We start from the raw sequence: 113929 nt of genomic DNA, 5'->3' as shown, positions 1-113929 counted from the left end.
GTATTCCTGTCAAACGGCTTGAGATGTGTTACCCTTACAGCAATAACCGGGTTGCGCGAATCGTGCTGCCTGGACCGGGCAGGCACATAAAGATGGGTAAGATGGGGCAGTCTCGCTATGATTGGGCGAAAATCCCAGCACCGTGACGACAGTGGCGATGGGACATCGCCACAAAGCTTTGACGACTTCAAGTTGAAGCTGGGTGACGTCATGCGGGGCGAACGGGCGACTATGGGTAAGTCGCTGCTTGACGTCCAGCGAGAGCTGAGGATCAAGGCCAGCTATATTGCGGCCATTGAAAACTGTGATCCCTCTGCCTTTGATACGCCCGGCTTCATTGCTGGATATGTCCGTTCGTATGCACGCTATCTGGGTATGGACCCGGATGAGGCGTTTGCACATTTCTGCGCCGAAAGCGGGTTTTCCGTCGCTCATGGCATGTCGCAAGAGGCCTCTGTTGTGCGCAAGCCGCGCAAGGATGAGCCGCGCCCGCGTGCCCGCGACTCCATTGCCGAGCCCAGGATGCCTTTCGCGCCTGCGGGCGATAGCTTGCTGTCGCGGGTCGAACCCGGCGCGCTTGGGTCCTCTCTGGTGTTGTTGGCGCTGATTGGCGGCATCGGGTATGGCGGTTACCGCGTCCTGCAAGAGGTGCAGCGCGTTCAGGTGACGCCGGTGGATCAAACCCCGATCGTCCTGAGCGAACTTGACCCGCTGCAGGCGGCCATCGCCCCCAGCGCACGGGTTGAGGACGACAACCCGCAGCTTGCGGGCGTATTTACTCCGCCCACCACCGAAGCCTTTGACCGGCTCTACCGTCCGCAGGCGCTGGATGTGCCTGTGCTTGTTGCGCGCGATGCGCCGATCTCGACGCTGGACCCAGAGCGTGTCGGCGTCTTTGCCGGGAACGGCCGTCCGGCCCTTCCGTCGGTGCAGGACAGTTCATTGGCGGCAGCCGCACTGGCCCAACGTCTTGTGGCCGAGGGGGTCATACCCGAATCCGCGGCTCCTGCCGCGCCGCTGTCCGCGCCCAAGGGCGTTACCGTCGTTGCCGTGCGCCCCGCGTGGGTCGAAGTGCGGGATGAAACGGGTGGTGTGCTGATCTCGCGCGTGCTGAATGCCGGCGATACCTTTGCCGTGCCGCGCAGCGCGGTGAATCCGCGTATCCGTGTCGGTGAATCTGGCGCGGTCTATTTCTCTGTCAACGGGCAGACCTTTGGCCCCGCAGGCACCCCCGGTCGCGTGACCAGCAAAATCTCACTGGCCGCAGCAGACGTGGTGGACCGCTACGACGTGGCGAACACCGCAAAGGACCGCGACCTGATGGCGGTGCTGACGGACTTGAACATGGCCGCACCGCAGGTGGCCCCGGCGCCACAACTGGCCAGTGTCACGCCAGTTGAAATCGAGCCGGTGAAACGCGCTGCACAGACGCCGATCCTGACCGAACTTGCTCGTAATATCCCGTCGGTGCCGCCAGTGGCCCGTCCGGACCGCATCGCGCTGGCGGCAGTGCTTGCCGAAGCGCCCGCACCGACCCCGCTGCCCGCACCGGTTGCTCCCGCGCCGACCCCGGTCGCCCCGGTGGCTGTGGCCGAACCTGCGGCCCCAATCCTGACCGCCGATCCGGTTCCGGCACCGCAACTGACCATTCCGCGCGTTACCGCAGAACCCGCACCGGGCATCACCGTGGTGGCGGTGGCCGAGACTTGGGTCGAAGTGACCTCACCCTCGGGCAAGAAACTCTTGGCACGCCTGCTGAAACCGGGCGACAGCTATCAGGTGCCGCAGACCGAACAGGCCGCAACAATTTTCTCCGGCAATGCCGGTGGCGTGTTCTTTGCGGTCAATGGCCAAACCTACGGTCCCTACGGGCAGAGCGGTAAATTTGGCCGCGACCTTGCGCTGTCGGCCGAAGCGATCCAGCAAAAGCTGGAAGTGGCGGACCTGACCCAAAACCGGACCCTTGCCAAGGTGGTGGCCGAACTTCAGCTTCAGGGCCAGTGATCTCGCAAAATGCGGTCTGATCACGGGTGGTCTGGGCGCGCGCGAATGACTATGTTCTCCGCAAATGCAAGCTAACACAGGACAGAGCGCATGAGCCTCAACCACGTCCGACCGTGGCGGAATATCTATCGTCGCAAATCGCGCCAGATCATGGTCGGCAACGTGCCGGTCGGTGGCGATTCTCCGATCACCGTCCAGACGATGACCAACACCGTCACCACCGATATTCCCGGCACCATCGCGCAAGTGCAGGCCGCTGCGGATGCGGGGGCCGACATCGTGCGGATATCCGTGCCCGATGAGGATTCCTCGCGCGCGCTCAAGGAAATCGTGCGCGAAAGCCCGGTACCGATCGTCGCCGACATCCATTTCCACTACAAACGCGGTATCGAGGCCGCCGAGGCGGGGGCCGCCTGTCTGCGGATCAACCCCGGAAACATCGGTAATCAGGACCGCGTGCGCGAGGTCATCAAGGCGGCGCGCGACCACAACTGTTCCATCCGTATCGGCGTGAACGCAGGGTCATTGGAAAAGCACCTGCTGGAAAAATATGGTGAGCCGTGCCCCGACGCGATGGTCGAGAGTGGTCTAGATCACATCAAGATCCTGCAGGACAACGATTTTCACGAATTCAAGATCAGCTGCAAAGCCTCGGATGTCTTCATGGCCGCCGCCGCCTATCAGCAACTTGCGGATCAGACCGACGCGCCGATCCACCTTGGCATTACAGAGGCAGGCGGCCTGACATCCGGCACGATCAAATCTGCCATTGGTCTTGGCAACCTGCTGTGGATGGGCATTGGTGACACGATCCGCGTTTCGCTGTCCGCGGACCCGGTCGAAGAGGTCAAGGTCGGCTACGAGATCCTGAAATCTCTGGGACTGCGCCATCGCGGCGTCAACATCATCTCGTGCCCATCCTGCGCGCGGCAGGGTTTTGACGTGATCAAGACGGTCGAGACGCTGGAAAAGCGGCTGGAGCACATCAAGACTCCGATGAGCCTGTCGATCATAGGCTGTGTCGTGAACGGCCCCGGTGAGGCGCTGATGACCGATGTCGGCTTTACCGGCGGCGGCGCGGGCAGCGGCATGGTTTATCTGGCGGGCAAGGCCAGCCACAAGATGTCGAACGACCAGATGGTCGAACACATCGTGGAAGAAGTCGAAAAACGCGCTGCCGTGATAAATGCCGAAGAGGCCGCAGCGTCAGAGGCCGCGGAATAGCGGTCAGTCCGCTGACTCGGTTATATAGCGTTCGAGGACAAAAGCGGGCATGTGACCCCGGATCATCCGGTCCCGCATGACGTAGGACGGCAGCATGTCCAACCCCAGCGCCGCCATCATGGCGGCGTTTTCATGGACAGCGACATCCAGCAGCACCGCACGGATCGACAGGTCCAGTGAAAGACGCTCCAGCTCCGACATGGCGGTGGCGCAGTCGGTGCAATCTGGCCCGTGGAACAGCGCGATAATCGGTGGCCCATCTGTGCCGTATCCCGGGCGGGCCGTATCGAACAAATCCGCCTGCTGCGCGATCCGCGCAAGGTCGGCGTTTTTCTCGTCCGCGTACATGTCCAGCGGCGCAGAGGGCGCTTCGAGCGCCCGGAGGCGCCCGAGGAAGTCGGCCTTCAAACCGCCGTCAGATTCGGCCAATGGACCGGCGTCGGCCGCCAGACCTCCGGCACTTGCAATCAGCGCGACGGCTGCAAACAGCCATCGCACCACACCGGATATCATTGAGCCTCGCGGACCTCATCAACGATCTGGCGCATGGTCGGCAGCGGCGCGTAGCCGCGCACCATCTGGTCGCCAAAGACAAAGCTGGGCGTGCCATTGATGTTCATCGCCAGCGCCAATTCCCGTGTCTCGCTGATGCGGCGGGTGACTTCTTCGCTGTCCATCTCTGCCATGATGGCCTCGGCATCCAGACCCAACGTCTCGGCGATGCGACGGAGCGGTCCGTTGCCGGGGTTGCCTTCGAGGGTGATCAGCGCGTCATGGACAGATTTATAGGCCTCATTCCCCGCAACAATCTGGGTGGCAATGGCAAAGCGCGACGACACGACAGAGGCCTCACCCAGAATCGGGAATTCCTTGACGATATAGCGGATATTGCCGTCTGATTCGATCAGTTCCGTGACCTCTGGGTGGGCGCGGCGGCAGAACCCGCAGCGGTAGTCGGAAAACTCGATGACCGTCACGTCGCCGTCGGGGTTGCCGCCAACCCATGAAAAACCATCATCCAGCAGGCGGGCCAGATTGTCCGCGACCAGCGTGTCGTCCTGAGCGGTCTGCGCGGCCTTTTCGCGTTCTTCCAGAACGGCGACCGCCTCCATGATGACCTGCGGGTTTTCCAGCAGATAGGCGCGCACCTCTGCGCCAAATGCCGTTTTCTGTTCAGGCGTCATATTGGCGAAATCGAACGAGCCTGCGTCCTGCGCCAGCGCCATAGGGGCGGTAAAAAGACAGAAGGCGGCAGCGGAACTGCTCAGGAAAGACTTGGAAAGGAACATGGGAACTCCCGCAAAAAGGTGTGTTATCGGTTTATTTGGCCTGTTGGGCGGCACTTAGCACATCTTGTGCCCGTTGCCACGGGGCAGAGCCACGCGGCAACGTGGCAAGTGCGCGTTCGGCGTGCAGCTTGGCGTCTTTCATTCGGCCCTGTAGGGCATAGCGTTCGGCGGTCGAGATCGAAGCCATGCCATTCTGGCCGGTCTTGGCATAGGCGACCGCAAGGTCACGCAACAGCCGCGCATCGGTGAAATCGCGCCCGCGCGCGGCCTCCAGCGCGCTGAGTGCCTGTTTCGGCTGACCGGCAGCCAGAAGCGCGCGCCCCAGCCCGCCAAGAATCAGCGGCTCTCGCGGTGCACGGTTGGCAGCGGCCTTATAGACCTGCACCGCAGCCCCGAACTGGCGCGATTCCAGCAGGATCTGACCCTTGAGTTCCAGCAGGTAGGGATCGTTGGGGCGCAGGGCGATGGCGCGGTCGATGGCGCTGAGGGATTTCTTGAGGTTGGCTTGCCGGTGATAGGCCACGGCCTCACGCATATAGGCGATGTCCTGACTGCCACTGTCCTTGAGCCGCCGCAGCGTCCACGACGGCGCGCGCTTGAATGCGGTCAACTTGCCTTGCGCGCGTTTGAACCAGTATTGCGATGTGGCATCGCGGCCCGGTGTCTTGGTGCCTGCCACCAGACCCTCAAGGGCGCGCAGTCGGTCGCGGGTCAGCGGGTGCGTGCGCATGTAGGGGTCTTGCCGCCCGACAGACAGCGCCTCTTGTCCGCGAAACAGCTTTTGCACCTCCAGCGCGCCACGCGGATCGACCCCGGCGCGCGACATGAACCGCACTGATGAGATGTCGGCGGCGGATTCCTCGGCGCGGGTGTGTGAAAAGAACAGCCGCATCGCGGAGCCTTGGCTTCCCAGTGCCACTCCCGCGGCGGCCTGTTTGTTGGCCCCCGCGGCGGCGGCGGCGGCAGCCAGCGCCATGCCAATCCCTGCGGCGGTCCGCGCCGCGCGCAGATTGCCTAGGCGGCGAGAGATATGGCCGTTTGAGATATGCGCAGCCTCATGCGCAATGACCGCCTGCAACGCCTCGGCGCTGTCCAGTTTCATGATCAGGCCCGAATGCAGAAAGATATGCTGCGTGTCGACCACAAAGGCATTCAGCGACCCGTCGTCGATCACGATGATATCGACCTGTTGCGGGCTGAGACCGGCGGCGCTGAGGATCGGCGCACCCAACTGGCGCAGGGCATATTCGATATCGGCATCGCGCAGCAGCGTGGTCGCGGCCTGCACCGGGGCGGCGGCCATCATGCTTATCGCCGTCGCCAGCGCGATCAGCCGGGGCAGGATCTGTTTGCGGATCATTGACGGGCTGCTCCTTGCGCTCGTAAGCCGTGTTGGCGACACAGTAGAGAGGCAGACATGCGAAGTTCAAGGCGCGGCGCGGTTGATCCCTTCATCGTGATGGACGTGATGGAGGCCGCAAGGCAGGCCGAAGCGGCCGGTCGTCGTATCATTCACATGGAGGTCGGGCAGCCGGGAACTCCCGCGCCAGCAGCCGCGCGGGCCGCACTGGCGCAAGCGATGGAGCAGGACGCGCTTGGCTATACCGTGGCGCTTGGCCTGCCCGCGCTGCGGGAGCGGATCGCGAAACTCTATGCCCAGTGGTACGGCGTCGATCTGGACCCGGCCCGCGTGGTGGTCACTCCCGGTTCTTCGGGCGGCTTTATCCTTGCCTTCACAGCGCTCTTTGACGCGGGAGAGCGGGTGGCGCTGGGGGCGCCGGGTTATCCGTCTTATCGGCAGATCCTCAAGGCATTGGACCTTGTGCCGGTCGAGGTGCAGACCTCGGCGGAAAATCGCCTGCAACCAACGCCCGCAGACCTTGCCGGGATCGACTATGAGGGCCTGTTGGTGGCCAGCCCGGCGAATCCCACCGGGACGATGCTGGACAAGCCCGCCTTGTCGGCGCTGATCGGGGCGGCGCAGGCGCGAGGGGCGGCGTTCCTGTCGGACGAGATTTACCATGGCATCGAATACGACAAACGGGCGGTGACCGCGCTGGAGGTCAGCGACGATGTCATCGTGATCAACTCATTCTCCAAGTTCTTTTCCATGACCGGCTGGCGTGTCGGCTGGCTGGTGGTGCCGGACGGCATGGTCCGTCAGGTCGAACGACTGGCGCAGAACCTGTTTATCTGTCCGCCCCACGCGGCGCAGGTGGCGGCTTTGGCGGCGTTGGACGCGCAGGAGGAACTGGAGGGCAATCTGGCCGTCTACGCCCGCAACCGCGCGCTGATGATGGAAGGGCTGCCAAAGGCGGGATTTGACCGCATCGCACCGCCGGACGGCGCGTTTTACGTCTACGCCGATGTCAGCCACCTGACAGACGACAGCCGGACGTTTGCCGGTGAAATCCTTGATCAGGCCGGGGTGGCGGTGACGCCGGGGCTGGATTTTGACCCGGTGCGGGGCGGCGGCACGCTGCGGTTTTCTTACGCGCGGGCGACCGCCGATATCGAAGAGGGGCTGGCGCGGCTAAAGGCCTTTATGGAGGCGCGCGGTTAACTGGCGCGTGCGTCGTCCCTCAGTGCCTGCTAGATTGCGCCCAAACCACCGGAACCGGGGCAGATGAGCAGATTTCTTTCCTTTGTGATGGCGCTGAGCTTTTGGGCCGGTGCCTTGTCGGCGCAGGATGCGGGTCTTGCGCGGTTGATGGGGGGCATGATCGAGGATCGCCGCTTTGGCGTCACTGAGCTGCAACTTGACCTGTCGCAGGGCGTGCCTTGGCGGCTGTTTACCCTGACCGATCCAAACCGGCTGGTACTGGATTTCGCCGAAGTGGACTGGCAAGGGACGGCCCCCGAGGACATCAACCAGAGCGACCGGGTCGCTGCGCTGCGTATGGGGGTGTTCCGGCCCGGCTGGTCGCGGCTGGTGGCCGAACTGGCAGAGCCGATGGCAGTGGACCGGGCAGAGATGCGCGTGGCCTCGGACGGGGCAGGCGCGAAACTTGTCCTGACACTCTCGTCGACCGACGCCAAAGGGTTTGCCGCCGCTGCCGGTCAACCCGCTGATCCCACTTGGGTGCGAACCCGGCCCAAGGCGCGGCGCGTGACCCCCGATCCTGACCGCCCGCTGACCATCGTGCTGGACCCGGGCCACGGCGGGATAGACCCCGGCGCACGGCGTGATGGCATCAGCGAGGCGGACCTGATGCTTCTCTTCGCGCAGGAACTGCGCGAGGTGCTGCTGCGGGCCGGGGACTACCGGGTGCTGCTGACCCGGCAGGAGGATCGGTTTGTCTCACTTGAGGGGCGGGTGAAATTTGCCCATGACGCGGGTGCCGACTTGTTCATCTCTTTGCACGCTGACGCTCTGTCCGAAGGCGTGGCGCACGGGGCGGCGATCTATACGCTGGCCGAAGAGGCATCGGACGCGGCCTCGGCGGCACTGGCGGAACGGCACGACCGCGACGACCTGCTGGCAGGGCTGGACCTGTCGGGCACCGATGACAGGGTCGCGCAAATCCTGATGGACCTCGCGCGGCTGGACAACACACCGCGTAGTCAGGCGCTGGCGCGCCACATCGTCGACGGGATCGAATCCTCGCTGGGTCATGTCCACAAGGACCCTCTGCGTCAGGCGGCCTTTTCAGTGCTGAAATCTGCCGACATCCCCTCGGTTCTGCTGGAACTGGGGTTTCTGTCGACCCAAGCCGACCTGCGTAATCTGCAAGACCCGGCGTGGCGGGCCGGCATGGCGGAGGGCATTCGCGACGGGCTTGCCGCATGGCTGGTCGAGGACGCGGCATTGTCGCGGCTGCGGCGGCAATAGGCAAACCCTTGCCCCTATGGCAAAACCCCGCGCGGTTGTGTTTTGACGCCGCGCGCCCGGGACTGTAGGGAATAGGATGAACGAGTAACGGGAGCGGCTGGTGCTGCGTTTCATCTTTTCCTTCTTCGGGGCGATCTTCGCCGTTGTGACAATGGGCACCATGATGGTGGCGCTGACCATCGGGGCGGTGTTCTGGATGTATGGGCGCGATCTGCCCAGCCATGACCACCTTGCGCAATACACGCCGCCGACGATCAGCCGGATCTATTCCACCGAAGGCGCAGTGATCGACGAATTCGCCGAGGAACGGCGTCTGTACACCTCGGCGGCAGAGATCCCGGATCTGGTGAAACACGCCTTTATTTCGGCCGAGGACAAGAATTTCTATACCCATCAGGGCTATGACATTCGCGGCATCGCCGCCGCCGGGGTGCAGGCGGTGCAGACCCGCGGGCGCGATGTGCGCGGGGCCTCGACCATTACTCAGCAGGTGATGAAGAACTTCTTGCTGTCCGGTGACCGCAAGGCGGAACGCAAGATCAAGGAGATCATTCTGGCCAGCCGTGTCGAGGGCGCGCTGAGCAAGGATGAGATTCTGGGGCTTTATCTGAATGAGATCGATCTGGGCGTGCGCTCTTTCGGTGTTGCCGCAGCGGCGCAGAGCTATTTCAACAAGGCGCTGACAGAGCTGTCGCCCGCCGAGGCGGCCTTTCTCGCGATCCATCCCAAGGCCCCGTATTCCTACAACCCGGCGAAAAACTATGACGGCGCGATGGAGCGCCGCAATTTCGTCCTCAGAGAGATGCACGAAAACGGCTATCTGGATGAAGCCACCTATCAGGAGGCACTGCAAAGCCCGATCCGGACGGTGCAGACCGGCGATTTTGAACCCTATACAAGCTCACTGCCGCCGCGTGACTATTTCACGGATGAGATTCGCCGACAGCTGAGCCGCGACATCGGCGAGGATCAGTTCTTTACCGGCGGCTATGCGGTGCGCGCGACGCTGGACGCAGAGATGCAGGAAAGGGCGGCTGCGGCGTTGCGGCGCGCGTTGGAGAAATTCGACCGCAACCTGGGCAAATGGCGCGGCACCGGCAAGACACTGGACGCGGCCCTTTTGACAGACGAACCCGCTTGGCGTGAGGCTCTGGCGCGGGTGCGCGTGGCGCGCGACGTCACGCTGGGCAACCCGTGGCATGTCGCGGTGGTGCGCGAGGTGCGCGACAACTCGCTGCTTCTTGGGATCGAAGACGTGGCGCTGGATGATCCGCGCGGGGCAGAATTGCCGCGGTCGGATACGGACTGGTTCTCGGGCAGCCTGAAAGAGAATTTCGAGGTCGGCGATGTCGTCCATGTGCGGGCAATCACCCAGGACAGCGACGGGGCGTTCATGCGCTGGTCGCTGCGGCAGGTGCCAGAGGTGCAGGGCGGTTTCATGGCGATGGACGCCCATACCGGGCGGGTGATCGCGATGCAGGGCGGGTTCTCCTACCAGCATTCGGTGTTCAACCGCGCCACGCAGGCACAGCGTCAGCCCGGTTCCAGTTTCAAGCCGTTTGTGTACGCCTCGGCGCTGGACTCGGGGTACACTCCGGCAACCATCGTGGTGGACGCGCCGATCGAGATTGACACCGGTGGCGGTGTCTGGCGGCCCAAGAACGCCTCTCACAAGTTTTACGGACCAACGCCGCTGCGGACGGGGATCGAACAGTCGCGGAACCTGATGACCATCCGCCTTGCACAAGAAGTGGGCATGGACATCGTAGCCAGCTACGCGGAGAAATTCGGCGTATATGACCGCATGGGGCAGGTGCTGGCCAACGCGCTGGGGGCGGATGAGACGACCCTGTTCAAGATGGTCGCGGCCTATGCGATGTTCGCCAACGGTGGACAACGGGTTGAGCCTACGCTGGTCGACCGGGTGCAGGACCGCTATGGCTCGACCGTTTATTCGCACGAACAGGCGGTGGGCAACAAACGGGTCTGCGTGGATTGCAGCAACCCTGAACTGGCGCCCGGTCGCGCTCCTGAAGTCGCCGATGAGCGGGAGCGCGTGATGAACGCGGTCACCGCCTATCAGTTGACTTCGATGATGCGTGGCGTGGTCGAACGCGGCACCGCCAGCCGGACGGTGAACCTCAGCGTGCCGACGGCGGGCAAGACGGGCACGACAAACGACGCCAAGGATGTCTGGTTTGTCGGCTTCACCTCCAACATCGTGGCCGGGTGCTACATCGGCTACGACACGCCGCGGTCGATGGGCCGGGGGGCCTCGGGCGGGGGCATGTGCGGACCGGTCTTTACCGAGTTCATGCGCGAAGCGGTCAAGAAATACGGCGGCGGGTCGTTCAAGGTGCCCGACGAATGCCAGTTCATCAAGATCGACCGCTTTTCCGGTGCACGTCTGCCGGATGAGGCAAGCGGGCCAAACGTCGTGTCCGAATGCTTTCGGATTGGTGAAGAGCCGATCTTTGGCATCATGTTCGACGGCGGCTTTGCGATCTCCGGCAACTTTGACCTGATCCAGCCGGATGGGTCGACTGTGGCGCAAGAAGTCACAACCTCGACCGGGGACAAGGCCATCGTGGGCCCCAAGGCGGGTTTTGGCACGTTGTCCTCGGGCGGCTTGTACTGACACGGACATCGGCCGTTGTTCCACGTCGGGACAACGGCCGGACCGGACCAATCCCGTGGGGGCAGGGGCGGCTCGTCTGCCCCTGTGACAGCGGGCTAAGCCTCATTCGAATATTCACCTGCGTGCGCGGCGTTTGAATCTTTCCGCCACAGCTTCCCCGGCTTGCCCGCACCTTGCCCCCTTGGTATCACGCATCACTCCCAAGGACCGAAACAGGACCATAACAGATGCGCGCAGAGACCCAGAACCATGCCGACAAGATCGAGAAATCGCTCGACCTGCTGGCGCAGCGCCTCGATTGGGACACCGCCCAGCACCGGCTGGAGGAATTCAATGCACGGGTTGAGGACCCCAATTTATGGGACGATCCGGCGGCGGCGCAAAAGCTGATGCGCGAGCGTCAGCAACTGGTCGATGCGATGGAAACCTATACCTCGATGAAACAGGATCTCGCCGACCAGATCGAGTTGATCGAACTGGGCGAGATGGAAGAAGATGAGGAAGTCGTGGCCGAGGCAGAGGCAGCCATCGCCGCGCTGGTGGACAAGGCCGCGAAGAAGGAACTTGAGGCGCTGCTGAACGGTGAGACCGATGGCAACGACGCCTTTCTGGAGATCAAGGCAGGTGCCGGCGGCACCGAGGCCTGCGACTGGGCCAACATGCTGGCGCGGATGTACGTCCGCTGGGCGGAAAAGCGCGGCTTTGAGGTCGATCTGCAAGAAGAGCAGTCCGGTGCCGAGGCGGGTATCAAATCGGCCACTTACCAGATCAAGGGGCCAAACGCCTATGGCTGGCTGAAGTCAGAGTCAGGCACGCACCGGCTGGTGCGGATTTCGCCCTTTGGAAAAGGCACGCGCGAGACAAGTTTTGCCGCCGTGGGGGCCTATCCGGTGATCGACGACAATATCGAGATCGAGGTGAACCCGGCCGACATCCGCATCGACACCTTCCGGTCCTCGGGCGCGGGTGGCCAGCACGTCAACACAACCGACTCTGCCGTGCGGATCACGCACGCGCCGACCGGGATCGTTGTGACCAGTTCGGAAAAGTCACAGCACCAGAACCGGGATATCGCCATGAAGGCGCTGAAATCGCGCCTCTACCAGATGGAACTGGACAAGCGAAACGCTGAGGTGAACGCCCTGCACGAGGCCAAGGGCGATGCGGGCTGGGGCAACCAGATCCGGTCGTATGTGCTGCAACCCTACCAGATGGTGAAGGACCTGCGCACAAACTATGAGACCGCCGATACCTCGGGCGTGCTGGACGGCGACCTTGACCCGTTCATGGCCGCGACACTGGCGATGAACGTCGCGGGCAAAAGCCGCGCAGACGCCCAAGCCGAGGATTAAGGTCGGGCCGCGCGCCCCCTAGTACGACCGTAACACCCCGCGAAAGGCAAAGCTGTCGCGGGTCTTACGCTCGGAAAACTTGGCATTGCCATCCAGAAAGCGCACCGTGAGCGGGCGACCGGCAGCCTCTGCCGCCACGGTCAGCCCCGGCAGATGGACCACGCCAGAGGCAAAGGCCAGCACGCGGGCCGGGGCGTCTCGAACTGCCCAATCCTGCAACGCTTCGGGGTCTTCCGGGTCGATGCGTTCTGCGATCACCCCGCCCGTGCCGACAATCGGATCGGCGGGCAGTACCATCTCGAACAGCTCAAAGGCGCCGGTGGCAGTGGGATCGGGGTTAAAGGCCATGATGATCCCCGATTGCGGATCGGTCGCGCCCAGCGGCAGGCGCGGCGGGGCAGCGGCCAGTTGGCGCGCGGCGGCATCATAGTCGATCCGCAACAGTTCCCCCCGCCGCAGGATCCAGTTTTCCAGTCGCGGAAAGGGGGCCGCCAGGGAGGCGAGCTGGATCGGGGCGGTCTCAGCGTCTTGGGTCCGGTACTGAAACCGGGTGGTGCCCGACACCGTCGCCGCAGCGGTGGTCACGAGGATCACAAGGATCATCGCAAACAGCGATACCACCGCATCAAGCTGATAGCTGTCGTCAGGCTCATCGGATCTTTTGCGGCGGAACGGGCGCGGGCTCATTCCTCCGGCTCCCCTGGCGGGTCGATCATGACCACGGTGAGTAGAAGGATGGCACGTTCCTGTGTGGCATCGCGAGTGGTGACATCGTCTGTCGCGTCGTTCATCTGGCGGACCGCTTGCTGAAAGCGCGCTACACAGCGAAAGGCCCGCTGATCCGCCTCTAGCCGGAGGCGCGTCAACAGACGGTCGGGGCGCGGGTGCGTGGCAAGCCAGTCCGCGGCCTCATTCGGCGGCAAGGGGGCTGTGGCAGGCAGCCATTCTGGCTGCAAGGTGGTGGCAACGGTCCCGTTATCGCAGCGCAGGACCACATCCGCCTGCGGCTGGCTGCCGGGGTGATCCTGAAGGTTGCTGGACAGGATAATCAGGATCAACAGGATCGCTGTGCCGCCGACAAAGGCATCCACCATGGCCAGTACTGGCGGTCGGATCAGCCCGCGACGCAGCGGCCCGGTCATTCCAGACCGGCGCGGCGCGACAGGCGGTCCCATGCCTGATCTATCGCCTTTGCGCCGATCAGGCAGATCAGCGCGCCGATCAGCCCCAATAGGGTCGTGTCAAAGGCAACATGCAGTTCCGACAGGACCGGTTGCAGTGCGTCCGGGTTGCCAATTGCCCCGGGCAGCGACTCGATCGCGCCGGAAAGGCCCACAACCGTGCCCAAAAAGCCCAACATCGGAAAGGCGGTCAGCCCCAACCGCAGTGGGTCAGCGATGATGTCGCCTTCGGAGGCCAGCTCAAAGGCGTCGAGCCGCCGCCGGTCTGGATGGCCAACCCGCAGGCGTCGGGCCGCGAACAGCCGGGTCAGTTGCGCCAAAGGCGTCAACAGCCCCGCGCGCGCCTCGTGCCGGGATACAAGCCGGGTGTCGATGGCAAGGCTGGTCAGTTGCACCGCGATAAAGATCAGCGTGGCAAGGCATCCGGCGGCAAAGACCAACCGAATCGGATCAGAGAGGATACGGGTCAGCAAGGGATGGCCGCCGCCTTCGGGCGAGGACTGCGGAACGATCTCAGGGACAGGGGGCGGGGAGGTGGGTGCGTCCGGGGCAATTGCCGGGTCTGCCGGGGAGGGTGTTGCGTCTGGCGCGCCCTCTGGTGGTGTCTCTGCAAGGCCCGTCACCCAAGTGGTCGCCGTCCGGGACATGTCGCGGGCCGCGTCGGCAATGCTGCGCGGATCGGTCAGGCCAAGGTCGCGGAACACCGCCACCGTCAGCGCGACCAGAGCGGCAGAGATCAGCAGGCTGCGCCATGGGCGGATCGGCAAAGCGCCAAAGTCGTGATCCTCTGCCCGGCGCAGCGGGGTCATATCACGGGTCCCCGCGCAGAACAGCCAACAGGGCGCGCACCTCGGCCCGTTTCGCGGCCATCTCGGCGCGGCGGGCAATCAACCCGTCGATCTGGGCCAGCGTTTCGGCGGAGGCCCCGAAGCCCGCGTTTTCCTCCTGCAGGGCGATCTCGGCGTCCAAATCGTCCAGAATTACCGAAAGCTGTGCGTCCAGCGTGGTTGCGACCTCGATCAGGTCCGCCCGTTCCGCGACGGGATCATCCACCGTGGCATGTGTCTCGGCGCGCAGGGGCAAGGCGGTCAGCCCAAGTGCCAGTACGCAAGCGCCCACCAGGGGCGCTTGCAGGAACCGGGCTTTGACGGTCATCTCAGTTCTCGACGAGGTTGGGATCACGCTTGCGCAGCGCGTCTTCGACCTGCGCCACACGGTCCGCACCCTGTTGGATGATGCCGGTGGCATCGGCAAACAACTGCTGGATCTGGTCGTAACGGCGCAGCTTGATCAGGAAAACGATGCGCTTGCGCTCTGCTTCGACGGCGCGGATGCGGCGTTCCAGCGCCTCGAACTCGGACACAAGGGTGCCGCGCTGGTCGGAAAACACCTGCGCGTCTTCCAGAAAGGCCTCTTCGAAATCAAGGAAACCTTCGACCTTGGCGGCCTGTGCGTCCAGCTTGGCGGATTCTTCCAGTGCTTGCAGGCGGGTGACATAGCTGCCGTCGGGGTCGCCCACGGCGGCATGGGCACGCAGGGTGGCGATCATCTCGTCAAAGGCGGCGTCCGCCTCATTCAGTTCGACCGTCGCAAGGTCGATCTCCGCCGACAGCGCGTCGATCCGGTCGATGGTCGCCTGCCGCGACGCGGCGATGTCCTCGATCACCTTGGCAAGGGAAACTTCTTCGCCGTCCTGTGCCTGCGCGGTGCCGGAAATTGACAGCGCCAGCCCAAGGACAAGGGCGGAGGCAAAATTCTTCAGAGACTGAAACATCTGGGTACTCCTGCTTGAATATTAGGAAAACCGCGCGAAGCCCGCACGGTTCAGTTGCAAATAGAAGGGTCGACAAAGCCCAGGCTGGTCAGCGAGGACAGGTCGCGTTCCAGATTTTCGACGACAACACTGATCTGGCGGTTTTGTTCTTCGGCCCCGACCAGCGATTGTTGCAGCTGTGTCTGGAACACCTCAACCACCGCCTCGCAGTTGTCAAAAGTCCGGTTGGTGCAAAATTCCTCACCGCGCGAGGCAAACCATTTCGAATACTCAAGGCGGCAAGAGGTGACTTGCCCCAATTTGTCGCTCAACTCATCGGCGCGGCCACTCAGGGACGAGGCCCCGATGTCGATCTGGATCAGCATGTCCTCACCGATGCTGCAGGCCAGCTTGACCAGTTCATCGCCGTTCAGGGGCCGGTCGCTGAGACCCAGAGAGGGCATCGCGTCATATTCCCGCTGTACCACGCCGGTCTCACCGCTGAGACAGCCAAACATCGCTTCCAGCGCAAGGCTGGAGGTCGCGCAGGCCGGGCGGTCTGAGAAGAAGGCGTTGAAAATCGCCAGCCGGTCCTTGTTGCGCGCGATGACGCGGCTGGGTTCACGCGGCAACAGGCGTTTGTCGTCGATACAGGCCTGTAGCGTGACAAGGCCGGTTTCCGAAGGCAGCGGGCAGCTTTCGCCATCCGCGTCGGGAAGTGCGGTCATCGCGGCATCGCAGGCTTCGGTATTTTCCAGCAGGAATTTGGTCGAGGTGCAAGCCACCTGACAGTAATTCGGGCAACTGGTCAGCATGTCGTCCGCCGAACACTGTTCGACCGCGAAACTCACCGGGTCGGGCGCATCCTGAGCAAGGGCGGCTCCGGTGGCCACCATTAGCCCGCTTGCAACCAGTATCGGGGCAAGAAAAGGTCGGGGAACCAAGTATTGAAAGACGGTAAACGACATATCAGACTATCCAAAAATTGCTTTTTCCAAGATACCTTGGGAACTTGTCAAACGCGTGTCACCATCCGAAGATACCCTTGGTCCCTAGGATAGCAAATGTTTTTTGATTTCGATATTGAACCGCGTCTGGCGGGGTTGCGCCGTTTCGGTCTTGCGTTGGTTTTGACGGCTATCGCGTTGGTTTTTCTGACATTCCAGCCTGTTTTCGCGCAAGACGAAGGGGACGACCCGACCCCCGTGCCAGAGCCCGCCGCGCTGCCCGCCCTTTGCGCCGAGGCCGGGGTAACGGCTGAGGACTGTCTGGGGTTGCTGGGACAGTTTTCGCTGGATCTCTATTGTGACATCAACGCGGTTGAGGATGCAGAGTGTCCCGCGTTCATCGCCGCCTACAGGATGCCACCGGACTGCCGCGCCGCCAATCTGACCGTTCTGGGCTGCGTTGATTTCCTGTCCCGCCGGACACGCTATTTCCGCGAGCAGGTCAAAGGGCTGATCGCGCAATGTTCCTTTGAAACGGATGAGGTCTGCGCGCCGGTCAAGGTCGATTTGCAGGATCAGATCGCGGAACTGGAGGCGCAATTGGCGCAGGTGACGGCGGAGAATGCCGACCTGAGGGAGCAGGTTGACGTCCTGACCGCCGCCAAGGCCGATCTGGATGCCCAAGTTGCCCGGTTGACGCAGGACGCGCAGGCAACGACCGCTGAATTGGCCGTCGCGCAGGCTGCACTTGAGGGCAAACAGCTTTCGGTTGCGGATGTGTGCCGGGCCGCGGCGGCGCGCCTGAACGCCCGTGCGCAAGAACTGCTGGCCGCCGCCGCGCCGACGCTGGACCTGACCGCCTGCAGCGCCAGTCCGATTGCAGAGATCACGCGCTTTCTGACCGCGCTGTCAGAGGGTGGCGATCCTGCCGCGCCCGCGCCGGACGCCGCCGCGACACCAGATCCTGCTCCCGACCCGGACAGCGCCTTGTCCTGCGCCGTAGTCCCTAGCGCAGAGGATCTGGTGGCCTTTGTGACATCCCAACCCGATGTCTTTGGCGGCTTGCCGCCTGTACGGTTCAACCGGATGATCCGGGAACTGGCCGAGGGCAAACAAGCGCAGGACACCATCAATGCGATCTGGCCAGACCCGATCGACGATATTGATGCGGCGTTGCCGTTTGTGGCGATCGACCTGATTTGCAAGCAGTTCCCGGCAACCTGTCTTGCCCAAAGCGGTCAGGACCTGTGTCCGTGATCCGGGGGGCGGCGCTGGCGGGGGTCCTGCTGGCCGCCGCGCCGCTGGCGGCGCAGCAATGCCCTGTCTTTCGGGTCGCGCCCTGCATTCCTCTGCCACCGGTTCAACCTGCGGAACCGTCCTGTTCGGGCCTGTGTCAGGGGCTGAGCGATCAAATGCAGCGCGGCTGTTCCAGCGGCCCGGATCAACCCTACGCCGATACCATCTTTCTGCGTCGCCCCGGTCTGCTGGTCGGCACCGAGACGGACAGGCAGGCCCTCGCACTGGCGGCACTGGCGGAAACGCTGGACGGGGCCGCGCCGCTGGCCGCGCCATTGTTGGACAGCCCCGACCCGGGCTTGCGCTATGCGGCGGGTCTGCAAATCGCGCTGACGGCGCTGCGGGCGGGTCAAATGGCCGATCCCCGGTTTACCGAGGCGTTGGACCACATGGCGGCAGTCGAGGATCCGGGTGTTCCGCGCAGCGATCTATTGTTTCTGCAAGCCATGTTGGCCGAGGCCGAGGGGCGCGAGCATGACGCCTTGTCCCTCGCACGTACCGCCGCGCTAGCGGAGCCGCGCTTTTTCAACGCGCTGGCGCTGAACCTTCGGTTGACGCTGGCGCAAGGCGATCACCTGCGGGGGGCCGCAGGGCGACATTCCAGCGCCGAGGCCTGCGAATCGCAGTTCACCGATTTGCTGACAGCCCTTTCGCAGATTGCCGATCTGGAACCCTGCCCACGGGTTGCGGCGCATCTGGAATTGTACCTGTCGCGCAGTTTGCGCGCCCCGGACCGCGCGCCCGGTATGCAGGCGGTCCAAGTCTATCTGGCGGTTCTGTCGCGGCGCAAGACGCTGGCTGAAGGCGCGCTTGCCGCCTTTAAGGACCCGCCTGCGCCGATATGCGCGGACAGTGTGGCGCTGGAACTGCAAGGACTGCTGCAACTGCTGGAAGAGGCCCGGCCATGAGGCGGCTGCGGTTCGTTGGATGCAAGGCGGGCTGGCTGGCGTTGATCGTGCTTGCGGGTCTCGGGCTGTGGCAGGGGGCCGGAGGGGCGGCACTGGCACCGGGCGGTTGGTTCTGGTCGCTGGCGGCGGCGCTGGGACTGGCGGCAGTGCTGTGTCCGGCTTGGATGCTCCGGGCGCTGCCTGCGGCGTCTCTGGCGACCCTGCTGGGGGGGCTGGTGTTCTCCCTGCTGCCGGATCTTCAAGGGCAGGGGGCGGCGATGGCCCTGATGCTGGGCGCGGGTGGGGCGGCGGGCCTGTCTGCGCTGTTGTGCTTTGGCGGACGGGCTGCGGTCGGCATGGCGCTGCTGGCGGGCGGGGTGCATATCGGGTTGATGCAGGTGCTGACTGTGGCCCCGATGGCCTCACCCTTTGTGGTCTGGCCGTGGTCCGCGCCGGGGCTGCTGAGCGTGTGGATGGCCGTCGGGACAGCGATCAGCCTGACAGCGCCGCGTAGTGGCGCAACACCTCGGCGCGCAGCCAAAGATAATCCCGAGTCAACCGGCTCCAAGTAAGGCGCAGGATCGGCTCTGGCGTGCCAAAGCGGCGCGCCTCCAGCACCAGCCCTGCCGCTACCCGGCTTTCGCGGGTCCATTCCAGCCGGGGATCAAAGACATTGGCCGGGCGCGGCGGGCAGTCGGTGCAGTCAAAAGCGGTATCGGCCATGGCAAGGCGCATCAGATCGGTGCATTGGCGGTCTGAAAGCATCGGGTGGCCGACAAGGCAAAGCTCATATTCCGTCAACCGCTCGCGCACCCGGCACAGGGAAGTGACCAGCCGCCAGTCGTCGTCCAGCGCGTCCTCGCCGCCGACGCGGCAATTCTGCGCCGGGGTCGCCACGATCCAGTCGGTGCCGCCCTCGGGGGCCAAGGGCGCGAGCGCGGCAAGCATCTGGCCGGATGTGCGGCGGGCGAGGGACAGATCGGTGCGCAGGGCGGTGGCGTAGGGTTGTGCCGGATCGGTCCTACGGCAGCTTTGCGGCGCGGTGGCCAGACAGGCAGAGGCAAAACCCGGTAGCGACAGCGACAGGCCGGACACAGCGGTGATGAACCCGGAAAGCGGGGTTTGCAGATCGGCGGCGATGGCGCGACGTTCGACAGTGGTCTGGACCAGCCGCCCGCCTGACCATCCAAGCAGCGCCAGCATCCCCAGCAAGAATAGCCCGCGCAAAGCCCGCATCATCGGGCGACGGCGGCGGGGTCTTGAGGGCGGGGGCACCTTGACCGGATCGGGGGACGGCGCGGGCGATGACACGTCAATAGGCACGTCCGACCGCATCGCCGCAGCTGTCCGCGTGGCCGCCAAAGCCGCTTCAAAGCTTTCGTGTGGCGACCAGTCCAGTTCGGACAATTGCAGGCAGATCCGCAGATAGACCAAGGCCGCGCCAAAGGTGTCCGGGTGCGCGCCTTCGGGACGGGCCGCCAGCGCGGTCAGCAGCGGGCTATCCGGGGGCAATGCAGCGATGAACTCGGCCGGATCGAATAGCGCGTCCTCATCCGGCTGGGTCCCTGACAGATACCACGCCAGCAAATCGGCCCGTGCGCGGCCATAGCGCGCCTGACTGCGGAACCGGTAATAAGGGTGCGCGCCGGTCGGGTCGGTCATTTGATCCGGACCTCATCGTAGGGGCGCGGCATGTAGCTGAGCGGCAGATAGATCGTCTGCACGTTGCCAATACCAATCCGTGGCCAGATGTATTTGCGGCTGGTCAGATCGTCATAGTCCTGTTCCACCTCATCCCAGACCAGATCGCCGGGCCGCCCGTCAGGACCAATCTCGAACGGGCGCTCCACCCGCAGGTTGGAATCGATCAGCTTGAGCAGTTTGCGGGTGCGGCACGCCTCGCGGCGGTAGGCCTCGACCCGCGTGCGGGTGGTTTTGGACAGGCTGCCAAGGTCCTGACCCAGTTCAAAGACCCCGTCGCCAAGGATGGTCCGATTGACCAGCGGGATGTCGTCGCGGTTGTCGAAATAAGCAAAGTAAAGCGCGTTGTCGCGCGACAGCACATCTCCTGTCAGAATCTCGATCACCTGACGCAGCGCGTTGGACAGCAGGCCCTCAGCGCCGGTGTCATGCATCGACTTGCACAGGATGTCGAATTGCTCGGACAGCAATTTGACGTCGTTCGGGCCGATCGCGGCGAAATAGTCCCAATCGGTTGAGGTGCCGTCGGCGGGGACCGCGACATAGCCCTTGGCCGCCAGTGTCCGCGCCTCGGCAGAGCTTTGCACGTCGTCCAGATCAATACCGTAGATCTTGCGGGCCGCGGCAACCAGTTGCGCGTATCCGGGCGGATAGCGGTTCGATTCCGCCACAGTGCTTTCCTCACCGCTAAGAAGGACGCTGGCGATCTGCGTGCTGATCACGTCTTGTAGTTCCGTCGCGCCGCGCAGCGACTGGCGAATGCGCAGGCGGGCCTCATCGTCGGACTGGCCACCGCGCGCGGGATCATAGGTCAGTTGCGTGTCGATCCCCATCGGCACACCGCCGATCCGGGTGCGGTTCAGCAGGTCGCGGGTCTGGGTGACAAAACCATCGTTCACCCCGGCGATGAATTCACCCAGCACCGCAATCGGCACGTAAAGCACGTTTTGCTCGATCATCAATTCGACCAATGCATCGGGGGCGGGGGCTCGGTCGCCGTGATCGGCGATATGTACAACGATGCGCACGCCGTCGGGGCGCCAGTCAGCAGAGGTGATCGCCTGAAACAACGCGGCAAAGGCGGCCTCTGGTTTGCCACCTACCGGGTCGGCGATGAACAGATCGGATGTTTGCAGCGGGTCGAACTCATCGCCGCCATAGATTTCGGTCAGCGGCACGGCGGTCTTGATCTGCATCGGAGACGCCAATTCCATGCCGCGCGTTGACATAAAGTCACCGTACATCATAGCGCCAAAGCGGTTGGTGGTTGAGGCGCGCGCCAGTGCGATGTCGGCGACCTCTTCGGCGACCATCGGAAAGTAGTCGGCCATAGAGGCCGTCGCATCCATGACAAAGAGCACGTCGACGGAATCCAGCAGGCTGATTTTGTCCACCACCCGGTCTCCGCTGGCCTCGGAGCACAGTTGGTCCTTGCCGCAGCGTGCGCCGATAAAGGCGATCTCAAGATGCGGTTGCTGCCGGGTGCCCAGCGTTGCCTCGGGTGCGCGGTTGTCGACCAATACCGGGAATTTGTCGAAATCCTCAGTGGCCGTCAGCATCGCGTCCAGATTGGGCGGCACCTCGGCCAGCGGTTCGGCGGCGGCGGTGCCAGGGGCCTCGGTCAGGATTGGGGCCGTTGCGCCCGCTTGGAAAAACGTGGTCAGGCGCGAGAACCAGACCGTTCCGGCGGTTTCCAGCACCCAGCCCTCGACCGTCTTTTGATCCGGGCCGATCAGCACAAACAGGTCCTCGCCGTCGGGTGAGGCCGCCACATCCCAGACCTTGAAGACCGAAAAGATCGACAGGTCGCTGGCCAGCCGCGCATCGGTGTCCGGTGCGGAATACCGCGCAACGGCGGTGCGGTCGGCGGGGTCTTCGGCATTGGCGTTCCATGTCAGGAACTTGGTTTCAATCGGGTTGTCGGCAAAACTGCCGTCAGGTTGGCGCATTTCTTCGCAGAGCGCCTCAAAGCTGCCCAGTTCTTCCTTGCGGGCGCAATAGTCAGAGACGCTCATCGGGTCGAGGGAGGGACAGGCGCGGCCCCGGTTGAACGGCGTGATCGGCCCGGCATCGCCCTGCGCCCCGCCCAAAAGCGCGGTGCGCGGCACCCAGCCGCAGAAATTCTGCCCCTCTTCGGCAAGGATCAGCACAAGGTCCTCTGTGCGGGCATAACATTTGACCGGGGTGAACGGCGGGATCACCGCGTCGGTCATCGGTTGCGGGGCAAGTCGGCCCGATTTGATCTGCTGGGCGCGGACCGTGACGCTGTTGCCACTGCGCGGATAGGCGGAGATCTTTTCGTAAAGGTCGGTCTGGCAGGTCCCAGAGGGGCTGACGAAACTGTCGGCTTGCTGGGCGCTCGCGGGCAAGGCCAGCGCCAGCACGGCGGGGAGAAGGGCGGCGGTCAGGCGGATCATTGCAGGCCTCCGAAGAGATAGGGGGCAAGGGTTTCGAGGGCGAGGATCAGTTTGAACTGATCCGCGACATCGGGTGTCAGGACCCAGTGGACCAGGCCGCTGCCATCTTCGGGACAGCGGGTGGCAAGCCGTTCGGCGGCCTCGGTAAATGCCTCAGGGCCAGTCGGGTTGATCAGCGTTGCCTGAACCGGTCGGGACAGGTCAAACGCGGCCTCGCGACTGAGGAAATCGATCACCAGAGATCCGCGTCGGCTGGCCTCTGGCAAGGCCGGGGGGGAGGCGCAATAGTCAGCACCCGCATCCAGACCGCTGCGTCCAATGATGACAAAGCGCGGTGTGGTTGCAGTGGAATTGGCGAGGTCTTTCAACTCGTTCTCAAGGTTCAGCGGGCCAACCTCACCGGGGCGCAGGGCGTCGGCGGCGCGCAGCGCGCTTTCGGCGGTCAGCGGTTCAGGCGGTAGAAATCCCTTTGCCACACCCCCCGCCGCCTGCAAAAGGAACAGATCCTCGACCCGTTGGCCAAAGACCGCCTGCGCCGAACTGACGAGGATGCTCAGCGCGGATTGCATATCGCGCCCGCCGCGCGCGTGGGTCCAGCCCGGATACAGGTCCGGTCTGAGTGGCGCACCGTTGGTGTCCTCCAGCCCGGTGGTGTTGTAGAGCAGGACAAAGACCGGCCGCGCAGTGCTGCGCAGCGTCGCCTCGGCAAAGATCACATGGCCGTCATCGGTCACGGATACGGGCAGAACCGGCATTTGTGACACCCCTGCCAATGGCAGCGCCGTTTCGGGGAAGCGTCCGCCCCACGCAAGGCTGCAACTGGACGGATGCGGTTCCGGGCTGGTCAGGGACTGAACCTCTGTTGCCGCAAACAGGCGCAGGTTGAGGGTTTCGAGAGGCACGGCAGAGATCGCCAGATCTGGGTCAATCGCCACGGTGAGCCTGCCATAGACCTCTTCGCCCTCGGCGTTGGTGACGGCGCTTCCAAGATCAATCTGCATGGGCAGGCGCACCGGGTCATGATCGGGGTGGGTGATTTCGACCAACGGGTTGCAATACTCGAACACGGCGCTTCCCGGCGGGTCCGCCAGCAGCAGGTCCACCCCGGTCAGCAGGCGAGGGGGCGGCGGTGGCGGGGCGCGCAGGACCAGCCGATAGCCACGGTCAGCGGCGACGATTGCATAGGACTGCAGGCCTGCGTCCAGCAGGCCGAACTCGATCATTTGCGCCAGCGCCAGCGCGCGGTCGGCCTCGCTGCCGCCAAGTGCCTCAAGCGCGGCGCGAATGGCGCTTTGCGCCTGCGGATCGTGGCTGAATTGGGCCATTGCCTCCTGCAAAGGCAGGCTCTCCAGAAGGATCACCTCTTCTTCGGGGCCGATCAGTGTGATCGACAGGGTTTCATCGGTAAAGGCATTGACACCATTGGTTAATTTCGGGTCTTCGCCACCGGCGTCCGGGGCTTTGGTCACAGGTGGCGCGACGGGGATCACCGGGCCGCTGGCCGCCAGCAGCCGGGTTTTGAATCCGTTCAGATAACTGGAGCATGGCCGGTCGCAGGTTACGGCGACCAATTGCCGACCCTTGCCCTGCCGCAGGTCCAGACCCATCCACGCATAGTCCGCTTTGCCAAGCGTCGTATCCTTTTCGTTGGCGATGTACGGGGCGACGCTGAAGCTGGCGAATGCATCGCCTTGCGCGGTCAACGCCCCGCCTTCACGCAGGTCGGGATGGAACAGAAGCGGGCCAACACTCATCCGGGCGTTGGTTTCGGTGATCGAGGGGCCTTCGAGAAAGGCCATGTCAAACACGCCTTCATTGAAGACAAAGACCGACACCGGCATCGGGGTGCCGTCGCGACGGGGCAGTTCCTCGAGGGTTCTGTCAGTGCGCAGGAGTCCGGTGACCTCGACGCAGCCTTCGTGTCGGAACGCGCCCGTCGTATTGAAATCCACCGGGTCGCGCTGGCGCTCTGCCAATCGCCCGAAATAGCCGGAAAAAACCGGCTGCGCCTCTGGTGTGCGCAGCGCGACGGCGTCAAACAGTGGGGTTTCGTCCCGTATCAGGTTCATCGCCGACAGATCGCCCGACAGCCTGCTTTCCGCTAAAGCCACCAGCACGGCGTCACAGACCGGTGGTTCCTGCGCGTGCAGCGCGCCCGCGGACAGAGCCAGCCCAAGGGTCACCGCAAACCTTGTGTGTTTCATGGCCTCTCTCCCTTCGCAGTTTTGTCCAGCGTGCCCGCCCCAGCGTCACACGCCCTGCAATTTCTGTCCAATGTCGCGGTGGCTGAGCCACCAGTGCACCACAACAACCAATCCAACGGTCAGCACCAGCCCATAGGCCAGTCCGACCGCCTGCGCGGTCTGAACCGCGGACCAGTCCAGCCAGTCGGGCGACAGGTCCCAGATTCGCGCAACGCGCGCCGCCAGCAGCCGATGGGCGAGGCCCAGTACAAAGACCGCCGCGACGGTCGCGACCAGCGTGATCACCAAAAGTTCCAGCAGCACCAGAAACGCGATGTGGCCCAGCCGGTAGCCCACCGCCCGCATGATGCTGAGGAAGCGTTCATTTGAGACGATGAAGGCCTGCACCGACAGGCCGACCGCAATGGCGATGGAGACGGACATGGCCGTCATCACCGCGAACAGCAGGTTGCGGCTGCCCAGTGCAATCCCCAAGAGCCGCCGCACCTGTGCCAGCGCGTCATCGTTCAGCTTGTAGCTGGGTCCATAAATCTGGTCGTAAAGTTCTGGCCGGTCGGCGCATTCGTCGATTGTACAGAACAGTTTCTCGGCATAGTCGGCGTCGAAATACAGCGCCGCGCTGTCAAAGGGCGGCCAGCCGTTGCCCCAGTGGTTGGGGCGGATGTCAGGTGTTTTCATCAGCCGCAGGTAGGCGTCGTTGGTCATGGCGATTTCGGCGCTCAGCACGGACGATCCGGGGATGTCCGCGATCAAACCGGCGATGTGCACCGGCTTGAGCAGTTTCTCGGTGCCAAAACAGAACTGGTCGGGCAGGGGATCGCCCGGGTCGATGCCGAACCGGCGCTTGAGAAAATCCGGCGTGACAAAGGCCGCATCGCGCAGATCGGGTTTGTCGAATTGGCCGATTGTCAAAAGCCGCGCACCCGGAGGCGTGACCGGCAGTTGGCGATAGAGCGGCTCGGCATGGTCAAAAACCACCAGCACGGCGTTGCCCGCCCGGTTGCGCGCGTCGTCGCAGTCGCCGCGCAGATCTGCCGTGCGCACGCTGAGTTCCAGCCGTCTGCCAAAGACCTGCGGGGGGCGCGCGCCTGCTGCTATATCGGGGGCAAAACGGTCCGCAAGATCGCTTTGGATCTGTCGCACCGCGCCCAAGGACAGCAGGTCGGCGGCGGTGCTGTCCACGTCACCGAACCGTTCCAGTGTGTAGTGGGAGACCTCTGGCCGTGACAGGTCGCGGGCAAATTTCGCGTCCAGAACAGAGGTCCCGAATAGGGTCGCATAGGCCGCGAGGATGCCCAGCAGGATGATTAGCGCAAAGGTCGGGCGGGTAAACTGGAACGGCCCGCCCCAGATCCGGTGTGACATGCGCCGCAGCCAGCCCGGCGGGTTTTGGGGTTCGGGCTGGCGCGGGAACAATTCCGCCAGAACAAAGCGCCAGATGAAATGAATGATCCCGAAAAGGTTGAACCGCGCGGGGGCGGGGCTTTCCTCAGGCGCGCCATTGGCGCGGCGCTGCTCCGCTCTTGTGGGGTTCAGGAGCAGCCCCTCATCGCCGACAAAGGCCTCGTCCAGTAGGGGCAGGTCGGCCCCTTGCGCCTTCAGCCGGTCCAGCGCCGCGCGCCGAGTCGCGGTGTCAGACCTGTCGGGCAAGGCCAGCGGCGCGCCGTCCTGTGACAAGACCCGGCCCCGGTCGACATAAAGCACCGCATCGGCGATCTCCAGCGCCAGCGCCTCGTCATGCGTGACCCAGACAACCGTCGCGCCAGTGTCCAGCGCCCAGTCGCGCAGGTGGCCCATGATCCGCCGGGCGTTTGCGGAATCGAGGCTGCTGGTAGGCTCATCGCAAAAGATCACGCGCGGGTCGGCGGCAAGCGCGCGGGCCACGGCAATCCTCTGCTGTTGTCCCCCGGACAGGTCGGCCACCCGCATACCCTGCAAAGCCTCGGCGTTGCCGTCCGAGCGAAGGAGGCCGAATTCTGTCATCAAATGGTTGAACCGTGCGGGTTGCAGCGGTGGGCGTGTCAGGGCGCGCGCCATGTCGACATTCAACCCCACGGACAGGCTTTTCATCAGGTAGGATTCCTGAAAGACAAAACTGACCGTTCCCGGTTTCGGCAGAGCGCCTGCCAAAAGGTCCGCACTGTCGTCGCCGCCGGGCAGCAGGCAAAGGTGCGACCCACCCGGCACGGCGGATACAAGGTTTGGTGCCTTGAGGCCGCTCAAAACGCTCAGCAAGGTCGATTTGCCAGAGCCTGATGGCCCCATGACGGCCACAACGCCGGGGCCTGTGATGTCCAAAGTGTCGATGTAGATGCCACTAAAACCGGGTTGCTCGCTGCCTTGCGCCGAGCGGTAGACCACACCGGTCTTTCTGCAAATCGCCACGCGCTTTTGCACTTGAAACCTGTTTGTTTGAAATCACCTGCGGTTGACTAAACCGTGTTCGGCACAGCCGTGCAAGGGCGCAGGCCCGCTGGATGACGGCGGGGGTGAGGCTACAGGCGGCCGAGGTTGAGGAGATGGGACTCTGCGGGGGCTTTCCGTCATGAGCCCCGGACAGCAGCGAACCGCTCTGGACGGCATTCGAATTCGGTGCATAGTGGGGCCTGACGGATCGCCGCACAGGTCCGGTTCGGCCCAGTTGGGCAGATTGTCGGCGCATATGTTTGTGGCCCCGGCAATAAAATGCCGTGTTTGCGCCTTTCGGCCATGTACTTTCCCGCAGGCTTGGCCTATACGTCCGGGTCTTGTGCCGATGCGGCGCTGTTTCCGGCACGTGCTGCCGCTATTCCATGGAAATTCCCCACTATGATCTCTTCCCTGTCCGAGGCGCTCGCAGAGCGTGGATTCGACAAGCTGACCCCTGTTCAAGAGGCCGTCATCGCGCCGGAACTGGCGGCGTCGGACCTGCTGGTCTCGGCGCAGACCGGGTCGGGCAAAACCGTTGGCTTTGGCCTTGCCATCGCGCCCACGTTGCTGGGCGAGGCCACGGCGTTTGACCGTGCGGCAGAGCCTCTGGCGCTGGTCATCGCACCGACCCGCGAACTGGCCTTTCAGGTCAAACAGGAACTGGCGTGGTTGTACGCCCGCACCGGCGCGGTGGTGACGTCCTGCGTTGGCGGCATGGATATGCGCGACGAACGCCGCGCCCTGTCACGCGGGGCGCATATCGTTGTCGGCACGCCCGGACGTCTCAAGGACCACATCCTGCGCGGATCGCTGGATCTCAGCGGGTTGAAGGCCGCGGTTCTGGACGAAGCGGATGAGATGCTGGATCTCGGGTTTCACGAGGATCTGGAATACATTCTTGGGGAATCCCCAACAGAGCGGCGCACGCTGCTTTTCTCTGCCACCGTGCCGCCGACCATTGTCAAACTGGCCGAACAGTATCAGCGCGACGCCAAGCGGATCAGCACACTCAGCGGCACCACCCAGCACGCCGATATCTCTTATCAGGCGATCCGCGTCGCGGCGTCGGACAGCGAGCATGCGATTTTCAACATGCTGCGCTTTCACCATGATCAAAGCGCCATCGTCTTTGCCAATACCCGCGCGGCGGTGAACCATTTGTCGGCGCGGCTGGGCAACAGAGGGCTGGCCACGGTCAGCCTGTCGGGGGAACTCAGCCAGACCGAGCGAACCCATGCGTTGCAGGCGATGCGCGATGGGCGGGCGCGGGTCTGCGTGGCGACAGATGTGGCCGCGCGCGGCATCGACCTGCCGAACCTCAATCTGGTGATCCACGCGGATCTGCCCACCAATACCGAAAGCTTGCTACATCGCTCTGGCCGGACGGGTCGGGCCGGCCGCAAGGGGATATCGGCGCTGATCGTTCCGCCGCGGATGACCAACAAGGCCGACAGGCTGCTGAAATGGGCCAAGATCAACGCCGAATGGACAGAGGCCCCGTCGCCGGAGGATATTCTGCGGCAGGATGAGGAACGTCTGTTGTCCGATCCGGCCTGGGACGAGCCGGTGACAGAGGAACAGGCCACCTTTGCCGCCAAACTGCTGGAGCGGCACGGCCCCGAGGTCATCGCCGCCGCCTATCTGCGTCTCTACCAGTCACGCCACGCCGCGCCTGAGGAACTGCTGCCGCCGGATGCGAAACCGGCGCGCTCTGCCGAGCGCAGCTTTGGTCCCAGCCGTTGGGTCTCGTTGTCGGTTGGTCGCGGTGACCGGGCAGAGGCACGCTGGCTGTTGCCGCTGCTGTGCCGGTCCGGTGGGCTCGACAAGAACGATATCGGCGCGATCCGGGTGCAGGACAGTGAGACCTACGTGGAATTGCTGGCCACCAAGGTCGACGGCTTTCTGTCGGGACTGGGGGCGGAGGCCGTTCTTGAAGACGGCATCAAGGTGCGTGCCATGGACAAGGCCCCGGACCTGAAACCGCAGCGCCGGGGGCCAAAGCCGGACGGCGCAGGGCCGCGTCCTTACCGGGATCGTGCATCCGACGACAAGCCGCGCAAGCCGCGCCCGCCACGCGACGACGCCGCCGCACCCGCGCCGCGCAAGGAACGCTCGGAGGGCGACGACCGGCCAAAGCCCGCCGCCAAGGCCAAGTATGGCGACAAGCCGAAATTTGGCGATAAGCCAAAGTACGAAGGTAAGCCCAAGTACGAGGGCAAACCGAAATACGAAGGAAAGCCTAAGCACGAGGGCAAGCCCAAGTACGAGGGAAAGCCACGGGCAGAGGCATCCACGTCTGCTCCGGCACAGGCCCGGTCACAGGACAAGGACGCAGCCGGACCGGCAAAGTACAAGGCCCGGCCCAGCCCGGCAGGCAAACCCGGACATAAATCCGCCGGTCCGAAACCTTTTGGTGCCAAGCCAAAAGGGCCGGGCAAAGGCAAACCGCAAGGTGCCAGCGCGGGCGATGCCAGCAACACCTCCAAACGGTTCACGCCCAAAAAACCGGGCAAGGCCCCGTCCAAGGCACGCGGACCGGGTGGCCCCCGTGAGGGCGGCTTTGACGCACCCCGGCGTGGCAAGCGCTGAGGTCAGGCACTCCCACGGTGCGGCCCCAACCGGACGGTTTGTCCGGGTGGGGCGCGCTGTCTGGATCGCTGTATGTGTGGTTGCCCCTCACGTTAGGTGGGCGCTCGGGTCAAAAATGACCCGGCCTTCCTGCAAGCGTCATCAAGCCTGTGACCGATCCTGGGTTTTCTGAACGTCGGCCCTTGCAAGAGGCGTGATCTCGCGCGATGCCGTTCCCGCAACGGCGACCACCAGAATACGGACCAGACTCATGACCGATCACAGCAATCGCAAACCCTCTCTTGCCACCCGTGTCGCGCAGGCCCTGCACGCCGTCGAAGCCGAGACCGGGGCGGTCGTCCCGGCGATCCAGCCTGCGGCGACCTATGCGCGGGACGAAAACTACGCAGTGCGCAAACCCTATTGGTATCGCCGTGACGGAAACCAGACCACCAGCCACGCCGAGGCCATCATCGCTGAGTTGGAAAATGCCAAGGAGTCGTTTCTGTTCGCCTCGGGCATGTCGGCCTGCACTGCGGTGATTGAGCAATTGCCGACCGGCGCGCATGTGGTGGTGCCGCGTGTCATGTATCACGGGGTCCTGCATCAGTTTCAGACCTATGCGGCGAAGCAGCGGATCACTCTCGACTATTACACCGCCGGAAACCTCGATGAACTGGCGACTGCCGTCAAACCGGGCGAAACCCGGCTTGTCTGGGTCGAAACGCCCAACAACCCCAGCTGGGAAGTGACCGACATCGCCGCCGCCGCAGAGATTGCCCATGCCGCCGGGGCAAAGCTTTTGACGGATTGCACAGCGACGCCGCCCAACATGACCCGGGCGCTTGATTTTGGTGCGGACTACTCCTTCCACTCGGCGACCAAATACCTCAACGGACATTCGGATATCACCGCCGGGGTGCTGTCGGTCAAGGAGACCGATCAGGACTGGGAAGACATCTATCTGGTGCGCAAGCTGCAAGGCACGGTATTGCAATCGCACGATGCATGGTTGCTGATCCGTGGCATGCGGACACTGTTCCTGCGGGTCGAGAAATCCTGCACGAATGCCATGGCGCTGGCCCGGCACTTTGACGGCCACCAGCACGTGGCGGCGGTGCTGTATCCCGGACTGCCGACCGATCCGGGACATCAGATTGCCAAGCGTCAGACCGACGGTCAGTTCGGCGGCATGTTGTCGATCCTCGTCAATGGCACCGAGCAGAACGCCATCGACGTGGCGCGGTTCTGCGAGCTGTTTTATCCTGCAACCTCGCTGGGCGGGGTGGAAAGCCTGATCGAACATCGCAAGACAGTCTCGGGTGAGGGGTTCCCGGTGGATGCACGGCTGCTGCGCCTGTCGGTTGGGATCGAAGACCCCGATGACCTGATCTATGACCTTGAACAGGCATTGGCGCGGGCATTCAGCTAAAGCGTCCCGATCCGCCACGGCGGGTCGGTCAAGTCGCACGACAACTGTTGTATGATCGCTGTGCCGTCGGATGGATATCCGACGGTTGGGCATGCTCGTTGACTCGTGCCGATCCGTCCTTCGGGGCCGAGTTTGGCCAGAAGACTTGATTTATACAGCCCTAGCTTGCATCCTTTGGTGGAACTTCTCCAAAAAGGTTTCAAGACATGCTCCGCTTCAGCGTCGCCGCCACCCTTCTCACCGTTTGGTCCGGAGGCGCTGCGCTGGCGCAGGCCGAGAGTACGACCTTGCCGTTGCCATCGTCGTTGCCGCTGCTGGACTACGAAGAACAACTTTATCCGTTCATCGCCGACCGCACCTTTGCCAAGGAGGGATGGATTCGCGACAAGAGCTGGCGCGACACCGGGCCGTTTGTTCTCGATACCTCGTACGGCGTGCATCCGGCGGTGCGGATCTACTATTCACCAGAGGTCCTGACATGGCTTGAAGGCGGGCGGAAAGGCGTCATTCCCGACGGCGCGATCGTGGTCAAGGAAATGGCCTCTCCCCCAGCCGCCCGCTATGTCGAATACCGCGAGATGCTGGACTACATGCACCCTGACGACCCCGCCAAGGTCGAGGCCGAGATGCTGGAGTTTCTGCGCACCACCGGCGGGCTTAACTGGACCGTCATGGTCAAGGACAGCGCGCTGTCGCATGGCGGGTGGTTCTTTGCCTCTGTCGGACAGTCGGCTGCGGTGGACAACTTTGACCCTCCGTTTACGCCGCCCTCGGGGCAGGCAGGGGACGGGATGTGTATGCGCTGCCACGCCTCTGCCGCCGAAGAACTGATCTATTCCAGTCTCGACAATGTCGAAGGCTATCCCGGTGAGCCGCTGATCTTTCGCGTCGACGAAAGCTGGCGCGATATGGAGGGATTCCCGCCGGGGCCGTTCAACCTGCCAGCCGTCCAGCGCCCGGCGATGGGCGCCAGCGAGGCGGCCCTGATCGAAGACTACTTTCATAACGAGACGGCGCTGGCGAAATCCAATGCCAAGGTGGCGCCCTCTCCGATGGTGATTAACCCGATCTTCGCTGCGATGTTCCCGCCCACTGGCGGCATTGCGGTGCCACCGGGAAAGGTTCAGACGCTGCCCAGTGAGTGGCTGGACCATGTGCCGGCGCGGCCCAACGATGTGCAGCATTTCCTGACCTCGGACAATTGCATCGGCTGCCACGGCGGCCTTGGCGGTCCGCCCTCGGGCACGACGATGTTTCTGCAAACCGGGCCGAACTATGGTGATGGCTATAACATTTCGGAATACGGCGAATGGCGCTGGTCGCCGATGGGGCTGGCCGGCCGTGACCCGATCTTTTTCGCCCAGCTCGAAAGCGAGTTTGCCTTGCTGCAAAAGGCCGGTTCGGGCGATCTGACCTCTAATCTGGGTACGACCTGCCTGTCGTGCCACGGCGCGATGGGCCAGAGGCAGCTAGAGATCGACGCCCACGCCAACCCCGACGCCGGTCTGGACCCCAACAATTTCAAGGTCGCCTATACCCTGCTGCACAGCCCGCTGACCGAGGCCGAGGAAAAGGCGCAAAAGGCCGACGGCACCTATGATTACCACCTCTACGGCAACCTCGCGCGGGAGGGGATTTCCTGCACGGTCTGCCACCATATTGCACCGCCCGAACGGGCTGAGGGGCAACCAGAGTACAACAAACTGGATACCTACTTGATGAATGGCACCACCGGGGTCTTTCGGATGACCGAAGCAGACCGCCTGATCGGTCCGTTTGACGATGTGCGTCAGAAACCGATGGAGAATGCCATGGGGATCACGCCGGTCAAGGACGACTACATCAAGGACAGTGAGCTTTGCGGGGCGTGCCATACGATCAACCTGCCCAATGTGGATGCGCCCACGGACGAGCCGCTAGAGGGTTACACGGCAGCGGATCAGAAGGTGTTCAACGATGCTGCCCGCAATGGTGCGGCCTTGCTCAACACCGAATACGGCGTGACCTTCCCAAAGGCGCTGACAGAGTTTCAGCACTCGGTCGAGCAAGCCACCTATATCGAATGGGTCAACAGCATCTACAGCGAAAAGGGCACGGCGCAGTCCTGTCAGGACTGCCATATGAAGTCCGACTTCCACAGCGTTGATGGCAGTCTGTCGGTCCCTGCCATAACCACGCAGATCGCCACCATCCAGGACACCAAGCTGCCCGATGTGGCGAACCTGTTGCCGCAGGAAGATGTCGACGTGCCGTTCCGCGAGGGCTATCGGCGGCACAACTTTGTCGGTCTCAATGTGTTCATGGTTGAAATGATGCGTCAGTTCAGCGCCGAAATGGGGATGAGCCGCACCGATCCGATGACGTATGCGACCAATGGCGCACAATTGGCGATCGACACCATGGTTCTGCAAGCCAGAGAGGAGACGGCGGATGTCACGCTGGACCTGAGCAAGGGGTACGGTGGACTGGTGGCCAATGTGCAGGTGACCAATAAGACCGGGCACCGTTTGCCATCGGGCGTCAGCTTTCGTCGGGCCTTTCTCGAGGTGCAGGTTGTGGGCGAAAGCGGTGAGACGCTGTGGTGCTCGGGCTGCACAAACGGGGCAGGTGTGATTGTCGACCCGTTGGGGATGCCGCTGAAGACAGAGTTTCTGGACGTGGTGCCCGAAGGGGCCGACATCGCGCTGTACCAGCCGCACTACAGGGTCATCAGCGACCAGACACAGGTGCAGATTTACGAGGAACTGACCCTGAACGCCGAACGTGTCTTTACCACCAGCTTTGTGCACCGGGACTTTCACCCCAAGGACAACCGCCTGACCCCGCACGGCGCGCTGACCCCCGGCACGCAAGAGTTCATTGCGCGATTTGGTGACAGCGAGGTCACCGCCGCCTTTATGAAGGCGACCGTCCCGGAGGGGCGGGCCGCCTCTGATCCGGATTTCAAACCCGGCTCTGACGCGTTGGAATACCGGATCACGCTTCCCGATGGGGTAGACCCGTCCAAGGTGACGGTCACGGCGACGCTCTATTCGCAGGCGATCCCGCCTTATTATCTCAAGCAACGGTTTGAGACCGCCCCGAATGGACCGGCGACGCAGCGGCTGTATTACCTTGCCAGCCGGCTCAAGACCAAAGGTACGGCCATCGAAAACTGGAAGCTGGCGACCGGGTCGGCGTCTGCGGTGCTGCAATAACGACGCGGTGAAAGGGACGAAGGCGGTTAGCCGCCTTCGTCCAACGGGGCCAGAAGGTTGGCGATCTCTGCCCGTAGCCATTCATGCGCGCGACTGGCCGAATAGCGCCGGTGCCAGACCAAAATGATCTGAACGACGTCGAGCGGCATGGGCGCGCGGTAAATGGTCAGGCCCGCGTCCTCGGCCACATGGCGGGCCAGTGCGGTCGGCAGCAAGGCCACCAGATCCGATCCGGCAACCGCCCGGTAGACACCGGAAAACACCGGCATGGTCATCACGACCCGGCGCGTGCGTCCGACGCGCGCCAGCGCTGCGTCGCCCATCGCCTTGATATTGCCCTGTTGGGAAAACAGGACATGGCCCAGATCACAAAACAGGTCGATCGGAACAACGTCGCCGGGGCCGACCCCGGCTCTTTGCAGGCGGGGATGCCCCTTGCGGGCGACGACCGAAAAACTGGACCGGAACATCGGCTGGCTTTCGACCCAATCGGGCAGGTCCAGCGCAGGGATCAGCGCAAAATCGACCTCATAGCGGTCCAGCGTCCCGATGTGGTCATCCGACACCAGACTGACCAGATGAACCCGCACATCCGGCGCGACGCCTTGTAGCCGGTCTGCAAGTTGCGGCATCAAAAGTTCGGCAAAGAAATCGCTGCCAGAGATCCGGAACCTATCCGTTGACCGCGACGGGTCAAAGTCCTCTCGATCCCGTATCAATGCCTCTGTCTGCTCTAGGATATGACGCAGCGGTTCTTCCAGCGACAGGGCGTATTGCGTCGCCTCCATCCCTTTGCCGCGTCGAAAAAACAACTGATCGCCAAGTGCCGCGCGCAACCGCCCCAGCGCCGCCGAGACGGCCGGTTGCGACAGCCCCAGACGGTCCCCGGCTTTGACGGTCGACTTGTCCAGAAGCAGCGCATTCAGAACGCGCAGCAGGTTGAGGTCAAAGCTGGATAAATTCGCCATGTGTATATGTGTAATATCTTTAATCGATTTTTCATATGACCACGTGCGCAGTAAAGTGAAGCCCGACGAAAGCGCTTTCGTCTCCAGCATTTCAATTGGAGGAGACGATGAAAGAGTCCCTGCTTGGCCCGGATGCCATTGAATGGCTCGGGGTCCACTACCGCACCATTCTGTCCACCAAAGACAGTGGCGGAACCCTGTCGATCACGGACTCGGTCTCGCCGCCGGGGTCGGGCCCACCGCGCCATATCCACCATGATGCCGACGAAAGCTTTGTGATGCTCACCGGCGACGCCGAATTCTGGCTGGCGGGCAAGACGGTGTCTTGTGGTCCGGGTGGCACCGTCTTTGTGCCGCGCGGCACAGAGCACACGTTTCGGGTGACCAGCGACGTGCCCGCGCGGCATCTGGTGATCCTGACCCCAGGCGGGTTCGAGCGGTTCTTTGTCGAGATGGCCGCGGGCGATTTCCGCATTCCCGACGACATGGCGCAGATCGAACAGATCGCCGCCCGTCACAACCTCAGCTTCACCGGACCGCCGCTTGGTGCCGACTTACAGGAGACCTGAACCATGAAATCCCTTCCGACTTTGTTCTTTGCGACCGCTGCCTTCTTTGCGCTGTGCGGGATGATCTGGGGAATCCAGATGTCGGCCACGCACGATCACTCATTGTCGCCAGCGCATGGCCATTTGAACCTGATCGGCTTTGTCATGATGTCGGTATTCGGAACCTATTACACCCTGACAGCACGCGCCGCACGGACGCGTCTGGCGGCAATTCACTACGTGTTGGTCACGCTCACAGTGATCGTTCTGGTGCCGGGCATCGTCTTGGCCATGACCGGCACGACTGAGGTTCTTGCTCAGATCGGCTCCGTCCTTGCGGTCGTCTCTATGGCGCTCTTTGCCTTCATGGTGGTGCGCCACGGCGTTGGCCCGGACCGGGCGGCGACTGGTGGGGCGTTGCCGCAGGCCCATCCTGCGGAATGATGCGGTGCCCCGGCGCGGCCATGTACGGGTCGGGGCATTTGGATCGCTACCGTGCTGACCACCGACCGGCGTCGGTCCGGTTCGGACCAGTGTTCAGATCGGTGTCCATGTCTGGCTCAGCGTGTCCAGCAGCGCCCGCACCGTCGGGCGGTCAAGGTGACGCTCCTGCGTGAGAAAGCTGAGCCGGGCGGGGACCGTGACCACGTCGCTGACCGCCAGCCCCGAGGTCTGGCGTTCGTGCAACGCGATGGATTCCCGGCACAGGCTAAGGCCGACACCGGCGCGGACCATTTCCAGCATCGACGCCTCCTGATCGACCTTGGCGACGACGTTTTGTACGCAGTTGTGGCGGGCAAAGACCTCTGCCAGCAATCCGTGATGGGATGAGGTCGGCGGCGTGCCAATCCAGGGCAGGGTGGCCAGCGAGGGCCAATCGGCCCGGTCCACGCGGCTTTGCCACCCCGGCGGCGCGATCACGCGATAGGAAAACTGCGCCAGCGGGATCATGTGAACCGGATCGTCACCGGCCTGCGGGGCCGGTGCGTCCGGCGCGGCAAGAAAGAACCCGGCATCAATCTGGCCACGGGCCAACCGGGCCAGCACGTCTCCGCTGACCGCATGGCTGAGTTCCGTGGTGATGTCGGGATAATCCGCGCGCAGGCGGCGCAACAGCGGTCCCAGCCGGATGAAATCCGGGTCCACGATGGTGCCAATCCGCAGCGTGCCGCCGATCCGTCCGCTGCGTTTGCGCGCGCTGCTGCGAAAATCGTCCATGGCGTTCAGGACGTGTTCTGCCTTTGCCAGCAGGGCGGCGCCGTCGTCCGTCAATATCAACCCGGTGCCGGTGCGGCTGAACAACGGCGTGCCGGTGTCCTGCGCCAGCCGCTTTAGCTGTTGACTGACGGCGGGTTGAGTCAGGTTCAGCACGTCCGCGGCGCGCGACACGCTGCCCTCACGCGCGACCGTGATGAAGGCGAGCAGAGCATTGATGTTGGTATAGCGAGTCATATAATCTATGCTTATAATAGTATGTGAAATTTGTCATTGGAAAAGGAATTTCAAGCTCTGTACCACCGATGAAACGGGTTAGGGGGAGCAGAAGATGACAGATGACATGACGTTCGATTATGTCGTGGTGGGCGCAGGGACCGCGGGATGTCTTCTTGCCAATCGGTTGAGCGCGAACCCGAACACCCGCGTTCTGCTGCTGGAGGCCGGCAAGCGGGACAATTATGCCTGGATACATATCCCAGTCGGCTACCTGTATTGCATCGGCAATCCGCGCGCCGACTGGATGTTCAACACCGAACCCGACAAGGGGCTGAACGGGCGCAGCCTGCGGTATCCGCGTGGCAAGACGCTGGGTGGCTGTTCCTCGATCAACGGCATGATCTACATGCGCGGGCAGGCGCGGGACTATGACAACTGGGCGCGCATCACCGGTGACGCCGCATGGTCGTGGGAAAACAGCCTGCCGGATTTCAAGCGGCATGAGGATCACTACAAACTCGATGGCGGTGCCGACCCGAAAACCGGCGACAACAGCCGGTTTTCGGACCTGCACGGGACCGGCGGCGAATGGCGGGTGGAAAAGCAGCGCCTGCGCTGGGATGTGCTGGACAGCTTTGCCAATGCGGCGGAACAGATCGGCGTCGAAAAGACGGATGATTTCAACGCGGGCGACAACGCGGGTGTGGGGTACTTTGACGTCAACCAACGCTCTGGCTGGCGGTGGAACACCTCCAAGGCGTTCCTGCGACCGGCCAAGACGCGCCGCAACCTGACGGTCTGGACAGAGGCACAGGCAGAGCGGCTGACCTTTGCCCGCGATGGCGACGGCGCGCTGTGCTGTGACGGTGTTATGGTGAACCGGGCAGGGCGGTCGGTGACGGTCACCGCCCGCAAAGAGGTTGTCCTGTCGGCGGGGGCGGTGAACTCTCCGGCGATTTTGCAACTGTCGGGGGTGGGGCCTGCGGGCCTCTTGCAACAGCGCGGGGTCGAGGTGGTGATGGACGCGCCGCAGGTCGGTGAAAACCTGCAGGATCATTTGCAGATCCGCGCCGTGTTCAAGGTCAAAGGAACCAAGACGCTGAACGTGCTGGCCTCTTCGCTGTTCGGCAAAGCCATGATCGGGTTGGAATACGCGGTCAAACGGTCCGGCCCGATGAGCATGTCGCCCAGCCAATTGGGCGCGTTCACCCGGTCGGATGCCTCGCGGCCTCATGCGAACCTTGAATACCATGTGCAGCCGCTCAGCCTTGATGCTTTTGGTGAGCCGTTGCACGACTTTCCGGCCATCACCGTGTCGGTCTGCAACCTGAACCCAACCTCACGCGGGAGCGTCCGGATCGGGTCGAATGATTTCCGCGACGCGCCCAGGATCGCGCCGAATTATCTGGACACAGAGGATGACCGCAAGGTCGCCGCTGACAGTCTGCGGCAGGTCCGGCAGATCATGGCGCAACCTGCGATGGGGGCCTATGAGCCTGAAGAATTCAAACCGGGCGCACAGTACCAGTCGGATGCGGAACTGGCCAAGCTGGCCGGTGACATCGCCAACACGATCTTTCACCCGGTGGGGACCGTGCGGATGGGCCGTTCTGACGACGCGGACGCGCCGTTGGACCCGCATCTGCGGATGAAAGGCATCAAGGGGCTGCGCGTGGTCGATGCCTCTGTCATGCCTGAAATCACCAGCGGCAACACCAACTCACCCACCCTGATGATCGCGGAAAAAGCCGCCCAATGGATGTTGGCCGGGGAATAACCCCGGCAACACGGAGGAAATCCATGCGCACGACATTCTCTCAACTTCCGCTTACCGGCGTGAAGATCGTCGATTTCGGTCAGTATATCGCAGGCCCTGCCGTAGGGATGCTGCTGGGCGATCTGGGTGCTACCGTGGTCAAGATCGACCCGCCGGCCGGTCCGATGTGGGACAGTCCTGCCAACGCCGCGCTGAACCGCAACAAGGTGATCGTGAACCTTGACCTCAAGACCGAGGAGGGGCTGGAAAAGGCCCGCGCCCTTTGCGCCGAGGCCGATGTCCTGATCGAGAATTTCCGGCCCGGCAAACTGGCGGCGCTGGGGCTGGATTTTGGCGCGATGCGCGATGCGCGGCCCGAGTTGATTACGCTGTCGATCCCCGGTTTTGCCTCCAACGATCTGGAACGGCGCGAGCAGCGGGCGTTTGAAAGCGTCATCGCCGCCAGTTCTGGCGTCTTTACCGACATGGGCCTGAACCGCGTGCTGATGGGGATCAACCCGTCCTTTTCGCCTCTGCCACTGTCCTCTGCCTATGCGGCGCAGATCGCTGCGTCATCGACCGTTCTGGCGCTGCAATCGCGGCAGGTGACAGGCCGGGGTGACCATGTCGAGGTGCCGCTGGCCGCCGCCGTGATGGAAGGGTTGTGCTACAACTCGATCAAAGTGGCGGACATGCCCGAACGCTATCTCACCCAGCGCGAGAAAGAGATCGAGCGGCGGCGCGTCGAGGGCCTGCCGATGAACCTCTCATACGAAGAATTGCAGGAACTGCTGGACCCGTTCTTTCGCAGCTACATGTGCAAGGACGGGCGCATGTTCTACGTCGTCTGCCCCAGCCACAAGTATCACGCCAAGCGCTGTCTTGAGGTGCTGGGCATCTATGACGAATTGGTCGAAGAGGGGCTGACCTCTGAGGAGGACACCTACAAACCCTACGCTGAGTGGACCAGCCATGTGTCGCTGGGTGTTTACCCGATGCCCAAGGACTGGGCCGATTTGATCGCCGCGCGGATGAAAGAGGTTTTCATGACCCGCACCGCGCGCGAGTGGGTCAAGATGTTTGGCCGCGCGGGCATTCCCGGTGGCGCGCAACTGTGGCTGCAAGAGTGGATCAACGACGAATACGCCGAGGCCGCGGGCCTGATGATCGACCTCACCGACCCGGTCTATGGCGACATGACCATGCCCGGACCGGTGGTCTGGATGGAGGAAAGCGGCGAAGAGGCCCTGACGCCAGAGCCGCGCCGTTGGGTCGGCTTTGAGGAGGCGCTGTCAATCCTCAAGAAACACCGCACCGACATCCCCGAGGCAACCGACGCAAACGACCAGGAGGCATGGTTGACCGGGGTCCGCGTGCTGGACCTGTGCAATGTCATCGCCGGTCCGCATTCAGCCAGCTACCTCGCGCGTTTCGGCGCGGAAGTGATCAAGCTGGACCCGGCAGAACCGCTGTATGACAGTTGGAACACGGTGATTTACGGGCTTAGCCAGATGCGCGGCAAGCGGTCCATTCTGGCCGATCTGAAATCGCGTCACGGACGGCAGGTCTTTGAGGATTTGGTGAAAACGGTGGACGTGATCGTCTGGAACGCGCCGGATAGCCAGATCAAGCGCATGGGGCTGGACGCCGAAAGCCTGCGCAAGCTGAACCCGGACGCGATCTTTTGCAAGTTGGACTGTTTCTCGGGCGTGCGGCGCGGGGTGCGGACCGACTACATCGGCTATGACGACCTTGTTCAGGCGGCGACTGGCATCATGACCCGGTTCGGTGGCGCGATGGACCGGCCAGAGGAGCACGCCCATGTCGGCACCATCGACGTGATGTGCGGCTTTGGTGGGGCGCTGTCGGTGGCGACGGCTCTTTACCAGAAATACCGGCACGGGCGGGTCGGGCGCGGGCGAACCTCGCTTTCGGCCAATTCCGGTCTGCTACAGGTGCCCTTTGCCTATGACTACAAGGGACGCGGCCTGTTTGATGAGCCCTCAGGGCCAGAGGCAAACGGCTGGGACTCGCTCAGCCGGTTCTACAGCACCGCCTCGCTGCGCCACATTCTGCTGTGTGCCTATGAGGCCGACCTGCCGCGCTTTCGCGCGGTAGAGGGGTTGGAACAACTGCCCGACGTGGCGGTTGAGGATCGCGCCGCCTATCTGGCCCATGCCTTCCAGAACCAGCCCGCAACCGAGTGGGTGAACCGGCTGCGGGCCGCCGACATCGGTGTCGCGATCTGCGAAAACATCGACGCCCTGCGCGCCCGCAACGAACAGGTGTTTGACGGCACACCGGGGACTGACAGAGGCAGCTATTCTTTCTCGATCTATCCCGACCACCCGTCGGGGCACGAGGTCGTCCAACTGGACCCCTATGCCGTGCGTCCGGCGCGCGGAAAGGTTTATGCGCTGAACCCTTCGGAAAAGTTCGGCACCTCGACGCGGGCCATCCTCAGCGACCTTGGTTATAGTGATGCAGCGGTGCAAAGGATGCTGGATGCGGGCAGCCTGAGCACCTCATGGAGCAAGACCTATTTGCCGGGCTGACCCAAGGCACGTCTTTCGACGTTAACGCGCCTGTTACGCCGCAAGCAGCAGCCGCGCCTCGTGGCTCTTGAGGGTCGGGGCCACGGGGGGCACCACATGGCTGTGGTGTCCAAGTTCGGGGAAGACCGACAGCAGTTCGGCGCGCGCCGATGGCGCAAGGTTGTTCAGCGCGCAGGGGCCGGGATAGAGGCTCTCGGTCGGGGCGCCCTCGGACAGGATGATCTCATGCCGGTCAAAGAGCAGATGCACATAGGTGATGACCTCGACATCCTCAAAAACCACGTCTGATCCGTTCACGAAATCCTGCGCCGCGACCAATGCGCCGGTCAATCCGAACAACAGAGAGACGCGCCAGTCGCGGACCAGGATCCTGTGCTGCGGCGATACGATCAGGTCACGGGTGTTTCCAATCGCACCGGCCCGGAAGCGGATCGGCCGGTTGCCCTCATGTGTGCGGTAGCGCCGCTGGCCGACCCAGCGGACGGTCGCCTTGCGTCCGTTTATCGTCAGCACGCGATGCCCCGGCTTGAACAGTTCGGCCTGCCTTGGGCCATTCGGCGTGTCGATCAGCGTGCCTGCCGCAAAGCAGACCGGCTCTACATACTCGTCCGCGGCGTAGCTGGGCCCTTCCTGAGCCGAGACAACCGTCAGCGGAACGCCGACCGGCGGCCAGTCACCCGGATCACCGATAAAGGCAATCCCTTCGACGGTCGCGTAGGAGGGAGAGCTGTTCTGCACGTTGAAGGCGACCAGCGTGTAGGTGTTGGTGCCGTCCGACACGGTAAAAGAGTATTCCGCCTCGACGACGCTGCCATTCGCATAAGTGACGCCATCGACGACCTGTGCACCGTTCAACTGCTGCCCCGAGTCGTTGTCCGAAAAATCGGTATCGCCATCATTGACCGAAATGGCCGACCAGTTGGTCGAGTCCAGCGTCAGGGTACGCCCGACCAGATGCGATCCATCGCCCTGCGTGACGCCGTCAAGCTGGCCGCCGCCGCTGATGGTGACGTCGCCTTCGCCCAATACCCAGATATCGTAGGTCGGCATGCGTCCCTGAATGCCCCTTTGCAATTTTGACCAGACTGAAGCCAAATTTAGGCAAAATTGGGGCCAATTCGTTCATTTACGGAATTTCGGGACCAAGCGTCGCGAAATTCGGCGCTATTCGGTGCATGGAAGTTGCAGTATATATCGGTTTTACCGGAGTTCTCTCGGGATGGTTGTGCCGGTCCAGATGGCTCCCGGTAGGCGGTCAACGGGACTTGTCAGACGCAGCGCTGTGTCTCCTGTGCATAACATCCCCGCGAGCTTTGCCGCGAGGGTTGCTTTCCCGCGAACATCTTTGTCATGTGTTCCTTTGACTGCCCGTGCCTGTCGGAGGGTGCCGAGTTCTCTTGCCTTCGTTGGGTGCGCGCTACTCTGTTTTATTCCTTTGAGAGCGTATTGACGCTTTCCGGGACAACGCGAGAGGAAAATCGTGCGACCCAAGACCCTTGTTCGGATGACCGCCATTGCGGCCCTGTCCGCAGCCACATTTCAAAGCGCCCCGGCCATGGCCGATGCTGGCAGCTTGCTTGATCCTCAAACACGCGCGCTGCAAATGCAGCAATACGACGAAGTGCGCACCAAGACGATCCTCGAACTACAGCCGTTCCGCACGACGCAGACCGCACGGGGTGCCGATGGCACCAGTTATGAACTGGTCGCCCTGAACCCGGCGATCAACTCATGGTTCCTCTTGACGGTCAGCTCCGAAGGGTTCTGGTCATCCACGCGCAAGTTTCATCTGGAACTGGCAGACCCCAAGCACAGCACGATGTCGCTGGTTGCAGGGGCAGAGCCGGAACTGGTCATCGCGGGCGAGGCTACGGAATTCCGCTGCACGCCATGGGCAGGTAGCAGCCCGGAACTGGACGACGCGCAGTATCGCGGTTTGCCCTTCGCGCCCATTTGCGATGAGCGCGTCTTTTTGCGCAACCGCGTCAAGGGCAACTCGACCAACCGCGAGGCGGTGGCCGATTTCCTGCGCGACAACGTCGTCTTCGGCGAAAGCCTCGTCAATATGATCAAAGGCTCTTTCTACGAAGACGCCTTTATGAACTCCGGCCCGGTGATCGAGGGAGCCGATGCAGGCGAGACCGTCAAGGCGCTAGGCAAGGCGCAGTTGGACAATGCGCCGGTGTTCCGGACCAGTTTCAACTTTGACCTAGACGGGGCCGAAGGCGGCCGCGTCGAAGCTGGTAGCTGGTACGCGGTCAGCGATATTCCGGGCGTCTATGCCAGCGCGATGCAACCGGGGATGATCTCACGCGATCTGCTGAACCGGTCGGGCGAAACAAATGCCCTGGACGGGGTGGAACGCGGTGCCGACGTCTATCTGATCGCCTTCGATCTGGAACAGTTTGAGGTCGGTCTGGAACTGGGCACCGACCACCCGCGCGTCGACTGGTCGCCGCGCCCCTCCGGCGCGGGCCGGAACTACCGTATTCCCGGCCCAGACGGCATCGACGATTCAGCCCCGCTGGTGCGCTCGGGCATGCTTAGCCCGGCCAAGACGGACCGCGTTGTCGGCACCTTTGCCTCTGGATTCAAGCGTAGCCACGGCGCATGGCGGCTGACGGAAAAGGCCTATACCAACTATGGCCACCATTATGGGTTCATTAGCGAGGGGGTGATCTTTTCCAAGCTTCAGCCCGATCTGGCTACGATCCTTGTACTGGATGATGGCACCATCGACATGCGCACCTGGACCGAGGCGGACAACAAGCTGTTGCCGCGCATCCACCATGCCCGCCAGAACGGTGTGGCGGTGGTTGAGCCTGACCCTGCCACTGGCGCAGGTGTGCCCGGCAGCCAGATCCGCAGCTGGATGGGCGGCAACTGGTCCGGAAATGCCGACGCCAAGCTGCGCACCCTGCGCGGCGGGGCCTGCATGAAGACCGCCGGGGGACGTCAGTTCCTGATGTACGCCTATTTCTCGACGGCCACGCCGTCGGCCATGGCGCGGACCTTTCAGGCCTATGGCTGCGACTATGCCATGCTGCTGGACATGAACTCGCAAGAGCACACCTATGCCGCTGTATATACACAGGAAAACGGCGATGTGGCGCCGCATCACCTGGTGCGCGGCATGGCCTCGATCGACTCAAAGCGCCGTGATGGCACACCGATCCCGCGCTTTGTGGGCTTTCCTGACAACCGCGATTTCGTCTACCTGCTGAGGAAGTGAGGCATCCCATGATGACGTTTCGCAAACTGCTGGGGACGGGGCTGGCTGTCGCGCTGACGGGGGCGTTGGGCCTGACTGAGGCATCGGCGCAAAGCCTGCAACAAAACAACGAGGCGATGTTCCGCCAGATGCAGGCGGCGCGCGGTGTCACCGATGCCGAACTGGGCCGGATCCGCCAGATCTTTGCCGGATCGCGCTGGATTGGACAGGGCAATCCGTCCGTCACCCGGCACCCGATGACGCCAGAGCAGGCGCAGGCGCGCCTGCCCGCCCCGGCGCTGGAGTTCTATCGGAACAAGGCGTTCGAGAAGATCTGCGGCGAGAAATACATGGCGCCGCTCTATGATCCGGCCACGCAAAAGCCCGGCGATGCCAAGGCTTGCGCCGACATGTTCGAATACCCCAACGTGCCGCTGGCTTACCCCGTGACATGGGTCCGCGCGCGAGAGGCGGCGCTGCTTTGCGCCGCCGAGGGCAAGCGGATCGGGGACGCGCATGAATGGGAAGGTGCCTCTCACGGGGCGCTTACGCCGCCGGACTATTTCTTCGGCATGAGCGTGCAGGCCGCCCGCGCGGCGCACAACCGCAAGTATGAACCCAGCGCCCGCTACAGCATCGGCCCAACCTGGAAACGCGGCGTCTGCGCCACCAACAGCACCAAGTCCGCGTCCTGCAACGGCGGCAGCTTTACCGGCTGCGGTTCGAACACCTACCCGGCGGGCAGCTTTCCCGACTGCAAGAGTCCGCTTGGCGTCTACGACCTAGACGGCAATGCGGCAGAGCACATGAACCTGCCTTTGGCCGCAGACCAGATGGCCAGCCGTGGCAGCACAAAACTGGGCGTCACGGAGATGAAGGGCAGCTGGTTCATCTGGGACAAGGTCCGCGCCCACACCCACTGGAGCCGGTGGCGCGCCCCTTATTGGCACGGCAGCCGCGTTTTGGCGACCAACAGCCATCACAACTATCACCTTGGATTTCGTTGCTTCAAGGATGTGAACTGACCCTTCCAGACACGTCAGAACAAAGAACGCCGCCGGGCAGAGAGCCCGGCGGCGTTTTTGTGTTGGGGCACAGGTGCAAGAGCGTAACCGGAACGGCCCGACGCGCCTCTTTGGCGTGGGTGGAAGGTTTCTTTGGCTGTGCCGAACTCCGTGGGGTGGAGGCAAAAAAAAGAGGGGGCAGCGCCCCCTCTGACTATGTCGAACCTGTCGCGATAAATCGCAGTGATGCGCCTCAGTTGGCGCTGGCCACCCGCAGTTGTGCGGCGCGGATCGGGCCTTCGTCGCTGATAAGACTCGCGAAATCCGGGTCGGCCATCAGATCGGCCAGCCGCACCGGACGCCCATTCAGATAGGCGGTCTGGCTGACAAGGCGGACACCGTGGCTATAGTCGGCATAAGTCGCGCCGTGCACGGTGCTGAGCGGTTGGATCGCCTTGCCGTTTGTCCGGTGCCATCCGTAGATCGCAACCCGGCCACGGTTCTTGTTGAGGCGGTTGGTCAGCACCAAATCCTTTTTGTGGCCTGCGATCAGATGACCGGCAACAGAGGCACCGCGCACTTGCGTTTCAACGGTGGCGTTGTGGCGCACAAGGTAGTCGGTCGAGGACATTTGCGGCCCCGGCTTCATCGGGCTGGGCGCGACACGTTTGTCCGAGGCGCGATAGATCTGGTCGACCATACGGCGCGTCGGCAGCATCATGTCGAACCGACCCGCGACCTGCATCGCGGCGGGCAGCCCCATCGGCACGCGCACAAAGTCACGGTTGTTGCCAACGGCAAGGTAATCCGGGGTCACGCAAAAGGTGATCTTGACGCCTGCGCCATCACGGGCGCGGCCCGAAACCTCTACCGGGACAAGGTCCTGCAGGAATGACGGCATGTTTCCGGCCATAAGCTCACCGGCGACACGGCGGTCACGTTCGGTGCCGCTGACCCGCATCAGACCGGACATGACCGACTTGCCGCCCTTGGCAGAGCCTTTGCGGTTGGGCATCGCGCGGGTCAACCGTGTGTTGCACACAGCGCCGCCAACAGGGCGTTCGATGCTGCGTGGCAATGAGGCCAGCGTGGTCTCGGGCACGGCGGTTTCAGGTGCGGCGGCAATACGGGGTTCGGGCACTTTCAGACCCTCCGGACGGGCCATGGGGCGCAATGAAACCGCGACCTGCGTGCCATCTGTGACATCTGTCAGGTCAAACTCGGGCCGCATGCGCGGACGGACGCCTGCAATTGTCGCGATCCGGGGCATCAAGGACGCGTTCAATACTTCGGGCTGCGGCTCGGGCGAAATGCTGCTGGGCGGCAAAGCTGCCAGCGCCTGTGGCACGGGCTGTGTATCCGCTTGTGGCAGTCCATCGGCGCGCGGCGCCGATAGGCCCGCCGGTGCGGCGCGGGACAGGTCGGGTGCGCTGGCATGGACGCGCTGTGTCGGCAGTTGGTGCGGCGGGTGCCACGTCTGAGCGCGGGGCAGGCGGCGCACGACCGTATCCAATATGACCCGGTTGGATGCTGGGGACGGTGTCAGGCGGCTGACCGTCACTGGCGGCACGGCCCCTGTGGACAGCTGCGTCTCTGGCGTCCAGAGCAGAATGGTCACAGCGGCGGCGGCATTCACCGCAGCAAAGCCAAGTGCGGCGGCCACGAAACGCGGTTTGCGCGTCAGGGCTGCAAGTCCGGAAAACCTGATCTTGAGATTTTCGGGAATTTCTAATTTGGGAGTGTTTGCCTGCATCATGTGCTGCCTCGTAGACGCCAAGCGTTAAGCGAACAATGACGTTGCGCGCGCTGACCCCCGACTTGGGCGGGAAGCCGCCAATGCTGTCCATACGCCGCCTGTGGCTACAAGGCCGCAAGTGAGGTCATGCACCGATGCATTGACTGATAGCGTTTGATCTCATCCAATTGGAATGAAAGGGTAACTGTGTATTTAAGTCAATTTGCTTCGGCAATCGGTGGCGGTTTTCCGCGAGAGCGTGCAGCGAGGCAACAACTCGTGGGCGATCTTTGGAAAAACGCCGAAAAGTTGAAAGGAACGCGCGGATGACCCGTTTGAAAAGAGATCTGACCAAGGCGATTCTCGCCTGCGTGCTGCTGCCGCTGGCCACGCCGGGGTTCACGGCCGGTGCGGAAGAGGCTGCCGCGACCTGCCGTGAACTGGCTGGTCCGGCCACCGCAGAAGCGCCGGTCAGCAAGCAGGCGGTGTCGGATTATTTTCGGGCGCTGCGCAGTGCGCGGGCGGCGTGTGAGCGGGCGGTGATCGGGGCCGCACCGGATCCGGAGGCCCTGTTCAACGTGGCGGTGCTGATGCAGGCGGATGGTGAACACGCGCTGGCGCTGGAGACATTCGAGCTGGCCGCCGAGGCAGGGGTTGCAGCGGCGCGGACCAAGATCGGCGACTATTTCAACTTTGGCACCGGGGGTGTGAAGCCGGACATCGACCGGGCCATGTCGGAATACCGCGCCGCATCGGACGCGGGCGATCTGCCGGCATTGGCGACACTGGCGATGATGAGCGGGCTGGGTCGTGGCACCTCGCGCGATTTCCGCCAGATGGTCAGCTTGTTGGAACAGTCGGCGAGCGAGGGCTATCACTTTGCTCAGCTGCGACTGGCTGCGATCTATATGCAGCCCAACAATATCCCGCGCAGTCTGGCCGAAGAGTTGGGCCTGCCGGATGTGGTGAAGGCCGCCGAGATGCTGGAGAAAGCCTCGGCTCAGGGCAATGAGGATGCGGCGCGGGCGTTGCAGACGCTGTATTCAGAGGACGGGCCGGTGACGGACCCGGCGCAGCGGGCGGCCTTGATCCGGCGGTCGGCGCAGGGCGGCGACGCGGCGGCGATCAATGCGCTGGGGTTCCTGTATGAGCGCGGCGAGGGGGTCGAGTATGATCCCCAGCAGGCCGCGTCCTTGTATGTTCAGGCGCTGGAGACGGGCAAGGTTTCGGTCAATGAGATCCGGGGGACCGTGTCGGGCCGAGCGGTGCAATGGGACCGCGAGACGGCGCTGGTTTTCCAGCGGATCTTGCAGGAGCGCGGGCTGTATGATGGCGCTTTGGACGCCAAGATTGGCCCCGGCACCTTGGGGGCGGCGCGGGGGCTGGCGCCCTAGTGTCCACACGTGGACAGCCTGGCGCCTGAATAAAATCAACGGTTTACAGAGGCGTTTTTACCTCTGGTTAACAAAGGCCCGGTGTTCCGATGGAATGCCGGGCCCTTTTTTGGGCAGGGCGTAACCCGTGTTGGTGCGCTTCGCTTTGGCCCGCAAACCCCTGTCTTGCACCGCTCAGCCGTCAGTAAAGATGGGTCGCGCCCAAAATCTCGTAGTAGGTTGTCTTGGACCCCACCGGCCGCCCGTTCCATGTCTCGCAGGTCTCAAGACCGTGTTCCAGAACGTAGCCCTGCCGCCCATGTCGGTTCAGCACCTCTATTCCCGAAAGACCGTTCAGCGGCTTGTCCATTGCGAAGCCAAGACACAGGCCGGACGTCAGCACCGCCATATAGATCTCTTCGCTGATCCTGTTCTGGGGCAGAACCAGGGTCAGAACACCGCCGTCGATGGCCACGCTTTGCGGTTGCCACATCTCCAAAAGCTCGCGCGCGCGGGCCTACTGATCGGCCATCGCTGGCGCAGCCAGCACGACCAACATCGCTGCAATTTTCACGGTCTTCATGCCTGTCGAACCTTCGCTTCAAAACCCCAATGCAGACAGCCCGTTGCCGTCAACCTAGCAGGCGCATACCCCGGTCGATCCCTGCGAGCGTCATCGGCACCATGCGGTCCTCGAACACCTCGCGGATCATCTGGATCGACTGGGTGTACTGCCAGTGCTTCTCCGGCACCGGGTTGATCCAGAGATGATCGTGCCACTGGTCGCGGGCGCGTTGCAGCCAGACCTGACCGGCCTCGGCGTTCCAGTGTTCGCTTGCGCCGCCGGGATAGGCCACCTCATAGGGAGACATGGAGGCGTCGCCCACAAAGATGCACTTGTAGTCCGGACCGTAGGTGTTCAGCACCTCCCACGTCGGGGTCTGCTGATCGTAGCGGCGGGCATTGTCGCGCCAGACGCCCTCATACAGGCAGTTGTGAAAGTAGTAGTGTTCAAGGTGTTTGAACTCTGACCGGGCGGCGGAAAACAATTCCTCGACCACGCGAATGAACGGGTCCATCGAGCCGCCGACGTCAAAGAACAGCAGCACCTTGACCGCGTTGTGACGCTCTGGCCGGGTCTGGACGTCCAGATAGCCGTGTTCGGCGGTGGCGCGGATGGTGCCGTTCAGGTCCAGTTCCTCTTCCGCGCCCTGACGGACCCAGCGGCGCAGGCGTTTCAGTGCCACCTTGATGTTGCGGGTGCCCAGCTCGACACTGTCATCGAGGTTGCGGAACTCGCATTTGTCCCAGACCTTGACCGCGCGTTGATGGCGGCTTTCGTCCTGACCGATGCGGATGCCTTCGGGGTTGTAGCCATAGGCCCCAAAGGGCGAGGTGCCGGCGGTGCCGATCCACTTGTTGCCGCCCTGATGGCGGCTCTGTTGTTCCTTGAGCCGCTCTTTGAGCGTCTCCATCAGCTTGTCAAAGCCGCCCAGCGCCTCGATCTGGGCGCGTTCCTCATCGGTCAGGTGCTTTTCGGCCTGTTTGCGCAGCCAGTCGTCGGGCAGGTTGACCGCCTCCAGCACCTGTTCCGGGGTGATCTGGTCCAGCCCTTTGAAGGCGGTGGCAAAGGCGCGGTCAAAGCGGTCCAGATGACGCTCATCCTTGACCATCGCGCTGCGGGCGAGGAAATAAAACGCCTCGACGTCATAGGTGGCCAGCCCGGCGCGCAACCCTTCGAGAAAGGTCAGATATTCGCGCAGCGTGACCGGAACACCGGATTTCCGCAGGGTTTCGAAGAAGGGAACAAACATGGCGCGACGCTAGGCCAGAGGATGCCCGGAGGCAACCGGACGACGGGATCAGCCCAGCGATTTCTCGATCGCGATGGTCACGAAGAACCCCAGCAGGCCGAAGGCGATGGCATAGACGACGGCGTATTGCGCGATGTCCGCAAAATTGCCTTTGCGCCGCTTTGCGGTGGTGCCGCCGATGACGGCGCCAAGAAGCGCCCCGAGGATCACGATCATAACGTTCCTTGCCCCTGCCTTGCCGGGTTGAGCGCACCGATTTCGCGCAGTTTCGCGCGCACCGCCCAATCCGAGCCGAAGCCGTATCGCGCCCAGCCAAGCGAGTCCACCCGGACGTTGCGGCCCTCTGTGACGCGACCGGACAGTTCCAGCGCCTCTGCCCGCAGCATCAGGAGAGTGGCCAGCAGCGCGGCGTTTTCATGCCGCGCGGCGGTGTCCAGATGGGGGGTCAGGATGGCCAGCGCGCCCTGCGCGTCGCCCGCGCTGATCGCGTAGGCCGAAAGCTGCGAGGCGACATAGGCGCGATGCAGCGCGGTGTCGGGGCTGCGCCCGAAGTACCGCTGCGCCAGCACAAACTGGTCTTGGGCGGCCTGCGGGTCGGTGGCCTGCAACAGCCGTCCCATGGCGTAATGCGAAAAGGCGCGGCGGTGATCGCTCCACCCCATCGCCGAGGCGACCTTGAGCGCCTCGATGGCGGCGGCGCGGCGTTGGGCCGGGTTGGCACCGGGGCCAAGGGCGGTCTGCACGGCGTCGATCCAGACCCGTGGGGTTTTGGCCAGACGCCGGGGGCCGATGCCCTGACCGCGCGGGTTGATCCGCGACAGGATGCCGGGCAGGCGGTCGGCGACCTCGTTCCGGGACATGCCGTTGCGCAGCGCGGGATCGTAGTAGGCGCGCAGGATCAGCATGTCATAGCCGGTCAGAACCGTGTGGACATTGTCGTCGTTAAAGACGCTGTCGGGCAGGCGGTAGAGATCGTTCAGCGGGCCGATGGCCTGTGCGAGTTCCTCATGCAGGCAGTCGCGGACCTCTTGCGGGGAGGAATCGTTGGGCAGGAAGATCGCCAGCCGTTTGCGCTCCCGCAGGGCGGTCCAGCTGACCTCGCGCGAGCGGCGCTTGCTGCGGTATTCCGCCAAGGAGGAGACGTTGGGCACCACGAAACAGGCGGCCTGCGGCAGGGCATTGCGGATCTCGGCCCGGCTGACGGCCTGCACGGTGATATTGGCGGCGGGGTCGTCGGTGAGGGCGATGTTGATGCCGGCCTCACTGCGCAACCGGTGCAACAGGCGGCGCAGGTCGGGGGCCAGAGACGAGGGCGGCGCGCCGGTGACGCGCACGCTGATGGCGGTCTCGAAACGGGTGAGCACCGGCAGCGGGCGGCCGGATTCCAGCGTAAAGGCAAGATCGAGGAAATCGCGCGCGATGTCCGAGTTCGAGGCCACCGTGGCCTGCGGGCGCGGGACTGCAAAGCTTTTCATCGGGGGCAGGGCGCTGCTGCCATCGACCGCCGCGGCACGGGTGGCGGCGGTGTCCGAGGGGGTGACCGGCATACAGGCACCCAGCAGGAGATAGAGCGGCAGCAAAAAGCGACGGGCGGTGCGCATCAGACCCTCTGGTACTTGACGAAGGGGGTCAGCGTGCCGATCCGGTCATACAGGCGGCGCGCGGTGGCGTTGAAATGTTGCGTGTTCCAGTAGACCGATGGCGCGCCGTAGGCATCGGCGGCGGCGTAAACGCCCTCGATCAGGGCGCGGCCAACGCCGGTGCCGCGGGTCTCGGGGGTGGCGTAGAGATCCTGCAGGTAACAGACCTCTTCGATTTTCCACGCGTGGCGGTGAAACAGGTAGTGCGTCAGGCCGACAAGCTGCCCGCCGCTTTCGGCGACAAGGGCGTTGTAGTCGCGCGGATCATCGCCCAGAAGGCGCGCAAATGTGGACGCGTAGACCGGCTCATCGACAGAGGACTCGTAAAAGGCCAGATAGGCCGTCCAGAGTTTACGCCACGCCGGTTCGTCCGCAGCGCGCAGGGGGCGCACCGTGAGAGCCGTATGTTGGGACACTTTTGAAGCCTGCCTGCTTTTGTTTCTCTAGGGTGCCTTAAGACATCCTTAGGTATTCTGTCCTCTGTTGGGTCACTATAAGGCAAAATCAGGGTTCCTGCACAGCGCCATGGATGCCTGTGGACAATTTTTTCCCGATTTCGGGAATTTTCTACAAGAGGCATGTTTTTTCAGGGGGTTGCTGTGGCGCGGTGAGACCGTTCTGCCACGGTTTTTGCCCGTTGATCCCCGCGCGGCGGGAAAAGCATGACGGGTTTGCGGCGGATCAGGCGAGCCAGGCCAGCGATATCAGCGACAAAAGGCTGGTCCAGATGATGACCGGGGCGATGGCGTCGGTGCGCACCCGGTAGAGCATCGCCAGCGCAAAGGCCATCGCTCCCGACGGCCCGGCGGCGGTCAGCGTGAACAGCGTCTGCCAGTCGGCGGGCGGGGCCACCATCCAGACCGCGGCGGCCACCAGCGCCGGAAAGGCCAGCAGTTTGAGCGCGGCGATCGTGGCGATCACCGGGGAGGGCGTCAGCGCATGGCTCGACAGGATCACCCCCAGCGCAAACAGCGTCAGCGGCGCGGCCCCGGCCCCGGCAAAGCCCATCGCGGTGAGCAGCGGCTCTGGCAATGTCAGGCCCAGCAGGTTGACCGCCGTGCCCAGCGCAATGGCGATCAGCACCGGGTTTGACACGATGCGTTTCAGCGCCGGACCGGGTCCCGCGCCGCGATTGGCCATCAGGTCGGTAGAGACGATGAAGAAGCCAAAGGTGACCGCCGAGTCCCAGGCGACGATGGCGGTGACGGGCAGGGCGGCGGCCTCGCCGTAGATGAGAAAGCTGATCGGCCAGATATAGAGCAGTGTGTTGACGAAGATCACCGCCATGGCCAGCAGCCAAGCCTCCAGCAACTCTCGCCGGAACAGCAACCGGCAGATCGCGAAGGCCAGCACGAACAGTATGACCTGCGCGCCCGCATAGGCGGCGATAGCCTCAAAGCGGAAGGCGGACCAGTCCAGCGCCGAGATCAGCGGAAAGATCAGCGCCGGTTGCAGGATCAGAAAGGCAACGCGGTTGACCGCCCCGGCCTCGTCCCGGCTGACCTTGCCGAACCGGCCCAGCAGGAAACCGAGCGCCAGCATGGAAAACACCGGCAGAATGTCATGGGTGAGGATCTGGAGCATGGGGGACCGGGTTGGAAACCCGGTCTTCACACCACAGCAGGCCGGAGACCGCAAGCGACCTGATCGCGGTAACCGCAGAAACTGCCCTCGCAAGGGCAGGTTCGGGCTATTTCAGGAGTTCCGGTTCCCCGACCGAAATCCGCGCGTCCTCTGGACCGATGGGGACCAAGGTCAGCGACAGCGGGGCATCAGCGGCCAGCAGGTCCTGCTTTGCCATCCGGTCCAGCGCGGGCGTCAGATCCACCACGAAGGAGCCTGCGGATTTGCCGACAACGGGCTGCGGAAAAAACGCCACGCTGGCCACATAGGCCGGATCGTCGATGGAGGTCTGCGGCCCGGCGTCCTTGGCGTTGACAAAGACCCGAAACCCCTCGGGCGCGCCCTGCGTGACGGTTATATCCTTTAGCCGGACCGAAAGGGCAGGCACCCGCAGCGCGTCCAGAACGGACTGAACCTGTCCCTCTGGCGAGGTCAGGTTCAGCGTTATCACGGCTTTTGAGACCGGCTCCGCCATGTCGGGTGTCCCCGTTTGACACTGCGCGGCGACGGGGGCCGCAAGCAAAGCCGCCGCCGCGACACCGGCCAAGGCGGTGTTACCCAACCGTTTCCACCGTGATTTCGAATGCGCCATCAATGGCAAGCTCCACCGGTTCGTTGTTCTTGGTCAGCGCAATCACCTGTGGCCGGAGTTGTCCGTTCACCGGGGTTCCGGCCCGCCGCAGGCGGTCCAGCGTGTCGGTGATGTCAAAGACAAAGTCCGCGCCGTGGGCATGTTCCATCGTCTCTGACGGCACGCCATTGATGAAAAACGCTGCCGAACCTACGAAATGGGGATCATTGATCGGCGTTTCCAGTGACAGGTAATCACAATTCAGAAAGACCCGGAACCCGGTGTCCGGGCCTGCCGGTGCCCGCAGTCCCCGCACTGTCAGCGTGCCGGTCGAGATTTGCGTCGGTGGCGCAAGATCCGCCATTTCGACATTGGACATGGTCTTTATCCGGCCGGTGTTGGCCAGCGCAGTGATCAGCGCGGTGTCCAGCGCAAGGGTCGTGTCAAGGATGCCGCCCGGCGAGACGGTGCGGTCAAGATCCTGCCGACGCTCTACCGTATTGCGCGCCGCCATCGACAGGCTGAGTGCTGCGGCGGCAAAGGGCGTTTCCGGCACGGTTTCCAGCCGGTCATAGCCATAGCCCATCGGGGTCGTGGCATAGACGTCTTTCACGACGATGGGGCGCGGTGCACCATCGGGTTTGACGAACTGAAGGTTGCCGGGGGTCGAGGCGAACAGGAACTCTGTCAGGTCGGTGTCCGGGGAATTGGCGTTTCCGGCATTGTTCCAGCTGGCCCAGATCCGGTCGACGTTGCAGTGATGCAGCCAAAAGATCGGGTCGAGCGGCGACAGAAAGCTGGCCATGTCGCGGCCGATTTCGCGGTGAACGGCGTTGTGCGGCGCGCTTTCAAGCTGTTCCGACCCGCCGCCAGAGCCGCGCGGGGCGGTTGATTTGAAGCCTGCGAAGCTTTGGAAATTGGGCTTGCCCATGATCCTTTCGAGGACGGGCGCGCCGACAAATTCAGAGGGCATGTTGCTGTTGGGGCCGACGTTCCTGGGGTGCATCAGCGGGCTGCCTGCCTGCCAGAACGGGGCCGGGACCTGCGGGTTTCGCGTCCAGTTCCAATAGGGCATGGCCCAGTCGGCATTGCCGGACAGGTCGCGGATGATGTCCTCGAACTGGCTGAGGTAGGCGCGGTGCCACGGCAGGAAGAACCAGTTGCCGTGCGGGCAGAAATTGAGGTGGATGCGGGCCTGCGCCTCCCATGAGATCGGGTTGGAGGCGGGCAGTTGGCGCATCTGGGCGATCGCGTCGGCGTATTGCGTCAGGACAGGATCGTCGGCGGGCAACGTGTTGACGTCCTGCCGGGTACGCTCGGCCCCTTTGTAGGTCGTCTGTGCAGGGGATCGGGTGGCTGCGGACAGCGCGGCTGCGGCGGTCAGAGCGCCAATGAATACGCGGCGATTGGTGTGCATGATACCTCCGGAAAATTGAGTGCGAAAAGGGAACTGGTGAAATATTGAATACGCAGCAGAATACACCATAGAGGCGAGTCGCGCTACGGTTCTGTAACTTATTGGAGTGTTTGGAGGGGCCGTCGTCACCATCGGGGCCGCGAGACTACGCGGCCCAGTGGCGCGGGCGATGGCTTAGCGCTGTCTGCGTGCCATAAAGGCGAGACGTTCGAACAGGTGAACGTCCTGTTCGTTTTTCAACAGCGCGCCGTGCAGTTTCGGCAGGGCGCTGGCACCGTCGCGCTTGAGATCTTCGGCGTCCAGATCCTCGGCCAGCAACAGCTTGAGCCAGTCGAGCACCTCGGAGGTGGAGGGTTTCTTTTTCAGCCCCGGCTGGTCGCGTAATTCGTAGAACTGGGTAAGCGCGGTGGTCAGCAAAGCGGGTTTGATGCCGGGGTGATGCACCTCGACGATCTTTCGCAGGGTCTCTGTGTCGGGGAACTTGATGTAGTGAAAGAAACAGCGGCGCAGAAAGGCGTCGGGCAGTTCCTTTTCATTGTTCGAGGTGATGATGACGATGGGGCGATGTTTGGCGCGCACGGTCTGGCCGGTCTCGTAGACGTGGAATTCCATCTTATCGAGTTCCTGCAACAGGTCGTTTGGGAACTCGATGTCGGCCTTGTCGATCTCATCAATCAGCAGGACCACCTTGCCGTCGGCGTCGAAGGCCTGCCAGAGCTTGCCCTTGCGGATGTAATTGGCCACGTCGTTGACGCGTGCATCGCCCAGCTGGCTGTCGCGCAGGCGGGACACGGCGTCGTATTCATAGAGGCCCTGTTGCGCCTTGGTGGTGGATTTCACCGCCCATTCCATCATCGGCAGGTTCAGCGCGCGGGCCACCTGTCGAGCCAGTTCGGTCTTGCCGGTGCCGGGCTCTCCCTTGACCAAAAGCGGGCGTTCCAGCGTCACGGCGGCGTTGACCGCCATGGTCAGGTCGTCAGTGGCGACATAGTCCTCGGTGCCTTCGAACCGCATGGCGCGACCTCCTCGATGATTGTTCCGGTCCGAGGGGTAGAGACGGCAGCAACGATTTGCAAGCACCGCCCGAGGGCGTTACATGGTGCGCCAAGCGCATCAATCCGACGGTGATCGACGGATTGTCCCGGTCTAGGGTGCAGGTGCCGCGGATTGGCCTGAACACTGCCCCGCCGCTGCCGTATTTCGGGTCGGGAAAGGCGTTAATGTGACGTGACAAGCGTCTCTGGTTGGTTTAATGGCTGCCCGCAGGGGTGCCAGATATCTGAGGAAATTCAAAATGACAGATATTGGCGTTGATGAGGGAGCGGAGATGAAGCCTGAAACCTTTCTGCCCGATGACTATCGTCCGGCCGAAGATGAACCTTTCATGAACGAACGGCAGACGGAATACTTTCGACGCAAGCTTTTGGTCTGGAAAGCCGAGCTGATGTCGGACAGCCGCGACACGATCGAGGCATTGCAGCAGGGCACGCGGAACATTCCCGACGTGACCGACCGTGCCAGCGAAGAAACCGATCGCGCGCTGGAACTGCGGACGCGGGACCGGCAGCGCAAACTGGTCAACAAGATCGATCAGGCGCTGCGCCGCATTGATGAGGGCGAATACGGTTACTGCGAAGTGACCGGCGAGCCGATCAGCCTGAAACGGCTGGATGCCCGTCCGATCGCCACCATGAGCCTTGAGGCGCAAGAGCGTCACGAGCGCCGCGAAAAAGTACACCGCGACGATTGAACCGCATCGTTCTATGCGAATGAAAAGCGCCGGGGCCTTGCCTCGGCGTTTTTCGTTTGTCATGGGGGCGGCATGGAATTGAACGACCTCAGGATCTCTATCATCGGTGCCGGGATCGGCGGGCTGACGGCGGCGCTGGCGCTGCGGGCAAGGGGGGCGGACGTGCGCATCCTTGAACAGGCCGATGCGATCCGCGAGGTCGGCGCCGGTATCCAGATCAGCCCGAACGGCTTGCGAGTCTTGCAGGCGCTGGGGCTGGGTGACGGGTTTCGGTCAATCTCGGTCCGGGGGCAGGCGGTATCGCTGCGCAATGCGCGCGGGGGTGAGGTGCTGCGGATGGATCTGGGCGATCTGCCGGAGGCGCACAGCTACCGCTTTGTCCATCGCGCCGATCTGGTGGACCTGCTGGCGGCGCGGGCGCGGGCGATGGGCGTCCGCGTGCGGCTGTTGCAAAAGGCGCAGGATGTCACCCCCGGTCCGCGACCGCAGATCACCCTGTGCAATGGCGACGCCACCTGTGCCGATCTGGTGATTGGCGCGGATGGGCTGCATTCGGTCCTGCGCCCGGTCCTGAACGGCGCGGCGCAGCCTTTTTTCACCGGGCAGGTGGCATGGCGCGCGGTGGTCCCCAACAAGGTCGGCCATCCGGCAGAGGCACGGGTCCACATGGGCCCGGGTCGGCACATGGTCAGCTATCCGCTGCGCGGCGGCGACATGGTGAACCTTGTCGCGGTGCAGGAACGCAGCGACTGGGCCGCCGAAGGATGGAGCCACCGGGACGACGCCGCCAACCTGCGCGCGGCCTTTGCCGGGTTTGGCGGCGTGGTGCCGGGACTGCTGTCAGGAGTCGACAACCCGGGTCTCTGGGGACTGTTCCGGCATCCGGTGGCGCAACACTGGCAAGGCGAGGGCGTGGCGTTGCTGGGCGATGCGGCTCATCCGACGCTGCCATTTCTGGCGCAGGGCGCGAACATGGCGCTGGAGGATGCCTGGGTGCTGGCGGATGCGCTGGCCGGGGCACCGGACATGGCACAAGGGCTGGCCGCCTATCAGCAACGGCGGCGCGACCGCGTGGTCAAGGTGATCGACGCGGCCGGCGGCAACGCGTGGAAATACCACCTGCGCAACCCGCTGGTGCGCGGCGTGGCGCATCTGGGTCTGGGCGTGGTCGGGCGGCTGGCCCCCGGTGCGATGCTGCGCAGTTTCGACTGGCTGTACGGGCATGACGTGACCGCCTGACCTCTTCGACCATTGAAGGGGCAGACAGGGCGGCCTTACATGCTAGACATCAGGCAAAGAGAGTGGGGGGGCTTTTCATGGACACGGTTGACGCGATTCCCGAAACGGCGCTGGCGTGGCATCAGTCCGGCGAAGGCGCTGTTCTGGCGACGGTGGTGCAGACATGGGGCTCTGCCCCGCGCCGCGTTGGCAGCCAGTTGGCGATCTCTGGCACCGGCCAGATCGAGGGATCGGTGTCCGGCGGCTGCGTCGAAGGCGCGGTGATTGTCGAGGCGCTGGACGCGCTGGAAACCGGAGAGCAGCGCGAACTGGAATTTGGCGTCTCTGACGATGATGCCTTTGCCGTGGGTCTGGCCTGTGGTGGCACCATCCGGGTTCTGGTGGAGCCTGTGGGCGCGGTGCTGCCCGAAATGCTGCTGGCGGATCTGGTCAGGGCGCGCGCGGCGCGCGAGCCAGTGGCCTATGTGGTCGATCTGGACCGCAGCGACCGCTGGCTGGATCACACCGGGTTTCAGGACCGCTTCCGCATGGATCGGTCGGGGTTCGAGCCGGACAGCCGCGTCTTTGTCGGCATCCATAACCCGCCTTTGCGGCTGGTGGTCGTGGGGGCGGTACATATCGCCCAAGCCCTGCTGCCGATGGCACGGATCGCGGGCTATGACCCGGCGGTGATCGACCCGCGAGAGGCGTTCGCCTCTCCGGCGCGGTTTCCCGAGACACAATTGCTGCACGATTGGCCGGATGAGGCGGTTGAAAAGCTGGGTCTGGACACGCGCACGGCGCTGGTTCTGCTGACCCATGACCCCAAGCTGGACGATCCGGCTCTGGTAAAGGCGCTGCGGTCGGGCTGTTTCTACATCGGCGCGCTGGGGTCGACGCGGACCCATGCCAAGCGGGTGACACGCCTGACGGAGGCCGGGTTCACCGAGGCAGAGATCGGGCGCATTCACGCACCCATCGGGTTGGACATCGGCGCTGCCAGCCCGGCAGAGATCGCGGTGTCGGTGATTGCACAGATGACGCAGGTCTTGCGGCAGGGCGACAGGCGATGAAATTCGGATCCGTGCCGCTGGATCAGGCCGAAGGCGCGGTGCTGGCGCATTCGGTCGCTCTGGACAAGGGGCGGCTGCGGAAGGGCCGTGTGTTGAACGCCGAAGACCTGACCACCCTGCGCGGGGCTGGCCTGAGTGAGGTGATCGCTGCGCGGCTGGAGCCGGGCGATCTGGGCGAGGACGCGGCGGCAGAGCGGCTGGCACAGGCGCTGGTGCCTGATCCGGTGCTGGCCGGACTGCGGATCGGCAAGGCCTCTACCGGGCGCGTCAACCTGCACGCCGAAGCGCCCGGCGTGATCGAGGTGCTGGCCGACCGCATCCATGCGTTGAACGCGCTGCATCCGATGATCACGGTGGCGACCGTGCCGCAATGGCAGCGGGTCGCGGCGGGCGGCATGGTGGCAACGGTCAAGATCATCTCTTACGCGGTGCCAGAGGCGGCGCTGGAGGCGGCCTGCCTTGCGGGACAATCGGCGCTGCGGTTGCGGCCTGTGGAGTGCCAGAGCGCACAGTTGATCCAGACCACGGTGGACGGCAAGGAAAGTGGCGACAAGGGGCAGGCGGTCACACAAGAGCGGCTGGACCGGCTGGGTGTCGCCCTTGGCCCGATACAGGTGGTGCCGCATCGGGCAGCGCCGCTGGCCAAGGCGATAAGCGCTACGCAGGCGGACATGATCCTGATTTTGACCGGCTCGGCCACCTCTGATCTGTATGACGTGGCGCCCGAGGCTGTGCGGCAGGCAGGTGGCAGCGTGACCCATTTCGGGATGCCGGTCGATCCGGGCAACCTGTTGTTTTTCGGCACGCTTCAGGGCCGCCCGGTGATTGGTTTGCCGGGCTGTGCGCGGTCGCCCGCGCTGAACGGGGCCGACTGGGTGCTGGAACGGCTGCTGTGCGGCGTGCCGGTCACGTCGCAGGACATCGCGGGGATGGGCGTGGGCGGCTTGCTCAAGGAAATCCCGGCGCGCGGGCGCCTGCGCGAGGCGTAAGGATTTGCGCCTTGTCGCGAGATCGCCGCGCATCGGATAGCAATGTACGGCGGGCCTATAGGCAAGAAAAAGCCCGCCTGAAACGGCGGGCTCTGGAGCGGTTATTTGGCGGAAGGGCCGATCATCATGACCATCTGGCGGCCTTCCATTCTCGGCATGTTCTCGACCTTGCCGATCTCCTTGACGTCCTCGGCCACCCGTTCCAGCAACTCGCGGCCCAGGTTCTGGTGTGCCATCTCACGACCGCGGAAGCGGAGGGTGATCTTCACCTTGTCGCCGTTCTCAAGGAACTTGAAGACGTTGCGCATCTTGACCTCGTAGTCGTGAATATCCGTGTTGGGACGGAACTTCACCTCTTTGACTTCGATGATCTTCTGCTTTTTGCGCGCTTCGGCCTCGCGTTTCTGGGTTTCGTATTTGAACTTGCCGAAATCCATGATCTTGCAGACCGGCGGCGCGGCGTTGGGAGAAATCTCGACCAGATCGAGTCCGGCCTGTTCAGCCATCTCCATCGCGCGCGCCGGTGTGACAACGCCGACGTTCTCGCCTTCGGCGCCGATGAGACGGATTTCGGGGGCCCGGATGCGATCATTGACGCGGGGGCCTGTGTCGCGCGTGGGCGGCGCGTTATGCGGTCTGCGGGCTATTGGAATGCTCCATTTGCGGTTTTTTTCAAGTCGGCAAGGTAAACTTGCCTTCCTGCGCTTTCAAGCGGCAAATCTATGCCAGTGCGCCTTGATTGCGGTGTTTCCCCTTGCGAACCCCCTTCGCGCGGCGCAAACGGATCGCAGGAGGCCCCGGGCATGTTCGCATGGGGCGAATATGCGATGGAGGTTCCCATGAGAAACCTGATCCTCGTGATCGTGGCGGCAGCGGCCGCAGTGGGCGGTTATTTGTGGTATACAGGCCAGACGCCCGAAGAGATGGCCCCGGTGGCAAGCGAGGCTGCGGAAAAGGTCAAGGACGCAGCCGAGACCACCACCGATGTTGCCAAGGACGCGGTCGACACGACGGTCGATGCCGCCAAGGACGCCGGTGAGACGGCGGTTGACGCAGCCAAGGACGCTGTCGATACGACCGTTGACGCGGCCAAAGATGCAGTGGACGCAACGGTCGATGCAGCCGAAACCGCGCTGGCCGATGCCGCCAAGGACGTGGCCGAAGGCAAGGCCAAGCTGGGCGATGCGCTGTCCGATGCGGTCGACGCGACCGTGGATACGGCCAAGGATGCGGTCGATGCGACCGTCGACACCGCCAAGGACGCAGGCGACGCCGCCGTTGACGTGGCCAAGGATGCCGTTGACGGCACCGTGGACGCGGCCAAGGACGTTGCTGACGCTGTGGACACCACCTTGACCGCCGATCCCGCTGCGGACGTGGCCGAGGCGGTCGATCCGGTGGTTGAGCCGGTCGAAACCGTAGAGCCGGTTCTGGAACCCGCCACGACCGCTGATCCGGTTGTGGAGCCTGTCGAAACGGCGGAACCGGTTGTTGAGCCTGTCGAGCCGGTCGTTGAGACTGCTGAGCCCGCTGCTGAGCCTGTCGAGGCCGCCGAGCCGGCAGCCGAGCCGGTTGAGACCGCCGAGCCGGTCGCTGAGCCTGTAGAGACCGCGGAACCCGCAGCTGTGCCCGCCGACACCGCAGAGCCGAAGATCGAAGATCTGCTGACGGTGGAAGGCTTCGACTACGACAAAGTCGCCGAGTATATCGACGATTCCGAGTTGAACGCGATTGCCAAGACCGGCGCCAAGGCGCTGCTGGAGCAGGCCAAGAACAACCCGGACACGCTGCAGGGTATTCTGGACAGCCTGAAAGAGACGCTGGGCCTCTGATCCCACGTCACCCGGACAAAAAAGAAAGCCCCCGCCGGATCGGCGGGGGCTTTTTCATGTCCAGATGGTGGATGCGTCAGTCGAGGAACGCTTTTTCGACCACGTAATGCTTGGGGTCGGAATTGGCGCCTTCCTCCAGCCCGTAACCTTCCAGCATTTCTTTCAGTTCAAGGTTGAAGGCGAGGTTGCCGCAGATCATCGCGCGGTCGGTGTCCGGCGTCAGTGGCGGCACGCCAAGGTCGGTGAATGCCTCACCAGAGCGCATCAGGTCGGTGATGCGGCCCATCTTGGGACTCTCTTCGCGGGTGGTGGTGGGGTAGTATTTGATCTTCTTCCAAAACCCCTCACCAATCACTTCGGCCAGCAGCTCATCGGTTTTCAGCGACTCCATAATGTCATGGCCGTAGGTCAGTTCCCCAACCTCGCGGCAGGTATGGGTGATGACGACCTCATCGTAATCCTCATAAGTCTGCGGTTCGCGCAGCAGCGAGGAGAACGGCGCAAAGCCGGTGCCGGTGGCGAAGAGCCACAGCCGCTTGCCCGGCAACAGCGCGTCATGCACCAGCGTGCCGACGGGTTTGGGGCGCAGAATGATTTCGTCGCCCACGGCAATGTGCTGCAACTTTGAGGTCAGCGGGCCGTCCTGCACCTTGATCGAGTAGAACTCCAGTTCCTCATCCCACGACGGCGAGGCGATGGAATAGGCGCGCAGCAGCGGTTTTTGCTTGCCGGTCTTGGGGTTCACATCGCCCATCAGGCCGATCATCACAAACTCTCCTGACCGGAACCGCATACTGGCGGGACGGGTGCAGCGGAAGGAAAACAGCCGGTCTGTGTAATGCGTGACCTGTGTGACGGTCTGCGTATCAGGCACGGCGAGTTTGCGGGGGGCCGGGGTCTGTGCGGGGCTCTGGGCAGCGGTGGCGTCAGTCACGGGGGTCATCTCTGTCATTGCGTCTTTGCCGGTTGGTTTAACCGACACCTCATATCTAGCTTTGATCTGTGTCAGGTGAAACGCGGCCCATGGGCGCGGGCGGGCGCGGGTGGGCGCAGGCAGCTCCCCGCCGGGACGCTGCCTGAAACGGTCGGGCGATTGGAGCGGTCAGGCGGTTCCGCGCAGGCGGGCCTGATAGTCATGCGCCTGCCAATCGGCGCGAAAGATCCACTGATCTTGCGGCTGGCGTTCGGCCAGCGCATCGTCGATTTCGACCTCGTCAAAGCCTGCGCGGCGCGCCATGGCGTATTGATCGGCGATCACATGGCCGCGCGCACGCAACTGGCCCTTGTAGCCGCGCAGCCGCAACAGTCGCGCCAGCGTAAAGCCGCGCCCGTCGGCAAAGCTGGGAAAGTCGATGCGGATCATCCGGGTGGTCTGGTTGAACTCCAACGTGGCCGGGTCGGTGTCGGACGGCAGGTCCAGCGCGATGGGCGCGTCAAAACCTTCGATCCAGTCCTCGGCGTGAAAGCCGGTGTCGCGCACGATGACACTCATGCCTGTTCTCCTTGTTTGGTGCCGCCAGTGACGGTGTTTCTGACGGGGCGGCCATTTACGAAATGGATGCCGCATTCTTCCTTGTCCTGCCCGCGCCAGCGGCCTGATCGCGGATCTTCGCCCGGGGCCACCTTGGAGGTGCAGGGTTGGCAGCCGATGGACGGATACCCCTGTGCCACCAGCGGGTGCCGGGGCAGGCGGTTTTCTTCCATGTAGGCGCGCACGTCCTCGGGCGTCCAATGGGCCAGCGGGTTCAGCTTGATCCGGTCGGTGCCGTCCTCGATCTCAAAGAAATCGAGCGCGGCGCGGGTGCCGGACTGATAGCGTTTGCGCCCGGTGATCCAGCCGTCATAGCCGTCCAGCGCCGCGTTTAACGGTTCGGTCTTACGCAGCGCGCAGCAGGCATCTGTGTCCGACAGGCGCAGGGCGCCATAGGGGTCGCGTCTGTCCAATGTGGCGCGGTCGGCCTTGATGATGCGCAGGTTCCCCAGCCGCAGCCGTTCGGCCACCTCCTGCTGGTAGGTCAGCGTCTCGGCGAACAGCAGCCGGGTGTCGATGAACAAAACCGGCGTCTTGCGGTCGACCATCGCCACAAGGTGCAACAGCGCCACCGATTCCGCCCCGAACGACGACACCATCGCCAGTTCGCCCGCGTCCGGATCGCGCAGCGCGCCCTCCAGCACCGAGGTGGCGCTGTGGTGGCGATAGCGTGCGTTCAGACTGTCGACGCGGGCGCGCAGGTCTGTCTGGGTCTGATCACGCGGCATTGGCCTTACGCTCCTGCGGACCGTAGAGCGCCTCCTTGAACGGATCCATGCCGATGCGACGGAACGCCTGTAGAAAGGTTTCTTCGGGGGCGTCGCGGTGGGTCAGGTAGGCGTCCACGATGCGTTCGATGGCGGGCACGATTTCCTCCGCCGGAAAGCCGGGACCGGTGCGCTGACCAAGGGCCGCGTTTTCGGTGTGATCGCCGCCCAGCGTGATCTGGTAGTTTTCCACACCCGCGCGGTCCAGGCCCAGAATGCCGATATGGCCAACATGGTGGTGGCCGCAGGCGTTGATGCAGCCCGAAATCTTGATCTTGAGATCGCCGATATCATGCTCTGTCTTCAGGTCGTCAAAGCGGGTGGCGATTTCCTGCGCGATCGGGATCGAGCGGGCGGTGGCCAGCGCGCAATAGTCCATGCCGGGGCAGGCGATGATGTCACTGATCTTGCCGATGTTGGCGGTCGCCAGCCCGTGGGCCTTCAGCCGGGCGTGGATTTCCGGCAGGTCGTCGCGGTGGACGTGGGGCAGGATGACGTTCTGCTCATGGCTGATGCGCAGTTCATCATAGCCAAAGTCCTGCGCGATGTCGGCCATCACACGCATCTGTTCGGCGCTGGCGTCGCCCGGCGTCTCGCCGTGCGCCTTGAGGCTGATCTGCACGATGACATGGCCTGCGGCGTGGTGCTCGGCCAGGTTGGTATCCGCCCAGGAGCGGAAGACCGGGTCGGAGTTATAAGTGCGCTCAAAGGCCGAAACAGGGCGTTTTGTGAACGATGGTGCTGCAAACTGGGCTTTTATTGCATCGTAAAGGGCCAAATCGGCACCATTGAACGCCGCCTTCGTCTCGGCAAAGCGGTCCTCGACCAGACGGCGGATCTCGTCGATGCCGTGCTCATGCACGGTGATCTTGATGCGTGCCTTATACTTGTTGTCGCGGCGCCCCAGCAGGTTCCAAACCGACACTGTGGCCTCGACAAAGGGCAGCAGGTCGGCCTGCGGCACGAAGTCCGCCAGCACCTTGCCGATCATCGGCGTGCGGCCAAGGCCACCACCAACCAGCACCTGATAGCCGATCACACCGTCCTTTTCGACGATGCGGATGCCGATGTCATGCGCGGCGGTCACGGCGCGGTCATTGGGCGAGCCCGTCACGGCGATCTTGAACTTGCGCGGCAGAAACTGGAATTCCGGGTGGTCGGTCGACCACTGGCGCAGCAGTTCGGCCACCGGGCGCGGATCGGCGATCTCATCCGCCGCGGCCCCGGCAAAGTGGTCGGCGGTCACGTTGCGGATGGTGTTGCCGCTGGTCTGGATGGCGTGCATCTGCACCTCTGCCAGCGCGTCCAGCATGTCCGGCACATCGCGCAGGTCGGGCCAGTTGTACTGGATGTTCTGGCGCGTGGTGAAGTGGCCATACCCCTTGTCCCAGCGTTCCGCGATATAGGCCAACTGGCGCATCTGGCCGCTGTTGAGCGTGCCATAGGGGATGGCCACGCGCAGCATGTAGGCATGCAGTTGCAGGTAGAGGCCGTTCATCAGGCGCAGCGGCTTGAACTCATCTTCGGTCAGGGAGCCGTCGACGCGGCGTTCCACCTGCGAGCGGAACTGGCGGTTGCGCTCTGCCACAAAGGCGGCGTCGAAGTCGGAATAGCTATACATGGTCGTCTCCTTGGCGCGGCGGACGCGCGTGGGGTCGGAAAGGGGTCAGAGCTCGGCCTGTTTGCCGTGCACGTAATTGGAGGGGCCTTTGCGGCGGAACGCCTCGCGGAAGTGCGTGGGTTCCGGCCCGTCGGCTCCGGGTTTCATGTCGGCGAGGTAGACGCCGACCACCTCGGCGTGCCGGGCGCTGGCCTCGACCAGACGTAGCTGGGCGTGGGCCTCATCGGTGAGCAGTTCCGCCTCGCGCAGGTCGGGGCTCCACCGATCATCGTCGGTCAGATAGACGACGTCGCCAGCGAGGAGGGCGTTTGCTGTGACGACTTTGGGAGTGAAGTTGCGGGCCATGGGAATGCCTCCTGATCGAATGTTGTCACGGGCAGGCCATCGCGGGGGGCGAGGCCGAAAAGCATGAGGGCAGGGCCGTTGAAATCGGCCTCACCAAGGTCGGTGGACAGGCGGTCGAGCGTGGTGCCCAGCACCCGCTGATCGGGCCGAGAGGCGTTTTCGACCACGGTGACGGGGGTGTCTGGGGCGGCACCATGCATCAAGAGCCGCCCTTGCAGGAAGTGCGCCGCGCGCTTGGCCATGTAGATGGCGGCGACCTCACCGGGGCGGGCAAGGCTGCGCCAGTCGTGATCGGCAAAGCCCTGCATGTCGTGGCCGGTCAGGATGCGGGCGCTGGCGTTGCGGCCACGTTTGGTCAGCGACTGACCGATGCTGGCGACGGCAGCAGAGGCGGCGGTGATGCCGGGCACCACGTCATAGGACAGACCGGCCTCAAGCACGGCCTCGACCTCTTCGTCCAGGCGGCCAAAGACGGTGCAATCGCCACCCTTGAGGCGCACGACCTGCGCGCCCTCCAGCCCGTGTTGAACGACAAGCGCGTTGATGTCTTCCTGCTTGGCAGAGGGGCCAAAGCCGGTCTTGCCGACGTCGATCAGGGTCGCCTCACGGCGGGCCAGTTCAAGGACCGGCTGCGGCACAAGGCGGTCGTGGATGACCACGTCGGCCGCATCCAGCGCCTTGCGCGCCTTGAGCGTCAGCAGGTCCGGATCGCCCGGACCCGCGCCGACAAAGGAGATATGACCGGGACGTTCGGGGCGGGTCAGGTGACGGGCCAGCAGATCGTCGAGCGCCTGATCCACGGCGTCTTCGCCTTGGGTGATGGCGCGGGGACCGGCGTTGAAATAGTAATCCTGCCAGAAGTCACGGCGGGCGCGGCCAAAGGGCAGCGCCTCTGCCATCTTGCGGAACGACTTGCCGATCCGCGCCAGCGTACCCAGCGTGGCGGGCAGCCGTTCCTCAAGGTCGGCCTTGATCGCGCGGGCCAGAACCGGCGCGGCCCCTTCGGTGCCAATGGCCACGGTGACAGGGTCACGGTCGACGATGGCGGGGGTGATGAACTGGCTGTCGGCCAGATTGTCGACGATATTGACCAGCGCGCCTTCGGCACGGGCCAGTGCGGCGGTGCGCGCATCCTCGACGTCGTCCTCATTGGCGGCATAGAACAGCGCGGCGCACAGCGCATCGCCCGGCTCAAACGCGCGGGGGACAAGCGTCAGCGCGCCTTCGGCGGCCCAAGTGATGATCTCGCGGTCAGGTTTGGCGGCGAAAACGGTGATCGCGGCCTTGGTCTTGAGCAGCAGGCGCAGCTTGGCCAGTGCCGCCGCGCCACCGCCGGAAACCACCACCCGCCGTCCGGCGAGGTTCAGGAAGATCGGGAAGTGCTGCACGAGTTGGCTCCTTGCTTCTGACCTGCAATATAGGAAATTGTCCCATGATTTGACTATGGGGCTGGTGAAGTAAGGACGTGTGTTCTAGTTTGCGCCAAGGCGGGGAGTTGTGTCCCATGTCTGGCCACAGGAGAGAACAGCCGTGAAGATCGACGCCACCGACCGGAAAATCCTTGCGGAATTGCAACGCGATGCGGGCCAGTCTCTGGATGAGATTGCCAAGCAGGTGGGGTCCTCCAAGACGCCGGTCTGGAACCGGATTCGCAAGCTGCGCGAGGGCGGCGTGCTGGGCCAGCAGACCGTGGTTCTGGACGCCGAAAAGCTGGGGTTCGAGGCCTGCTTCTTTGTGCTGATCCGCACGTCAGAGCATGAGGCAGAGTGGCAGGCCAAGTTTCTCAAGGCGCTGAAAGAGCGGCCAGAGGTGCAAGAGGCGCACCGGCTGGCGGGGGACATCGACTATATCCTGAAGGTGCGGGTGAAAAACGCGCGCGCCTATGACGCGTTTTATCAGGCGCTGATTTCGGAGGTAAAGGTGCACAACGTCACCGCGCTGCTGTCGATGGAAGAGATCAAGGCGACGACCGCGCTGCCTTTGTGACGTGGGGGTAGAAACACGGTCGCGCCCCGGGCCTGATCCGGGGCGGGGTTTGCAGGACGGTGCCGGTTCGCCTTGGGTGCCGCTTAACGCGTATGAATCTCCAGCCGCTCCAGCCCGTGGAAATGATAGAGATTGGCGAAGCGCGGCGGCGTGGCCAGGCGCAGGCGCGGCAGGCGGTCAAACAGGATCGGCAGGGCGATTTGCAGTTCCAGCCGTGCCAACGGTGCGCCGACGCAAAAATGCAGCCCGGCGCCGAAACTGGTGTTGGCGGCAGGCGCGCAGGTGGGGTCAAAACGCGCCGGGTCAGGCCAGACATCCGGGTCGCGGTTGGCGGCCCCCAATAGCAGTGCCACCTGATCGCCGCGCCGGAATGTGTGGCCGAAAACCTCAACCTCTTCATAGGCATGGCGGGTGAACATGTGCAGCGGCGGGTCATAGCGCAGGATCTCTTCGACCACCGGTTCGGCGGTTTGGGCCGTGATTTGCGTGCCGGTTTCCAGCAGAGCCTTTATGCCGTTGCCCATTGTGTGAACCGTCGCTTCATGGCCCGCGTTCAGCAGCAGGATGCAGGTTGAAATCAGTTCCTCTGTCGTGAGCTTCTCACCCGCTTCTTCGGCGGCGATCAGGTGGGTGATCAGGTCATCGGCGGGGGCTGTGCGGCGGGTTGCGATGTAGTCGGCCAGAAAGGCAGAGAACTCTTGGGCGGCATGTGCGGCGGCCTCTTCGATACTGCGATCCCGGCGGGCCTGATAGATCGAGACCATCGCGTTGGACCATGCCAGCAGTTGGTCGGCGTGGGCTTCTGGAACGCCCAGCAGGCGGCAGATGACAATCACCGGCAGCGGCGCGCAAAAGGCGGGCAGCAGGTCGACGGTCCCGTCAGGAAAGCGGTCGATCAGGTCGTGCGACAGTTGCGCGATCTCAGGGGCCAGTTCCTTGATCCGGCGCGAGGTGAAGGCGCGCAGCACCAACCCGCGCAGCCGCGTGTGGCGCGGCGGTTCCAGTTCCAGCATGGAATGCGCCTCGACCGCGTAAAACGGGGCCAGATGGGGCGGGATTTCGGGGGTCAGCTCGGGCGGGACCTCACGCCCGAACCGGCGGTCGCGCAGCAGCGCGCTGACCGCCCGGTGAGAGACCGCGCAGGGCATGGCGTACTCGCGCCAATAGGCAAGATCCCCGCCCGTGCGCAGGGTTTCATAGAACGGATAGGGGTTCTGGACAAAGTCCGGAGCGGTCGGGTTTTGCGAGAAAGCCATCATGGCGCGATGCTTGGCGTGTCTTGTCCGCCGTGGCAAGGGGGCGCTATGACTGGACCCATGAGGGATAGAGCATCAACACGGATCCTGATCGTCGGGTTGTTCCTGACCGCTGTGGCGGTGCTGGGCTGGGTGGTCTGGGCCACCAGTCACGCCGAGGCGCTGCGTCAGGTACAGGCGCGCGGTCAGTCGGATCTGGCGTTGGCGGCGGACAGGCTGATGACCGGGTTGCAGAGGTATCGCTCGCTTGCGGTGACGCTGGTGGATCATCCGGTGCTGAGCGCGCTGCACCGCGATGGCCCACGCTCAGAGGCCGAGGCGCTGTTGCTGCGCAGCGCCGACAAGACCGGCGCGCTGACCGCGATGTATGCGGACCGCGAAGGGCGCGTGCTGGCCGCAGCCCACGGAGAGACACCCGATGACCTGATCGCCCAGCCGTGGTTCCAGCGTGCGGTGAACGGTGCCTTGGGGGCGGATCATGGCATCAGTCCGCGTCTTGGCGGGCGCGCCTATTTCTATGCCGCACCGCATTTCGGAGCGGATGACAAGGTCGAAGGCGTGCTGGTTCTGGCGGTCGATATCGAGGCGCTGGAACGGGAATGGCGAGGGTCGCGGCCAGCGGTGTTCTTCACAGATGATCTTGACCGGGTGTTCGTCACCAACCGGTCGGAACTGCTGTTCTGGGAACGTGCGCCCGATGCTTTGATCGGTCCCGACGGAGAACTGGCGCCGCTGGCCGTCCACCACGTCGCCGGGTTCGAAATCTGGGATGTGGCGCTCAGCGCCTATGTCCCGCGTCGCGCCTTGCATCTGACGCAGAGACTGCCGGTGATTGGCCTGACCGGAGAGGCCTTGATGGATGTCGCCCCGGCGCGGCGGATTGCGTGGTTGCAGACGATGGCTGTGACGGTGCTGTGCCTGTTCTTTGGCTCGCTGCTGTTTCTGGCGACAGAACGGCGGCGCACCCTCAGCATCGCCAATGCGCGGCTGGAGGGGCGGGTCCGGGCGCGCACGCAGGATCTGGAGCAGGCCAACGCGGCGCTGCGACGCGAAGTGGCCGAACGCGAAGAGGCCGAGGCCGCCCTGCGCCGCGCGCAGGCGGAACTGGTGGAGGCGGGCAAGCTGAGCGCCTTGGGCCAGATGTCGGCGGGGATCAGTCACGAGTTGAACCAACCGCTGATGGCGATCGGACAGTTTGCAGAAAACGGTGCCGCCTTTCTGGACAAGGGACGCCCGGAAAAGGCGCGCGCCAACCTTGACCGCATCGCCGCTTTGGCGGCGCGGGCGGCGCGGATCATCAAGAACCTGCGCGCCTTTGCCCGCAACGAGGCGGAACCGATGGGCAAGGTTGACGTGGTGGCGGTGTTGACCTCGGCTGTGGAACTGACAGAGGCGCGCCTGCAAGCCGATGGCGTGTCATTGGCGTGGCGACCGACGGATTGGCCCGGTCCAGTCTGGGTCAACGGCGGCGAGGTGCGGCTGGGACAGGTTTTTGTCAACCTGATCAACAACGCCGCCGACGCCATGTCCGGCCAAAAGAACAAGGCGATCTGGATCACGCTGGTGCTGGGCGAGCGGCTGGAGGTGCGCGTGCAGGACAGCGGGCCGGGCATCGCTGACCCCGAAAAGGTATTCGAGCCGTTTTACTCCACCAAGCAGGTGGGCGAGGGCATGGGGCTGGGCCTGTCAATCTCCTACGGCCTGATCGAAAGCTTTGGCGGACGCATTCGCGGGACCAACACGGATACGGGGGCGCTGTTCTCTGTGGAACTGGACTATTGGCAAGAGGAAATGGCGGCATGAACGGCAGCGCCACCCGCCGCGGGCCTGCGTCGTGGCCTCTTTTTCTCATGAGGCTTTCATGGCGGTGACGCGGGTTCTGTTGGTGGATGATGACGCGGCGGTGCGTGAGGCGCTGGGACAGACGCTCGAGCTTGCGGATTTCGACGCGCTGACCGCCGGGTCCTTTGTCGAGGCCAAGGACCATATCGGCCCCGGTTTCGACGGGGTCATCGTCTCTGACATCCGGATGCCGGGGCGCGACGGGTTTCACCTGCTCGACTATGCGCGCAGGCAGGACCCGGACCTGCCGGTGATCCTGCTGACCGGCGAGGGCGATATTCCCATGGCCGTGCGCGCGGTGTCTTTGGGGGCGTTCGACTTCCTTGAAAAGCCCTGTAGCCCGGCGGATTTCACCGCCGTGGTGGCGCGCGCCCTGAAAAACCGCACGCTGGTGCTGGAAAACCGTCGTTTGAAAAGGGAACTGGAAACCGGCGATCCGGCGGCGCGGCTGATCTTTGGTGTCTCGCCCCTGTCCGAACGGCTGCGTGCCCGCGTCCGGGTGGCGGCTGGGGCCGGGACAGAGGCACTTGTCACCGGCCCGCCGGGATCGGGGATTTCCAAGGTGGCCGAGGTTATCCACCTGTCGTCACCCCGCGCCAAAGGCCCGTTCGAAAAACGCGCCGCCGCCGGTCTGGACCGGGAGGAATTGCAGGCGCTCTGGCAGCGATGCGCCGGGGGCACGCTGTTTCTGGACGGGATCGGGGCGCTGTCTCAGGACACGCAATTGGCGCTGATCGACCTGATGGAACAAGGCGGCGCGGTTCTGATTGGCAGCAGTTCCCAGGATCTTGCTGCCGTTGCCGAAAGTGGCCAGATGTCGAGCGACCTGTTTTATCGGCTGGAGGTCTGTCAGGTCCGCATACCGGCGCTGGCTGAACGCCCCGAGGATATTCCGGTGCTGTTTCGCCACTATGTGGCCCAGGCCGCCGAGCAGGCGGGTCTGATGCCGCCGGATGTGACCGAAGAGGTGATTTCGGGATTGATGGCGCAGGACTGGCCGGGCAATGCGCGGGCGCTGATGAGCGCTGCGATGCGGTTTGTTCTGGGTCTGGGTGATGTGTCGGTGCCTGATAACAGCCTTGGTCTGACCGAGCGGCTGGCGCAGGTGGAACGCTCTTTGCTGATCGAGGCGCTGCGCAAGGCCGAAGGGCAGGCGCGGCTGGCGGCGGAGGCGCTGAAACTGCCGCGCAAGACCTTTTACGACAAGCTGGCCAAATACGGGCTGAAACCAGAAACCTATCGCGGCTGACCCTTTCCGGTCGCTTGGGTCATCGCATCAACCTTGGCCCGCAAGCGGCGCAAGAGAGGGGCCTTGTTGGTTCGGTCGTTGCCGTATCCAAGGTTCCAAAGATAGTCGAAATCGCTGTCCTGTGCGCCGGTGACGTGCTGGATCATGGTTTCCAGCTTGTCGAGGCCTTTGGCCATCTGCGCCTCTGGTGTCTCTGCGGCCTCATATTCATCCCAAAGCGTCAGGAATTGCCCGCGCAGGTCATCGGGCAGCGGCGCGCAGAGGGTCTGGAAATCCACCCGCTCCAGCGCTGACTTGTTGACTGCCGGATCTTGATGGATCGCGGGAATATCGCCAGAGATCGCCTCTCCGAGGTCGTGCAGAATGCACAGTTTCAACAGGCGCGGCAGGTCGATACCGTCCAGCTCCTTTTCCAGCAGAAGGATCAGCAGGCACAGACCCCAACTGTGGGCTGCGACGCTTTCGCGGCGACCGGCAGAGGTGGCCCCGGAGCGCAGCGTTTCCTTGAGGCTTTGCGCGCCCTGTAAAAAGGCGATGATCTGGTCGAATCGGTCGGTCGGGTGAGTCATTGCCACACTCTGCGTGCCGCCAAGGGGATTCGCCATTAGGTGAAAAACTGTGCGGATTTCCGCACTGAGAGCGGAAACATCTGTGCGGAGTCCCGCACGATGCCATTGGGACAGGGCAGATGTGTTTGTTCGAAAACCTCAATAAGGCACTGTAATTAGGTGAAAATATTGGATGCTGTTACAGTGGTCGCAACAGGCCCTTGATCCGATTCGTTCCAAGCGGCTTTGTTGTGCTCATTCGGTGCCCGAGGAGGGGCGCCGCGAAACGCCAAAAAACGTATCTGGGAGGATACCAATGAAAAAGTTTCTGATGACCGCCGTGGCGGCCGCCGCACTGATGTCCGGTGCAGCCAACACTGCACAGGCTGCCTGCGACGAAGGTGAGCTTGTCATCAAGTTCAGCCATGTCACCAACACCGACCGTCACCCCAAAGGCATCGCCGCGACGCTGTTGATGGAGCGCGTCAATGCCGAGATGGACGGCAAGGCCTGCATGGAAGTGTTCCCGAACTCGACGTTGTACAACGACGATCAGGTGCTTGAGGCGATGCTGCAAGGCGACGTCCAGCTGGCCGCGCCGTCGCTGTCGAAGTTCGAGCAGTTCACCAAACAGTTCCGCATCTTCGATCTGCCCTTCATGTTCAAGAACATCGACGCGGTCGACGCGTTCCAGAACTCTGACACTGGTCAGGCGATGAAGGAATCGATGACCCGCCGCGGTCTGCTGGGTCTGGCCTTTTGGCACAATGGCGTGACGCAGATTTCCGCCAACAAGCCGCTGCTGTCGCCCGCCGACGCCATGGGCCTGAAATTCCGCGTTCAACCTTCGGACGTCCTGAAGGCCAACATGGAAGCGCTGGGTGCAAGCCCGCAGCCGATGGCCTTTTCCGAAGTCTACGGTGCACTGCAAACTGGCGTTGTGGACGGTCAGGAGAACACTTGGTCCAACATCTATGGCCAGAAGTTCTTTGAGGTTCAGGACGGCATCACCGAAACCAACCACGGCGTGATCGACTATCTGGTCGTGACCAATGTGGACTGGTGGGAAGGTCTGGACGCGGACATCCGCGACCAACTGTCGACCATCCTTGCCGAGGTGACAGAGGCACGCAACTCTGAGTCCTTCAAGGTCAACCAGGAAGCAAAAGAGGCGATCATCGCCGCTGGTGGCGTGGTGCGTGAACTGAACGCGGAACAGCGTCAGGCCTGGGTCGATGTCATGAAGCCGGTCTGGGAACAGTTCGTCAAAGACGTCGGTCAGGATAACATCGACGCGGCTCAGGCGATCAACGACAGCATGTAACAGGCCGGAATGCCTGTGACCCGGCCCCTGTGAACGGATAGGGGCCGGGTTTTTTGTATCCGCAAACGGGACGACGAGGGGGGACCATGTCAGCTCATAATCCACCGAACGGGATGTTCGGGCGTTTCATCGACGAACTGGAAGAGACGGTGATTGCGCTCATTCTTGGCGCAATGACGATCATTACCTTCATCAACGTGGTCCTGCGCTATGGCGTGAACAGCCAGTTTGGCCGTTGGGTCGAAGGCGCGTTGGGCGTAGATCTGCCCGGTGGCCTGATCTGGGGGCTTGAGGCGACGTCATTCCTGTTTGCATGGCTGGTGCTGTTCGGGATCAGCTACGCGGTCAAAAAGACCGCCAATCTGGGCGTGGACGCAGTTTTGAACCTCGTTTCGACCCCGGTTCGCAAAGTGCTGACCTTGATCGCGGCGGCCGTCTGCATTGCCTATGCCTTCATGCTGCTGAAAGGCGCGTGGGACTACTGGGCGAACTTCGCCAACCTGCCGCAGACCACCGGACGCTGGTTTCCCACGGGCTTTGAGGAAATGACGCGCACCTCCTATCGCAGCTGGTACGAGGTCGTGGACATTCGGATGCCGGAGTGGCTGCGGTTCATCGAGCCGTGGATCAACGAGGGTGAAGCCTATGAAAAGATCCCGCGCTTTATCCCGTATTTCATCCTGCCCTTCGGTGCGGCCTTGCTGTTGTTGCGCTTCGTTCAGGCGACCCTGCGCATCTGGCGCGGCCACGACGAAAGCCTGATCGTCAGCCACGAAGCCGAAGACGCGGTCGAAGACGTCGCGCATCTGAACAAGGACTGATCCCATGGATGTTGTCATTCTCTTTGTCATGGTGATCGGCCTGATGCTGATCGGCGTGCCGATTGCCGTCTCGCTCGGGTTTTCCTCGATCGTCTTTCTGCTGGTGCTCAGCGACACCTCGCTGGCCTCGATTGCGCAGACCTTCTTTCAGGCGATGGCGGGGCACTACACGCTGCTGGCGATCCCGTTCTTTGTCCTGGCCTCGTCGTTCATGTCGACGGGCGGCGTGGCGCAGCGGATCATCCGCTTTTCTATCGCCTGCGTCGGGCACCTGCCGGGCGGTCTTGCCATCGCGGGCGTCTTTGCCTGTATGTTGTTTGCGGCCTTGTCCGGGTCGTCGCCCGCAACTGTGGTGGCCATTGGCTCCATCGTGATCGCCGGGATGCGTCAGGTGGGCTATTCCAAGGACTTCGCCGCCGGTGTCATCGCCAACGCGGGCACGCTGGGCATCCTGATCCCGCCGTCCATCGTGATGGTGGTTTATGCCTCGGCCACCGATGTGTCGGTCGGGCGCATGTTCATGGCCGGGGTCATTCCGGGCCTGATGGCGGGCACCATGCTGATGACCACGATCTATGTCATCGCGCGGGTCCGCAGCCTGCCCAAAGGGGAATGGAAAGGCTGGGGAGAGGTGGCCGAGTCCGGCGGTGATGCGCTCTGGGGTCTGTTGCTGATCGTGATCATCCTTGGCGGCATCTACGGCGGCATCTTTACGCCCACAGAGGCGGCGGCGGTTGCGGCAGTCTACGCCTTCATTATCGCCACCTTTGTCTATCGCGACATGGGACCGCTTGCGAACAAGGAGGGCGGGCCGAACACGCCGCTGATGCGCAAGCCTATCGCGCTGGTGACTGCGTTTTTCCACAAGGACACCAAGGACACGCTGTTCGAGGCGGGCAAGCTGACGGTGACGCTGATGTTCATCATCGCCAACGCGCTGATCCTCAAGCACGTCCTGACCGATGAGCAGATCCCGCAGCAGATCGCGGGGGCGATGCTGGACGCGGGCTTTGGTCCGATCATGTTCCTGGTGATCGTCAACGTGATCCTGCTGATCGGCGGCCAGTTCATGGAGCCGTCGGGCCTTTTGGTGATTGTAGCGCCGCTGGTGTTTCCCATCGCGCTTCAACTGGGCATCGATCCGATCCATCTGGGCATCATCATGGTGGTCAACATGGAGATCGGGATGATAACGCCGCCGGTGGGTCTGAACCTCTTCGTGACCTCGGGGGTGGCGGGCATGCCGATGATGCGCGTCGTGAAGGCGGCGCTGCCGTTCCTGGCGGTGCTGTTCGTCTTCCTGATCATGGTGACCTATATTCCGATCATCTCGACGGTGCTGCCGGACGCGGTGATGGGGCCGCAGATCAATTGTGAGGGCGCGCCGCCGACGAACCAGCTTGAAGCGTCGTTTTGTGAGGCGCGATCGAAGTGATAAAAAAGGGCCGGGAGACCGGCCCTTTTTCATGTGTCCACGCGTGGACAGGGTTGCGGGTGTGGAAGATCAAGGGGTTGTGGGGACGGTTTTACCTTGGGTTAAGGTTTGGCGTGGGCGTTGGGGGGCGCGTGCGGTGGGTTAATTCGGGGTGTGTGGGTGCCGGGCTTAAGCCCGGCCTACGGGGTATTGAGAGCGGCGAGTTTTTCTTTGAGACGGGTTTTGAGATTGCTGGCCGTGCCGAAATCGTAGGGCAAGTGTTCGGGGTCATAGACCTCGAGCGCGGCGGTGACATGGTCAAGAGCGGCGCGCAGATGGGGGAGGGGATCGGGGCAGGTGTCGTGGTCTGCCAGCGCCTCTTCGACAAAGGCGAGATTGTTCTGCGTCATGGCCCAGTCCACGGTGTGCGCGTCACGCGTGCGGACCTCCAACGCTGCCCGGTAAGCGATGAGCGCCTGCGCCAACAGCACTGCGCCTTCGGGGCCTGCGGTGCGGGTGCCTTGGGTTGCGAGCGCATTGGCGAGGTTGTTCTGCGTCATGGCCCAGTCCACGGGATGTGTCTCGCGGGTTTGGACCTCCAGCGCTGCGCGAAAGGCGTTGACCGCCTGCGCCAGCAGGGCTGCGCCCTCGGGGCCTGCGGTACGGGTGCCTTGGGTTGCGAGCGCATTGGCGAGGTTGGTCTGCGTCATGGCCCAGTCCACGGGATGTGCCTCGCGGGTGCGGACCTCTAGGGCGGCGCGGTAGGCGTCGACCGCCTGCGCCAGCAGCGTCGCGCCCTTGGGGCCTGCGGTGCGAGTGCCTTGGTTTCTGAGCGCAATGGCGAGGTTGTTCTGCGTCGTTGCCCAGTCTGCGGGATGTGTCTCGCGGGTGGTGACCTCCAGCGCTGCGCGGTAGGTAGTGACCGCCTGCGTCAGCAGCGCCGCGCCCTCGGGGCCTGCGGTGCGGGTGCCTTGGGTTTGCAGCGCAATGGCGAGGTTGTTCTGCGTCGAAGCCCAATCCACGGGAAAAGCGTCGCGGGTGCGGACCTCCAGCGCTGCGCGGGTGGCGGTGACCGCCTGCGCCAGCAGCGCCGCGCCGTCTGGGCCGTCTGTGTGGGAACCTTGGTTGCGAAGCGCTGCTCCAAGGTTTGAAAGCGCATTGCCGCGTAGGATGTCGTCGCCGTGCCGTTCGGCAATGTCGGCGCATGTTTCCCAGAACTCTGCGGCAATGCGCAGCCCGTCCCCGCCATAGCGCAGACCGTGGTGAACAAATTTAAGCCCATAGGCATTGCGACGGCGAGCGGGTTCCAGTGGGTCGAGGATGGCAAAGCTGTCAGCCGCGTCGATCAGCAGGGCGCGGGCGAAACCCGTGCGTTGCCGCAGCAGGGCGGCGTCGGCGCGGATTTCGGCGGCTTTGGCGGCCTCGTCCTTGGCGATTTCCTGCACGCGGGAGAGGAGGACCTCGACCTCGTCCAGATCGCCGCTGTCAAAGGCGGCCATGGCCGAGGATTTGAGGTTTGACAGCGCTTTTACCCCCTCGTCGATGGCGTCGACCTCTGCCCGCAGGGCGCGATAGTCCAGTGCGGTGTTGGTCAGGAATTCGACCAGTGCGCCGTCGCTGGCCTCATAGGGCTTGTCCAGTTCGAAGCGGCTGGCGAGGGTTTCGAGTTGCGCGCGGGTGAGGGTTTGCAGGTCTGACAGCGCCTGTTCGAGCGAGCCTTTTTCGGTGCGCAGGGCCAGCAGTTCGTCATCGGTGACGGTTTTGGCGTCCGCCGCCTGTGCCTTGAGCGCGCCGATGGTTTGGCGGGTGATATTCAGCGCGTCGCAGATCGGTTGATAGACCTTGGCTTGCGGGCGGTTCACCTTGCCGGTTTCGTAGTCGCGGATGCGGCGTTCGGCGTTTACATCGCCCAAGGCTGTCAGCGCGAGGTCAAGCTGGGTCCAGCCCCGGCTTTCGCGCGCCTCGCGGATTTCCTGCCCCAGCAATTCGCCAAATGATGCCATTTCCGCCTGTTTCCGTCCGGTGGTTCCGCCTGAACCCGTCCGGATTCGAAAATGCGTTTCGCTCAAATTGAGGGTGTTCCCGATGGGAGCCTAGCAACCGGCTGCGCAGCCTCAAAGACTTAATGGAGAGCGATATGGAAATGGTGATCGGAACGGCGCGGCGGTTGGTGGATATGATCTCGTGCCATCATGCGATGTATATGGTGATGGGGGTGGTCTATGCGGCGGCGCAATTGCATCTGTGCGACAAGGCACTTGTGAGCGAGGTGGCGATGTTTGTGTATTTCACGCTGGCGGTGCGGCCCGGGCATTGAAGGGCATGTGGGGCGGTGGGGTGACCGCCGGCCCTACGCTATGGGGGCATGGTTGGGGTGTGGTGGGTTGGAAACCCACCCTACGAGGATCGCTGGTGAGCGAGGTGGCGATGTTTGTGTATTTCACGCTGGCGGTGCGGCCCGGGCATTGAGGGGCATGTGGGGCGGCGGGGTGACCGCCGCCCTACGGTATGGGGGCATGGTTGGCGTGTGGTGGGTTGGTGGGCGCGCGGTGGGTTGGAAACCCACCCTACGGGGTGGCGTGTGTGTAGGGGAGGCCCCGGGTCAGGCCCGGGGCGGGTGTTTTGGTGGGGGCGTTATGCCTCCATCGGGGCGTTGTTCAGGGCCTCGATGATGGGGCCGAAGTCGGCGGCCTTGAGGGAGGCGCCGCCGACCAATGCGCCGTCGACGTTGGGCACCGCAAAGATCTCGACCGCGTTGGAGGGTTTGACCGAGCCGCCGTAGAGGATGCGGGTGGAGCGGCCCACGCCTGCGCCAAAGCGGCGTTCCAGACGGGCGCGGATAAAGCCGTGGACCTCGGCGATCTGGTCGAGGGTGGGCACCTTGCCGGTGCCGATGGCCCAGACCGGCTCATAGGCGACCACAAGGCGGTGGGCGGTGGCGCCATCGGGGATCGACCCGGCAAGCTGGCCGCCGATGATGTCCAGCGTGTTGGCGTGCTCGCGCTGGTCGAGGGTTTCCCCGACGCAGACAATCGCGGTCAGCCCGGCGTCCCACGCGGCGTGGGTCTTGTCGCGGATCTGGGCGTCGGTTTCCGCGTGGTCGGTGCGGCGTTCGGAATGGCCGAGGATCACGTAAGAGGCCCCGGCGTCGGCCAGTTGCGGCGCAGACAGATCGCCGGTGTGCGCGCCCGAGGGGGCGGCGTGGCAGTCCTGCCCGCCAAAGGCGATGGTGGGGGCGGTGTCTAGCCCCAGGGCGATCAGCGTGGCGGGGGGGCAGATCAGCACCTCGGCGGCGCCCTCGGTGGCGGCCAGTGCCGTCAGCTCTGCCAGGGACGCCTTGGTCCCGTTCATCTTCCAGTTGCCCGCGGCCAGTTTGCGTCGCATATGCCTCTCCCTGCTATTCGGGTTCAGTGTCACCGGGCAGGGCGCGGCGTCAAGCCCGCTTGCGAGGCGCGCGACGACGTGACAGGCGAGGGTGACACGGGGGCAGGAGGAGACGGCGGATGATCCCGAGGCTGGATGCGCGACAGATCGTGGCCCGGGAGGCCGGAACGCTGGATTTGTTGCGGCAGTGTGCGGAAGAGAGCGGCTTTCTGACGGTGGTCAATACCGCGATCACGCCGGCGCGGATGCGGCTGGTGCTGGCGGCTTACGGTGCGTTTTTCGACCTGAGCGAGGGCGAAAAGCGGGGTGTGGACATGGCGGCGACGGGGTCGAACCGGGGCTGGGGCGCGCCGCAGAGCGAGCGGGTCGATCCGGGGGCGAACCCGGATTACAAGCAGGTCTTTGACTGCGGGTATGAGGTGGCGGGGTCTGATCTGTCGGTTTATGCGCCGAACCTGTGGCCGGCGCGGCCCGAGGGGTTCCGTGAGGTGATCGAGGCCTATTACCGCGATGCGCGGGCGGTGGCGATGGACCTGCTGCGCGGGATCGCCGAGGCGATTGGCGAGGAGCGCGGGTTCTTTGACGACACGTTTGGGCGGCCGATGGCCTTGTTGCGGGGGAACTACTATCCGCCGCGCCCCGACTGGGCGGGGGAGAACGACTTTGGGATTGCGGCACATACGGATTACGGCTGTCTGACCTTGTTGGGGACGGACGGTGTGCCGGGGCTGGAGGTGCTGACGCCAGCAGGCGACTGGGTGGCGGTTTCGGCGCAACCCGGCGAGTTCATCATCAACTTTGGCGAGATGCTGGAGATCTGGACCAAAGGCCGGGTGAAGGCGACGCCGCACCGGGTGCGCGGGTCCGCGCAGGCGCGGATTTCGGTGCCGCTGTTCTTTAACCCGAATTTCGAGACCAATGTTGCCCCGATGGGCTCGGGCGAGGTGGTGCGGGCCGGGGATCATCTGTCGCGGCGGTTTACTGAGACCTATCTGCATTTGCAGAAGGGGTGAGGGACATCTGAACGAAGGGGGAGGGACGCCGTCCGGCGCTCCTGACGGCCCTGCGGGCGCGCAGATCGCCCCGCCCGCCGTCCCGTGGTGCGCGCCATGCGGCGCGTTGGGCGCTTCAGGAGTCACCAAGGAACAAACCCGCCTGTTCCCCGGAGCCCTCCCTCGCTTTCTTTCTGCCTGAGCCACCCCCCACACGGCGGCAAGGGCAAGCCGCGCAAGCGCGGGGCTGCGCCCCCTTGCCTCCGAACGGGCGGCGGCTCTGATCGGCATCAAGCGAGGGAGGGCTCCGGGGAACAGGCTTTGGCTGGGGGTATCAGAGGTGGCGCAGCGCCTCGCGGGCGAGGGAGACCGCCTCATCGAGATCGTCGAGGGCCGTACCGGGCAGGGTCCAATAGGGCATGGAGCCGATTTTCCCGGTCTTTCGGGTATAGGTCCATCGGGTGCAGCCCATGCCCTCGAGCACGTCGATGAAAGGGCCAGCGCCCTTGATCATGATCCCGCTTTCGGAGTGCAGGATCGCAAAAATCGTGCCCTCATGATAGAGGCAGAGGCCGCCCATCATCCGCCGGGTGGTGATTTCTCCGAGGCCCGAAAAGAGATCGCGCGCAAAGGCGATCTCTTCGGGCGAGACGCTCACCCTTGGGCGTCCTGCTCGGCGGAGAGTTCTTCGACGTCCTTGAACTTGATCGACTCGCCGCAGCCGCAGGCGTCCGCCACGTTGGGGTTGCGGAACTTGAAGGCGGATTCCAGCAGCGCGGTTTCATAGTCGATTTCCGTGCCAAACAGGAACATCTGCGCCATCGGCGCGATCAGCACCCGCGCGCCGTCCTGTTCGACCACCTCATCGTTGGTATCCGCCGCGTCGACGTAATCCATGGTGTATTCCATGCCCGCGCAGCCGCCCTTTTTGATGCCGATCTTGAGCCCGAAGCGATTGTCACGCTCCATCAGCTTGCGGATCTGGCGCACGGCGGCGGGGGTGATCGTCACAGGGGATTGGCCGGGAATGCCGAACATCGGATGCTCCTTTTCTGACTGCAAACCTAGGGTATGCGGTGAGCCAGAACAAGGGGGGCACAGGCAGCGGCGCGGCGTCTCAGGCGGCAGCGCGGCTGGGCGGGTCGCTTTCGACGGGGGGTACGATGTCGGGAAAGATCGGGACGCCCTCATCCGTCTGCATCTTGGAGAGGCGGGCAATCAGCGCCTCGCGCGCGAGGCAGGCGGAGTCCCATGAACTGTTGGGATCGCGGCAGGGGACCATGAACCAGACATCAATGCCATAGGCGTCCTGCCCGGTCACGCGCACGGCGGATTTGTCGCGGTCGTCAAGGTCGCTTTGGTCGAGGTCGTCCAACACTGTCTCAAAGCAACTGCGCAGGCGGTCTATGTCCACCTCTGGCGCCAGCTTGAACTTTAGCACGCGCAGCATTTCCGGCTCTTTCAGGGTCCAGTTCTCAAAGGTGGTGGAGGCAAATTCATTGACCGGGACCACCAGCCGGGTACCGTCCCAGTCGGCCAGTTGCACATATGTGAAGTTGATCCGTTCCACATGGCAAAGCGCGCCTTTGTAGACCACGCGGTCACCAATGCGGGCGGATTGGTTCAGGGCAATTTGCAGCGACGCGAGGATATTGGTCAGAATGGTGCGGGCGGCAAAGCCGAGGATCAGTGTCAGCACACCCGCCGAGGCCAGCAGCGAAAACCCGTAAGTGCGAAAGAGGTTGGCCGAGGCCAGCACAATGCCAAAGCCAAAGAGAAAGACGATGATGACAAGGATGCGGCGCACGGCGGCGATGCGGGTGGCGCGGGTGCGGGCCTCATCGAATTGCTGGCGGGTGAGGTCCAGTTCGTCAAAGCCGGTGATCTGGTCGAGGATGACCTCTATCACGTTGACGATCAGCATCAGGGCGGCGGTGACGAAACCGGCGGCGATGAGCGGTGTCAGCACGCTGTTCAGCCGCCCGGAAAAGACAAAGACGGTTTGTGTGCCAATGGCGAGGACCAGAGCAACGGCGGCCAGCACCATCGGCAGCCGTGCCGCCCGAAAGGCGGCGCGGGTGATGCGTCGGGTGGCGTGACGACCGATCCTGCGCAGGGCGACGGCGGTTCCCTGACCGGCCAGACCGGCCAGAAGCACCAGCAGCGGCAGGCCGATGACCTCCCACCACATCAGTCGCCAAAAGGCGTGGCGGCGCAGTCCATCGGGCAGCAGTTCCTCATACTGCGAGGGGCCGTAGACAGCGTAGAGCGCGGGGATCTTTTGCACGGTCTGGCGCGAGACGACCCAGACGGGATCGCTGTCCGCCGGTTTGATCCGGTCGAGGCGAATGGCGGCGGGGATGCCGTCCAGCTCGATCTCCCAGACCAGCAGGGAGCGGCGCTTCATGCCTGCGGTTGCGGAACTGGAGGTTTGGCGGGCGTCCAGCGCGTCGGGGCGGTCAAGGATCTGGCCCCAGTCCAGCACGGCGCGCCGTTCGATCACTGTCAGCAGTTCGCGCGCGAGGCGGGCCCCGTTGGCGGCCTGATCCTCTGGCGCGAGGTCCGACAGGTCCAGAAGATGCGCGCGGGACAGGCCCTCGGGGTCGGTGGGGGCGCTGCGCAGGAGCGATTCCATCGTGGCGCGGGGCGTGCTGCGGTCCAGCCAGTTGGGGGTGGGGCCAAGGCCGGGGTTGAGGGTTTCGACCTCAAACCACGGCGCGTCGGACTGGGCCTGTGCGAGGCCCCCCAACAGCATCAGCCAAAGGGTTGCCAGCAGCAGGGGGGCAGATTTCAACGTGCGACGCATTGGGCCATAACGCGCTTGTGCCCGGGCTGGTTCCCAATCAGGCGGAAACGAGCGGCTCTGGCCGCAAAGCGGGCAGGGCGACCAGCACCGAGGTCAGCGCCACGCCCCAGAGCAGCCAGAGCAGGCGGACCGGGTCGGGCGTGTCGCCCAACAGGTGACCGGCGACCGAGGTCATGACCGCGCCGAACCCCAGCATGGCCGCCCCGGACAGCCCGGCGGCGCTGCCTGCCAGATCCGGGCGCACCGACATGGCGCCCGCCATGCCCGCCGGTGTGCTGAGCCCGTTGGCAATCCCGATGACCGGCATCAGCAGGAAAAAGCGCCAGGTTGCGCCGGGGTCCAGCGACCAGAGCAGCAGCGCGGCCCCAAGGCCCAGCGCCGAAACCAGTCGCCCGGCCAGCACCATATGGGCCGGGGGCACCCGTCCGGCCAACCGGCGCGAGACAAACGCCCCCGCGACAAAGCCCACCGGCGGCAGGCCGACCAGCGCGCCGATGCTGCTTTCGGAGAGGCCAAAGAAAGCCTGACCAAGGATCGGTGTGCCAGCGAGAAAGGCGGAAAAGATGCCGATGCCAAGGCCCATCGACAGGGTGTAGGACCAGAACCGGACATCGGTCAGCAGTGTGGGATAGCTGCGGAACTGCGCGGCAAAGCCCTGACCGCGACGGGTGTTGGTCTCTCCCACGTCGCGCCAGCACAGCCAGTACAGCCCGCCGCCCAGCACCGTAAAGACCCAGAGCGACGCGCGCCAGCCAAAGGCCTGATCCAGAAAGCCGCCGACGACGGGGGCCACCATCGGCCCCAGCGCGATGGCCATGCCGATCGTGGCCAGACGGCTGGTGGCCTCATTCGGCGGCGAGGTGTCGCGGACGATGGCGCGCGACAACACGTTGCCCGCGATGACAGAGGTTTGGAGGATGCGGAACACCATGAAACTGGTGAAATCCGGTGCCAGCGCGGTGCCCAGCGAGGCGACTGTGAAAATCACCAGCGACCAGAGCAGGATCGGCCTGCGCCCGTAGAGGTCCGACAGCGGCCCGATCACCAGTTGCAGCCCCGCCGTGACCAGCATGAACAGTGAAATCGCAAGGCTGGCGCGGGCATAGGAGATGTCAAAGCCCGTTGCCATGTTCGCCAGCGAGGGCAGGAACATGTTGATCGAGACGATGCCCAGCACCGTCATCAGAACGAGAGTGATCAGGCTGGGAGGGGTCAGGGGAATGGGGCGCATGGGGGCAATCTAATGAATGCCCCTGCGATACATCTTTTCGACGCCGGGCAACAGGCCCGGCGGAAAATTACATGAAGCCGAGTTCCAGCCGCGCCTCATCGGACATCATGTCCATGCCCCAGGGCGGTTCCCACGTCAGGTCGACATCGACGTGCTTTACGCCCGGCAGCGGTTCAACCGCTTCGGCGACCCAGCCCGGCATCTCACCGGCCACGGGACAGCCCGGAGCGGTGAGCGTCATGATGATGTTGACCTCGTTCTGGTCGTTGATGTCGACGGTGTACACCAATCCGAGGTCATAGATATTGACCGGAATTTCCGGGTCATAGACCGACCGGCACGCCTCTACGACGGTGTCGTAAAGCGGGTGGTCGGTGCTTGACGGGGCGATCAGGGGAGCGCCTTCCATCTGCGGGTTCGGCTCGGTCATGATGGTCTTTCGTTGGTCTCGGTTCCTTGGGATATAGGCGAGTGAGATAGTCAGGTAAAGGCGTCCCGAGAAAATTGACTGGCCCGTGCAAGGGGCCGCGCAGGGCGTTGCGCGGCCTTTCGCGGTTCAGGAATCGTCGTCCGATACGATCCGTTTGACCGGGGTCGGGCGGACCTTTGCCTCTATGTGTTCATAGAGCAACCCGGCGATGTTCTTCTTTGTCGCGGTTTCGATGCCTTCGAAACCGGGGCTGGAGTTGACCTCCAGCACCTTGGGGCCGGATTCAGAGCGCAGCAGGTCCACGCCCGCCAGATTGAGCTTGAACGCCCGCGCCGCGCGCACCGCCGAGTCGCGCTCTTCCTTGGTGATGCGCACCACTTTTGCCGACCCGCCGCGATGCAGGTTGGAGCGGAAATCGCCCTCTGCCCCGGTGCGTTTCATGGCCGCGACGACCTTGCCGCCGACAACCAGACAGCGGATGTCCTCTCCCGCCGCCTCTTTGACGAAGTCCTGCACGAGGAAATTCGCCTTGAGCCCGCGAAAGGCGTCGATGACGGATTCGGCGGCCTTTTTGGTTTCGGCCAGCACCACGCCCTTACCTTGGGTCGATTCCAGCAGTTTGACGATCATCGGCGCGGTGCCGACCAGCCGCATCAGCGACTGGGTGTCCTTGGGCGAGGCGGCAAAGGCGGTGTTGGGCATTCCAATCTTGTGCCGCGCCATCAGTTGATGGGCATAAAGTTTGTCGCGCGAGGCAGAAATCCCTTCGGAACCGTTCACGCAGAAGGTGCCGATGGTCTCGAACTGGCGAATGACGGCGGTGCCATAAGAGGTGACAGAAGCGCCGATGCGCGGGATCACCGCGTCATAGCGCGGCAGGCGCTTGCCGTCGTAATGGACCTCTGGCGACAGGGCGTTGATCGCCATGTAACAGCGGGTGGTGTCGATGACCTCCACCGTGTGGCCGCGCGCCTCGCCTTCTTCGACCATGCGGCGGGTGGAGTAATTGTCCTCTCGGCTGAGGACGGCCACCCGCAGGCTGCGGTTCGGGGCGGCCTGACGAACGCGGGCGGTGGTGTAAACATCGTAGGACAGCCGCGGTTGTTGAAAGCGGTCGGTGGCCACGATGGTGATGTGATCCTTCAGCGCCTCGCGGCCCAGCAACATGCGCGAGGCCATCGTGGACCGGTCGGTCAGCGTCATTTCAATACGCCAGCTTTCCTCACCCACGCGGATGGTCGAGGCGATGACGTAACGCGATTCCGTCTCTCCGTTGGAGGAGGTCACGTTGCGGCGGTCCACGATCCGGGCGGAACAGGGGATCACAAGATCCTCGCGTCCCGGCACCGGATGGACGGTAAAGCGGACCTTGGGGGCGGAGGCCGGGCCAAAGGTCTCGATGTCAAAGGCGTGCAGCGCGGATGTGCGTGCGCCGGTATCGACCTTGGCGCGCATCGCGGGCAGGCCGAGATCAGGGAGCGAAACCCATTCTTCCCATCCAAAGCGGATCATTTCGGGGTTCGGTTCCTGTTGGTCGTCCATGTGGCCCTCCTCTTAGAGCCACTACAGCCCTAACAAGCTGCCCGCTTGGCAACAAGTCCCGGCGCGGCCCCATGCGGGACGATATAGGTCAGCGTCTCTGCGTTTCCCCGGCTTTGGGAGGCGGGCCACTTGTGAAATGATCGGAGCGCATGTCGAAGGCATGTAGGGTGTTCGGGGCGGGCATGGTGATGGCGGGCTTGAGGCGTGCTCAGGGGATGGGTGGCGACTTGGCCCCCTGTCAGACGTGTGCGAAAATGAACGATATGGGCGCGGCTGTCGGGGTTTTGTGCGCATGATGGGGGTGTATCTTGACGATCAGTGAACAGGAGGACGTAAGATGAGTTGGAACCCCGCGCTGGACCCGCAGTGCCCCACCGGAGACGCGGTGGACAGTATCGACACGCTGATTATTCCGCGCGCCCGTGATCTGGGCGGTTTCGAGGTGCGCCGCGCCTTGCCCGCACCCAAGCGGCAAATGGTTGGCCCCTTTATCTTTTTCGACCAGATGGGACCGGCAGAGTTTTTGCCGACGCGGGGGCTGGACGTGCGCCCGCATCCGCACATCGGTCTGGCGACGATCAGCTATCTCTATCGCGGGCGGATGCACCACCGTGACAGTCTGGGCACCGACAAGTGGATAGAGCCGGGCGCGGTCAACTGGATGGTCGCCGGGAACGGGATCACCCACTCAGAGCGGACCGACGACGCCACGCAGACCGATCCGATGCCGTTCTTTGGCATCCAGACGTGGGTTGCGCTGCCCAAGGATCACGAGGATTCGGCGCCGGAATTTATCCACGCCCCCAAAGACGCGCTGCCCGAGATGGACGGCGAAGGCAAACAGGTGCGGCTGATCCTCGGCAACGCCTGGGGGTCGCGGTCGCCTGTGCCAACGGCCTCGGAGATGTTCTATGCCGATGCGGTGTTGCAGCCGGGGGCGGCGATCCCGCTGCCCGAAGAGCACGAGGATCGCGGCGTCTACGTTGTCGAAGGATCGGTCGAGGTGGCCGGGACAGGCTATGATGCCGGTCAGATGATGGTGTTTCGGCCCGGTGACCGGGTATCGCTGCGTGCCGGGGCGCAGGGGGCACGGCTAATGATGCTGGGCGGGGCCACTCTGGAAGGGGACAGGTTCATCTGGTGGAACTTTGTCGCCTCCTCACGTGAACGAATCGAAGAGGCCAAAGAGTCTTGGCGGCGTGGCGATTGGGAGAACGGCCAGTTCCAACTGCCACCGGGGGACAACAGCGAGTTTATCCCGCTGCCCGAAAGGTAGGGCGCGACGCCCGACCGGGGGTTACCAAAGCCGGGTGGATGTGGGGGTTTGACTGCGCGCGGGTCAGAGAGCGGCCCGGATCACCCGGCAGAGGCGACAGTGCGGACGAAATTGCGCTTTTGCCAGAGCGGCCAGCCCATCATCTGGCTCATGGTGCCGAATTTCATGCCGCGCGCGGTCAGACCGTCAAAGGTCTGCGGCATGGCCCGGACGGTGCCGCTTTGGATGTCGTGGGTCAGAATCACCGAGCCGGGGCGCGAATGCGACAGGATACGGCGGGCGACAACACTTGCGCCCGGACGACGCCAGTCCTGCGGGTCAACCGACCACAGGATCGTCGGCAGGCTGCGCGAGCGGTACAGCATCTGGCGCTGGCGATGGGTGAACGCGCCATAAGGCGGACGGAATGTCACCGGAGGGCGGCCCGTCACCTTGAAGATCGCATCTGAGGTGCGGTCGATCTGGTTCAGGACATAGCTGTCCGAATACCCGGCAAGGTTGGGGTGTGACCAGCTGTGGTTGCCGATCTCGTGACCTTCGTCCGCAATCCGCTTGACAATATCCGGCCATGTGACGACCCTGCGACCTATAAGATAAAACGTGGCGCGCAGATCACGTGCTTTGAGCATATCGAGGAGTCGTGGAGTCAGGGTCGGATGCGGCCCGTCATCAAATGTCATTGCCACCACTGGAGACGCGGTATTGACGGCTGTCACCGTCACCCAGTCCTTGGACACCATGTCCTGAGGCAGGGAGATTTGCGGTGCGGCCCAAAGCGTATCCGGGCGGAAAAAGGCAAGAGCGGCTGAGCCGGCGGACACGAATGTCCGGCGCGATAAATTTGACATGATACGACCTTGGCAATGGCGGGCGAGCAGACCCTCCGACACAAGCCGGGACGTTAATAAATGGCAAGGTATTTCCCGAAGGCGGGAAATCGCCGATGCATCGGCGTGTCTAATCGGCAACGGAGTGTGGCACGCAAACCTCGGAAAAATTGCGCCAGAAACCGGACTGAAACCGCTTGACGGGGCAGGGACCTGCGCTTAGAAGCCCTCTCACGCCAAGGCCAAGAGGTCACGGCGGCAGTCAAGCGGTTGTAGCTCAGTTGGTTAGAGTACCGGCCTGTCACGCCGGGGGTCGCGGGTTCGAGCCCCGTCAACCGCGCCAACACTGCCCCGAAACCCGATGCGCCCGGCGGAAATGCGCGGTTGTAGCTCAGTTGGTTAGAGTACCGGCCTGTCACGCCGGGGGTCGCGGGTTCGAGCCCCGTCAACCGCGCCATTTCCTCCCCTGGGGATACCCCTTCAAAAAAATTACGGACGACATAGAACCCGATGCGGGTCCGCGTGTTGTCCATGTGAACACCGGGGCGTGCGGGATGGCCAGTGTATGGAATACCTGACTGCCCCGTCCCCGGCCGATCGGCGAAAGTAAGATGGCCGGACATTAGACGGACGTGACGAAAATCGGGCAACACGAAAAAGGCGCCCCGAATGGGACGCCTGCAAAAAACGGATAAGACGGTGTAAAGTCAGCTTCCCCAGCTGCGCACCGGGCCGCAGTCCATATGGACAAAGTCGGACCGGGTGTAGCGACCGACGCCGCCGCCGCCACACGCCTTGGCGGCACTGTACATCTGGCCGACCGAACGGGACGCCAGCCGAAGATCCGCCGCCTGCCCGTAGAGGTGGCGCGAATTCTTGGCGACGCCCGATGACCGGGCGCGCAGCATCGCGTTTGTCGACGGGCTGCGGTAGCCCGAGATGAGCATATAGGGTTCGGACACATCCAGAAGGTTGTGCGCCGCCGCCATGATGTCGATCGTCCGGAGGTCAATCGTCTTGATTTCGTCGTTGCGCCAGTCGCGCATGAAAAAATTGACCTCTTTGATCGCGTCGGCGATGTAATCGCCTTCGATCCAATAGATCATGTCCACCCGTTCTCCGGTGCGGCCAGAGAACATGCGGATGCGGCGAATATCGCCTGCGCCGCGCAGAAAACCAGCTGCGTTCGAGTAGGTGGGTGCTGCCGCAACAGCGGAGGCTGCAAATGCGCCAAGAAGTGCGCGGCGTGTGAGGCCGCCAGAAGTCATCTCTGTCATGTGAGCGCCTGTCCCGTAGTCGCCGTGATACCTGTGTGCGCAACGTTGTGCGCCGTCTGCCATCTATCCCCAGATGCCAAGATGTATATGACACGAATCGAGTCCCTCAAAAAGAGCGATTTGTTGTTATTTGTAATGATCAAGGGGGAATTGGCGGGATTCTGCCCACCGTAACGCAACTGTGGCACGTTTGCGCAGAGCTGACACGGTTTCGACACGGTCGACATGTTGGCACAAATGTGAATAGACAGACGTACCGCCCTGTATGCACTGTGGTTTTCGGGAAATGGTTGGTCGATGAAGGATTTGGGAATGGTTATAAGGAACAAACGGGCCGTACTGCAGGCCGTTGTTGCAGCTGGCGCCGTTTGGCTTGGGGCTGCGCTGCCGCTGGCTGCGGAGGACGGGCTGACGCTGAAGGTCACTGCGTTCAAGCAGGCCGTTGCAGAAAGCATTGCCGAAGACGACAGCGTCGCCGCCTTTTACCGTGCCCGCGATTTTGCACCGATCTGGACCGGGGCCGGGGACGCGGACCGCGCCCGCCGCCTTGCGCTGATCGAGGCGTTCTCTCTGGCCGACGTCCACGGACTGCCCGTGCGCCGGTACAATGCCCAAAGCCTCTTGAACCGGATGGCCCAGGCGTCCGACGGCCGTTCGCGTGGGCTGCTGGAGGTCGAGCTGACCCGCACCTTTATCCAGTTCGCCAATGACCTGCAGTCCGGCGTTCTGGAGCCCGGCAAGATCATCGATGATATCAAGCGCGAGCTTCCGCGCCGCGATCCGCAGATGTTGCTGACCCGTTTGATTGACGAAGACCCGACGGCGGTCTTTCTCAGCCTTGTGCCCAACAGCCCGGAATATACCCGCCTGATGCGGGCCAAGCTGCGGCTGGAACACAAGGTCCGCCAAGGGGGCTGGGGGCCGACCGTGTCGGCGGGCAGCCTGCGTCCGGGTAACACCGGCAACGCGGTTGTGGCCCTGCGCAACCGGCTGACCCTGATGGGGTACATGAAACCGTCTCTCAGCATGTCATATGACAGCGAGATGGAGGCGGCGATCCGTGAGTTTCAGGAAGACCATGCCTTGCCTGCGGACGGTGTTGCCGGTGGCGGCACCATGCGGGCCATCAACGTCGGCCCCGAGGAACGGCTGAAGTCGATCATGGTCGCGATGGAGCGGGAACGCTGGCTGAACCTGCCCGAGGGACGCGGCAAGCGGCATGTTCTGGTCAACCTCGTGGACTTTCATGCGCAGATCATCGACGACGACAAGCTGACCTTTGAGACGAAGTCCGTCATCGGCCATCAGGCCCGTGACCGCCGCACGCCCGAATTTTCGGACGTGATGGAACATATGGTCATCAACCCCTACTGGTACGTGCCGCAGTCGATCATCCGGGGTGAATATCTGCCGGCCCTGCGCAACAACCCCTACGCGGCCGGGCATCTGGAGTTCGTCGATTACCGTGGCCGTGTGGTCAGCCGCGCCTCTGCGGCGGCCTATGCGGCCTCGGGCGGGGCGTTCCCGTATACCATGCGTCAGCGACCGGGACCGGGGAATGCGCTGGGGACCGTGAAGTTCATGTTCCCGAACGCCTATGCCATCTATCTGCACGACACCCCGTCGCAACATCTGTTCTCGCGCGAGGTGCGTACCTTCAGTCACGGCTGTATCCGGCTCGACGATCCGCATGACTTTGCCTATGCGCTGCTGGCCAAGCAGATGGACGATCCCCAGACCTATTTCCAAAGCACGCTTCGGTCTGGTCAGAATACCAAGGTGCCGCTGGAGACGCCGGTTCCCGTTCACCTGATCTATCGGACCGCCTTTACCAAGGCGAAGGGCCACATGAACTATCGCAACGATGTCTACGGTCGGGACGAGATCCTGTGGCGCGCGCTGAACGACGAAGGGGTGGCCCTGCGGTCGGGTCGCAGCTAAACGTCATCCGGACAGAGCCGCGCTTCGTCCGGGAGACCACATGCCTTTCACCATCCAAGACATCGCCAGCGCCCTCGGCATGACTGCCGAGGGCGATCTTTCTCTGACCGTCAGCGGATTGGCCGAACCGGCCGACGCGGGGCCAGAGCATTTGGCGCTCGCATCGCGCCCCGAATACACCGAGGCGCTGTGCCGGGGCCACGCACGAGCCGCGCTGCTGGCCGCTGGCACCGACTGGCGCGCGCTGGGGCTGGAGGCGGCGATATTGGCCGATCGACCGCGCTTTGCCATGTCGGGCCTGACGGCGATGATGGACCCCGGCGCGGGCTATGGCCCCGGCATCCACCCGCAAACGGTGATCGACCCCGCGGCGGATCTGGGCGAGGGCGTGTCGGTCGGGCCGTTTTCGGTGATCGAGGCCGGGGCGAAAATCGGCGCCGGGTCGGTGATCGGACCGCAGGTTTATATCGGGCGCGACGCCGTGATCGGCGCGGGCGCGTTCTTGCACAGTGGCGTGCGGATCATGGCGCGGGTCACGACTGGCGACCGGTTCGTGGCGCAGCCCAATGTCGTCATCGGCGGCGACGGGTTTTCCTTTGTCACGCCAGAGGTGTCGGGCGTGGAAAAGGCGCGCGCCTCCTTGGGCGAAGAGGGCACCGACAGCACACAGGTCTGGGCACGGATTGCCAGCCTTGGCGCGGTGAGCATCGGTGACGATGTCGAGATCGGGGCCGGGTCAACGGTCGACAAGGGGACGATCCGCGACACGCGGATCGGGGATGGCACCAAGCTGGATAACCTTGTGCAGATTGGCCACAATGTCGTGATCGGGCGCAACTGCCTGCTCTGTGCCAATGCGGCGGTGGCGGGGTCGACGGTGATCGGCAACAACGTGGTGCTGGGCGGCAAGGCGGGGGTGTCGGACAACCTGCGGATCGGCGATGGCGCTATTCTGGGCGGGGCGTCGGTGGTTCTGTCCAACGTGCCTGCGGGCCGGGTGATGCTGGGATATCCGGCGATGAAGATGGACGCCCATGTCGAGTCCTACAAGGGATTGCGCCGGCTTCCGCGACTGTTCCGTGACGTCGCAGAAATCAAGAAATCGGTTTCAAAACTAATGGGAAATGACTAAGTCTCCGGCAAATCTGGACAAGCGTGGGGTCGAGGTCATGGACGTCAAGAAACAGGTTCTTCAGATCATTGCGGATCAGGCGATGCTGGAAGTTTCGGATGTGACGATGGAAAGCACACCCGAAGATCTGGGTATCGACTCACTGGGGCTGGTCGAGGCGATCTTTTCCATCGAAGAGACATTCGACATCTCGGTGCCGTTCAACGCCAATGATCCTTCGGATTCGGACTTTGATATTTCTTCGGTGGCAAAGATCGTCGACGGCATCGAAAAACTGATCGCCGAGCAGGCATCGTGAAACGCGTCGTCATTACCGGCGCGGGGACGATCAACGCGCTGGGTCAGGATGTGCCCGCCACGCTGGAGGCGATGCGTGAGGGCCGCTGCGGCATCGGCGAGCTGGAATTTCGCGATGTCGAGCGTCTGGCGATCCGCATCGGCGGTCAGGTCAAGGGGTTTGAACCGGAGACGGTTTTCAACCGCCAGCAGATGGCCCTGTATGACCGGTTCACCCAGTTCACCCTGCTGGCGGCGCGCGAGGCCGTGGCGCAGTCGGGGCTGGAGTTCAAAGGTGACCTAGCGGACAGTTCCGGCGTGGTGCTGGGCACCTCGGGCGGTGGCATGACCACGCTGGATGACAATTACCGCGCGGTCTACGAAGAAGGCAAGAACCGGGTTCACCCCTTTATCGTGCCGAAGCTGATGAACAACGCGGCGACCAGCCATGTGAGCATGGAGTTCAACGTCAAGGGACCCAGCTTTACCGTGGCGACGGCCTGTGCCAGTTCCAATCACGCAATGGGGCAGGCGTTCCAGATGATCCGCTCCGGGATGTGTACGGCGATGATCACCGGCGGGTCGGAATCGATGCTGTGTTTTGGCGGGGTGAAGGCCTGGGAAGGGCTGCGCGTGATGTCCAAGGACGCCTGCCGCCCGTTCTCGGCCACCCGAAACGGCATGGTGCAGGGCGAGGGTGCGGGGGTCTTTGTCTTTGAGGAATATGAGCACGCGCGCGCCCGAGGCGCCGAGATTCTGGGCGAGGTGTTGGGCTTTGCCATGACCTCGGACGCGTCGGATATCGTGATGCCGTCGAAACACGGCGCGGCGCGGGCCATATCTGGCGCATTGAAGGACGCACGCGTGGCCAAGGAGCGGGTGGGCTATATCAACGCCCACGGAACGGGGACGGCCGCAAACGACAAGACAGAATGCGCCGCAGTGGCCGATGTGTTTGGCACCCATGCGGATGATCTGATGATCTCATCGACCAAGTCGATGCACGGCCATCTGATTGGCGGCACGGGGGCGGTGGAACTGTTGGCCTGCTTGATGGCGTTGAAAGACGGGGTGATCGCGCCGACCATCGGCTATGAAGAACCCGACCCGGAATGCGCGCTGGACGTGGTGCCGAATGTGGCGCGTGAGGCGAAGGTGGATGTGGTGTTGTCCAACGCCTTTGCCTTTGGCGGGTTGAACGCGGTGCTGGTACTGGGACGCGCCTGATCGAGAGGGGATTCAAATGTGCGCCTTGCGGCGCGCTGGATGTCTCGAGGATGGCCTTTGGCCACCCTCTCGGGGCGGGGCGCTGCCCCGTCGCTGCGCTCCCCCGGAGTAGTTGAGCCAAGAAGAAGCCGGGGAGGCATCTGCGGGCGGCGGCCCCGGGTCAGGTTCTTAGTGCCCGCGCCAGATCCAGCCGCCGCCGAAGATGCGCGAGCCTTCGGGTGCGTAGAAGACGCAGGCCTGACCGGGGCTGACGCCTTCTTCGGCCACCACCAGTTCGACCTCGGCCTCGGTCTCGGAGATCGGGCGCACGATGGCCTCACGCGGGGGGCGGGTGGAGCGGACCTTGACGTTCAGGTGCCATTCCTTCTGCGCGGTGAAAGGGGTGTCGCCCAGCCAGTTGATTTCGCGCACCGGCACCGTGCGGGTGGCCAGCAGATCCTTAGGGCCGACGATGACGCGGCGCGTATCCACGTCCAGTTTCACCACATAGAGCGGGTCGGCCAGCCCGCCGATGCCAAGGCCGCGACGTTGGCCGATGGTATAGTGGATCACGCCGTTGTGCTCGCCCAGAACGCGACCGTCCACATGCACGATCTCGCCGGGTTCCGCCGAGCCGGGGCGCAGTTTTTCGATCACGGCGGCATAGTTGCCGTCGGGCACAAAGCAGATGTCCTGACTGTCCGGTTTCATTGCCACGCTCAGCCCGTATTTCGCGGCCAGCGCGCGAGTCTCATCCTTTGACGGCAGGTGGCCCAGCGGGAAGCGCAGGAAATCCAGTTGCTGCGGCGTGGTCGAGAACAGGAAATAACTCTGGTCGCGGGACGAATCGGCGGCCGAGTGCAGTTCGGGGCCGTTTTCGCCCGTCATGCGCTGAATGTAGTGGCCGGTGGCCATGCAATCGGCCTCGAGGTCCTTTGCGGTCTCTAGAAGATCCTTGAATTTTACACGTTCATTGCAGCGGATGCAGGGCACCGGCGTGGCGCCACCCAGATAGCTGTCGGCAAATTCGTCGATCACCGCCTCGCGGAAGATGTTCTCATAGTCGAGGACGTAATGCGGGAAACCCATTTCCTCGGCCACGCGGCGGGCGTCGTGGATATCGATCCCGGCGCAGCAAGCGCCCTTTTTGGCCAGCGCAGCCCCATGATCGTAGAGTTGCAAGGTCACTCCGACGACATCATAGCCCTCTTCTTTCAGCATCGCGGCGACCACGGAACTGTCGACGCCGCCGGACATGGCGACGACCACACGGGTTTGCGACGGCGGTTTGGGCAGGCCCAGCGAATTCAGCGGGCGCGTGTCGAGGGGCATGACGTGTCTCCTTGGAATGCGCGGAATATAGGAAAATCCGAACTACTCACAAGGGGGCGTTTCAGAGGTCGTTAAGTGCCGCATGCCTTTATGGCGGCCACCGAAGCATTGGAGTTCGGAAGATGTACCTTAAAAAGATCGAAGGTCCGCGTGCCGTCCGGCTGCCCGATGGCAGCACCATGACCCGCGCCGACCTGCCTCCGAAGGAAACCCGGCGATGGGTCGCGTCGCGTAAGGCGGCGGTAGTCAGGGCTGTTACTTTCGGGCTATTGACCCATGATCAGGCCAAGGATCACTACAGCCTCAGTGATGAGGAGCTGCTGGAATGGGTCAAGGCCGCCACCCGGCACGGAGAAGATGCGCTGAAGGTCACGCGTGTGCAAAAATATCGTCAACCTTGAGTTGAATTGTTTCTCGGGACGGCTATGGTAAGAGGGCGTTAACCTTTTTCGCTCAGGTTGTATCTCAACCGAAGACATTGCCCGGAGACAGTACATGCGTATCCTGCTGGTTGAAGACGATCCGACCACGTCGAAGAGCATCGAACTGATGCTGAGTCACGCCAACCTGAACGTCTATTCCACGGATATGGGCGAGGAGGGGATCGATCTGGCCAAGCTCTACGACTACGATCTGATCCTGCTGGATTTGAACCTGCCGGACATGAACGGACATGAGGTTTTGCGCCAGTTGCGCGTGGCGCGTATCGATACGCCAATCCTGATCCTGACGGGCGAAGATGACACCCAGTCGAAGATCAAGGGATTTGGCTTTGGCGCGGACGACTATATGACCAAGCCGTTCCACCGTGACGAGCTGGTGGCGCGTATCCACGCGATCATCCGCAGGTCGAAGGGGCATTCGCAGTCGATCATCCGGACGGGCAAGATTTCGGTCAACCTTGACGCGAAGACGGTCGAGGTCGCGGGCAAGCCGGTGCATCTGACCGGCAAGGAATACCAGATGCTGGAACTGCTTAGCCTGCGTAAGGGCACAACCCTGACCAAGGAAATGTTCCTCAACCATTTATACGGCGGCATGGATGAACCGGAGCTGAAGATCATCGACGTCTTTATCTGCAAGCTGCGCAAAAAGCTGTCCGAGGCGACCGGCGACGACAATTATATCGAGACCGTCTGGGGCCGTGGCTATGTCCTGCGCGATCCCGAACCCAGCCAGGATGAAACCAAGGCGATCGCCGCCAACGGCTGAGCGCTGGACCTCCTCCCGGCGCACGCCTATCACTCTGTCAGGTGAAAATGCGGGGGCGGGGATGGGTGAAACACCGTTCAATGAAAAAGCGGTCACAGACCTGACCGAGGATGAGGCGCAAGAGGAACTTGCGTCTCTTTCGCATGTTCTGGCCGAGGCGAACCAAGCCTATCACGTCAAAGATGCGCCTGCGATTTCGGACGCGGAATATGACGCGTTGAAGCGACGCAATGCCGAGATCGAGACTCGATTCCCTGCCCTGAAACGCGAGGACAGCCCGACCGAGCAGGTTGGCGCGGCGCCCGCCGAGGGGTTCTCCAAGGTTCGGCACAGTGTCAGGATGCTGTCGCTGTCCAACGCCTTTGAAGACTCGGACATTGCCGATTTCGACGCGTCGGTTCGCAGATATCTCGGGCTGGCCGGGGATGCTCCGCTGTCCTATACCTCGGAACCCAAGATCGACGGGTTATCGCTTGCCCTGCGCTATGAAAACGGCGCGCTGGTGCAGGCGGCCACGCGTGGCGACGGGGCCGAGGGTGAAAATGTCACCGCCAATGCCCGCACCATCGACGATATTCCGCAAACACTGACCGGCGCGCCGGACATTCTGGAGGTGCGCGGCGAAGTCTACATGAGCCATGCGGATTTCGAGGCGTTGAACCTGCGTCAGGTGGACCGCGTCGGCAAGGTCTTTGCCAATCCACGCAACGCCGCCGCCGGGTCGCTGCGCCAGCTTGATGCCGAAATCACGCGGAGCAGGCCGCTGCGATTCTTCGCCTATTCTTGGGGGGAACTGTCCTACCCTCTGGCCGAGACCCAGTTTGGTGCCATCGAACGGCTTGCCGGTCTCGGGTTTCAGACCAACCCGCTGACGCATCTGTGCGATGGTCCCGATGATATGCTGGCGCATTACGCCCGGATCGAGGCACAGCGCGCGACGCTGGGCTATGACATCGACGGGGTGGTCTACAAGGTCAACGATCTTGGCCTGCAAGGTCGGCTTGGGTTCCGGTCCACCACGCCCCGCTGGGCCATCGCGCATAAATTCCCCGCCGAACTGGCCTGGACCCGACTGGAGGCGATCGACATTCAGGTCGGGCGCACCGGCGCGCTCAGCCCGGTGGCGCGGCTGACGCCGGTCACGGTGGGCGGTGTCGTTGTGTCCAACGCGACGCTGCACAATGAGGACTATATCCTTGGGCGCGACAGTCAGGGCAACTTGATCCGCGAAGGCAAGGATATCCGCGTCGGTGACTGGGTGCAGGTTTACCGCGCCGGGGATGTGATCCCCAAGGTGGCGGATGTCGACCTGTCGAAACGCCCCGAAGACGCGCAACCCTACGTGTTCCCGACAGTCTGCCCGGAGTGCGGATCGGAGGCGATCCGCGAAGAGGGGGACGCCATTCGCCGCTGCACCGGCGGTCTGATCTGCCCGGCACAGGCCGTTGAAAAACTGAAACACTTCGTCTCGCGCGGGGCCTTCGACATCGAGGGGCTGGGGGCCAAGCAGATCGAGATGTTCCATGGCGATGAGGTCCTTTCGATCCGCGAACCTGCGGATATTTTCACCCTTGAGGCGCGTGACGGGGAAACTCTGGCCCGGTTGAAAAATCGCGACGGATGGGGTGAAAAATCGGCCACAAACCTGTTCGCGGCCATCCAGACGCGGCGGCATATCGCGTTGGAACGGATGATCTTTGCCTTGGGGATAAGGCATGTCGGTGAAGCGGCGGCGCGCGACCTTGCGCTGCATTTCGGCAGTTGGGAGGCGCTGACCCGCGCTGTCGACACCGCGCGTCCTGCGGTTCTGGCGCAGCGCGCCGCGGATGACGCGGAACGGGCGGAACGCGCCAGCGCCGCCAAGGACGCCCGCCGCGCCCGGATCAAGGAAACCCGCGATGCAGCCATCGCGGACCGGGACGTACCGGAGGCCGCAATGGACAGCTGGGCCGAACTGACCGGGATCGACGGCATCGGGTCCGTCTTGGTGCTGTCCTTGTCGGACGCGCTGGCCAACGCGCAGGAGCGCGCCTCCATCGACCGTCTTGTGGCGCATCTGGATATCCAGCCGCCGGAACGCCCCGCCACGGAGGGGTCCCCGGTTGCGGGCAAGACCGTGGTGTTCACCGGCTCGCTGGAGCGGATGACGCGGGCCGAGGCCAAGGCGCGGGCGGAATCGCTGGGGGCCAAGGTATCGGGGTCCGTCTCAAAGAAGACCGACATCGTGGTGGCTGGTCCGGGCGCGGGCAGCAAGGAACAAAAAGCGCGCGACCTTGGCCTGACTGTCCTCGACGAGGATGGCTGGCTGGAGCTGATCGGCGCATGAGTGGACGGCCCGAGACGCTTTGGCCGCTGTTTGCCGATCTGACCGGGCTGGACGGCATCGGCCCAAAGACGGCGCAGGCGCTGGACGGCGCAGGGATTGAGACGCCGCGTGACCTGCTGATGACGCTGCCGTATTCGGGCATCGACCGGGCGCTGCGCGACAGCGTGCTGGACGTCGACCTGCCGGGGGTCGCCACCGTCGCGGCCACGATTGGCCGCCACCGTGCGGCATCGCGCAAGGGCGGGGCCTATCGGGTTGAGGCCGATGATGCCCGCACCCGCTTTCAGGTGGTCTTTTTCCGGGGCAATGGCGAGTACATCCAGCGCATGTTGCCGACCGGGCAGCGGCGCATCCTGTCGGGCCGGGTCGAGCTTTTCGATGGTGTGCCGCAGATGGTCCACCCAGACCATATGCTGGACCCCGATGAGGCGGGTGATCTGCCGGGCTTTGAGCCGGTCTATCCGCTGACCGGCAATGTCACGCAAAAGACCATGGCGCGCGCGATGGCGGATGCGCTGACCCGCGCGCCGGACCTGCCGGAGTGGATCGACCCCGCGCAGAAAGAGGCTGAGGGTTGGCCGGATTGGGCAGAGGCCCTGCGCCGCGCCCATGCGCCCAAAGGCTTGCGCGATCTGGCCGCGACCGCCCCGGCGCGAACCCGGCTGGCCTATGACGAATTGATGGCGCATCAACTGACGCTGGCGCTGGCCCGTGCGCACCGTCGCCGGGCAAGCGGGATTGTCAGCCGGGGCGATGGTCGCCTGTGCAACCGCGTGCTGGCGGCGCTGCCCTATGCGCCGACCGGCGCACAGACCCGCGCCATTGCCGAGATCGCCGGGGACATGGGGTTGCCGCAGCGCATGAACCGGCTGCTACAGGGCGACGTGGGGTCTGGCAAGACGCTGGTGGCGCTGATGGCGCTGCTGACGGCGGTTGAGGCAGACGGGCAGGGCGTCATGATGGCGCCGACAGAAATCCTTGCTCGTCAACATCTTGAGGGGCTGCGCCCGCTGGCCGAAAGCGCCGGTGTTGTGTTGGAACTGCTCACCGGACGCGACAAGGGGACAGAGCGCGCGGCCAAGCTGCGGGCCTTGGCGCAGGGCGATATCCAGATCCTTGTTGGGACCCATGCGGTGTTTCAGGCCGACGTCCAGTTTGCCGATCTGCGGCTGGCGGTGGTCGATGAACAGCACCGGTTCGGCGTGCGTCAGCGGATGGAACTGGGCCGCAAGGGGGCGGCGGCGGATGTGCTGGTCATGACCGCCACGCCGATTCCGCGCAGTCTGGCGCTGGCGCAATACGGTGACATGGAAGTGTCGGTGCTGGACGAAAAGCCGCCGGGCCGTAAACCGGTGAAAACGGCGCTGCTGTCGAATGAGCGGATGGAAGAGGTTGTTGACCATCTGCGGCAGGCGGTGACCGAGGGGCGGCAGGCCTATTGGGTTTGCCCGCTGGTGGAGGAAAGCGAAAGCTCTGACCTGATCGCCGCTGAGGCGCGGTTTCAACACTTGCGGGCGGCGCTGGGTGAAGGCGTCGTTGGGTTGGTGCATGGACAGATGCCACCGGCCGAAAAAGATGCCGCCATGGCGCGGTACGTCGCGGGCGACACCTCTGTTCTGGTGGCAACCACGGTGATCGAGGTGGGTGTGAACGTGCCCAACGCCTCGATCATGGTGATCGAACGGGCCGAGTCCTTTGGACTGGCGCAGTTGCACCAGTTGCGCGGTCGCGTCGGGCGGGGAGAGACGGCCTCGACCTGTTTGTTGATGTACCAGCCGCCGCTGTCTGACGGTGGCCAGCGCCGCCTGACCACCCTGCGCGAGACCGAGGACGGGTTTCGCATTTCCGAGGTCGATCTGGAAATGCGCGGGGCAGGGGATGTGATCGGGGTGGCGCAATCGGGGCTGCCCCGTTTCCGGGTCGCCGACCTTGAACGGCAGGCCGGGTTGATGGCGGTGGCGCAGTCGGATGCCCGCCGCCTGCTGGCAGATGATCCGGAGTTGAAGACCCCCCGAGGACAGGCGGCGCGCCTGTTGCTCTGGCTGATGCGGCAGGATGAGGCGATCCGGTTGATTGGCGTTGGTTGACCCCGATCTGGACGGGCCAACGCGCGGCGCAGCAGGGGACAGTTAACGCGTTGGGCGCAATTTGTTCTCAAATGTTCTCATTAAGTTCTTTACAACGCGTTAACGATATGAGAACAAAGGGTCAACAAACGGAACATTGGAGACGCGCCATGATCGACACCGTCAAGACCGCCCTGCACCGCCAGCACGCAACGCTCTGGCAGGATGCCCTTGGCGTCATCTCTCTTGCGGTGATCTTTTTCGGGGCGCTGCACCTGCCTTCCGTTCTCTGAGTTTCTGCCTGCGTGTCTGTAGCCCGGATCTGTCGCATGTCACCTGTCCCGATGTGCCACAACCTGTCCCCAACTCGGTTTTCCTGCCTGTAACCGATCACGATCCGGGCCCCACAGATCGACACGCTCCTTGCCGCCGCCTCCTTGTCCCGGAGTGCGGCGGTTTTTTTTGGCCTTTGAGCCCCCGGACTAGAACCTGTAGGCGAGCCTCAACCCGCCCCAATGCCGACCGCGCAGGGTGATCGGGGCCGACAGGTCCTTCATCATCACGAACTCCCCACCGCCCATGTCGCGGCGATAGACCTGCAACAGGAAGGGTTTTGTATTGCGCCCGGCCTTCAGCCCCACACGATCATTGAAAATGCGCCTGTTGCGGCAGTGCGCGGCGTTCCAGACCGGGTCAGCGCTCTGCGGTTGTGAGAACTTGCGGTTGTGGGTCGGCAGATAGCCATTGGTATCCACCGCGGCGCAAAAGACGACCCGTCGATCCCGGTCCAGAACCGGTTCCTGGATCGGGGGCAGGATCTTGTCCAGAACCCCGGTGAAGGGGGCCAGCACCTGCTGCGGGTCGGTGCCATCAATCGGGCGATAGGTGCGCGTGAACAGGTCTGCTTCGCTGAGGCGTCCGTGTTCCAGAGCCTGCGTCATGGCCTGCGCGACCTGTCCGGCAAGGTCCTGCACCAGCGTGATCATCGGCCCGTCCGCGCCATCGCCGCCCAGCGCAACGGCGTGTTGCAGGATACCTTCGGACGTGTCGATCAGCGTAAAACAGCGGCGCGTCGCCTCATCCACGTCGGCGGCCACCTTGGACACAGAGACCGAAATCCGGTCCACCGCGCTACGGGTGCGGTCAACGGCCGTTTTGGCCTGCGCCGCCTCGTCCGACAAGGCCATCGCGCCGCCGCGCATAGCGCCGATCCCCTGTTCGATTTCCGACAGCGCACGATCGGTGTCATCTGCCTTTGCAAGAACCGAGTCCGCCTGCAACGCGGTGGTTTGCGCCTCACTGTGGAGACGCGACATCCAGTCGGCCAACCGCGCGACCGTCGTGTCGATCTTTTTGGCGGCATCGGCGGTCTTTTGGCTGAGATCCTGAACCGACTCGGCGACGATGGCGAATCCCTTGCCCGCCTGTCCTGCGCGTGCGGCCTCAATTTTGGCGTTTACGGCGAGGATGTGCACCTGCCACGCAATGTCCGAAATCTGCGTGTTCGAGGTCTGGACCGCGTTCAACATGTCCTCAACCTCAGCGCTGCCCGCATGGACCGCGCGCACCCATTCTGCCAGTACCTGCGAGTTCTGCCCGGTTTCGCCAATTGTCCGGACGGAGGACTGAACCTGTGCCAGCGTCACCTCTGCCGTGTCGGACATTTTCCGGACAGCGTCATGCATACGCGCGCTGACCTCTGACAGGTCGGCGGTCTGGTCGCCGACCTGTGTCAGTTCAGTCAACTGCTGACTGCAACGGTCGTCAAGGTCCTGAAGAAAGCCGCCGATATCGACGGTTTCGCGGCCAAGGCCGGTTGCGGCCTCTGTAAGTTGCGCTAGTTCCCGTTCCAGATCGGGAGCGGACAGATCGGTGGAATGCTGCATGGCCTGCCTCTGTTTTCGTCCTGCTTAAACCAGCAAGACAAACAGATGATTAAGCTGAATGGATTTGCCGTGCTTCCTGAACCGCCTCACAGGCGGCATCCAGAGCCAACATGATCGAGGCATGGCGGTTCTTGAACGACGCCGCCGGGCGCAGCACCTCAAGCCCGTCAAAGGGCGCAGGCGGCGTTGGACCGTCTTCCTTGAGCATGGCGCGCAGGGCATCGCGGGCGGCCATGATCGCCTCGGGCGTCTGTCCGATGATGGCACCACCGACGACCGATGCCGCTGCCTGTCCCAGCGCGCAGGCCTTTACGTCCTGGCCATAGTCCGACACTTTGCCATCCTGCATCGAGATATCGACCGTCACGGTGGACCCACACAGCGGCGAGCGTTTCTTGACGCTGACCTGTGGGGTTTCCAGCCGCGTGTTGTGCGGGATATCTGCGGCCAGTTCCAGGATGCGACCGGAATACAGCTTGATCAGGTCTGTTTCGCCACTCATGGCTTTCTCCTGCTGCGGGTTCCCCATACATAGGCAGCGCTGCCGCTGATGCAAAAGGTTTTTCCCATGGCTTTCGACCCCTCGACACTAAAGTATGATGTTCGCGGCCTGATCCCCTGTATCGCGCAGGATGCCGAAGGGGGGGAGGTGTTGATGATGGCGTGGATGAACGCCGAGGCCGTGGCCAAGACGCTGGACACCGGGCGCGTGACCTATTGGTCGCGGTCGCGTCAGGCGTTTTGGATTAAGGGCGAAACCTCGGGGCATGTGCAGGAACTGGTTGATTTTCGGGTGGATTGTGACCGCGATTGCCTGCTGGCGCTTGTCCGGCAGACCGGACCGGCCTGTCATACAAACCGGCGCTCCTGTTTCTATACGGCGGTGCGGGACGGCGACGAGGTCGAGCTATCCAAGCCGATGGAGGGGTGATTTTCCAGAGGGTTACAGGCCGACCTTCCTGCGGATATCGGCGGGGGTAAGCCCCTCGGCCCGATAGGTGGCGATCGCGCGGGCGTCGTCCCGTTTGGCCAGCCGGCGGCCGTCTTCGTCCCGGATGAGGCGATGATGCAGGTACGTGGGCGTTGGAATGCCCAGCAGCGCCTGCAACAGGATGTGTATCTGGGTGGCGTCATAAAGATCTGCGCCGCGAATGACGTGGGTGATCTTTTGGGCGGCGTCGTCCAGCACAACCGACAGATGGTAGGACCCAAGAAAATCCTTTCTGGATAATACGATATCTCCGACACCTGAGGTCAATTCCTCTGCCCGGACAGGCACGTGCCGACCCGGCAGGTCCCCCAATGGGCCGGTTTCGGTGAAGCCTGCCAGAGGGGTCGGCAGGGACTCCAACGCTGCCACCATATCCAGACGCAGGGCCATGCCCTCAGGGGGGGCTGCGCTGCCTCTCGGAGAGCGGTGGCGACAGGTTCCCGGATAGACCAGCCCGTCCGGCCCATGCGGCGGTTCCGCGCCCTCTTGCGGGGCAGACACGGCGGCGGCAATGTCGCGCCGTGTGCAGCTACACCCATAAAGCAGCCCACGCGACCAAAGCTCTTGCAAACCAGCGCGATAGACGTCCTGCCGGTCCGACTGGCGCATCGGTTCTGCGTCCCAGGTCAGGCCCAGCCATGTAAGGTCATCATATATCTGTTGCTCCCATTCGGGACGGGCGCGGGTGCGGTCGATATCCTCGATCCGCAACAGAAACCGCCCGCCGGCAGCGCGCGCCAAATCATGCGCGAGGAGCGCGGAATAAGCGTGGCCCAGATGCAGCGGCCCGGTCGGGGATGGCGCAAAACGTGTAGTGAATGTCACACTTTTTCAATCGCATAAACGGTTGAGTTCATGTTCTTTCCCGGCAAGTGCGGCCCGTGTTCACGGAACAGTTGGCGCAGCTGTCCTTCGTTGATCCGCCGGTCAATCAGCGCCTCGAAAGTGGGGTCTTCGAGTGTGTGATCGTTGAAGGAAAAGACACACTGTGCGCCGGGGTCCAACGCCTCAAAGATGCGATCCAATGCTGCCAAAGGCGCGGCCCCGGCACCGATGACCCCGATGGCGGCGACTGCCGCATAGCCGGTGGGCACCGGATCGTCAGGACCAATCCGTGTCAGGGTGCGATAGATGTCTTTCTCGTGAGCGTGCTCCAACATGCCCGGTGACAGGTCGATGCCGTCGATGGTGGAAAACCCCGCAAGGCGCAGCGCAAGGCCCGACAGACCGGTCCCGCAACCAAAATCCAGAACGGGTGCCTGGGCATCGCCCAGGGTGGCGTGCAAGGCCTCGGCGCAGCGGCGGGGCGTGGCATAGCCTTCGTCCTGTACGGCCTGATCATAGGTCGCGGCCCAGCCGTCATACAGATCGCGGGTTTCCTGCTCGCTGCGCGCCTTGTAGACCTTGTCGAAATACGGGTTGCTCATGGCCTCAGCGTTCTACTCTGCGGCCTGTCCGTCAACCCCCTGTTGCGCCAGCCAGTCGGTCCAGACCTCTTTGGCGCGGTCGGTATAGCCCTTATAGCGCTCGCGACGCCCCTTGCGGCCCCCGCGCAGTCCTTCGAGCGGTCGGAACAGGCCAAAGTTTACGTTCATGGGCTGGAACGTCTTGGCCTCGGCACCGCCGGTGATGTGATGGATCAACGCGCCATGGGCGCTATCTTGCGGGACGGTCGGCATCGAAATCCCGAGGATGTCCGCCGCAGCCATGCGACCTGCAATCAGACCCATCGCAGAGGATTCCACATAGCCTTCGACGCCTGTAACCTGCCCGGCAAAACGGATGTTCGGCATGGACCGCAGGCGCATCTGGTTGTCCAGCAACGTGGGGCTGTTCAGGAACGTGTTGCGGTGGATGCCGCCCAGACGCGCGAAGCTGGCATGGTGAAGGCCAGGAATCATACGAAAAACATCGGCTTGCGCGCCATACTTCATCTTGGTCTGAAAGCCGACGATGTTGTACAGCGTGCCCAGCGCATTGTCGCGCCGCAGCTGCACCACGGCATAAGGTTTGTTTTCCGGCTGGTGCGGATTGGTCAGGCCGATGGGTTTCATCGGACCAAAGCGCAGCGTCTCGCGCCCGCGCTCTGCCATGACCTCAATCGGCAGGCAGCCGTCGAAATATCCCGCTGTCTCACCCTCATGAAACTCGGTTTTGTCGGCGGCCAGAAGGGCGTCGATAAACGTCTCGTACTGGTCCTTGGTCATCGGACAGTTGAGATAGGCCTTCTGCTCTTCCTCGGTCTCGCCCTTGTCATAGCGCGATTGCCGCCACGCCACCGACATGTCGATGCTTTCGGCGTAAACGATCGGCGCGATGGCGTCGAAAAAGGCCAGCCGGTCGGCCCCGGTTTCCTGCTGGATCGCGGCCCCTAATCCGGCAGACGTCAGCGGCCCGGTGGCAAAGATCCACTGGCCATCGCTGGGAAGATCGGTGATTTCCTCATGCGAAATCATGATGTTGGGATGCGTTTTCAGTGCCTCTGTCACGCTCTCGGCAAAGCCTTCACGGTCCACCGCCAGTGCGCCACCGGCGGGCAGGCGCCGGGCATAGGCGGTGCGCATGATCAGCCCGCCCGCCTGCAACATTTCCCAATGCAGCAAGCCCACGGCATTCTGTTCATGATCGTCTGACCGGAACGAGTTCGAACAGACCATTTCCCCAAGGTTTCCAGTCTGATGCGCAAAGGTCTTCACCTTAGGGCGCATCTCGTGCAGGACAACCTGCACGCCCATTTCAGCAGCCTGCCAGGCAGCCTCGGACCCGGCCATTCCGCCGCCGACGATATGCAATCTCTCTGTCATGACCCGCATCTAGGCGAGCGCGCGGGCAAAGCCAAGCCCGCGACGCGTTTTGATCGGGATCAGCCGTCGGACTTGCCAGCCCAATCCGGCGCGCGTTTTTCCAGAAAGGCGGAAATGCCCTCATCCGTGTCGCGCCACAGCATGTTTTCCACCATCACGTCGCTGGCAAAGGCATAGGCCTCATCCAGCCCCATGGTGATCTGGTCGTAAAACGCACTTTTGCCGATCTTGACGGCCGCCGTCAGCTTGCCCGCCAGCGTTTCGGCCAACTCCTGCGTTGCGGCCTCCAACTGGTCATGCGGCACGGCCTTGTTGATCAACCCGGCGCGCTCGGCCTCTTCGGTCGACAAAAAGCGGCCTGTGGTCAGCATCTCAAACGCTTTTTTGCGCGGGATGTTGCGCGACAGGGCCACCATGGGCGTCGAACAGAACAGCCCGATATTCACACCGTTGACGCCGAACCGCGTGCCCTCTGCCGCAACGGCCAGATCGCAAGAGGCGACCATCTGGCAACCCGCCGCTGTGGCGATACCGTGAACCTGCGCGATGACAGGCTGGGGCAGGCGGGTCAGACCGGACATGACGCTGGCGCAGCGCCCGAACAGATCGGCGAAATACGCTTTGCCCCCATCCTCGGCCTGCCGGCCAGCCTGCATTTGTTTCAGATCGTGGCCCGCGCAAAACGCCTTGCCCGCGCCAGAGATCACGACAACCCGAGTCTCACGGTCCTCTGCCAGCGCATCGATCTGCGCCTGAAGGGCGGCCAGCATCTCATCCGAGAGCGCGTTCAACCGCTCCGGCGCGTTCATGTGCAGATGGGCGATGCCGCCCGCGTCGCGACGTTCCAGGATTTCCATCTTGTCCTCCTCGTTTGGGCCAGATTAGCTGCACCCAACAGAGGAGGAAAGCGCGTGGAACTCAAGATCACCGCCGAAGAAATGACAGTGTTTCTGGATGAGGTCTTCCCTCAGGTCGAGGGCATGTTCGGGATCGACCGGATGGATGAGACCCTGCTGGTGATGCGGCTGTTTAACGACGACAAGCACCTGCGGCCCGGCGGCACGGTGTCAGGCCCGGCGATGTTTTCACTGGCCGATGTGGCGGCCTATGTGGCCACGATGGGGTTCGTCGGCAAAGAGGCGCTGGCGGTGACGACCCATTGTTCCATCGACTTCATGCGCAAGCCGGTGGCGGGTGTCGACCTGTTGGCCGAGGCGCGCGTGCTGAAACTGGGCCGCGCTTTGTCAGTGACCGATGTGCTGCTGTTCAGCGAGGGCACACCCCAGCCAGTGGCCCATGCCTCTCTGACCTATTCGATCCCGCCCGCCCGGACCTAAAGCGCATTACCTGAAATTCGGCGCGCGCTTTTGCATGCGGGCAAAGACCGCCTCCAACTGGTTGGGCTGACCGATGACCTCTGCCTGCAATTCTGCCTCCAGCCGCAGCGCGCGCGCCCGGCCCATCAGCCAACTGTCGTTGATCAGCCGTTTGTCACGGCGAATGGCGTCGGGATTCTGGCCCGCGATCGCCTGCGCCAAGGCGCGCGCCTCTGCCAGTGGATCGTCACAAATCCGGGTGATCAGACCCAGGTGCGCCGCCTCTGCCGCCTCGACCACGCGCCCGGTAAAGATCAGCTCCTTGGCCTGATCGGCGCGCATCAGGCGGGGCAGGGTGGTGGTGATCCCCATGTCGGGGATCAGGCCCCAAGTGATCTCCATCACAGACATGCGCGTGTCGGCGGCTGCCAGCCGGATATCCGCCCCTAGAGCGATCTGGAATCCCGCACCATAGGTGACACCGGTCAGGGCGGCGATGACCGGCACGTCGAGTTCCTGCCAGACGGTGCAGGGTTTCTGGAACATGTTGGCACTCTCGCCGTCTGGCACCTCAAGGATCTTGCCGATCAAAGCCTTGGGATCGGGGTTGGCGGTGAACAGCGAAGTGTCGATGCCAGAGCAGAAATTCGGCCCCTCACCGCGCAGGATCACGGCGCGCAGTCCGTCGGCATGTTTCAAATCCTCACCCGCCTGTGCCAGCCCTTCAAAGACCGACAGATCGACGGCGTTGTGCTTGTCCGGGCGGTTGAGGATGACCTCGGCAATTGGGCCATCGCGGGTGATGCGGACTGTGTCGGACATGGGAGTGCTTTCTTGCCTGTGCTGCCCGGAGCATAGAGGCGATGCCCCCCCTGCGCATAGCCGTGACGTCGCGTGGATTGCGCGGGTGTATTTGAGTATTTTGACCAAGAAGAAGCGCAGGGTCGCGGCTTCTTCTTGGGTTAAATACCTCCGGGGGAGTCGCGTAGCGGCGGGGGCAGAGCCCCCACTGTCACGGCATCAGTTTCAGTACATACCTTGGCAGGGCAAAGGCGGCCTTGTGAACCTCGGGCGTGTAGTAGTCTGTTGTGATACCCGCGTCCGAAAAACGTTGTTGCAGGACTTCTACTGGCACCGCCCGTGCGTCGCCGTCCGTGCCCCAGCCAAAGGCCATCGGGCCGCCCGCGTAGGTGGGGATCGTTGCCATGTAACAGCTGGCGTCCGCGAACAGCGCTTGAAAGGCGCGCATGGTGTTGGTCAGCTCATCGCCCTGCATGAAGGGCACGCCGTTTTGCGTGACGAGGACGCCGCCGGGTGTCAGCGCGCGTTTCGCGTGGCCGTAAAAGGTGTCTGTGAACAGGACCTCACCGGGGCCAATCGGGTCGGTGCTGTCGACGATGATCACGTCAAAGCCGCCTTGAGTCACCTTCATGAACTCGGCCCCGTCGGCGATCACCAGATCCAACCGCGGATCTTCAAAGGCGCCCTGCGACAACATCGGCAGGTATTGTTTTGAGAAGTCCACCACACCGGCGTCAATCTCGACCATGGTGACATGATCGACGGATGTGTGTTTCAGCACTTCACGCGCCATGCCACCGTCGCCGCCGCCGACGATGCAGACGCGTTTGGCCGCGCCATGGGCAAGGATCGGCACATGGGTCAGCATCTCGTGGTAGATGAAATTGTCGCCCTCGGTGGTCTGGATCACGTCGTCCAGAGTCAGGACTCGGCCAAAGGTGCCGTTCTCGAAAACGCGCAGGCGCTGGTGGTCGGTCTCATTGTCGTACAGCAGCTTGTCGACGGTCAGGCTTTGGGCGTAGTGGCCGTGCAGCTGTTCGCGCATCCAGTCGGGCGTGTCGGTCATCTTTGGTCTCCTGCGGGTCCCGGGCGCGAAACGAGAAGGCGGGCCGGGCATCTCAAATGGGATGGGTCAAGAAAAAAGGGCGGCACAGGCCGCCCTTGGTCGGGGTTAAGGTCGTGTGCGGCGATCAGGCCGCGACGCCAGCCTCTGACACCACGCCTTCGCCGCGCTTGAGTTCCTTGACACGCACATCGGCGGTGCCAAACGCGCGGGCCAGAACGTCGACGGCTTTCCAAGGCTGCGCGTCGCCGCACATGAAGACGTCAAAGGCACCGTAGCCGATTTCCGGCCATGTGTGGACCGAGATGTGGCTTTCGGCCAAAACGGCCACGCCGCTCACTCCCTGCGGGCTGAACTTATGCGTGTGGATGTGCAGAAGGGTTGCGCCGCAGGTGTCCACGCAGTCGCGAAAGGCCTGCTGAATGCGCGCCTCATCGTCCAGACCGTGCCCGTCGACCACCTCGATGATGAGATGGGTGCCAGCAAAGACGCTGCCGTCGCGACGGATGAAATGATCATCGCGGTCCTCGTCGAACACGTCGCGCGGGGATGTGGAATCGTTCGCGGGGGCGAGACCCCGGGTGGTGTCTTCCTCTTGGGCGCCTGTCTCCAGACCGTACCCCAGTTGGAAGAGGTTGATGTCCTTCATGACATTCCTCCTTCAATCCAGTAGTGCGTTCCAGTCGGTCCCTTAGCGCCCCCCGAAGACACATAAGCCCAGCATGTGGCTGGGCGTCCGGGTTGGGATCGGTTCCGAAAGTGAGGCCCACCTAAGACCGACCTTTGAGTCGATCAACCCCTTTTTTCTGCATCTGCGAAGAAAGTTTTGTGACGGTGTACGGGCTCACGGTGCAGCGCCGGCCCCCCACAGCAGACCAAATGCGATGATCGCAAGACTGACGGCGGCGGCGTAGTACGTCAGTTTGCGCGTACAAAAGGGCCGTTCGCCAAAGGTGCGCCCGTCCAGACCGGAGACCACCACCTTCATCGGTTGATCGTTCCAGCGATAGTGCAGAATCCAGACTGGCAGCAGGATGCGGCGATAGCGGATGCCCGAGGTGTCGGTGTTGAAGGTGATGTCCGAAACGCCGCGCTTGTCGATGCGCGCCTTGATACGGTTACGGATCAGCAGCCGTTTGTCCGACTCATTGGCCTCTAGCCCCTGCGCGACGCTTTGGTGATGACGCTCTGCTGCGAACCCCGCCAGATACCCGGCGCGGTAGGGGCGCAGGCGGCGCGGGTCGAAGTGGTGCAGGATGCCGTCGCGGATCAGCGGGGTGACATGCGGGCTGGCGGGCATCAGCAAGTCGTCAAAGGCTATCTTCATCTGGCCGCTGGTGCGGTGCTTGCGGCGGTTCTTGCCGCTGCCTGTGGTGTAGCTGGCCCAATAGTCGACGGCCTCATGGCTGTCGAAGGTCCAGAACGGCGCGTAAAGCCCTGCGACACGGGCCTTTTCAACGGTCTCGGATAGCTCACGCGGGGCCGCGATCCGGCCCTGGACCCAATCCAGCGCGTGGGTCTGCGCGGCCTTGTCCGGCACCCGGAACGGGATCAGCGCAGTGGTGCGATAACCGTGATCGGTGGTCGACAACACCACGGCACCGTCGCAATAGGGGCACCGGTCCGACAGGGCGGCACCGGTAAACACCACTTCGCCGCCGCAGGTTTCACAGCGGTGGGCGCGCATGTCGGGCAGGTCGGGCGGCAGTGTTTCGGGCGTGTCGGCGCGATAATCGGTCTCGGCGCTGGCCGCGCTGTCCCATGGGCTTTCCAACCCCTGCGTGGTGCCGCAACTGGTGCATTGCAACATTTGCACATTGGGATCGTAGACACATTGGCCGCCGCAGGACGGGCACCGTAGGTCCGACTGGTCTGTGCGGGGCGCGGTCACGAATCCGAGTCCGACAGGGCGCTTGCGATGTGCAGCAGGATCTCCAGCCGCAGCCAGGACCGCGCCACGGCACCGCCCAGATCGCCGGACGCGCCCCAGTCACCGATGATGGTGGCGGCAAACCAGACGGCCATCCCCCAGAAACCGATCATCGACCAACCCGCTATGGTGCGCAGGAATCCGGCCGATCCGCGTTTCAGTTCGTGCCGCGCCTCGTGGACCTCGACCATCTTCCGTATGACACCCGCGCCAGAGGCGGTGGCGAATGCAAAAAGAAGAAGACCGGACAGAAGTGGGCCGATGGCGGGCATGGCAGGGACCTTGGGTTCTGGTATCACCATTTGATGCCCCGCCCGGGCGAAGGGTGCAAGTAGG

General features: G+C 63.5%; 101 protein-coding genes and 2 tRNA genes. 46 read left to right on the top strand and 57 right to left on the bottom strand.

What is annotated here, in order from left to right; translation table 11 throughout:
• Window positions 1-117: 117 nt before the first annotated feature.
• On the top strand, window positions 118-2004 hold the full coding sequence (locus tag VOI21_RS06510; protein WP_323768921.1) for a helix-turn-helix domain-containing protein: 1887 nt from the start codon (window positions 118-120) through the stop codon (window positions 2002-2004).
• Between the two features lie 90 nt (window positions 2005-2094).
• On the top strand, window positions 2095-3228 hold the full coding sequence (gene ispG / locus VOI21_RS06505) for a flavodoxin-dependent (E)-4-hydroxy-3-methylbut-2-enyl-diphosphate synthase (protein WP_323768919.1): 1134 nt from the start codon (window positions 2095-2097) through the stop codon (window positions 3226-3228).
• A gap of 3 nt (window positions 3229-3231) precedes the next feature.
• Here the strand turns inward: ispG and VOI21_RS06500 are convergent, their stop codons facing one another.
• Genes VOI21_RS06500 through VOI21_RS06490 form a run of 3 tightly spaced genes read right to left on the bottom strand, consistent with a single transcriptional unit; the run spans window position 3232 to window position 5877 of the window.
• On the bottom strand, window positions 3232-3729 hold the full coding sequence (locus VOI21_RS06500; protein ID WP_323768917.1) for a hypothetical protein: 498 nt from the start codon (window positions 3727-3729) through the stop codon (window positions 3232-3234).
• An 8-nt stretch (window positions 3730-3737) separates the two neighbouring features.
• Window positions 3738-4517: a DsbA family protein gene (locus tag VOI21_RS06495; protein ID WP_416358959.1), complete on the bottom strand. Its 780-nt coding sequence runs from the start codon at window positions 4515-4517 to the stop codon at window positions 3738-3740.
• A 31-nt stretch (window positions 4518-4548) separates the two neighbouring features.
• Window positions 4549-5877: a M48 family metalloprotease gene (locus VOI21_RS06490; protein WP_323768915.1), complete on the bottom strand. Its 1329-nt coding sequence runs from the start codon at window positions 5875-5877 to the stop codon at window positions 4549-4551.
• 57 nt (window positions 5878-5934) lie between these two features.
• Here VOI21_RS06490 and VOI21_RS06485 point away from each other — a divergent pair, with 57 nt between their 5' ends.
• From VOI21_RS06485 to prfB, 4 genes are all read left to right on the top strand, one after another.
• A complete protein-coding gene (locus tag VOI21_RS06485) occupies window positions 5935-7080 on the top strand; it encodes a pyridoxal phosphate-dependent aminotransferase (RefSeq protein ID WP_323768914.1) in 1146 nt (381 codons plus the stop codon).
• A gap of 63 nt (window positions 7081-7143) precedes the next feature.
• A complete protein-coding gene (locus VOI21_RS06480; RefSeq protein ID WP_323768912.1) occupies window positions 7144-8349 on the top strand; it encodes an N-acetylmuramoyl-L-alanine amidase in 1206 nt (401 codons plus the stop codon).
• A gap of 100 nt (window positions 8350-8449) precedes the next feature.
• Window positions 8450-10987: a PBP1A family penicillin-binding protein gene (locus VOI21_RS06475; RefSeq protein WP_323768910.1), complete on the top strand. Its 2538-nt coding sequence runs from the start codon at window positions 8450-8452 to the stop codon at window positions 10985-10987.
• Between the two features lie 227 nt (window positions 10988-11214).
• Window positions 11215-12339 (top strand): peptide chain release factor 2, encoded by a 1125-nt coding sequence (gene prfB, locus VOI21_RS06470; RefSeq protein ID WP_323768908.1) that lies wholly within the window; start codon window positions 11215-11217, stop codon window positions 12337-12339.
• An 18-nt stretch (window positions 12340-12357) separates the two neighbouring features.
• On the opposite strand, the gene VOI21_RS06465 is transcribed toward prfB, so the two are convergent.
• From VOI21_RS06465 to VOI21_RS06440, 6 genes are read right to left on the bottom strand one after another with little or no spacing between them, the layout of a single operon-like run.
• The gene (locus tag VOI21_RS06465; protein WP_323768906.1) at window positions 12358-13026 is read right to left on the bottom strand and encodes a hypothetical protein; all 669 of its coding nucleotides are present in this window, start codon (window positions 13024-13026) and stop codon (window positions 12358-12360) included.
• Window positions 13023-13481: a hypothetical protein gene (locus tag VOI21_RS06460; protein ID WP_323768904.1), complete on the bottom strand. Its 459-nt coding sequence runs from the start codon at window positions 13479-13481 to the stop codon at window positions 13023-13025. The genes VOI21_RS06465 and VOI21_RS06460 overlap by 4 nt, the downstream gene beginning before the upstream one ends.
• Window positions 13478-14329, bottom strand: a complete 852-nt coding sequence (locus VOI21_RS06455; protein WP_323768902.1) for a MotA/TolQ/ExbB proton channel family protein — start codon at window positions 14327-14329, stop codon at window positions 13478-13480. The genes VOI21_RS06460 and VOI21_RS06455 overlap by 4 nt, the downstream gene beginning before the upstream one ends.
• Window position 14330: 1 nt before the next feature.
• Window positions 14331-14675, bottom strand: a complete 345-nt coding sequence (locus VOI21_RS06450) for a hypothetical protein (RefSeq protein ID WP_323768900.1) — start codon at window positions 14673-14675, stop codon at window positions 14331-14333.
• A 1-nt stretch (window position 14676) separates the two neighbouring features.
• Window positions 14677-15294, bottom strand: coding sequence for a hypothetical protein (locus tag VOI21_RS06445; RefSeq protein WP_323768898.1), 618 nt, complete (start codon window positions 15292-15294; stop codon window positions 14677-14679).
• Window positions 15295-15344: 50 nt separating this feature from the next.
• Window positions 15345-16169, bottom strand: coding sequence for a hypothetical protein (locus VOI21_RS06440; RefSeq protein WP_323768896.1), 825 nt, complete (start codon window positions 16167-16169; stop codon window positions 15345-15347).
• Between the two features lie 168 nt (window positions 16170-16337).
• Between VOI21_RS06440 and VOI21_RS06435 the strand changes: the two genes are divergently transcribed.
• Genes VOI21_RS06435 through VOI21_RS06425 form a run of 3 tightly spaced genes read left to right on the top strand, consistent with a single transcriptional unit; the run spans window position 16338 to window position 18975 of the window.
• Complete coding sequence (locus VOI21_RS06435) at window positions 16338-17477, top strand: hypothetical protein (protein ID WP_323768894.1); 1140 nt, start codon at window positions 16338-16340, stop codon at window positions 17475-17477.
• On the top strand, window positions 17474-18424 hold the full coding sequence (locus VOI21_RS06430; protein ID WP_323768892.1) for a hypothetical protein: 951 nt from the start codon (window positions 17474-17476) through the stop codon (window positions 18422-18424). Before VOI21_RS06435 ends, VOI21_RS06430 begins: the two co-directional genes overlap by 4 nt.
• On the top strand, window positions 18421-18975 hold the full coding sequence (locus VOI21_RS06425) for a hypothetical protein (RefSeq protein WP_323768890.1): 555 nt from the start codon (window positions 18421-18423) through the stop codon (window positions 18973-18975). Before VOI21_RS06430 ends, VOI21_RS06425 begins: the two co-directional genes overlap by 4 nt.
• Here VOI21_RS06425 and VOI21_RS06420 read toward each other — a convergent pair.
• From VOI21_RS06420 to VOI21_RS06405, 4 genes are read right to left on the bottom strand one after another with little or no spacing between them, the layout of a single operon-like run.
• Window positions 18896-20065 (bottom strand): hypothetical protein, encoded by a 1170-nt coding sequence (locus VOI21_RS06420; protein WP_323768888.1) that lies wholly within the window; start codon window positions 20063-20065, stop codon window positions 18896-18898. The genes VOI21_RS06425 and VOI21_RS06420 overlap by 80 nt on opposite strands.
• Complete coding sequence (locus VOI21_RS06415; protein WP_323768886.1) at window positions 20062-22521, bottom strand: vWA domain-containing protein; 2460 nt, start codon at window positions 22519-22521, stop codon at window positions 20062-20064. The genes VOI21_RS06420 and VOI21_RS06415 overlap by 4 nt, the downstream gene beginning before the upstream one ends.
• A complete protein-coding gene (locus tag VOI21_RS06410; protein ID WP_323768885.1) occupies window positions 22518-24725 on the bottom strand; it encodes a hypothetical protein in 2208 nt (735 codons plus the stop codon). Before VOI21_RS06410 ends, VOI21_RS06415 begins: the two co-directional genes overlap by 4 nt.
• Before the next feature lie 45 nt (window positions 24726-24770).
• On the bottom strand, window positions 24771-27110 hold the full coding sequence (locus VOI21_RS06405; RefSeq protein ID WP_323768883.1) for an ATP-binding cassette domain-containing protein: 2340 nt from the start codon (window positions 27108-27110) through the stop codon (window positions 24771-24773).
• Window positions 27111-27533: 423 nt separating this feature from the next.
• Between VOI21_RS06405 and VOI21_RS06400 the strand changes: the two genes are divergently transcribed.
• From VOI21_RS06400 to VOI21_RS06390, 3 genes are all read left to right on the top strand, one after another.
• Complete coding sequence (locus VOI21_RS06400) at window positions 27534-29723, top strand: DEAD/DEAH box helicase (protein ID WP_323768881.1); 2190 nt, start codon at window positions 27534-27536, stop codon at window positions 29721-29723.
• A 250-nt stretch (window positions 29724-29973) separates the two neighbouring features.
• Complete coding sequence (locus tag VOI21_RS06395; protein ID WP_323768879.1) at window positions 29974-31134, top strand: PLP-dependent aspartate aminotransferase family protein; 1161 nt, start codon at window positions 29974-29976, stop codon at window positions 31132-31134.
• A gap of 206 nt (window positions 31135-31340) precedes the next feature.
• Window positions 31341-34331, top strand: coding sequence for a hypothetical protein (locus VOI21_RS06390; protein ID WP_323768877.1), 2991 nt, complete (start codon window positions 31341-31343; stop codon window positions 34329-34331).
• A gap of 26 nt (window positions 34332-34357) precedes the next feature.
• Here the strand turns inward: VOI21_RS06390 and VOI21_RS06385 are convergent, their stop codons facing one another.
• Complete coding sequence (locus VOI21_RS06385; RefSeq protein WP_323768875.1) at window positions 34358-35299, bottom strand: LysR family transcriptional regulator; 942 nt, start codon at window positions 35297-35299, stop codon at window positions 34358-34360.
• 107 nt (window positions 35300-35406) lie between these two features.
• Between VOI21_RS06385 and VOI21_RS06380 the strand changes: the two genes are divergently transcribed.
• Both VOI21_RS06380 and VOI21_RS06375 read left to right on the top strand, forming a co-directional pair.
• Window positions 35407-35868, top strand: a complete 462-nt coding sequence (locus VOI21_RS06380; RefSeq protein ID WP_323768873.1) for a cupin domain-containing protein — start codon at window positions 35407-35409, stop codon at window positions 35866-35868.
• Between the two features lie 3 nt (window positions 35869-35871).
• The gene (locus VOI21_RS06375) at window positions 35872-36291 is read left to right on the top strand and encodes a hypothetical protein (protein ID WP_323768871.1); all 420 of its coding nucleotides are present in this window, start codon (window positions 35872-35874) and stop codon (window positions 36289-36291) included.
• A gap of 93 nt (window positions 36292-36384) precedes the next feature.
• On the opposite strand, the gene VOI21_RS06370 is transcribed toward VOI21_RS06375, so the two are convergent.
• Window positions 36385-37299 (bottom strand): LysR family transcriptional regulator, encoded by a 915-nt coding sequence (locus tag VOI21_RS06370; RefSeq protein ID WP_323768868.1) that lies wholly within the window; start codon window positions 37297-37299, stop codon window positions 36385-36387.
• Window positions 37300-37393: 94 nt separating this feature from the next.
• Between VOI21_RS06370 and VOI21_RS06365 the strand changes: the two genes are divergently transcribed.
• A complete protein-coding gene (locus VOI21_RS06365; protein WP_323768866.1) occupies window positions 37394-39058 on the top strand; it encodes a GMC family oxidoreductase in 1665 nt (554 codons plus the stop codon).
• Window positions 39059-39081: 23 nt separating this feature from the next.
• Window positions 39082-41592 carry a CoA transferase gene (locus VOI21_RS06360; protein ID WP_323768864.1) on the top strand — a complete coding sequence of 837 codons (2511 nt, stop codon included), beginning with the start codon at window positions 39082-39084 and terminating at the stop codon, window positions 41590-41592.
• Window positions 41593-41625: 33 nt separating this feature from the next.
• Here the strand turns inward: VOI21_RS06360 and VOI21_RS06355 are convergent, their stop codons facing one another.
• Window positions 41626-42642 carry a Hint domain-containing protein gene (locus tag VOI21_RS06355; RefSeq protein WP_323768862.1) on the bottom strand — a complete coding sequence of 339 codons (1017 nt, stop codon included), beginning with the start codon at window positions 42640-42642 and terminating at the stop codon, window positions 41626-41628.
• 430 nt (window positions 42643-43072) lie between these two features.
• Here VOI21_RS06355 and VOI21_RS06350 point away from each other — a divergent pair, with 430 nt between their 5' ends.
• Together VOI21_RS06350 and VOI21_RS06345 are read left to right on the top strand one after the other, a co-directional pair.
• Window positions 43073-44824 carry a hypothetical protein gene (locus VOI21_RS06350; protein WP_323768860.1) on the top strand — a complete coding sequence of 584 codons (1752 nt, stop codon included), beginning with the start codon at window positions 43073-43075 and terminating at the stop codon, window positions 44822-44824.
• Between the two features lie 8 nt (window positions 44825-44832).
• A complete protein-coding gene (locus tag VOI21_RS06345) occupies window positions 44833-45828 on the top strand; it encodes an SUMF1/EgtB/PvdO family nonheme iron enzyme (RefSeq protein ID WP_323768859.1) in 996 nt (331 codons plus the stop codon).
• Between the two features lie 232 nt (window positions 45829-46060).
• Here VOI21_RS06345 and VOI21_RS06340 read toward each other — a convergent pair whose 3' ends face one another.
• Entirely contained in the window at window positions 46061-47563 is a 1503-nt protein-coding gene (locus VOI21_RS06340; protein WP_323768857.1) for a hypothetical protein, read from the bottom strand.
• A gap of 305 nt (window positions 47564-47868) precedes the next feature.
• Between VOI21_RS06340 and VOI21_RS06335 the strand changes: the two genes are divergently transcribed.
• Window positions 47869-48936 (top strand): tetratricopeptide repeat protein, encoded by a 1068-nt coding sequence (locus tag VOI21_RS06335; protein ID WP_323768855.1) that lies wholly within the window; start codon window positions 47869-47871, stop codon window positions 48934-48936.
• A 181-nt stretch (window positions 48937-49117) separates the two neighbouring features.
• Here the strand turns inward: VOI21_RS06335 and VOI21_RS06330 are convergent, their stop codons facing one another.
• The 9 genes from VOI21_RS06330 to VOI21_RS06290 all read right to left on the bottom strand — a co-directional run bounded on the left by VOI21_RS06330 (window position 49118) and on the right by VOI21_RS06290 (window position 56994).
• Entirely contained in the window at window positions 49118-49408 is a 291-nt protein-coding gene (locus tag VOI21_RS06330; protein WP_323768853.1) for a hypothetical protein, read from the bottom strand.
• Between the two features lie 139 nt (window positions 49409-49547).
• On the bottom strand, window positions 49548-50729 hold the full coding sequence (locus VOI21_RS06325; RefSeq protein WP_323768851.1) for a VWA domain-containing protein: 1182 nt from the start codon (window positions 50727-50729) through the stop codon (window positions 49548-49550).
• 48 nt (window positions 50730-50777) lie between these two features.
• Complete coding sequence (locus tag VOI21_RS06320) at window positions 50778-50945, bottom strand: apolipoprotein acyltransferase (protein ID WP_323768849.1); 168 nt, start codon at window positions 50943-50945, stop codon at window positions 50778-50780.
• Complete coding sequence (locus VOI21_RS06315) at window positions 50942-52330, bottom strand: DUF2927 domain-containing protein (RefSeq protein WP_323768847.1); 1389 nt, start codon at window positions 52328-52330, stop codon at window positions 50942-50944. Before VOI21_RS06315 ends, VOI21_RS06320 begins: the two co-directional genes overlap by 4 nt.
• On the bottom strand, window positions 52330-52785 hold the full coding sequence (locus VOI21_RS06310) for a GNAT family N-acetyltransferase (RefSeq protein ID WP_323768845.1): 456 nt from the start codon (window positions 52783-52785) through the stop codon (window positions 52330-52332). Before VOI21_RS06310 ends, VOI21_RS06315 begins: the two co-directional genes overlap by 1 nt.
• A 265-nt stretch (window positions 52786-53050) precedes the next feature.
• Window positions 53051-53953 carry an AEC family transporter gene (locus tag VOI21_RS06305; protein ID WP_323768843.1) on the bottom strand — a complete coding sequence of 301 codons (903 nt, stop codon included), beginning with the start codon at window positions 53951-53953 and terminating at the stop codon, window positions 53051-53053.
• Between the two features lie 106 nt (window positions 53954-54059).
• The gene (locus VOI21_RS06300; RefSeq protein WP_323768841.1) at window positions 54060-54467 is read right to left on the bottom strand and encodes a hypothetical protein; all 408 of its coding nucleotides are present in this window, start codon (window positions 54465-54467) and stop codon (window positions 54060-54062) included.
• Window positions 54468-54546: 79 nt separating this feature from the next.
• Window positions 54547-55980, bottom strand: coding sequence for a tyrosinase family protein (locus VOI21_RS06295; RefSeq protein ID WP_323768839.1), 1434 nt, complete (start codon window positions 55978-55980; stop codon window positions 54547-54549).
• 174 nt (window positions 55981-56154) lie between these two features.
• Window positions 56155-56994 (bottom strand): MoxR family ATPase, encoded by an 840-nt coding sequence (locus VOI21_RS06290; RefSeq protein WP_323768837.1) that lies wholly within the window; start codon window positions 56992-56994, stop codon window positions 56155-56157.
• Window positions 56995-57307: 313 nt separating this feature from the next.
• Between VOI21_RS06290 and dksA the strand changes: the two genes are divergently transcribed.
• The 4 genes from dksA to VOI21_RS06270 all read left to right on the top strand — a co-directional run bounded on the left by dksA (window position 57308) and on the right by VOI21_RS06270 (window position 61010).
• A complete protein-coding gene (gene dksA / locus VOI21_RS06285) occupies window positions 57308-57730 on the top strand; it encodes an RNA polymerase-binding protein DksA (RefSeq protein WP_323769267.1) in 423 nt (140 codons plus the stop codon).
• A gap of 72 nt (window positions 57731-57802) precedes the next feature.
• Window positions 57803-58969, top strand: a complete 1167-nt coding sequence (locus tag VOI21_RS06280) for an FAD-dependent monooxygenase (RefSeq protein ID WP_323768835.1) — start codon at window positions 57803-57805, stop codon at window positions 58967-58969.
• A gap of 77 nt (window positions 58970-59046) precedes the next feature.
• The gene (locus tag VOI21_RS06275; protein WP_323768833.1) at window positions 59047-60021 is read left to right on the top strand and encodes an XdhC family protein; all 975 of its coding nucleotides are present in this window, start codon (window positions 59047-59049) and stop codon (window positions 60019-60021) included.
• Entirely contained in the window at window positions 60018-61010 is a 993-nt protein-coding gene (locus VOI21_RS06270) for a molybdopterin-binding protein (protein WP_323768831.1), read from the top strand. The genes VOI21_RS06275 and VOI21_RS06270 overlap by 4 nt, the downstream gene beginning before the upstream one ends.
• 101 nt (window positions 61011-61111) lie before the next feature.
• Here the strand turns inward: VOI21_RS06270 and infC are convergent, their stop codons facing one another.
• A complete protein-coding gene (gene infC, locus VOI21_RS06265) occupies window positions 61112-61657 on the bottom strand; it encodes a translation initiation factor IF-3 (RefSeq protein WP_416358965.1) in 546 nt (181 codons plus the stop codon).
• 156 nt (window positions 61658-61813) lie between these two features.
• Between infC and VOI21_RS06260 the strand changes: the two genes are divergently transcribed.
• Window positions 61814-62842: a hypothetical protein gene (locus VOI21_RS06260; protein WP_323768829.1), complete on the top strand. Its 1029-nt coding sequence runs from the start codon at window positions 61814-61816 to the stop codon at window positions 62840-62842.
• A 76-nt stretch (window positions 62843-62918) separates the two neighbouring features.
• Here VOI21_RS06260 and VOI21_RS06255 read toward each other — a convergent pair whose 3' ends face one another.
• The 6 genes from VOI21_RS06255 to cysG all read right to left on the bottom strand — a co-directional run bounded on the left by VOI21_RS06255 (window position 62919) and on the right by cysG (window position 68494).
• On the bottom strand, window positions 62919-63794 hold the full coding sequence (locus VOI21_RS06255) for a ferredoxin--NADP reductase (protein ID WP_323768827.1): 876 nt from the start codon (window positions 63792-63794) through the stop codon (window positions 62919-62921).
• Window positions 63795-63944: 150 nt separating this feature from the next.
• Window positions 63945-64334 (bottom strand): DUF934 domain-containing protein, encoded by a 390-nt coding sequence (locus VOI21_RS06250; protein ID WP_323768825.1) that lies wholly within the window; start codon window positions 64332-64334, stop codon window positions 63945-63947.
• Complete coding sequence (locus VOI21_RS06245) at window positions 64331-65101, bottom strand: phosphoadenylyl-sulfate reductase (protein WP_323768823.1); 771 nt, start codon at window positions 65099-65101, stop codon at window positions 64331-64333. Before VOI21_RS06245 ends, VOI21_RS06250 begins: the two co-directional genes overlap by 4 nt.
• On the bottom strand, window positions 65091-66761 hold the full coding sequence (locus tag VOI21_RS06240) for a nitrite/sulfite reductase (protein ID WP_323768821.1): 1671 nt from the start codon (window positions 66759-66761) through the stop codon (window positions 65091-65093). The genes VOI21_RS06245 and VOI21_RS06240 overlap by 11 nt, the downstream gene beginning before the upstream one ends.
• Window positions 66762-66806: 45 nt before the next feature.
• Window positions 66807-67106, bottom strand: a complete 300-nt coding sequence (locus VOI21_RS06235; protein WP_323768819.1) for a DUF2849 domain-containing protein — start codon at window positions 67104-67106, stop codon at window positions 66807-66809.
• Window positions 67037-68494, bottom strand: a complete 1458-nt coding sequence (gene cysG, locus VOI21_RS06230) for a siroheme synthase CysG (protein WP_323768817.1) — start codon at window positions 68492-68494, stop codon at window positions 67037-67039. The genes VOI21_RS06235 and cysG overlap by 70 nt, the downstream gene beginning before the upstream one ends.
• 142 nt (window positions 68495-68636) lie before the next feature.
• Here cysG and VOI21_RS06225 point away from each other — a divergent pair, with 142 nt between their 5' ends.
• A complete protein-coding gene (locus VOI21_RS06225; RefSeq protein WP_323768815.1) occupies window positions 68637-69092 on the top strand; it encodes an Lrp/AsnC family transcriptional regulator in 456 nt (151 codons plus the stop codon).
• Between the two features lie 83 nt (window positions 69093-69175).
• Here the strand turns inward: VOI21_RS06225 and VOI21_RS06220 are convergent, their stop codons facing one another.
• Window positions 69176-70351, bottom strand: a complete 1176-nt coding sequence (locus VOI21_RS06220) for a cytochrome P450 (RefSeq protein WP_323768813.1) — start codon at window positions 70349-70351, stop codon at window positions 69176-69178.
• 45 nt (window positions 70352-70396) lie between these two features.
• Between VOI21_RS06220 and VOI21_RS06215 the strand changes: the two genes are divergently transcribed.
• Entirely contained in the window at window positions 70397-72151 is a 1755-nt protein-coding gene (locus VOI21_RS06215; protein ID WP_323768811.1) for a sensor histidine kinase, read from the top strand.
• A gap of 58 nt (window positions 72152-72209) precedes the next feature.
• On the top strand, window positions 72210-73439 hold the full coding sequence (locus VOI21_RS06210) for a sigma-54 dependent transcriptional regulator (protein ID WP_323768809.1): 1230 nt from the start codon (window positions 72210-72212) through the stop codon (window positions 73437-73439).
• On the opposite strand, the gene VOI21_RS06205 is transcribed toward VOI21_RS06210, so the two are convergent.
• Complete coding sequence (locus VOI21_RS06205) at window positions 73427-74008, bottom strand: HD domain-containing protein (protein ID WP_323768807.1); 582 nt, start codon at window positions 74006-74008, stop codon at window positions 73427-73429. The genes VOI21_RS06210 and VOI21_RS06205 overlap by 13 nt on opposite strands.
• Window positions 74009-74303: 295 nt before the next feature.
• Between VOI21_RS06205 and VOI21_RS06200 the strand changes: the two genes are divergently transcribed.
• The 3 genes from VOI21_RS06200 (at window position 74304) to VOI21_RS06190 (ending at window position 77567) form a co-directional block, all read left to right on the top strand.
• On the top strand, window positions 74304-75311 hold the full coding sequence (locus tag VOI21_RS06200) for a DctP family TRAP transporter solute-binding subunit (RefSeq protein ID WP_323768805.1): 1008 nt from the start codon (window positions 74304-74306) through the stop codon (window positions 75309-75311).
• 86 nt (window positions 75312-75397) lie between these two features.
• Entirely contained in the window at window positions 75398-76132 is a 735-nt protein-coding gene (locus VOI21_RS06195; RefSeq protein ID WP_323768803.1) for a TRAP transporter small permease, read from the top strand.
• A gap of 4 nt (window positions 76133-76136) precedes the next feature.
• Window positions 76137-77567, top strand: a complete 1431-nt coding sequence (locus VOI21_RS06190) for a TRAP transporter large permease (RefSeq protein WP_323768801.1) — start codon at window positions 76137-76139, stop codon at window positions 77565-77567.
• 179 nt (window positions 77568-77746) lie between these two features.
• Here VOI21_RS06190 and VOI21_RS06185 read toward each other — a convergent pair whose 3' ends face one another.
• Entirely contained in the window at window positions 77747-79549 is a 1803-nt protein-coding gene (locus VOI21_RS06185) for a hypothetical protein (protein WP_323768799.1), read from the bottom strand.
• A 134-nt stretch (window positions 79550-79683) separates the two neighbouring features.
• Here VOI21_RS06185 and VOI21_RS06180 point away from each other — a divergent pair, with 134 nt between their 5' ends.
• Complete coding sequence (locus VOI21_RS06180) at window positions 79684-79863, top strand: hypothetical protein (RefSeq protein ID WP_323768797.1); 180 nt, start codon at window positions 79684-79686, stop codon at window positions 79861-79863.
• A gap of 317 nt (window positions 79864-80180) precedes the next feature.
• On the opposite strand, the gene tpiA is transcribed toward VOI21_RS06180, so the two are convergent.
• Entirely contained in the window at window positions 80181-80930 is a 750-nt protein-coding gene (tpiA, locus tag VOI21_RS06175) for a triose-phosphate isomerase (protein ID WP_323768795.1), read from the bottom strand.
• A gap of 119 nt (window positions 80931-81049) precedes the next feature.
• On the opposite strand from tpiA, the gene VOI21_RS06170 reads away from it, so the two are divergent.
• A complete protein-coding gene (locus VOI21_RS06170) occupies window positions 81050-81943 on the top strand; it encodes an isopenicillin N synthase family dioxygenase (protein WP_323768793.1) in 894 nt (297 codons plus the stop codon).
• A gap of 313 nt (window positions 81944-82256) precedes the next feature.
• Here VOI21_RS06170 and VOI21_RS06165 read toward each other — a convergent pair whose 3' ends face one another.
• From VOI21_RS06165 to rimK, 6 genes are all read right to left on the bottom strand, one after another.
• Complete coding sequence (locus VOI21_RS06165; RefSeq protein ID WP_323768791.1) at window positions 82257-82580, bottom strand: TfoX/Sxy family protein; 324 nt, start codon at window positions 82578-82580, stop codon at window positions 82257-82259.
• Window positions 82577-82960, bottom strand: coding sequence for an iron-sulfur cluster assembly accessory protein (locus VOI21_RS06160; RefSeq protein ID WP_323768789.1), 384 nt, complete (start codon window positions 82958-82960; stop codon window positions 82577-82579). The genes VOI21_RS06165 and VOI21_RS06160 overlap by 4 nt, the downstream gene beginning before the upstream one ends.
• A 79-nt stretch (window positions 82961-83039) precedes the next feature.
• Window positions 83040-84716 (bottom strand): mechanosensitive ion channel family protein, encoded by a 1677-nt coding sequence (locus VOI21_RS06155; protein ID WP_323768787.1) that lies wholly within the window; start codon window positions 84714-84716, stop codon window positions 83040-83042.
• A 49-nt stretch (window positions 84717-84765) separates the two neighbouring features.
• Window positions 84766-85959 (bottom strand): multidrug effflux MFS transporter, encoded by a 1194-nt coding sequence (locus tag VOI21_RS06150; protein ID WP_323768785.1) that lies wholly within the window; start codon window positions 85957-85959, stop codon window positions 84766-84768.
• A 67-nt stretch (window positions 85960-86026) separates the two neighbouring features.
• Window positions 86027-86389: an SUF system Fe-S cluster assembly protein gene (locus tag VOI21_RS06145; protein WP_323768783.1), complete on the bottom strand. Its 363-nt coding sequence runs from the start codon at window positions 86387-86389 to the stop codon at window positions 86027-86029.
• 126 nt (window positions 86390-86515) lie between these two features.
• Window positions 86516-87931: a 30S ribosomal protein S6--L-glutamate ligase gene (rimK, locus tag VOI21_RS06140; protein WP_323768781.1), complete on the bottom strand. Its 1416-nt coding sequence runs from the start codon at window positions 87929-87931 to the stop codon at window positions 86516-86518.
• Window positions 87932-88268: 337 nt separating this feature from the next.
• Here rimK and VOI21_RS06135 point away from each other — a divergent pair, with 337 nt between their 5' ends.
• Window positions 88269-89207, top strand: a complete 939-nt coding sequence (locus tag VOI21_RS06135) for a pirin family protein (RefSeq protein ID WP_323768779.1) — start codon at window positions 88269-88271, stop codon at window positions 89205-89207.
• A gap of 80 nt (window positions 89208-89287) precedes the next feature.
• On the opposite strand, the gene VOI21_RS06130 is transcribed toward VOI21_RS06135, so the two are convergent.
• Complete coding sequence (locus tag VOI21_RS06130) at window positions 89288-90055, bottom strand: polysaccharide deacetylase family protein (protein WP_323768777.1); 768 nt, start codon at window positions 90053-90055, stop codon at window positions 89288-89290.
• A gap of 245 nt (window positions 90056-90300) precedes the next feature.
• Here VOI21_RS06130 and VOI21_RS06125 point away from each other — a divergent pair.
• Window positions 90301-90377: transfer RNA gene (locus VOI21_RS06125), tRNA-Asp, on the top strand.
• Between the two features lie 37 nt (window positions 90378-90414).
• A tRNA-Asp gene (locus tag VOI21_RS06120) sits at window positions 90415-90491 on the top strand.
• A gap of 250 nt (window positions 90492-90741) precedes the next feature.
• On the opposite strand, the gene VOI21_RS06115 is transcribed toward VOI21_RS06120, so the two are convergent.
• On the bottom strand, window positions 90742-91311 hold the full coding sequence (locus VOI21_RS06115; protein WP_323768775.1) for a YcbK family protein: 570 nt from the start codon (window positions 91309-91311) through the stop codon (window positions 90742-90744).
• Window positions 91312-91623: 312 nt separating this feature from the next.
• Here VOI21_RS06115 and VOI21_RS06110 point away from each other — a divergent pair, with 312 nt between their 5' ends.
• The 4 genes from VOI21_RS06110 to VOI21_RS06095 are packed head-to-tail and all read left to right on the top strand — an operon-like array spanning window position 91624 to window position 95887.
• Complete coding sequence (locus VOI21_RS06110) at window positions 91624-93252, top strand: L,D-transpeptidase family protein (protein ID WP_323768773.1); 1629 nt, start codon at window positions 91624-91626, stop codon at window positions 93250-93252.
• Window positions 93253-93292: 40 nt separating this feature from the next.
• Complete coding sequence (lpxD, locus tag VOI21_RS06105; protein WP_323768771.1) at window positions 93293-94384, top strand: UDP-3-O-(3-hydroxymyristoyl)glucosamine N-acyltransferase; 1092 nt, start codon at window positions 93293-93295, stop codon at window positions 94382-94384.
• A gap of 37 nt (window positions 94385-94421) precedes the next feature.
• On the top strand, window positions 94422-94682 hold the full coding sequence (locus VOI21_RS06100) for an acyl carrier protein (protein ID WP_323769265.1): 261 nt from the start codon (window positions 94422-94424) through the stop codon (window positions 94680-94682).
• On the top strand, window positions 94679-95887 hold the full coding sequence (locus VOI21_RS06095; protein ID WP_323768769.1) for a beta-ketoacyl-[acyl-carrier-protein] synthase family protein: 1209 nt from the start codon (window positions 94679-94681) through the stop codon (window positions 95885-95887). The genes VOI21_RS06100 and VOI21_RS06095 overlap by 4 nt, the downstream gene beginning before the upstream one ends.
• Window positions 95888-96055: 168 nt before the next feature.
• Here VOI21_RS06095 and mnmA read toward each other — a convergent pair whose 3' ends face one another.
• A complete protein-coding gene (gene mnmA, locus VOI21_RS06090) occupies window positions 96056-97198 on the bottom strand; it encodes a tRNA 2-thiouridine(34) synthase MnmA (protein ID WP_323768767.1) in 1143 nt (380 codons plus the stop codon).
• A 122-nt stretch (window positions 97199-97320) separates the two neighbouring features.
• Between mnmA and VOI21_RS06085 the strand changes: the two genes are divergently transcribed.
• From VOI21_RS06085 to VOI21_RS06065, 5 genes are all read left to right on the top strand, one after another.
• Entirely contained in the window at window positions 97321-97599 is a 279-nt protein-coding gene (locus VOI21_RS06085) for a DUF1153 domain-containing protein (protein ID WP_323768765.1), read from the top strand.
• A 94-nt stretch (window positions 97600-97693) separates the two neighbouring features.
• Window positions 97694-98410, top strand: coding sequence for a response regulator transcription factor CtrA (gene ctrA / locus VOI21_RS06080; protein WP_323768763.1), 717 nt, complete (start codon window positions 97694-97696; stop codon window positions 98408-98410).
• Between the two features lie 61 nt (window positions 98411-98471).
• The gene (gene ligA, locus VOI21_RS06075; RefSeq protein WP_323768761.1) at window positions 98472-100736 is read left to right on the top strand and encodes an NAD-dependent DNA ligase LigA; all 2265 of its coding nucleotides are present in this window, start codon (window positions 98472-98474) and stop codon (window positions 100734-100736) included.
• Complete coding sequence (recG, locus tag VOI21_RS06070) at window positions 100733-102823, top strand: ATP-dependent DNA helicase RecG (protein WP_323768759.1); 2091 nt, start codon at window positions 100733-100735, stop codon at window positions 102821-102823. The genes ligA and recG overlap by 4 nt, the downstream gene beginning before the upstream one ends.
• Window positions 102824-102972: 149 nt before the next feature.
• Window positions 102973-103095, top strand: coding sequence for a hypothetical protein (locus VOI21_RS06065; protein WP_323768757.1), 123 nt, complete (start codon window positions 102973-102975; stop codon window positions 103093-103095).
• A gap of 189 nt (window positions 103096-103284) precedes the next feature.
• Here the strand turns inward: VOI21_RS06065 and VOI21_RS06060 are convergent, their stop codons facing one another.
• A complete protein-coding gene (locus VOI21_RS06060) occupies window positions 103285-104688 on the bottom strand; it encodes a methyl-accepting chemotaxis protein (protein WP_323768755.1) in 1404 nt (467 codons plus the stop codon).
• 49 nt (window positions 104689-104737) lie between these two features.
• Window positions 104738-105190, bottom strand: a complete 453-nt coding sequence (locus VOI21_RS06055; protein WP_323768752.1) for an iron-sulfur cluster assembly scaffold protein — start codon at window positions 105188-105190, stop codon at window positions 104738-104740.
• Window positions 105191-105238: 48 nt separating this feature from the next.
• Between VOI21_RS06055 and hisI the strand changes: the two genes are divergently transcribed.
• Window positions 105239-105619, top strand: coding sequence for a phosphoribosyl-AMP cyclohydrolase (hisI, locus tag VOI21_RS06050; RefSeq protein WP_323768750.1), 381 nt, complete (start codon window positions 105239-105241; stop codon window positions 105617-105619).
• A 12-nt stretch (window positions 105620-105631) separates the two neighbouring features.
• Here the strand turns inward: hisI and gluQRS are convergent, their stop codons facing one another.
• From gluQRS to VOI21_RS06030, 4 genes are read right to left on the bottom strand one after another with little or no spacing between them, the layout of a single operon-like run.
• The gene (gluQRS, locus tag VOI21_RS06045; RefSeq protein WP_323768748.1) at window positions 105632-106504 is read right to left on the bottom strand and encodes a tRNA glutamyl-Q(34) synthetase GluQRS; all 873 of its coding nucleotides are present in this window, start codon (window positions 106502-106504) and stop codon (window positions 105632-105634) included.
• Window positions 106501-107106 (bottom strand): class I SAM-dependent DNA methyltransferase, encoded by a 606-nt coding sequence (locus VOI21_RS06040; protein ID WP_323768746.1) that lies wholly within the window; start codon window positions 107104-107106, stop codon window positions 106501-106503. Before VOI21_RS06040 ends, gluQRS begins: the two co-directional genes overlap by 4 nt.
• A gap of 12 nt (window positions 107107-107118) precedes the next feature.
• Window positions 107119-108483, bottom strand: coding sequence for a methylenetetrahydrofolate--tRNA-(uracil(54)-C(5))-methyltransferase (FADH(2)-oxidizing) TrmFO (trmFO, locus tag VOI21_RS06035; RefSeq protein ID WP_323768744.1), 1365 nt, complete (start codon window positions 108481-108483; stop codon window positions 107119-107121).
• Window positions 108484-108542: 59 nt separating this feature from the next.
• On the bottom strand, window positions 108543-109340 hold the full coding sequence (locus tag VOI21_RS06030; RefSeq protein WP_323768742.1) for an enoyl-CoA hydratase: 798 nt from the start codon (window positions 109338-109340) through the stop codon (window positions 108543-108545).
• 81 nt (window positions 109341-109421) lie between these two features.
• On the opposite strand from VOI21_RS06030, the gene VOI21_RS06025 reads away from it, so the two are divergent.
• Complete coding sequence (locus VOI21_RS06025) at window positions 109422-109820, top strand: PaaI family thioesterase (protein WP_323769264.1); 399 nt, start codon at window positions 109422-109424, stop codon at window positions 109818-109820.
• A 6-nt stretch (window positions 109821-109826) separates the two neighbouring features.
• Here VOI21_RS06025 and VOI21_RS06020 read toward each other — a convergent pair whose 3' ends face one another.
• From VOI21_RS06020 to VOI21_RS06000, 5 genes are all read right to left on the bottom strand, one after another.
• The gene (locus VOI21_RS06020; RefSeq protein ID WP_323768740.1) at window positions 109827-110621 is read right to left on the bottom strand and encodes a crotonase/enoyl-CoA hydratase family protein; all 795 of its coding nucleotides are present in this window, start codon (window positions 110619-110621) and stop codon (window positions 109827-109829) included.
• Window positions 110622-110811: 190 nt separating this feature from the next.
• On the bottom strand, window positions 110812-111666 hold the full coding sequence (gene speE, locus VOI21_RS06015; RefSeq protein WP_323768738.1) for a polyamine aminopropyltransferase: 855 nt from the start codon (window positions 111664-111666) through the stop codon (window positions 110812-110814).
• Window positions 111667-111790: 124 nt separating this feature from the next.
• On the bottom strand, window positions 111791-112312 hold the full coding sequence (gene speD / locus VOI21_RS06010) for an adenosylmethionine decarboxylase (protein ID WP_323768736.1): 522 nt from the start codon (window positions 112310-112312) through the stop codon (window positions 111791-111793).
• A 195-nt stretch (window positions 112313-112507) separates the two neighbouring features.
• Entirely contained in the window at window positions 112508-113554 is a 1047-nt protein-coding gene (locus VOI21_RS06005; protein WP_323768734.1) for a hypothetical protein, read from the bottom strand.
• Complete coding sequence (locus VOI21_RS06000; protein ID WP_323768732.1) at window positions 113551-113895, bottom strand: hypothetical protein; 345 nt, start codon at window positions 113893-113895, stop codon at window positions 113551-113553. Before VOI21_RS06000 ends, VOI21_RS06005 begins: the two co-directional genes overlap by 4 nt.
• Window positions 113896-113929 lie beyond the last annotated feature (34 nt).

The sequence above is a fragment of the Antarctobacter sp. genome (assembly GCF_034670325.1).
Taxonomy (GTDB): Bacteria; Pseudomonadota; Alphaproteobacteria; order Rhodobacterales; family Rhodobacteraceae; genus Antarctobacter.
The sequence above is the reverse complement of the archived record's forward strand: the minus strand, read 5'-3'. Positions and strand labels throughout refer to the sequence as shown.

What these genes read in the sequence shown, in the direction of transcription:
- VOI21_RS06510 (WP_323768921.1), top strand. Translation starts at nt 118, where the DNA reads ATGATTGGGCGAAAATCCCAGCACCGTGACGACAGTGGCGATGGGACA.
- ispG (WP_323768919.1), top strand. Translation starts at nt 2,095, where the DNA reads ATGAGCCTCAACCACGTCCGACCGTGGCGGAATATCTATCGTCGCAAA.
- VOI21_RS06495 (WP_416358959.1), bottom strand. Translation starts at nt 4,517, where the DNA reads ATGTTCCTTTCCAAGTCTTTCCTGAGCAGTTCCGCTGCCGCCTTCTGT.
- VOI21_RS06490 (WP_323768915.1), bottom strand. Translation starts at nt 5,877, where the DNA reads ATGATCCGCAAACAGATCCTGCCCCGGCTGATCGCGCTGGCGACGGCG.
- VOI21_RS06485 (WP_323768914.1), top strand. Translation starts at nt 5,935, where the DNA reads ATGCGAAGTTCAAGGCGCGGCGCGGTTGATCCCTTCATCGTGATGGAC.
- VOI21_RS06480 (WP_323768912.1), top strand. Translation starts at nt 7,144, where the DNA reads ATGAGCAGATTTCTTTCCTTTGTGATGGCGCTGAGCTTTTGGGCCGGT.
- prfB (WP_323768908.1), top strand. Translation starts at nt 11,215, where the DNA reads ATGCGCGCAGAGACCCAGAACCATGCCGACAAGATCGAGAAATCGCTC.
- VOI21_RS06465 (WP_323768906.1), bottom strand. Translation starts at nt 13,026, where the DNA reads ATGAGCCCGCGCCCGTTCCGCCGCAAAAGATCCGATGAGCCTGACGAC.
- VOI21_RS06460 (WP_323768904.1), bottom strand. Translation starts at nt 13,481, where the DNA reads ATGACCGGGCCGCTGCGTCGCGGGCTGATCCGACCGCCAGTACTGGCC.
- VOI21_RS06455 (WP_323768902.1), bottom strand. Translation starts at nt 14,329, where the DNA reads ATGACCCCGCTGCGCCGGGCAGAGGATCACGACTTTGGCGCTTTGCCG.
- VOI21_RS06450 (WP_323768900.1), bottom strand. Translation starts at nt 14,675, where the DNA reads ATGACCGTCAAAGCCCGGTTCCTGCAAGCGCCCCTGGTGGGCGCTTGC.
- VOI21_RS06445 (WP_323768898.1), bottom strand. Translation starts at nt 15,294, where the DNA reads ATGTTTCAGTCTCTGAAGAATTTTGCCTCCGCCCTTGTCCTTGGGCTG.
- VOI21_RS06440 (WP_323768896.1), bottom strand. Translation starts at nt 16,169, where the DNA reads ATGGTGGCCACCGGAGCCGCCCTTGCTCAGGATGCGCCCGACCCGGTG.
- VOI21_RS06435 (WP_323768894.1), top strand. Translation starts at nt 16,338, where the DNA reads ATGTTTTTTGATTTCGATATTGAACCGCGTCTGGCGGGGTTGCGCCGT.
- VOI21_RS06425 (WP_323768890.1), top strand. Translation starts at nt 18,421, where the DNA reads ATGAGGCGGCTGCGGTTCGTTGGATGCAAGGCGGGCTGGCTGGCGTTG.
- VOI21_RS06420 (WP_323768888.1), bottom strand. Translation starts at nt 20,065, where the DNA reads ATGACCGACCCGACCGGCGCGCACCCTTATTACCGGTTCCGCAGTCAG.
- VOI21_RS06415 (WP_323768886.1), bottom strand. Translation starts at nt 22,521, where the DNA reads ATGATCCGCCTGACCGCCGCCCTTCTCCCCGCCGTGCTGGCGCTGGCC.
- VOI21_RS06410 (WP_323768885.1), bottom strand. Translation starts at nt 24,725, where the DNA reads ATGAAACACACAAGGTTTGCGGTGACCCTTGGGCTGGCTCTGTCCGCG.
- VOI21_RS06400 (WP_323768881.1), top strand. Translation starts at nt 27,534, where the DNA reads ATGATCTCTTCCCTGTCCGAGGCGCTCGCAGAGCGTGGATTCGACAAG.
- VOI21_RS06395 (WP_323768879.1), top strand. Translation starts at nt 29,974, where the DNA reads ATGACCGATCACAGCAATCGCAAACCCTCTCTTGCCACCCGTGTCGCG.
- VOI21_RS06390 (WP_323768877.1), top strand. Translation starts at nt 31,341, where the DNA reads ATGCTCCGCTTCAGCGTCGCCGCCACCCTTCTCACCGTTTGGTCCGGA.
- VOI21_RS06385 (WP_323768875.1), bottom strand. Translation starts at nt 35,299, where the DNA reads ATGGCGAATTTATCCAGCTTTGACCTCAACCTGCTGCGCGTTCTGAAT.
- VOI21_RS06380 (WP_323768873.1), top strand. Translation starts at nt 35,407, where the DNA reads ATGAAAGAGTCCCTGCTTGGCCCGGATGCCATTGAATGGCTCGGGGTC.
- VOI21_RS06375 (WP_323768871.1), top strand. Translation starts at nt 35,872, where the DNA reads ATGAAATCCCTTCCGACTTTGTTCTTTGCGACCGCTGCCTTCTTTGCG.
- VOI21_RS06370 (WP_323768868.1), bottom strand. Translation starts at nt 37,299, where the DNA reads ATGACTCGCTATACCAACATCAATGCTCTGCTCGCCTTCATCACGGTC.
- VOI21_RS06365 (WP_323768866.1), top strand. Translation starts at nt 37,394, where the DNA reads ATGACAGATGACATGACGTTCGATTATGTCGTGGTGGGCGCAGGGACC.
- VOI21_RS06360 (WP_323768864.1), top strand. Translation starts at nt 39,082, where the DNA reads ATGCGCACGACATTCTCTCAACTTCCGCTTACCGGCGTGAAGATCGTC.
- VOI21_RS06355 (WP_323768862.1), bottom strand. Translation starts at nt 42,642, where the DNA reads ATGCCGACCTACGATATCTGGGTATTGGGCGAAGGCGACGTCACCATC.
- VOI21_RS06345 (WP_323768859.1), top strand. Translation starts at nt 44,833, where the DNA reads ATGATGACGTTTCGCAAACTGCTGGGGACGGGGCTGGCTGTCGCGCTG.
- VOI21_RS06340 (WP_323768857.1), bottom strand. Translation starts at nt 47,563, where the DNA reads ATGATGCAGGCAAACACTCCCAAATTAGAAATTCCCGAAAATCTCAAG.
- VOI21_RS06335 (WP_323768855.1), top strand. Translation starts at nt 47,869, where the DNA reads ATGACCCGTTTGAAAAGAGATCTGACCAAGGCGATTCTCGCCTGCGTG.
- VOI21_RS06330 (WP_323768853.1), bottom strand. Translation starts at nt 49,408, where the DNA reads ATGTGGCAACCGCAAAGCGTGGCCATCGACGGCGGTGTTCTGACCCTG.
- VOI21_RS06325 (WP_323768851.1), bottom strand. Translation starts at nt 50,729, where the DNA reads ATGTTTGTTCCCTTCTTCGAAACCCTGCGGAAATCCGGTGTTCCGGTC.
- VOI21_RS06320 (WP_323768849.1), bottom strand. Translation starts at nt 50,945, where the DNA reads ATGATCGTGATCCTCGGGGCGCTTCTTGGCGCCGTCATCGGCGGCACC.
- VOI21_RS06315 (WP_323768847.1), bottom strand. Translation starts at nt 52,330, where the DNA reads ATGCGCACCGCCCGTCGCTTTTTGCTGCCGCTCTATCTCCTGCTGGGT.
- VOI21_RS06305 (WP_323768843.1), bottom strand. Translation starts at nt 53,953, where the DNA reads ATGCTCCAGATCCTCACCCATGACATTCTGCCGGTGTTTTCCATGCTG.
- VOI21_RS06300 (WP_323768841.1), bottom strand. Translation starts at nt 54,467, where the DNA reads ATGGCGGAGCCGGTCTCAAAAGCCGTGATAACGCTGAACCTGACCTCG.
- VOI21_RS06295 (WP_323768839.1), bottom strand. Translation starts at nt 55,980, where the DNA reads ATGCACACCAATCGCCGCGTATTCATTGGCGCTCTGACCGCCGCAGCC.
- VOI21_RS06290 (WP_323768837.1), bottom strand. Translation starts at nt 56,994, where the DNA reads ATGCGGTTCGAAGGCACCGAGGACTATGTCGCCACTGACGACCTGACC.
- dksA (WP_323769267.1), top strand. Translation starts at nt 57,308, where the DNA reads ATGAAGCCTGAAACCTTTCTGCCCGATGACTATCGTCCGGCCGAAGAT.
- VOI21_RS06280 (WP_323768835.1), top strand. Translation starts at nt 57,803, where the DNA reads ATGGAATTGAACGACCTCAGGATCTCTATCATCGGTGCCGGGATCGGC.
- VOI21_RS06275 (WP_323768833.1), top strand. Translation starts at nt 59,047, where the DNA reads ATGGACACGGTTGACGCGATTCCCGAAACGGCGCTGGCGTGGCATCAG.
- VOI21_RS06270 (WP_323768831.1), top strand. Translation starts at nt 60,018, where the DNA reads ATGAAATTCGGATCCGTGCCGCTGGATCAGGCCGAAGGCGCGGTGCTG.
- VOI21_RS06260 (WP_323768829.1), top strand. Translation starts at nt 61,814, where the DNA reads ATGTTCGCATGGGGCGAATATGCGATGGAGGTTCCCATGAGAAACCTG.
- VOI21_RS06255 (WP_323768827.1), bottom strand. Translation starts at nt 63,794, where the DNA reads ATGACAGAGATGACCCCCGTGACTGACGCCACCGCTGCCCAGAGCCCC.
- VOI21_RS06250 (WP_323768825.1), bottom strand. Translation starts at nt 64,334, where the DNA reads ATGAGTGTCATCGTGCGCGACACCGGCTTTCACGCCGAGGACTGGATC.
- VOI21_RS06245 (WP_323768823.1), bottom strand. Translation starts at nt 65,101, where the DNA reads ATGCCGCGTGATCAGACCCAGACAGACCTGCGCGCCCGCGTCGACAGT.
- VOI21_RS06240 (WP_323768821.1), bottom strand. Translation starts at nt 66,761, where the DNA reads ATGTATAGCTATTCCGACTTCGACGCCGCCTTTGTGGCAGAGCGCAAC.
- VOI21_RS06235 (WP_323768819.1), bottom strand. Translation starts at nt 67,106, where the DNA reads ATGGCCCGCAACTTCACTCCCAAAGTCGTCACAGCAAACGCCCTCCTC.
- VOI21_RS06220 (WP_323768813.1), bottom strand. Translation starts at nt 70,351, where the DNA reads ATGATGGCTTTCTCGCAAAACCCGACCGCTCCGGACTTTGTCCAGAAC.
- VOI21_RS06215 (WP_323768811.1), top strand. Translation starts at nt 70,397, where the DNA reads ATGACTGGACCCATGAGGGATAGAGCATCAACACGGATCCTGATCGTC.
- VOI21_RS06210 (WP_323768809.1), top strand. Translation starts at nt 72,210, where the DNA reads ATGGCGGTGACGCGGGTTCTGTTGGTGGATGATGACGCGGCGGTGCGT.
- VOI21_RS06205 (WP_323768807.1), bottom strand. Translation starts at nt 74,008, where the DNA reads ATGACTCACCCGACCGACCGATTCGACCAGATCATCGCCTTTTTACAG.
- VOI21_RS06200 (WP_323768805.1), top strand. Translation starts at nt 74,304, where the DNA reads ATGAAAAAGTTTCTGATGACCGCCGTGGCGGCCGCCGCACTGATGTCC.
- VOI21_RS06195 (WP_323768803.1), top strand. Translation starts at nt 75,398, where the DNA reads ATGTCAGCTCATAATCCACCGAACGGGATGTTCGGGCGTTTCATCGAC.
- VOI21_RS06190 (WP_323768801.1), top strand. Translation starts at nt 76,137, where the DNA reads ATGGATGTTGTCATTCTCTTTGTCATGGTGATCGGCCTGATGCTGATC.
- VOI21_RS06185 (WP_323768799.1), bottom strand. Translation starts at nt 79,549, where the DNA reads ATGGCATCATTTGGCGAATTGCTGGGGCAGGAAATCCGCGAGGCGCGC.
- VOI21_RS06180 (WP_323768797.1), top strand. Translation starts at nt 79,684, where the DNA reads ATGGAAATGGTGATCGGAACGGCGCGGCGGTTGGTGGATATGATCTCG.
- tpiA (WP_323768795.1), bottom strand. Translation starts at nt 80,930, where the DNA reads ATGCGACGCAAACTGGCCGCGGGCAACTGGAAGATGAACGGGACCAAG.
- VOI21_RS06170 (WP_323768793.1), top strand. Translation starts at nt 81,050, where the DNA reads ATGATCCCGAGGCTGGATGCGCGACAGATCGTGGCCCGGGAGGCCGGA.
- VOI21_RS06160 (WP_323768789.1), bottom strand. Translation starts at nt 82,960, where the DNA reads ATGTTCGGCATTCCCGGCCAATCCCCTGTGACGATCACCCCCGCCGCC.
- VOI21_RS06150 (WP_323768785.1), bottom strand. Translation starts at nt 85,959, where the DNA reads ATGCGCCCCATTCCCCTGACCCCTCCCAGCCTGATCACTCTCGTTCTG.
- VOI21_RS06145 (WP_323768783.1), bottom strand. Translation starts at nt 86,389, where the DNA reads ATGACCGAGCCGAACCCGCAGATGGAAGGCGCTCCCCTGATCGCCCCG.
- rimK (WP_323768781.1), bottom strand. Translation starts at nt 87,931, where the DNA reads ATGGACGACCAACAGGAACCGAACCCCGAAATGATCCGCTTTGGATGG.
- VOI21_RS06135 (WP_323768779.1), top strand. Translation starts at nt 88,269, where the DNA reads ATGAGTTGGAACCCCGCGCTGGACCCGCAGTGCCCCACCGGAGACGCG.
- VOI21_RS06130 (WP_323768777.1), bottom strand. Translation starts at nt 90,055, where the DNA reads ATGTCAAATTTATCGCGCCGGACATTCGTGTCCGCCGGCTCAGCCGCT.
- VOI21_RS06115 (WP_323768775.1), bottom strand. Translation starts at nt 91,311, where the DNA reads ATGACAGAGATGACTTCTGGCGGCCTCACACGCCGCGCACTTCTTGGC.
- VOI21_RS06110 (WP_323768773.1), top strand. Translation starts at nt 91,624, where the DNA reads ATGGTTATAAGGAACAAACGGGCCGTACTGCAGGCCGTTGTTGCAGCT.
- lpxD (WP_323768771.1), top strand. Translation starts at nt 93,293, where the DNA reads ATGCCTTTCACCATCCAAGACATCGCCAGCGCCCTCGGCATGACTGCC.
- VOI21_RS06100 (WP_323769265.1), top strand. Translation starts at nt 94,422, where the DNA reads ATGGACGTCAAGAAACAGGTTCTTCAGATCATTGCGGATCAGGCGATG.
- mnmA (WP_323768767.1), bottom strand. Translation starts at nt 97,198, where the DNA reads ATGCCCCTCGACACGCGCCCGCTGAATTCGCTGGGCCTGCCCAAACCG.
- VOI21_RS06085 (WP_323768765.1), top strand. Translation starts at nt 97,321, where the DNA reads ATGTACCTTAAAAAGATCGAAGGTCCGCGTGCCGTCCGGCTGCCCGAT.
- ctrA (WP_323768763.1), top strand. Translation starts at nt 97,694, where the DNA reads ATGCGTATCCTGCTGGTTGAAGACGATCCGACCACGTCGAAGAGCATC.
- ligA (WP_323768761.1), top strand. Translation starts at nt 98,472, where the DNA reads ATGGGTGAAACACCGTTCAATGAAAAAGCGGTCACAGACCTGACCGAG.
- recG (WP_323768759.1), top strand. Translation starts at nt 100,733, where the DNA reads ATGAGTGGACGGCCCGAGACGCTTTGGCCGCTGTTTGCCGATCTGACC.
- VOI21_RS06065 (WP_323768757.1), top strand. Translation starts at nt 102,973, where the DNA reads ATGATCGACACCGTCAAGACCGCCCTGCACCGCCAGCACGCAACGCTC.
- VOI21_RS06060 (WP_323768755.1), bottom strand. Translation starts at nt 104,688, where the DNA reads ATGCAGCATTCCACCGATCTGTCCGCTCCCGATCTGGAACGGGAACTA.
- VOI21_RS06055 (WP_323768752.1), bottom strand. Translation starts at nt 105,190, where the DNA reads ATGAGTGGCGAAACAGACCTGATCAAGCTGTATTCCGGTCGCATCCTG.
- hisI (WP_323768750.1), top strand. Translation starts at nt 105,239, where the DNA reads ATGCAAAAGGTTTTTCCCATGGCTTTCGACCCCTCGACACTAAAGTAT.
- VOI21_RS06040 (WP_323768746.1), bottom strand. Translation starts at nt 107,106, where the DNA reads ATGAGCAACCCGTATTTCGACAAGGTCTACAAGGCGCGCAGCGAGCAG.
- trmFO (WP_323768744.1), bottom strand. Translation starts at nt 108,483, where the DNA reads ATGACAGAGAGATTGCATATCGTCGGCGGCGGAATGGCCGGGTCCGAG.
- VOI21_RS06030 (WP_323768742.1), bottom strand. Translation starts at nt 109,340, where the DNA reads ATGGAAATCCTGGAACGTCGCGACGCGGGCGGCATCGCCCATCTGCAC.
- VOI21_RS06025 (WP_323769264.1), top strand. Translation starts at nt 109,422, where the DNA reads ATGACAGTGTTTCTGGATGAGGTCTTCCCTCAGGTCGAGGGCATGTTC.
- VOI21_RS06020 (WP_323768740.1), bottom strand. Translation starts at nt 110,621, where the DNA reads ATGTCCGACACAGTCCGCATCACCCGCGATGGCCCAATTGCCGAGGTC.
- speE (WP_323768738.1), bottom strand. Translation starts at nt 111,666, where the DNA reads ATGACCGACACGCCCGACTGGATGCGCGAACAGCTGCACGGCCACTAC.
- speD (WP_323768736.1), bottom strand. Translation starts at nt 112,312, where the DNA reads ATGAAGGACATCAACCTCTTCCAACTGGGGTACGGTCTGGAGACAGGC.
- VOI21_RS06000 (WP_323768732.1), bottom strand. Translation starts at nt 113,895, where the DNA reads ATGGTGATACCAGAACCCAAGGTCCCTGCCATGCCCGCCATCGGCCCA.